Genomic DNA, 112933 nt, shown 5'->3' on the forward strand with positions numbered 1-112933 from the left:
TGATTCGTATTGAAACCTTATTTAACCTCAGTAAAGATTACGTGTTTACGCAATTTTGGTGAGTATTTTTTCAATTGAAGACGGTCTGGAGTGTTACGTTTGTTTTTTGAAGTAAGGTACAAGCGTTCACCAGATTCTTTGTGTTCAAGTGTAATATTTACGCGCATGGTATCTCCCTTCTATTATTTAGTTGCGTTAGCTTTAGCGATTTTACGTCCTTTGTAGTATCCTTTAAGTGATACACGGTGTGAACGTGAGTAATCTCCAGTTGTTTCGTCAAATTGTACTGATGGAGCAGTCAATTTGTAGTGTGTACGACGTTTGTTTTTCTTCGCTTTTGAAGTGTGACGTGCAGGTACTGCCATTTCTTTATTTCCTCCGAATTAATATTTATGTTCTTGATTTTAAATCAACTATAACAGAATAACATATCTTTTTTGTAAAGTAAAGTTGCTTGACAAAAAAACTTTCCAAGAAATAATATAGTTAAAAACTATATCTTGCGATAACAAATATATATTTCACAGCTATAACAGCAAGTGCTAGAATAGGCTTATTATTACATTAAGTGAAAGCATAAAAGGAGTAAATAACTATGAGTAAAGTCCATTATCATTTTGATCATGTTGGCTCTTACCTTCGTCCACAAGCTTTAAAAGAAGCACGTGAAAAATTTGCCAATGGTGAAATCTCGCAAGAAGAATTGTTGAAAGTACAAGATGAATTGGTTAAGGAATTGGTTCATCATGAGGTAGAAAATGGTCTTCAAGTAGTTTCTGATGGTGAATTTGGTCGTTCTTGGTGGCACCTTGATTTCCTATGGAACCTAACTGGTTTTGAAGCTTACCAACAAGAAGATTCATATAAATTCCATGGAGCTAAGACACGTACAACCAACGTTCGTATCAATGGTAAGATTGCCGAAAATCCTAATCATCCTTTCTATCGTGACTTTGAATATCTTAAATCAGTGACTCCTGAAGGAATTACTCCAAAAGTAACTATTCCAAGTCCATCACTCATCATTAACCGTGACCACCGTAGTGATCTTTATGCAGATTACTATGATTCATGGACAGATTTTCTTGATGATTTGGCAAAAGCTTACCATGATACCATCCAACATTTCTACGATTTGGGTGCACGTTATGTGCAGTTGGATGATACGACTTGGGGTTATTTGATTCAACAGTTTGAGAATGAAAAAAATAATCCTGAGAAAACAGCTGAGTTGGTAAAAATTGCTGAGGATGATGTATACACTATCAATAAAGCCTTGGAAGGTCTTCCAGAAGATTTGACTTTGGCTACTCATATTTGTCGTGGAAACTTTAAATCAACTTATCTTTTTGAAGGTGGCTATGATTCAGTAGCTAAATATCTTGGGAAATTGAATTATGATATCTTCTTCTTGGAATACGATGATGCGCGTTCAGGTAGCTTCGCACCACTTCCAACGATTTGGAATAACCGTGATCATGTTGAATTGGTGCTTGGTGTGATTACTTCTAAGAATCCAGCTTTGGAAGATGTAGATGCTGTCATCGCTCGTATTCATGAAGCGGCTGAGCTTGTACCACTTAAGAATCTTGGTATCTCAACTCAATGTGGTTTTGCATCAACTGAAGAAGGCAATATCTTGACTGAGCAAGACGAGTGGAATAAATTACAATTGATTAAAACAATTACTGATAAAGTTTGGTCATAATAGAAAAAATGTAGAGGACAGGCTCAGCTTGTTCTCTCTTTTTATGAGTATAGAAAGGAAGTGTCATGAACTATAAAGAGACAGGACAGAAGATTTTAGATGCTATAGGAGGAAAGGATAAAGTTCAGAATCTTGTAAACTGTGCTAAACGTTTATGTTTTACCTTAGCGGATGATAAAGTTGTTCAAACTATCTAAGGTATTGTGAGTTTGGCTAAGAGTGGTGGCCAGTATCAAGTTGTTGTTGGAGTGATGCACCAAATGTATACCGTGCTTTGGAAGGCTTATTAGACCTAGATGAAGTGTCTAAGGAATCATAGGAAAAACAAGACAGAACTCCTCTTAGCCCTTATTTCTGGGATTTTCACACCAATCTTACCGGTAATTACAGCAGCAGGGATGATCAAAGCCGTTTTGTCTCTTTTGGTTGTCTTTAAGGTAGCAGCTGTAGATGATGTTAACGATCAAGTTCTTAATTTTATTGGTGATGCTGAATTTTATTTTTTACCTGTATTTTTAGGTGCTTCAGCAGCTCGATAGTTTAAGACAAACACTCAATTGGAGATGTTGATTGGTGCTATTTTATTACACCCAACTTTTACGCCGATTGTGACAACTGCCAAGGAATCAGGTCATGGCGTCTCTTTCTTTAGTATTCCTCTTACATTAACTTCTTACTCATCAACGGTTATTTCTGTTATTTTGGCAGTTTGGTTTATGAGTTATGTGGAGCACTTTGCAATTAAAATTTCATCAAAGGCTGTTAAATTTTTCTTGGTGCCTATGATTACGACCTTGATCACTGCAATCGTAACACTTTTGATTTTAGGTCCAGGTGCTTTGGCTTCGAATGTGGCTCAGGGGGGAGTAGCCCTTGCTATTGCTTTAAAAACTAAGGATACCAATAAAAAAGCTCTGGCTTCATCTGCTGGAATTACTGCAATTTGTGGGATTACGGAACCGGCTCTTTATGGAGTAACTTTGCAAAATAAAGCTGCCCTCATAGGATCTATTGTTGCAGGGGGAGTAGGTGGCTTCTTCCTTGGTATTTTAGGGGCGAGAAATTTTGCAGGTGCTTCCCCAGGTCTCTTGACGATTGCAGCCTATATCGGTGAAGATACACTTAAATATTTTACACAGCTATTGCAGGTCTTGTAATTTCTGTTGTGATTTCTTTTATTGTGACCTTCGTTCTTTATAAAGAAGATTAATGATTGTGGCAGGTCGGGAGGTCTGTTTCTTTCTTACGTTGAAAAAACCTCTACCATTTCCCAAAAGCTATGTAAATTATGATAGAATAGAGTGATTATATCTGTAATAACGGAAAAGGAGGGCAGGTCTATTTGAGACCTGTATCATCATTATGAAACTTCAAAAACCTAAGGGAACGCAGGATATTTTACCTGCTGATAGTGCTAAATGGCAGTACGTAGAAAATGTTGCACGTGAAACATTTAAGAAATACAATTATGGTGAAATTCGTACACCTATGTTTGAACATTACGAGGTCATTTCACGTTCAGTAGGTGATACAACTGACATCGTTACTAAGGAAATGTACGATTTTCATGATAAGGGAGACCGTCATATCACACTTCGTCCAGAAGGAACAGCACCGGTTGTACGCTCTTATGTAGAAAATAAACTCTTTGCGCCAGAGGTTCAAAAACCCGTTAAAGTTTATTATATTGGATCAATGTTCCGTTATGAACGTCCTCAAGCAGGACGCTTGCGTGAGTTCCACCAACTTGGTGTAGAGTGCTTTGGATCAAAAAATCCAGCCACAGATGTTGAAACCATTGCTATGGCCTACCAACTCTTTAATACGCTTGGCATCAAGGAAGTTACCCTTCATTTGAATAGCCTTGGAAATACTGAGAGTCGTCTGGCTTATCGTCAGGCCTTGATTGACTACTTGACACCAATGCGTGATACTTTATCAAAAGATAGTCAACGCCGTTTGGATGAAAATCCTTTGCGAGTACTCGATTCAAAAGAAAAAGAAGATAAGGTTGCAGTTGAAAATGCACCCTCTATTCTTGATTATTTAGATGACGAAAGTCAAGCGCACTTTGACGAAGTGCGTGCCATGCTCGATAGTCTTAACATTCCTTATGTGATTGATACTAATATGGTACGTGGTCTTGATTACTACAACCACACGATTTTTGAATTTATTACCACTATTGATAAGTCTGAATTGACAATCTGTGCGGGCGGTCGTTACGATAGTTTAGTTGAATACTTCGGTGGTCCAGAAACAGCTGGTTTTGGTTTTGGACTTGGTTTAGAACGCTTGCTTTTGGTTCTTTATAAACAAGGTATTGAACTTCCGGTGGAAGAAAGTCTAGATGTTTACATTGCAGTACTTGGTTCAGGTGCTAATGGTAAAGCTCTTGAGTTAGTTCAAGCTATCCGCTATCAAGGATTTAAAGCTGAACGTGATTACCTTGGACGGAAGATTAAGGCACAATTCAAGTCAGCAGATACCTTCAAGGCCAAGACTGTTATCACATTAGGTGAGAGTGAAGTGGAGTCAGGTCAAGTTAATGTCAAAAATAATGCTACTCGTGAGGAAGTTACTGTAAGTTTCGAAGAGCTAACTAAGAACTTTGCAGCAGTCCTCGAACAGTTAGAAAAGTAGGGGGCATATGATTAGTATAGTTGATATGCTCAAACGGAGTGAAAAGTTTAGTTTGGCTTTTGATCGTAGTATGCCTATTCGTTTCCAACAACAGTTTTGGCAGTTGATTGCTTTTCTTGATAAGCATGAAATTACTTGGTTTAATGATGAGCCTGCAAGTAATCATGCGATGTGTCAGCAATTACTTGGTCAAGTTTGGCGTCAAGATTGTCAAGATGTAGTCTTGAGTTTTGAAACTCAGGAACGTTATTTGGGATGGCAGGTAGACGAGGAAACTGATGAACTTAGTGTTATCATTGAAGATGTTTACGGTTTCCGCTGGAATAGTTTACTTGACTTAGAAACAGCTGATTATCGTTTTGAAGATTTTGAAGAGTTTGCTGAAGATTACGTGGATACTAGTGATTTGTTGAAACAATTTGGCAAATAGTTTGATAAAAAAGAAAGTCTATTAAAATTCTAACCTGAAATGGGTGGGGTTTTGATGGGCTTTTTGCTATAATAGTTAAGACTAAAAAATTAACGAAAGAAGTGTATTTATGGAACGTTCTATGTATGCCGGACGTGTTCGTAGTGAACACATCGGAACTACTATTACTTTGAAAGGTTGGGTATCTCGCCGTCGTAACCTCGGAGGTTTGATTTTCATCGATCTTCGTGACCGTGAAGGTTTGATGCAGTTGGTTGTTAACCCTGAGAATGCGGATGCAACTGTGGTTGAAACAGCTGAGAGCTTGCGTAGCGAATTTGTTATTGAAGTAACAGGAACTGTTGAAGCGCGTGAACAAGCTAATGATAACTTGCCTACAGGTGCTGTCGAACTTAAAGTTGAAGACCTTAAAATCCTTAATACTGCCAAAACAACACCATTTGAAATCAAAGATGGTGTTGAGGCTAGTGATGATACACGTATGCGTTACCGCTACTTGGATCTTCGTCGTCCAGAGATGTTGGAAAACTTTAAGCTCCGTGCAAAGGTAACTCACGCCATCCGTAATTATCTTGATGACTTGGAATTTATCGATGTTGAAACACCAATGTTGACAAAATCTACACCAGAAGGTGCTCGTGATTACTTGGTTCCAAGCCGTGTTAGCCAAGGCCACTTTTATGCTCTTCCGCAAAGTCCCCAAATCACTAAACAGTTATTAATGAATGCTGGTTTTGACCGTTATTATCAAATTGTTAAGTGTTTCCGTGATGAAGATTTGCGTGGAGATCGTCAACCTGAGTTTACACAAGTTGACTTGGAAACCTCATTCCTTAATGAGCAAGAAATCCAAGATATTACTGAAGGGTTGATTGCTAAAGTCATGAAAGAAACTAAAGGTATTGAAGTTACACTACCATTCCCACGCATGTCTTACGATGATGCCATGAATAACTATGGTTCTGACAAGCCAGATACACGCTTTGACATGCTTTTACAAGACTTGACAGAGGTTGTCAAGGGTGTAGACTTCAAAGTGTTTGCTGAGGCACCAGCTGTTAAGGCAATTGTTGTCAAAGGAAATGCAGACAAATACTCACGTAAAAGTATTGACAAGTTGACAGAGTTTGCCAAACAATTTGGCGCAAAAGGTCTTGCTTGGGTTAAGATGACTGACGGAGCTCTAGCAGGTCCAGTTGCTAAATTCTTGACAAGTATTGAAGGCAAGTTGACAGATGCTTTACACCTTGAAGAGAATGATCTAGTTCTTTTTGTAGCAGATACACTTGAAATCGCTAATAACACACTTGGTGCTTTGCGTAATCAAATTGCTAAAGAACTTGACATGATTGACAACACTAAGTTTAACTTCCTTTGGGTTGTCGATTGGCCAATGTTTGAGTGGTCTGAAGAAGAAGGGCGCTATATGTCTGCTCACCACCCATTTACTTTGCCAACAGAAGATTCTGCAGCAGAGCTTGAAGGAGATCTTTCCAAGGTACGTGCTGTAGCTTATGATATTGTCTTGAATGGTTATGAGCTTGGTGGAGGTAGTCTACGTATCAATCATAAAGACCTACAGGAACGTATGTTGAAAGCTCTTGGTTTCTCTGAAGAATCAGCCTATGAGCAATTTGGATTCCTTCTTGAAGCTATGGACTATGGTTTCCCACCACATGGTGGTTTGGCTATCGGTCTTGACCGTTTTGTTATGCTTCTTGCAGGTAAAGATAATATCCGTGAAGTGATTGCCTTCCCTAAAAATAATAAGGCATCAGATCCTATGACTCAGGCTCCAAGTCTTGTGGCTGATAAACAGTTGGAAGAACTTGCCCTTCATGTAGATTTAGAAAATGAATAAAGCACCTCTTCATAAACATGTTAAATTTGTAGCGAAAAAGTCTGCGAAGAAAATGGGCGTTTTGCAGGCTGTACGTAGTATTTCCCGTGAAAAATATACTGAAAAAGTCTCAGCTTCTTTACTTTATGGTCTCTTATCGTCAATCGCCGTTAATTTCTTTTTTCAACCTGGACATGTTTACTCCAGTGGAGCAACAGGTTTGGCACAGGTTTTATCGGCATTGAGTGTTAGAACTTTGGGCTTTGAGATACCAGTATCATTGACTTTCTATGCGATTAATATCCCTCTCTTGATTATGGCTTGGTACAAGATTGGCCATAAATTTACTATCTTTACCTTCATTACAGTAACGATGAGTTCCCTTTTTATTCAGGTGATGCCACATGTAACCTTGACAGAGGATCCTTTGATCAATGCTATCTTTGGTGGTTTGGTCATGGGAACAGGAATTGGTTTCGGTTTAAAATCTCGTATCTCTAGTGGGGGGACGGATATCGTTAGCCTCACTATTCGTAAGAAAACAGGCCGTGATGTTGGTAATATCTCCTTGATTGTCAATGGGATTATCATGGTTTTTGCGGGCATTCTTTTTGGTTGGAAATACGCTCTCTATTCAATGGTTACGATTTTTGTTTCTAGTCGAGTAACGGATGCGATTTTCACAAAACAAAAGAAAATGCAGGCTATGATTGTTACAAGTAATCCAGATCCAGTTGTACGAATGATCCAGAAGAAACTCCACCGTGGAGTAACGTTGATTAATGATGCGGAAGGAACATATAATCACGAAAAGAAAGCCGTATTATTGGCGATTATTACGCGTGAAGAGTATACTGACTTCAAGCATTATATGAGAAAAGCAGACCCTAAAGCTTTTGTCTCCATTGCAGAAAATGTACATATTCTAGGTCGTTTTGTTGATTTAGATGACTAACAAAAAAAGGAAGTTGACGAACGTTAGCTTCTTTTTTGTTGGATAGAATTCTTGACGAAATGCTTGCTTGACTTTACAATATCAGTATGATTAGATTTTTAATTCCAACCGCAAAAGAAATGAGGGCCAGTAAGGAAGTTCCGTCTCAAAAATTATCCGAAAAGAGTGCGGCTATCCTAACTGAAATGTCACAATTATCCACAGATGAATTGTCCACAGCTTATAAAATAAAGTCCGAGCAGGCTGAGAAAGAGAAGCAGCGCTGGGCTGCGATTTTGTCGGGAGAAGCGAAGAACTATCCGGCTGTCGAGCTTTTTAATGGACTGATGTATCGTCACATCAAACGTAGTGACTTATCCACATGTGAAAAAGAATTCTTAGACCAACAAGTATTTATCACATCTTCTTTTTATGGAATCATTCCCGCTTTTTACCCGATTCAAGAACATCGTCATGACTTTCATACGAAGATTAAGGTTGATGGTCAGTCCTTAAAAAACTATTGGCGTGCTGAATATGATCAATTTTTAGAGGAGAGTCAAGTTCCGGTTGTTTCTTTGCTTTCAAGTGAATTCGAGGATGTTTTTAGTCCAACTCTTCGTAAGCAGTTATTCACGGTTAGTTTTATGGAAGACCGCAATGGGGTTCTTAAGACTCACTCTACGATTTCCAAAAAGGCAAGAGGGGCTTTTTTGACAGCTGTTATGGAGGAGAATTGTCAAACGATTAATGATTTACGAAAATTGTCTTTTGATGAGTTTAATTATCGTGAGGATTTATCCTCTAATAATGAGCTAGTTTTTGTTAAAATTGCATAAAAAGTCTGAGTTATAAGCTCAGACTTTTTTATAGCATATCTTTACGATCGACTTGTTCATAGTTCGTTTGACCGTCATTTAGCTTGTCCCAAATAACGACTTCTCCTTGATTAAGAGATTTTTTGACATCAATAATACGTTGATTAGATGATCCTCGAAACTGGAGCATAAGGTTCTTTTTAGTGATGTCAAAGCGGCCGTCAACGAGAATGTCAACGAGTTGAAGAAGTTCTAGTTTATCAGGAGTTTCAAGCATCAACTCCTCCCAAGTATAACCAGTCCAAGACCAGATATCTTTTTCCGGGAGTTCCTCACGAATGCGTTTGACTAGGGGAATGAGAATTCCTGTGTTTAGGAAGGGTTCACCACCAAGTAGCGTGAGACCTTGTACGTAAGGTTGAGCTAGATCCCTCATGATTTGTTCTTCAAGTTCTTTAGTATAGGGAATTCCTGCCTTAAAGGACCAGGTGGCAGCGTTATAGCATCCCTCGCAATGAAACATGCAACCAGAGACGTAAAGGGAGTTACGCACGCCTTCACCATCAACGAAATTAAAAGCTTTGTAGTCAATAATACGTCCTTGGCTAAGTTCTTCAGACTTCCATTCCTGTGGTTTTGGTGTATTCCATGTCATGATTCTACTCCAAATCTATCCAATAGCGCTCAGTTTCATGGCGAATGTTCTCCAACTGGCCACCGTTGGCTAATATAACAGCTCGACTAGCAGGATTCTTGATACTACAAGTGACCAGAGCACGATGAATATTCTTGTCTTTAGCTACTTGTAAGCCTTGACGGAGTGATTCTTTCGCATAACCCTTTCCTCGTTCGGATGGACGGATAGAGTAGCCAATATGGCCCCCTTTTTCTAGTAAGTAGTCATTTAATCGGAGACGAAGGTTGAGGAAACCAAGAGCATGATCCGCTTCGTCAAAACTAACCAGCTGGATAGCAGGAACCCAGTTTTCAGGAATATTGAGTCCCGCTTCCGCTTGAATATTTTCTTCCAGCCACTCTTCATAAACAAAATTGTCGGGGTTCCAAAATCCACCATCATGATCAGCTTGCTCCCTTTCAAATTCAGCCATCATCTCTAAGATAGCTTCTTTATCTGTTTGACTTGGACGGCGTAAAATCATATTACTTCTTCTTTCCAGCTTTTTTCAAAAGGGCTTGGACACGTGCTTTTTTATCATTTTTTACGGTTGCATTTTTTTCGTGGTAACGTTCCACTTGTTGCATACCTTTATAATCTAATTGATATTTTCCCATAATATTCCTTTCTAAAAATGAAATAAGCAAAGCAGTTGGAAGGTATCATCCAGCTGCTTCTAGTTTATTATAAAAGTATTCTAGGTCTTATTAAAGGTGTTTACCTTCATATTTTATGGTTGAACCGTTCATGTGTTTGACTCGAGCAGAGATTTCTTTGTGGCGTCCTTTAACCATTGGGCGTGCCTGTGGATTTCCTAGATAGCCGCAAGTACGTTTGACAACATCAACTGTTTTAGGATCTGTGTTGCCACAGTTAGGACACATGAATCCACGTTCTGTTGGGGTGAAGTCCCCTTCAAAGTCACACTTGTAGCATTTATCTATTGGAGTATTCGTTCCAAGATAACCGACACGGTCATAAGCAAAGTCCCAGACAGCCTCGAGTGCTTTAGGGTTTTGCTGGAGGACTGGATATTCACAATAATGGATGAATCCACCAGTTGCGCCAGCTTCTGGGTAAGCTTTTTCGAATTCTAATTTTTCAAATGGTGTTGGATTTTTACGAACATCGTAGTGGAAAGAGTTGGTGTAATATTCTTTATCTGTGATATCAGTCACGACACCGAATTTTTCAGTATCCAAACGACAGAAGCGATCAGTCAAACTTTCTGATGGTGTTGAATAAACAGAGAAATGATAATCATATTCGTCAGACCAACCTTCACAAGCATTTTTCATAGCTTTTACGATATTTAAAGTAAATGCCTTGGCTTCTAGATTTGTCTCCCAGTCACTACCATAAAAAACAGATGCTACTTCATAAAGCCCAATATAACCAAGTGATACGGTTGCACGACGATGTTTGAAGAGTTGATTTACATTGTCGAATTTACCTAGACGTTGGCCAAAGGCCCCATACTGATAAAGTATAGGCGCATTAGCAGGTGTAGCTTCTTTGACACGTTCAACTCGATAGACGAGTGCATCTTTGGCAATTCCCATTCTTTCTTCAAAAATTTCCCAAAATTTATCCTGGTCTCCCTTAGATTCTAGGGCAATTCGAGGAAGATTAAGGGTTACAACCCCCAGATTCATTCGTCCAGAATTAACTTCAACACCATTTTCATCCTTCCACCCCTGTAGGAAGGAACGACATCCCATAGGAGCCTTGAAGGAACCCGTCAATTCAATGACTTTGTCATATGATAGGACATCTGGGTACATACGCTTTGTTGCACATTCAAGAGCTAGTTGTTTAATATCGTAGTTAGGTGAGCTAGGCTCTAAGTTAAGTCCACGTTTTAAGGTGAAAATCAGTTTAGGGAAAATAGCTGTACGGTGTTCGGAGCCAAGTCCTAAAATACGAACTTGTAGGATAGCCTTTTGGATTTCACGCTCAAACCAGCTTGTTCCCAAACCGAAACCTAGAGAGGTAAAGGGAGTCTGTCCATTTGAAGTGAAAAGCGTATTAATCTCATATTCAAGAGATTGCATGGCATCGTAGATATCTTTACGCGTTTTGGCGCGTGCATAATCTTCACGTTTTTCTTCAGCTACCCACTCTTTAGCATCAGCTAAGTGTTTTTTGTAGTTAAGTTTTGCGTAAGGAGCTAAAAACTCATCGATACGGTCAGCAGTACAGCCACCATATTGACTAGAGGCAACATTTGCGATGATTTGTGAAATTTGTGCTGTTGCAGTTTGAATGGATTTAGGACTTTCAACTTCAGCGTTACCGATTTTAAAACCATTTGCCAACATGCCTTTGAAGTCAATCAAACAACAGTTGGTCATAGGTGTGTAGGGGCTATAGTCTAAATCGTGGAAATGGATATCTCCCTTTTGATGAGCATTTGCCACGTGTGGAGGAAGCATCTTAAGTCCTACAGATTTTCCGACAATTCCTGCGGTTAAATCACGTTGTGTATTGTAAAGGTCGCTATCTTTATTAGCATTTTCATGAACAACAGCTTGATCTTTATTAACAAGTTTACTGATGGTGAAATTGATGTCAGTAGCCTGAGAACGCTCAAAATCACGTTTGGTACGATAGTTAATATATTCTTGAGCGATAGTATATTCGTTAGCTTCGAGTAACTCGTGCTCTACAATGCTTTGGATTTCATATATTTTGATATTTTGACTGAAGCGGTCATTGATTTCAGCAACAATACGGTTGGCAATTCCTTCCAACTTTGCTTCAATTAAGGGTGTGATAGGTGTAATAGCCTCACTTGCTTTGAGAATAGCTTCATATATTTTACTTGAATCAAAGACAACCATACGCCCATCGCGTTTGATGACTTTGATATCAGGATTGATTGTAACCTTTTCTTTTTCTAATGTAATCATCTAAAAATCACCTCGTTACTAATTATAGCACTAGGCAAAAAAAAATCAATATATTGTGGTATATTTTTATCTCAACCACTATATATTGATTTTTCGACCTATTTTAGGACGTAAACAGTGTATCGTTCAACGCCTTTTACAGGGGCTTTTTTATAGTTTTTTGAAAGTGTAGATTTAACATCAGAAGGTAGTTGTGTATCTTGTTGGACAACGATATATTGTGCTGAATCTTGGATAATAGTATCTGAGAGAGCTTTCTGATGACTAGATTTAGCTGTGTTAAGTTCTGGAAGAACAAATTGTGAGGCTGCTTTACGACCGCTTTCCAAATAAATTTTTGCTGATGAATCGTAAACGTAGATAGTTTCATCTTTTTTGGTATTTTTAGCGAGGTAATTTGCAACAGTACTACGTTCAGTATTATTTCCTAAATTAAATAGGAACATAATGATTGGCATCGCGAAAGCAAATGCAAAGACTGCAATAGGTAAGAAGTAATTACGACTAAGGAAGATACCAAAAACTTTAAGTGTGTGAATCTGGTTACCATTACGACGTCGGTGAGAGGTTCGCTCTGCTCTCTTTTTAATAGCATCATCTAAAGAAAGTGCTGTCAAGACTAGACCATAAGGTACGATGTTGAGAATACTGTAAAGTCCAAAACTTTGAGAGAACAAGCTGTAAACCACTGTAAAGATAAAACTAAGGAGTAGTACCCACTTGATGCTCTTATCTTTAGCATCGCCAAGAAGGTGGTTGCTTGTAGTCAGTGCACCAATAAGTAATCCAGAGCCGATGACAGCAAAACTTTGGTAAGCTAACGTAAGTAGAAAGTCATTTTTTTCTACAGCAAGTTGTGTAAAGTTGTAAACCAAAACTTGGTTAATATAGTCCGATGTAATTTGTAAATTCAGGATAAAGTAAAGACATAGATACAATACTAGAATGTTACCAAAAATAATACAAAGAACTTGATAAAAACCACGAGCAAAGTGTTTGTTGACAAGGTTGTAAACGAAGATTGTCACAAGTGACAATATCCAGAAAATAAGAGTTCGAGCTTCAAAAAGAGCTCCCGCAGTGCCAGCGAAGCCGTAAAGAATAAAGGCTTCATCACGACTGTGACCCGCAAAGTAACGAGTTAAGAAGAAGATAGCACCTAGGACAAAAGGCATAGCAAATTGGATAGGGTAGAGCCCACCAAAACCAAGTGTTCCATTAGTGACATAGAAAATAATACTAATTAGAGTGGCAATTTCCTTCTTGTTTGTCATGTGCATGACAGTCTTGTAAAGGTAACTTCCAGAAAGATAGTAGCTAAGGAATTGAATAGGAATCAGCCAAAGAGTTGATCCTAAACGGAAAGCCAGAGAAACTAGTAAGTAATAAAAGAAGCCGCCTGTCGCAAAAAAGTCAGAGTAGGGTAAGCTACCATTGGCAAACATTTTTGCAATGTAAAGGTTTTGAGACTGTATATTATTGGCAAAGTCTGTAAAGCAGGGAACTGATATACTAAAAATACTCAAAATCAAACTGAGAATCAGGATATGGCCTTTATGCTTCCATGGAAGTGAAATCTTAGTTTTTTTCTCTATTTGAGACGAATTGGATTCTTCTGTATGTCCCTGAATTGCCACTTCAATCTTTTCGGATTGATTATCTTGTGTATGAGAGCGATGGTGGCTTCGATGATAACCTTGGTAGCCACTTGAATCTAAAGTATTGTCTTCGTTGTATGGACTCACAATTAAACTCCTTTGTTGACATTTGGATAGTTATAAATAAAAGGGTCTTATCCCCTAATTGTCTTATTTAAAGTATATCAGATAATACCATTTAGTCAATTTTCCTCTAATTTCTTACATTTAAGAAAAAAATATCTAAAAAAGAGACTGAGATACAATATCCCAATCTCTTTTTAACAAGTCATTTCTTTGCCTATGGCATTGATTATTTTTTAGTTTTCATCGATGAAGCTATTGAAAACTTCTTCAATCATATCCCATTCAGCATCTGAATCTTCAGGGATTGGTTGAAGGTCGCCTTCAGTACCGTCTTCATTTTCAGTGAATGAGTATGCTTGGATTTCAATTTCTCCATTAGCATCTTCTTCAGCACCAGCTGGTACCAAAAGAACATAGTTTTTACCAAATTCTTCGCGTCCATCAATAGTCAACAAGATTTCAAAAAGTGTTTCATTTCCTTGTTCGTCTACTAAAGTGATGACTTCATGATCATGGTTGTGGTCGTGATTGTGTGACATATTGTTCTCCTTTTTGTAGAGAGCACTGAATAGTGAGGAAATCTAGTATATTGCTTGGCAATTTACTAGATTGTCACTTGACTATTAGGTCTCTATTACACTTTCTTAAAACATTCGATCGAGGTAGTTTTGTAGAATAAGTTGGGCAGCTAATTTATCAATAACTTTTTTACGTTTACCACGGCTGACATCTGCTTGTTCAACCAACATACGCTCGGCTTGAACAGTTGTCAAGCGTTCGTCTTGGTAATCTACAGGAATTCCAAAGATTTCCTTGATTTTGTCACCATAGGCTTTGCTTGCCTCAACACGTGGTCCTTCAGTGTTATTCATATTTTTAGGAAGACCAACAACAAATTTTTCTACCTTATATTCTTTAACGAGCTCGCCTAGTCGGTCGAAACCAAACTCTTCAGCCTCCTCGTCAATTTTGATAATTTCAACGCCTTGGGCTGTAAAACCGAGGGGATCACTAATCGCAACACCTACTGTTTTTGAGCCAACATCAAGTCCCATTACTCGCATTAGAGGTCAATTCCATTTCCTTTAAGATAATAGCGAACGAGTTCTTCAACGATTTCATCACGTTCGTATTTACGAATCTGGTTACGGGCGTCATTATAACGCGGAACATAAGCAGGGTCACCGCTCAGAACATAACCGACAATTTGGTTGATAGGATTATAACCTTTCTCAGCCAACGAACGGTAGACATTTGTCAAAGTATTACTGATTTCATCTTTGCTACCGTCGTCTAGGTTGAAACGAACAGTTTCATCTGTAAATCCCATACTGACACCTTCTTTCTATAAGAATTATCTGTTAGTTCTTTATTATAACATAAGTATAGCCAAAAGGGAAAGACGATGAACAAAAAAAGAGACGACTGAAGTCATCTCTCTTAATATCCAATAAGATTAAACGCGTTCAACTTTACCAGATTTAAGCGCACGAGCTGAAGCCCAAACTTTTTTAGGTTTACCATCAACAAGGATAGTAACTTTTTGAAGGTTAGGTTTAACGGCACGTTTAGTTTTGTTCATAGCGTGTGAACGGTTGTTTCCAGAAACAGTTTTACGTCCTGTAAAGTAACATACTTTAGCCATTTCGTGTTTTCCTCCTAGGTAGAATTTATTACGGATGTGCTAGCACCACATACCAAAACATTCTATCATAAGAATTTAGGTTTGACAAGAACTATTTATAATTTCTTTTTATAACAAAATAGTATATGCTTATTATAATAAGAAAAAATCAGTTGAAAAAGGAGAGAAGATGCCAGATAATCTTGCTCTACGCATGCGTCCACGTACAATTTCAGAGGTGATTGGTCAGAAGCATTTGGTTGGTGAAGGTAAAATTATTCGCCGTATGGTAGAAGCGAATATGCTGTCGTCAATGATTCTCTACGGACCACCAGGAATCGGGAAGACCTCAATAGCTAGTGCTATTGCAGGAACAACAAAATTTGCTTTTAGAACCTTTAATGCTACTGTTGATAGCAAGAAACGCCTGCAGGAAATTGCGGAAGAGGCTAAATTTTCAGGTGGCTTAGTTATGCTTCTAGACGAGATTCATCGTTTGGATAAAGCTAAACAAGACTTTTTATTGCCACTCTTAGAGAATGGCAATATTATCATGATTGGGGCTACAACGGAGAATCCGTTTTTTTCTGTCACACCAGCCATCCGTAGTCGTGTACAAATATTTGAGTTGGAACCACTCTCTAACGAGGATATTAAGGAAGCTATCCTAGGTGTTCTAGAGGACAAGGAGCGTGGCTTTGACTTTGATGTCCAGTTAGATGAGGATGCTCTAGATTTTATTGCTACGGCTACTAATGGTGATTTACGTTCGGCTTATAATTCCTTAGATTTAGCTGTCATGTCGACACCAGCTTCAGAAGATGGGCTTCGCCATATTACTTTAGATACAGTGGAAAATAGTTTACAACGTAGCTATATCACCATGGATAAAGACGGTGATGGACACTATGATGTGCTTTCTGCTTTGCAAAAATCTATTCGAGGCTCTGATGTTAATGCCAGTCTTCACTATGCAGCACGTTTGGTTGAAGCAGGAGATCTCCCTAGTCTAGCACGGCGCTTGACTGTGATTGCGTACGAGGATATTGGTTTAGCTAATCCTGATGCGCAAGTTCACACGGTTACAGCTTTGGAAGCTGCACAGAAAGTAGGTTTCCCAGAGGCGCGTATTTTGATTGCCAATGTAGTTGTTGACTTAGCTTTATCTCCTAAGTCGAATTCGGCTTATATGGCTATGGATGCTGCCTTGGCAGACCTTAGAAAATCAGGGAATTTACCTATTCCTCGTCATTTGAGAGATGGACACTATGCTGGAAGCAAGGAACTGGGCAATGCACAAGATTACAAGTATCCCCATGCTTATCCTGAAAAGTGGGTCAAGCAACAATACCTTCCAGATAAATTAAGAGGTGTAAATTATTTCCAACCCAATGAAACCGGGAAATATGAAAGAGCTCTTGGAGCTAATAAAGAACGGATTGATAAGTTATCTAGGTAATACGAGAGGAATCAACGAAAACGATTGCAAAAAAATTGTTTTTTCCTCTTGCAATAATTTTCAAAAGTGGTATTATAAAAACATAGAAATTGCTGTGGTATACGAATCCACATATAAGTGTTGACCGACTAATTTTTGTATTATCGGGAGACAGAGGTCTATTAACAGTGTGCAGGCTGGCTCACCCAGAAGCAACTGAAGTTAGTAGCGAGTCGCCCACCTGCTTTTTTACGTCGCGGGTTCAATACAAACCGTGGATCATCGGTACCAATACAGCATCCAGCCTCCTTAGCTCAGTTGGTAGAGCAGTGGACTCTTAATCCATGGGTCACAGGTTCGAGCCCTGTAGGGGGCAGTTTAATATCGAAAAGAGACTTGATTGTAGGTCTCTTTTTTTTTTATTTTTCTAAGAAAGAACTCACTTTAAACAGAACTTTACGTGCTTGTTTGTCCAAAGGAGAGTTGTTCCAAATGATAATTCCTTCTAAGATATATGCTTTGTGTTATGATATTAGTCAGGAAACAGAATTGAAAAAGGAGACCTGTGTTGAAAATTGCAATCATTGGCTATAGCGGCTCTGGAAAGTCAACTTTGGCAAACTTTTTAGGTCAACACTACAATTGTGAGGTTCTTCATTTAGATAAAATTCATTTCACATCAAATTGGCAAGAGCGAACAGTTGATGAAATGACTGACGATATATCAACATTTATGCTACAACGTGATTGGATTATTGAAGGGAATTACTCGGCCTGTCTTTATGAAGAACGGATGAGGGAAGCTGACTGTATTGTCTATTTCAACTTTAACAGAGTTAATTGTCTCTATCGGGCATTTAGGCGCTATTTAACATATAGGGGAAAGACACGTCCTAGCATGGCAGAAGGCTGTAATGAAAAATTTGATTTTGCATTTGTGAAATGGATTTTATTAGACGGACGTTCCAAAAAATATGTCGAGCAATATCATACAGTTGTTAAAAATTATTCTGACAAGACGACTGTTTTAAAGAATCAAAGGCAGTTAAATCATTATATGAGGCAGGTTAAATAACTAGTAGAATTATTTGGTCATAAAATAGCTGGTAGTTCTATATAAGATGTAAGGATAAAAAAGAGATTGTAAATAACGAGTTGCAATCTTAGCTATAACTGTCAGAATATTTTGTAAGAAGCGCTTTCAACGTTGAACAAATAGCCTTTTTTCTGCTATAATAAACTGTAACGCGAAACTTGTGGGTGAAATTCCCACCGTGAAGTTTTTCAAGAAAGGTGGGGACAGCCTCGTAAAGGTGGAGCTGTCCGTTATCAAAATAATATGACATCAGTAGTTGTTGTGGGTACCCAGTGGGGTGATGAAGGTAAAGGGAAAATTACAGATTTCCTAAGTCAAGATGCCGAAGTGATCGCACGTTATCAAGGTGGAGACAATGCAGGTCACACGATTGTTATCGATGGTAAGAAATTTAAATTGCACTTGATTCCATCAGGTATTTTCTTCCCAGAGAAAATCTCTGTTATCGGGAACGGTGTAGTGGTCAATCCTAAATCACTTGTCAAAGAGTTGGAATATCTTCATGCCGAAGGTGTGTCAACAGAGAGCCTTCGTATTTCTGACCGTGCGCACGTTATCTTGCCGTACCATATTAAACTTGATCAACTGCAAGAAGCTGCTAAAGGTGATAATAAGATTGGTACAACTAACAAAGGTATTGGGCCTGCCTATATGGATAAGGCTGCGCGTGTAGGTATCCGTATTGCAGACCTTTTGGACAAAGAAATCTTTGCTGATCGTTTGAAAACAAACTTAGCTGAGAAAAACCGTCTTTTCAGTAAGATGTATGAGGCTGAAGAATTATCATTCGATGAGATTTTTGAAGAATACTACGCTTACGGACAACAAATTAAGCAATACGTCACAGATACATCTGTTATCTTGAACGACGCTCTTGATGCAGGTAAACGTGTCCTCTTTGAAGGAGCTCAAGGGGTTATGCTTGATATTGACCAAGGTACGTACCCATTTGTAACGTCATCAAACCCAGTTGCGGGTGGTGTTACAATCGGTTCAGGTGTTGGTCCATCTAAAATCAATAAGGTCGTAGGTGTATGTAAGGCCTATACGAGTCGTGTTGGTGATGGTCCTTTCCCAACTGAGTTATTTGATGAAGTAGGTGAACGTATCCGTGAAGTTGGTCATGAATATGGAACAACAACTGGACGTCCACGTCGTGTGGGATGGTTTGACTCAGTGGTGATGCGCCATAGCCGTCGTGTATCAGGTATCACAAACCTCAGCTTGAACTGTATCGATGTTCTCTCAGGTCTTGACACTGTAAAAATTTGTGTAGCTTATGATCTTGATGGTGAGCGTATTGATTACTACCCAGCTAGTCTTGAGCAATTGAAACGCTGTAAACCAATCTATGAAGAATTGCCAGGTTGGGAAGAAGACATCACAGGTTGCCGTAGTTTAGATGAGCTTCCTGAAAATGCTCGTAATTATGTTCGACGTGTTGGTGAGTTGGTAGGTGTACGTATCTCTACTTTCTCTGTAGGACCAGGACGTGAACAAACAAACATTCTTGAAAGTGTTTGGTCAAATATCTAAAGCCAATAAAAGGAGAATCTAGGAAACTAGGTTCTCTTTTCTCACGCCTTAAACTTATAGATTAATATGAATGTTGCAACTGTTAAAAAAGGTAACTAATTTTTCGATATGATTAGGAAAGAAACCTTTCTATTTGATTAGTTTTTCGGTATAATATGGATTGATTAAATGAAAATTAATGAGAACCTACTTTCATGATTTAAAAGTGTGTTCGTAATTTTGACAAAGAAAATAAGTGAGCTTATCTCTTAATAGTTTTGGGCAAGAGGTGAATAATGAAGAAGATTGTATTTGTTTGTCTGGGGAATATTTGTCGTAGCCCAATGGCAGAATTTGTGATGAAAGAGCTGGACCAAGAAAAGTCTTTGCATATCGAAAGTCGCGCGACATCTTCATGGGAGCATGGAAATCCAGTTCATCAAGGTACCCAAAAGATTTTAAGGAAATATGCTATTTCTTTTGACTCTTCCAAGGGCTCACAGCAGATTAGTCAGGCTGATTTTGAGTTCTTTGATCTAGTTGTGGGAATGGATGAGTCAAATGTTGAGGATCTTCTACAGATATCTGCAGGGCATTATGACGATAAAATCAAGCTTTTCAGACCTGGTGGAGTGCCAGACCCATGGTACACAGGTGACTTTGAAGAAACATATAAATTGGTAACTGCAGGTTGTCGAGACTGGTTACAATGGATTAAGGATAGACAATGAATTTTAAACAACTAAAGAATTTTGATTTTAAAAATATTGATATTGACCGAAATCAATTTGAGCGTATCACAGTAGGGGTTATTATTTTATGCGCCCTGTCCTTGTTTTTGGTGACTATAAAAACGCAACATTCTATCAAGATTGATGGGACTAAGATTACCTATAAAGGTCAGATGCAGAACCACCGTTTGAATGGTCAAGGAACTTTGACCTATGACAATGGTGATACCTACACGGGAGAATTTAAGAATGGTTCCTTTAATGGTCAAGGAACCTTCAAATCTCATGAGGGTTGGATTTATCAAGGTGAGTTCAAGTCTGGCCAAGCCGATGGCCAAGGAAAATTGACCACTGAAAATAAGGTTACCTACAAAGGAAAATTTAAACAGGGGATTTTTAAAGGATGAGAATTAACTGGTTTTCTTATATTCGTGTGACAGGACTATTTTTGGTTCTGATCTATCATTTCTTCCCAAGTATTCTTCCTGGGGGCTTCATCGGTGTTGATGTCTTCTTTACCTTCTCAGGGTATTTGATTACAGCGCTTTTGATCGATGAGGTATCTCGGACGCATCGCATTGATTACCTTGGTTTTATGCGACGACGCTTCTACCGGATCGTACCACCACTTGTGTTGATGGTGCTTATCTGTACCCCTTTGGCACTCTTGGTTCGAAATGATTTTATTGCAGGTATTGGACGTCAAATTACCTCTGTTATCGGTTTTGTAACTAACTATTATGAGATTCTGACTGGAGGAAATTACGAGAACCAGTTTAACCAGCATATTTACCTCCATACATGGAGTCTGGCTATTGAGGTTCACTATTATATTCTTTGGGGTGCCTTGCTTTGGTTCCTAGCTAAGCGTGTCAAACATCAAAATCAATTTAGAGGCCTAGTCTTTATGGTATCTCTTGCTTGCTTTATGGTGAGCTTCTTATCAATGTTTATTAGTGCTTTCTTTGTTGATAGTTTTTCTCGCTTATATTTCTCATCAATTACGCATGCCTATCCATTCTTCCTAGGCTCGCTCTTTGCGACACTTTCAGGTGTGTATGAAACGACCGCTAGGTTCAAGAAAAATATACGTCTTTGGACTCTGAAAAAGACAGTCCTTTATATGGCAGGGAGTTTTGCCTTGCTCGTATTGTTGGGCTTAGTCCTTCATTTTGAGGAACGCATCACCTACCTATTTGGTTTTGTTTTGGCTAGTTTGTTCACGGCTGTTATGATTTACTCTGCCCGTGTCCTCCATGAGAAATTGCCTGGAAAATCAGAGCCTGCTCTTATTAGTTATCTGGCAGAGATCAGCTATAGTGTCTATCTTTTTCACTGGCCACTATATATTATCTTTAGTCAATTGACCAATAATATTATTGCAGTCATTCTGACAACGATTCTGTCAATTGTTTTTGCGACACTTTCCTACTATATAATAGAGCCATTTATTGCAGGAAGAAAGGCCAGTCTCTTTGGAATAGACCTAGACTTGACGCCGTACCGACATATTGTGCTTTATGTATTTAGTGGCCTCACTTTAATTACAGTGCTTATTTCTCTCTTTGCGCCGGCTGTAGGGAACTTTGAGAAAGATTTAGAAGCTAATGGGTTGTCGCAAGCTCAAACTAAGATGAAATTAACTCGTACCAATGCGGAGAACAGTCAGGCTACTTCATTTGGTGTGAATAAGGGAGTGACAATTTTAGGGGACTCCGTAGCTCTTAGATCAAAAGATCAGCTGGAATCAAGTATTGATAATGTCGCTATAGATGCAGTAGTCAGTCGTAACCTATCAACAATCAACGATTTGCTTAAAGATTACGCGGATAGTAATGCTCTTGCTAAGGATGTTGTCATTGCTGGTGGTGTTAATGAGATTGACGACTATAAAGGCGTTATTAATAAAATCATCAAGAATTTACCTAAGGGTCACCATATTATCTTTGTAACACCATATAATGGAAGTAAATCTGGTAACGAGGCTCAATCTTTGCTTCAGTTACGTAAGTATGAGTTAGAGATGGCTGAGAAATATGACTTTGTGACGGTTGCTGACTGGTATCAAGTGGCTAAAGAAAATATTTCTATCTGGAATGGTACAGATGGGGTTCACTTTGGATCCGATAGCGACTCAATTAACCGTGGTGCTAAACTCTATACTAAGACAATTAAAGAAGCTATAGAGAAAGCTGATAAAGCACCAGTTAAGGGTGGTAAGAAATAATTAAAAGAGAAGGCAAGTCTTGTCTTCTTTTTTATGGACAAATTTTGACTGCGTTTTTTGTTTTGTGCTAAAATAAGCCTATGGCAAGAATATTAGATAATGATTTACTAGGAGATGAAGAGTATGTTGAGCGTACCCTTCGTCCACAGTACTTTAAGGAATACATTGGTCAAGATAAGGTTAAAGACCAATTAAAGATTTTTATAGAGGCAGCTAAACTTCGTGATGAAGCCCTAGATCATACTCTTTTGTTTGGTCCTCCAGGTTTGGGGAAAACAACTATGGCTTTTGTGATAGCTAATGAGATGGGCGTCAATTTAAAGCAGACGTCTGGGCCAGCAATTGAAAAGGCTGGTGATTTAGTTGCTATACTCAATGACTTGGAGCCAGGTGATATCCTATTTATTGATGAGATTCACCGGATGCCTATGGCAGTTGAAGAAGTTCTTTATAGTGCTATGGAAGATTACTACATCGATATCATGATTGGTGCAGGCGAAACAAGTCGTAGTGTCCATCTAGAGTTACCACCGTTCACATTAGTAGGTGCAACTACTCGAGCAGGTATGTTGTCAAATCCATTGAGGGCTCGCTTTGGGATTAATGGTCATATGGAATATTATGAGCTACCAGATTTGAAGGAAATTATTGAACGTACTTCAGAAATCTTTGACATGACTATAACACCTGAAGCTGCTCTAGAGCTAGCACGTCGTAGCCGTGGGACGCCTCGTATTGCTAACCGCCTACTTAAGCGCGTGAGAGACTATGCACAAATCATGGGTGATGGTATCATTGATGATAAGATTGCAGACAAGGCGTTGACTATGTTGGATGTGGACCATGAAGGACTAGATTATGTCGATCAAAAAATTCTTCGAACTATGATTGAAATGTATGGTGGGGGACCGGTTGGTCTAGGTACCTTGTCGGTGAATATTGCAGAAGAGCGAGAAACGGTAGAAGATATGTATGAACCTTACTTAATTCAAAAAGGATTCATTATGCGTACACGTACAGGACGCGTTGCAACGGTTAAAGCCTATGAACACATGGGGTACGACTACACTCAAGAAAGTTGATAAAAAATCCATCGAAGATGGATTTTTTTGTTTAGTCAAAAAAGAAAATAAAGAAAAAGGAAAAAAACTTTAAAAATCCCTTGCAATGAGTAGGTTCTTTTGTTATTATATTATGGTGCTGTAAATACAGCGCTTAGCTATGATACAAGAGGTTGCGACACGCCTGGTTGCACTGCCACGCAATCCGTGTTGGTTTTCTTGAGGAGCTAGCCTATTATCTTAAATAGACGAAAGAGGAGAAAAAATGGCAAACAAAAAAATTCGTATCCGTTTGAAAGCTTACGAACACCGTACGCTTGATACAGCGGCTGAAAAAATCGTAGAAACTGCAACTCGCACAGGTGCGACAGTTGCTGGGCCAGTTCCACTTCCAACTGAACGTAGTCTCTACACAATTATTCGTGCGACTCACAAATATAAAGATTCTCGCGAACAATTTGAAATGCGTACACACAAACGTCTTATCGACATCATCAACCCAACTCAAAAAACAGTTGACGCTTTGATGAAACTTGATCTTCCAAGTGGTGTGAACGTAGAAATCAAACTTTAATTTAAAGCTTGATTCATTGAGCATAAAAAACGCTCGTTAAAAACTTTTTTGAGCATAAAAAACGCTCATAAAAAACTTTTTGAAAAAACAATAAAGTAAAGGAAATATTTTCTCATGACAAAAGGAATCTTAGGGAAAAAAGTGGGAATGACTCAAATCTTCACTGAAGCAGGTGAATTTATCCCTGTTACTGTCATCGAAGCTACTCCAAACGTTGTGCTTCAAGTTAAAACTGTTGAAACAGACGGTTACGAAGCAGTTCAAGTTGGTTTTGACGACAAACGCGAAGTATTGAGCAACAAACCTGCCAAAGGCCACGTAGCGAAAGCTAACACAGCTCCTAAGCGCTTCATTCGTGAATTCAAAAACATTGAAGGCTTGGAAGTTGGATCAGAAATCACTGTTGACACATTCGAAGCTGGAGATGTTGTTGACGTAACTGGTACTTCAAAAGGTAAAGGTTTCCAAGGTGTTATCAAACGCCACGGTCAATCACGCGGACCTATGGCTCACGGTTCTCGTTACCACCGTCGTCCAGGTTCAATGGGACCTGTTGCGCCTAACCGTGTTTTCAAAAACAAACACTTGGCAGGACGTATGGGTGGCAACCGTGTGACAATTCAAAACCTTGAAGTTGTACAAGTTATCCCAGAGAAAAACGTTATCCTTATCAAAGGTAACGTACCAGGTGCTAAGAAATCTCTTATCACTATCAAATCAGCAGTTAAAGCTGCTAAATAATAAGAAAGGAGAAATCAGTTAAAAATGGCAAACGTAAAACTATTTGACCAAACTGGTAAAGAAGTTAGCACAGTTGAACTTAACGACGCTATCTTCGGTATCGAACCAAACGAATCAGTAGTATTTGATGTCGTAATCAGCCAACGTGCTAGCCTTCGCCAAGGTACTCACGCGGTTAAAAACCGTTCAGCAGTATCAGGTGGTGGACGTAAACCATGGCGTCAAAAAGGAACTGGACGTGCTCGTCAAGGTTCTATCCGCTCACCACAATGGCGTGGTGGTGGTGTTGTCTTCGGACCAACTCCACGTTCTTACGGATACAAACTTCCACAAAAAGTTCGTCGCCTTGCATTGAAATCTGTTTACTCAGCTAAAGTTGCAGAAGATAAATTTGTAGCAGTTGAAGCTCTTTCATTTGCAGCTCCAAAAACTGCTGAATTCGCAAACGTTCTTTCAGCTCTTAGCATCGATTCTAAAGTACTTGTTATCGTTGAAGAAGGAAACAAATTCGCTGAACTTTCAGCACGTAACCTTGCAAACGTAACTGTTGCAACTCCTGCAACTGCAAGTGTACTTGACATCGTAAACGCAGATAAACTTCTTGTTACTAAAGAAGCTATCTCATCAATCGAGGAGGTTCTTGCATAATGAATTTGTATGACGTAATCAAAAAACCTGTTATCACTGAGAAATCTATGATTGCTCTTGAAGCAGGAAAATACACTTTCGAAGTTGATACACGTGCACACAAACTCTTGATCAAACAAGCAGTTGAAGCTGCATTTGAAGGTGTTAAAGTTGCTAGCGTGAACACTGTAACTGTTAAACCAAAACAAAAACGTGTTGGACGTTACACTGGTTTCACTTCAAAAACTAAAAAAGCTATCATCACTCTTACAGCTGATTCTAAAGCAATCGAGTTGTTTGCAGCTGAAGCTGAATAATCAAAGGAGAAATTAACGTGGGTATTAAAGTTTATAAACCAACGACAAATGGCCGTCGTAACATGACTTCTTTGGATTTCGCAGAAATCACTACAAGCACTCCTGAAAAATCATTGCTTGTTTCTCTTAAGAACAAAGCTGGTCGTAACAACAACGGTCGTATCACTGTACGTCACCAAGGTGGCGGACACAAACGTCACTACCGTTTGATTGACTTCAAACGTAACAAAGATGGCGTTGAAGCAGTTGTTAAAACAATTGAGTATGATCCAAACCGTACTGCAAACATCGCTCTTGTACACTACACTGACGGGGTTAAAGCTTACATCATCGCACCTAAAGGTCTTGAAGTAGGTCAACGTATTGTTTCAGGTCCAGATGCGGATATCAAGATTGGTAACGCTCTTCCACTTGCAAACATCCCAGTTGGTACAGTTATCCACAACATTGAGCTTCAACCAGGTAAAGGTGCTGAACTTATCCGTGCCGCTGGTGCTTCTGCTCAAGTTTTGGGTCAAGAAGGTAAATACGTACTTGTTCGTCTTCAATCAGGCGAAGTTCGTATGGTTCTTGGTACATGTCGTGCAACTATCGGTACTGTAGGTAACGAACAACAATCACTTATCAACCTTGGTAAAGCCGGCCGTAATCGCTGGAAAGGTATTCGCCCAACAGTTCGTGGTTCTGTAATGAACCCTAACGATCACCCACACGGTGGTGGTGAAGGTAAGGCACCAGTTGGACGTAAAGCGCCATCTACTCCATGGGGTAAACCTGCGCTTGGTCTTAAAACTCGTAACAAGAAAGCTAAATCTGACAAACTTATCGTTCGTCGTCGTAACGAAAAATAATTTAGTCGCTTAGCACATAACATCCGCCAACTCGGTAGCACTTCTTAGTGCAAGCCGCTGTGGTACATTCAATTTAAAGGAGAAAACTACAAAATGGGACGTAGTCTTAAAAAAGGACCTTTCGTCGATGAGCATTTGATGAAAAAAGTTGAAGCTCAAGCAAATGACGAAAAGAAAAAAGTAATTAAAACTTGGTCACGTCGTTCAACGATTTTCCCAAGTTTCATCGGATACACTATCGCAGTTTATGATGGACGTAAACACGTTCCTGTTTACATCCAAGAAGACATGGTAGGTCACAAACTTGGTGAATTTGCACCAACTCGTACTTACAAAGGTCACGCAGCTGACGATAAGAAAACACGTCGTTAATAGGAGGAGGACACAATGGCAGAAATTACTTCAGCTAAAGCAATGGCTCGTACAGTGCGTGTTTCACCTCGTAAAACACGTCTTGTTCTTGATCTTATCCGTGGTAAGAACGTTGCTGATGCAATCGCAATCTTGAAATTCACTCCAAACAAAGCAGCTCGCATTGTTGAGAAAACTCTTAACTCTGCTATCGCTAACGCAGAAAACAACTTTGGTTTGGAAAAAGCTAACTTGGTAGTATCTGAAACATTCGCAAACGAAGGACCAACAATGAAACGTTTCCGTCCACGTGCGAAAGGTTCAGCTTCACCAATCAACAAACGCACAACTCACGTAACTGTAGTTGTGTCAGAAAAATAAGGAGGTAAACTCGTGGGTCAAAAAGTACATCCAATTGGTATGCGTGTCGGGATCATCCGTGACTGGGATGCGAAATGGTATGCTGAAAAAGAATACGCAGATTACCTTCACGAAGATTTGGCAATCCGCAAATTCATTCAAAAAGAACTTGCAGACGCTTCAGTTTCAACTATTGAAATCGAACGTGCTGTAAACAAAGTTATTGTTTCACTTCACACTGCTAAACCAGGTATGGTTATCGGTAAAGGTGGATCAAACGTTGACGCTCTTCGCGCTCAACTTAACAAATTGACTGGAAAACAAGTACACATCAACATCGTTGAAATCAAGAAACCTGATTTGGACGCTCACCTTGTTGGTGAAACAATTGCTCGTCAACTTGAGCAACGTGTTGCTTTCCGTCGTGCACAAAAACAAGCTATCCAACGTGCAATGCGTGCTGGAGCTAAAGGAATCAAAACTCAAGTATCAGGTCGTTTGAACGGTGCAGATATCGCCCGTGCAGAAGGATACTCTGAAGGTACAGTTCCACTTCACACACTTCGCGCTGATATCGATTACGCTTGGGAAGAAGCTGACACAACTTACGGTAAACTTGGTGTTAAAGTTTGGATCTACCGTGGAGAAGTTCTTCCAGCTCGTAAAAACACTAAAGGAGGCAAATAACAAATGTTAGTACCTAAACGTGTTAAACACCGTCGTGAATTCCGTGGAAAAATGCGCGGTGAGGCTAAAGGTGGTAAAGAAGTATCATTCGGTGAATACGGTCTTCAAGCTACAACTAGCCACTGGATTACAAACCGTCAAATCGAGGCTGCTCGTATTGCCATGACTCGTTACATGAAACGTGGTGGTAAGGTTTGGATCAAGATCTTCCCACACAAATCATACACTGCTAAAGCTATCGGTGTACGTATGGGTTCTGGTAAAGGGGCACCTGAAGGTTGGGTAGCACCAGTTAAACGTGGTAAAGTAATGTTCGAAATCGCAGGTGTTTCTGAAGAAGTTGCACGTGAAGCGCTTCGTCTTGCTAGCCACAAATTGCCAGTTAAATGTAAATTCGTGAAACGTGAAGCAGAATAAGGAGAAGACATGAAACTTGAAGAAATCAAAAAGTTTGTTGCTGAGCTTCGTGGCTTGTCTCAAGAAGAGCTTGCTAAAAAAGAAAACGAACTTAAGAAAGAACTTTTCGACCTTCGTTTCCAAGCTGCAGCAGGTCAACTTGATCAAACTGCCCGTTTGAACGAAGTGAAAAAACAAATTGCACGTGTTAAAACTGTGCAATCTGAAATCAAATAATAGATTGGGAAAGGAGCAATTCTAATAATGGAACGTAATCAACGTAAAACCCTTGTTGGACGCGTAGTATCTGACAAGATGGATAAAACAATCACAGTTGTAGTTGAAACTAAACGTAACCACCCAGTCTATGGTAAACGTATCAACTATTCTAAAAAATACAAAGCACATGATGAAAACAACGTTGCTAAAGAAGGCGATATCGTTCGTATCATGGAAACTCGCCCACTTTCAGCTACAAAACGCTTCCGTCTTGTAGAAGTTGTGGAAGAAGCTGTTATTATCTAATAAAACTAAAAGGAGACAATTGAAATGATTCAACAAGAAAGTCGCTTAAAAGTTGCTGATAATAGCGGTGCTCGTGAAATCTTGACTATCAAAGTTCTTGGTGGTTCAGGACGTAAATTCGCTAACATCGGCGACGTTATCGTTGCAACTGTTAAACAAGCTACACCAGGTGGAGCTGTTAAAAAAGGTGATGTTGTTAAAGCTGTTATCGTTCGTACAAAAACTGGTGCACGCCGTCCAGACGGTTCATACATCAAGTTTGATGACAACGCTGCAGTAATCATCCGCGATGACAAAACTCCTCGTGGAACTCGTATCTTTGGCCCTGTTGCACGTGAATTGCGTGAAGGTGGATACATGCGTATCGTATCTTTGGCGCCAGAAGTACTTTAATCTGAATTAACACAAACTTAGTCCCCTGATATATTCAGGGTGCCCATTAGGGCGTAAGAAATAATAGGAGAAATACTCAAATGTTTGTAAAAAAAGGCGATAAAGTTCGCGTTATTGCTGGTAAAGACAAAGGAACTGAAGCAGTAGTTCTTAAAGCTCTTCCAAAAGTAAACAAAGTTGTTGTTGAAGGTGTTGCAATCATCAAAAAACACCAAAAACCATCAGCTGAAAACCCTCAAGGTGCTATCGTGGAAAAAGAAGCACCAATCCACGCTTCAAACGTTCAAGTTCTTGACAAGAACGGTGTAGCTGGACGTGTAGGTTACAAAGTTGTTGACGGCAAAAAAGTTCGTTACAACAAAAAATCAGGCGAAGTGCTTGACTAATCACGAAGGAAAGGAGAAAGTATTAAATGGCTAACCGTCTTAAAGAAAAATACACTAACGAAGTAATTCCAGCTTTGACTGAAAAATTTAACTATTCTTCAGTTATGGCTGTGCCAAAAGTTGATAAAATCGTTATCAACATGGGTGTTGGTGAAGCTGTAAACAACGCTAAAACTCTTGAAAAAGCTGCTGCTGAGTTGGCACTTATTTCAGGTCAAAAACCATTGATTACTAAAGCTAAGAAATCAATCGCTGGCTTCCGTCTTCGTGAAGGTGTAGCGATCGGTGCTAAAGTTACCCTTCGTGGTGAACGCATGTACGAATTCTTGGATAAATTGGTATCAGTATCACTTCCACGTGTTCGTGACTTCCATGGTGTTCCAACTAAATCATTTGATGGACGTGGTAACTACACACTTGGTGTTAAAGAACAACTTATCTTCCCAGAAATCAACTTCGACGATGTTGATAAAGTACGTGGTATGGATATCGTTATCGTAACTACTGCTAACACTGACGAAGAAGGTCGTGAATTGCTTAAAGGCCTTGGAATGCCTTTTGCAAAATAATCTAGGAGGTAAATAAATTGGCTAAAAAATCAATGATTGCTAAGAACAAACGCCCTGCGAAGTTCTCTACGCAAGCTTACACTCGTTGCGAACGTTGTGGACGTCCACACTCAGTTTATCGCAAATTTAAACTTTGCCGTGTTTGCTTCCGTGAATTGGCTTACAAAGGTCAAATTCCAGGTGTTACCAAAGCTTCTTGGTAAAAACATGATATATTCAAGTTAGTTTTATCTAATTTGAATGTATTAAACACAATCTGAGCCTAGCTCAATCATTAACTAGCAAGTGAATTATTCAAACTACTAGTAAGAGGAGAAAATATAAAATGGTTATGACTGACCCAATTGCAGATTTCTTGACACGTATTCGTAACGCTAACCAAGCTAAACACGAAGTACTTGAAGTACCTGCATCAAACATTAAAAAAGGTATCGCTGAAATCCTTAAACGTGAAGGTTTCGTAAAAAACGTTGAAGTTATCGAAGATGACAAACAAGGTATCATCCGCGTATTCTTGAAATACGGACAAAACGGTGAACGTGTTATCACTAACTTGAAACGTATCTCAAAACCAGGTCTTCGTGTTTACTCTAAACGTGAAGATGTTCCTAAAGTTCTTAACGGACTTGGAATCGCGATCATCTCTACTTCAGAAGGTCTTTTGACTGACAAAGAAGCTCGTCAAAAGAACGTTGGTGGAGAAGTTATCGCTTACGTTTGGTAAGAAGCTGATCCTAAGCACTTATTTCAAATGATTTGTGCGAGTTTCGTTGATTATATTCGATGAGACTCATCCCCGTGAAAACTAGTCACTTTGTGGCTTGATAATCTAACAGGAGAATTAAATACTATGTCACGTATTGGTAATAAAGTTATTACTTTGCCTGCTGGTGTTGAAGTAACAAACAACGATAACGTTGTTACTGTTAAAGGACCTAAAGGCGAACTCACTCGTGAGTTTAACAAAAACATTGAAATCAAAGTTGAAGGCAACGAAGTTACACTTCACCGTCCAAACGACTCAAAAGAAAACAAAACAATCCACGGTACTTCACGTGCAAACTTGAACAACATGGTTGTTGGTGTTTCTGAAGGTTTCAAAAAAGAACTTGAAATGCGCGGTGTCGGATATCGTGCGCAACTCCAAGGAACAAAACTTGTTCTTTCAGTTGGTAAATCTCACCAAGACGAAGTTGAAGCTCCAGAAGGTATTACTTTTGAAGTACCATCTGCAACTTCAATCGTTGTAAGTGGTATTAACAAAGAAGTTGTTGGTCAAACAGCTGCTTATATCCGTAGCCTTCGTTCACCAGAACCTTACAAAGGTAAAGGTATCCGTTACGTTGGTGAATACGTACGTCGTAAAGAAGGTAAAACTGGTAAATAATAGGATTTTATCCTTGTGGCAATTCTTTTTGGATTGTCTCTTTACCAAAAGCTCTCATGAGCAAGCATTATAATTAAGAGGTGAAAATTGTGATTTCGAAACCAGATAAAAACAAACTCCGCCAAAAACGCCACCGTCGCGTTCGCGGAAAACTCTCTGGAACTGCTGATCGCCCACGTTTGAACATTTTCCGTTCTAATACAGGCATCTACGCTCAAGTTATTGATGACGTAGCGGGTGTAACGCTCGCAAGTGCATCAACTCTTGATAAAGAAGTTTCTAAAGGAACTAAAACAGAACAAGCCGTTGTTGTCGGTAAACTTGTTGCTGAACGCGCAGTAGCTAAAGGTATTTCTGAAGTGGTGTTTGACCGCGGTGGATATCTCTATCACGGACGTGTTAAAGCTTTGGCTGACTCAGCTCGTGAAAACGGATTGAAATTCTAATAGGGAGGACACTTAATAATGGCATTTAAAGATAATGCAGTAGAACTTGAAGAACGCGTAGTTGCTATCAACCGTGTTACTAAAGTTGTAAAAGGTGGACGCAACATGCGTTTTGCTGCTCTTGTTGTTGTTGGTGACCGTAATGGTCGCGTAGGATTTGGTACTGGTAAATCTCAAGAGGTTCCAGAAGCTATCCGTAAAGCAGTTGAAGCAGCTAAGAAAAACCTTATCGAAGTTCCTATGGTTGGTACAACTATTCCTCACGAAGTTCGTTCAGAATTTGGTGGAGCGAAAGTATTGTTGAAACCAGCTGTTGAAGGGGCTGGGGTTGCCGCTGGTGGTGCAGTTCGTGCCGTCATCGAATTGGCTGGTGTTGCTGATGTAACATCTAAATCACTCGGTTCAAACACTCCAATCAACATCGTTCGTGCGACTGTTGAAGGATTGAAACAACTTAAACGTGCTGAAGAAGTTGCGGCTCTTCGTGGCATCTCAGTATCTGACTTGGCATAAGAAAGGAGATAACAATGGCTCAAATTAAAATTACTTTGACTAAGTCTCCAATCGGACGCAAACCAGAACAACGTAAAACAGTTGTTGCTCTTGGACTTGGTAAATTGAATAGCTCAGTTGTTAAAGAAGACAACGCTGCTATCCGTGGTATGGTCAACGCAGTATCTCACTTGGTAACTGTAGAAGACGTTAAATAAAAATTGATTTAAGTCGTGAGGGTTCCCTTGCGACTTAAACTGAATTTCATGTATAGGCGAGTTTCTAATTAAGCTACCTTACTTGGTTAGAGGCGCTAGCATTTTACAAAAAGAGGAGAAAATAATAATGAAACTTCATGAATTGAAACCTGCTGAAGGTTCTCGTAAAGTCCGTAACCGTGTAGGTCGTGGTACTTCATCTGGTAACGGTAAAACTTCAGGCCGTGGTCAAAAAGGTCAAAAAGCTCGTAGCGGTGGTGGCGTACGTCCAGGATTTGAAGGTGGACAAACTCCATTGTTCCGTCGTCTTCCAAAACGTGGATTCACTAACATCAACGCTAAAGAATACGCACTTGTAAACCTTGATCAATTGAACGTCTTTGAAGATGGTACAGAAGTAACTCCAGCAGTTCTTAAAGAAGCTGGAATCGTTCGTGCTGAAAAATCAGGCGTTAAAGTTCTTGGTAACGGTGAATTGACTAAGAAATTGACTGTTAAAGCAGCTAAATTCTCAAAATCTGCTGAAGCAGCTATCACTGCTAAAGGTGGTTCAATCGAAGTCATCTAATGAGGGGTAACTCATTATGTTCTTTAAACTATTAAAAGACGCATTGAAAGTCAAAAACGTTCGTAATAAGATTTTATTTACAATCTTCATTATTTTCGTTTTTCGTGTAGGGACTCATGTAACAGTTCCTGGTATCAATGCGGAAAGTTTGAAACAATTAAGTGATTTACCTTTCTTGAACATGCTTAACTTGGTGTCTGGTAATGCCATGAATAACTTCTCTATCTTCTCGATGGGGGTTAGTCCTTACATTACAGCATCAATCATTGTCCAACTTTTGCAGATGGATATCTATCCGAAATTTGTGGAGTGGGGCAAACAAGGGGAAGTTGGTCGTCGTAAATTGAACCAAGCGACTCGCTATATTACTCTTGTTTTAGCCTTTGTTCAATCGATTGGTATTACAGCAAGTTTTAATACTCTCTCATCAATTTCATTGGTTAAAACACCAAATGTTTCAACCTACCTATTGATTGGGACAATTCTAACTGCTGGTAGCATAATTGTGACATGGCTTGGTGAACAAATCACTGATAAAGGTTTTGGTAATGGTGTGTCAATGATTATCTTTTCAGGGATCATTGCTTCTATTCCAAAAATGTTCTCAACAATTTACGAGGATTTCTTTGTCAATGTTCGTGCTGACGAATTAACTCGTTCATATATCATAGTTGCTTTGCTAATTGTGGTAGGTTTGGCGATTGTCTTCTTTACGACATTTGTTCAACAGGCAGAATATCAAATTCCAATTCAATATACTAAATTGGTTCAAGGGGCTCCAACGAGTTCTTATCTTCCATTGAAAGTAAATCCAGCTGGTGTTATTCCCGTTATCTTTGCTAGCTCGATTACAACAATTCCTAGTACTATTCTTCCATTCTTCTCGAAGGTTACATGGTTATCTCACTTACAAGGACTACTCTCGTATAATACACCTAGTGGAATGATCACTTACGCGATATTGATTATCTTGTTCTCATTCTTCTACACATTTGTCCAAGTAAATCCTGAAAAAACTGCTGAAAATCTTCAAAAGAATGGGTCTTACATTCCTAGTGTTCGTCCAGGTCGTGAGACTGAAAAGTACATGTCTTCATTGCTTAAGAGATTGGCAACAATCGGGGCTGTATTTCTCGCGTTTATTTCATTGGCTCCAATTGCGGCTCAACAGTTTATGCACCTTACAAGCTCAATCGCGCTTGGTGGTACATCTCTCTTGATCTTGATTTCAACTGGTATCGAAGGTATGAAACAACTCGAAGGTTACCTATTGAAACGTCAGTACGTTGGGTTTATGAATCTTGAAGACTAAGTCTTCTCATGAACAATTGAGAGGGAAAGAAAGGTTACTTTCTGTCCCTTCTCTTTTGTTTTTTGATAACTCTACCAATGTGTTAAAACCTTGATAGAGTTATTTGAAAACAAAAATAAGGAGTTCGTAAGATGAATCTTTTAATTATGGGTCTACCAGGTGCTGGTAAAGGGACTCAAGCTGCAAAAATTGTTGAAGAATTTGGTGTAGCTCACATCTCAACTGGTGATATGTTCCGTGCTGCTATGGCTAACCAAACTGAAATGGGTGTTTTGGCCAAATCATTCATCGATAAAGGTGAATTGGTACCAGATGAAGTAACAAACGGAATCGTTAAAGAGCGTTTGGCTCAAGACGACATTAAGGAAAAAGGATTCCTTTTGGATGGTTTTCCTCGCACAATCGAACAAGCTCATGCCTTGGATCAAATCTTGGTTGATCTTGGTTTGGAGCTTGATGGAGTAATCAATATCGAAGTGGATCCATCTTGCCTTCTTGAACGCTTGAGTGGTCGTATTATTCACCGCGAAACAGGTGAAACTTACCATAAAGTATTCAACCCACCAGCTGACTACAAGGAAGAAGACTATTACCAACGTGAAGATGACAAACCAGAAACAGTGAAACGCCGCTTGGATGTGAATATTGCTCAAGGTGAGCCAATTATTGCACATTACCGTGAGCTTGGTCTTGTATCTGATATTCAAGGTAACCAAGATATCGACGATGTATTCGCTGATGTTAAAAAAGCGATTGCAGCAATTAAATAATTATATAATCTTACTTGCGTATCAGACTTAAGCATGTTATAATACTTTAGTCTGACTTATAATTGTTACCTCTGTGCTCAGAGGAAATCAAATCGAAATTTTAGGGGGTACTTTTGCGTGGCAAAAGAAGACGTGATTGAAATTGAAGGTAAAGTTGTAGAAACTATGCCTAATGCTATGTTTACTGTTGAATTGGAAAATGGACACCAAATTTTGGCGACAGTTTCTGGTAAAATCCGTAAAAACTACATTCGTATTTTGGTCGGTGACCGTGTGACTGTTGAAATGAGTCCTTATGATTTGACACGTGGACGCATCACATACCGCTTTAAATAATCGAAATAATTGGAGGGATTGAAACATGAAGGTAAGACCATCGGTTAAACCAATTTGCGAATACTGTAAAGTTATTCGTCGTAACGGTCGTGTTATGGTAATTTGTCCAACAAATCCAAAACACAAACAACGTCAAGGATAATATAGAAAGGAGAAATCATGGCTCGTATTGCTGGAGTTGACATTCCAAACGATAAACGTGTAGTAATTTCACTTACTTACGTATACGGTATCGGACTTGCAACATCTAAGAAAATCTTGGCTGCTGCAGGCGTTTCTGAAGACATCCGCGTTAAAGATTTGACAAATGATCAAGAAGACGCTATCCGTCGCGAAGTGGATGCAATCAAAGTTGAAGGTGACCTTCGTCGTGAAGTTAACCTTAACATCAAACGTTTGATGGAAATCGGTTCATACCGTGGTATCCGTCACCGTCGTGGACTTCCTGTCCGTGGACAAAACACTAAAAACAATGCCCGCACTCGTAAAGGTAAAGCTGTTGCGATTGCAGGTAAGAAAAAATAATTAAAATAAAATAGGAGGTAAAAACATTGGCTAAACCAACACGTAAACGTCGTGTGAAAAAGAATATCGAATCTGGTATTGCTCACATTCACGCTACTTTCAATAACACTATTGTTATGATTACAGATGTGCATGGTAACGCTGTAGCATGGTCATCAGCTGGTGCTCTTGGTTTCAAAGGTTCTCGTAAATCTACACCATTTGCTGCACAAATGGCTTCAGAAGCTGCTGCTAAATCTGCACAAGAACATGGTCTTAAAACAGTTGAAGTAACTGTTAAAGGTCCTGGTTCAGGTCGTGAGTCTGCTATCCGTGCTCTTGCTGCTGCAGGTCTTGAAGTAACAGCAATCCGTGATGTAACACCTGTACCACATAATGGTTGTCGTCCTCCAAAACGTCGTCGTGTGTAATCTTTAATAACAATAGTACACAAGGTTCGTTTCGAGGGAGTATAATAAATGATTGAGTTTGAAAAACCAATAATAACAAAAATTGATGAAAATAAAGATTACGGCAAATTTGTCATCGAACCACTAGAACGTGGTTATGGTACAACTTTGGGTAACTCTCTTCGTCGTGTACTTTTGTCATCACTTCCAGGTGCTGCCGTAACATCAATTAAGATTGATGGAGTACTCCACGAATTTGATACCGTACCAGGCGTCCGTGAAGACGTGATGCAAATTATCCTTAATATTAAAGGACTTGCTGTAAAATCTTACGTCGAAGACGAAAAAACAATTGAACTTGATGTTCAAGGTCCAGCTGAAGTTACTGCTGGAGATATCTTGACTGATAGCGACATTGAAATTGTTAACCCTGATCATTATCTTTTCACTATCGCTGAAGGAGCTTCTTTGAAAGCGACTATGACAGTAGCTACAAACCGTGGTTATGTTCCAGCAGATGAAAACAAGAAAGATGATGCACCAGTGGGAACATTGGCTGTAGATTCAATCTACACACCAGTGAAAAAAGTCAATTATCAAGTTGAACCTGCCCGTGTAGGTAGCAACGATGGTTTTGATAAATTGACAATCGAAATCATGACAAACGGAACAATCATCCCTGAAGATGCCCTCGGTCTCTCGGCTCGCGTTTTGATTGAACACTTGAACTTGTTTACTGACCTTACTGATGTTGCTAAAGCTACTGATGTAATGAAAGAAACTGAAAAAGTGAACGATGAAAAGGTGCTTGACCGTACCATCGAAGAACTTGATTTGTCTGTACGCTCATATAACTGTTTGAAACGTGCCGGTATTAATACCGTCCATGATTTGACAGAAAAAACTGAGCCTGAAATGATGAAAGTCCGTAACCTAGGTCGTAAATCTCTTGAAGAAGTCAAAGTTAAGTTGGCTGATCTTGGACTTGGACTCAAAAATGATAAATAATAATATAGGAGGATAACATGGCTTACCGTAAACTTGGACGCACAAGCTCACAGCGTAAAGCGGTTCTTCGTGATTTGACTACAGATCTTATCATTAACGAAGCAATCGTTACAACTGAAGCACGTGCTAAAGAAATCCGTAAAACAGTTGAAAAAATGATCACTCTTGGTAAACGTGGTGATTTGCACGCACGTCGTCAAGCAGCTGCATTTGTACGTAACGAAATTGCATCTGAAAGCTATGATGAAGCAACTGATAAATATACATCAACAACTGCTCTTCAAAAACTTTTCTCAGAAATCGCACCTCGTTATGCTGAACGTAACGGTGGATACACTCGTATCCTTAAAACAGAACCACGTCGTGGCGATGCTGCCCCAATGGCAATCATCGAACTTGTTTAATTTTTATCAATTTTGTTGAGTGTTATGATGATGGAATAGCTTAGCTTTTCTTAGTCTAGCTCTGGTCTACCGCTAGGCATACGCCTAGCGGGAACACTCATCATAAAAATGGGAATAAATAAGCATGTAACGCTTGTTTACGAAAGGTAATACTGTTATTTTTCGTAAGCAGGCGTTTTTTTGGGCTATAAATCGTCTGAATATTTTGATATAATGAAATAAGCTTATTTCAAAAAGGGGGACATTATTTTGACAACAGCCAAGGAACTGCTTAAGCAAAGGTATTATGAGCCAATTAAGGAGCAACCGGAATTATTTGTGGGGATTGAGTTGGAATACCCAGTTGTTAATTTGAGTGGTAATGCTACAGATGTCTCTCTTACAAAACAGTTACTAGTCTATCTCTTAGATAATTTTGATTTTCAAGCTGATAAGTATGATTCTGATAACAATCCTATTCAGCTTATTGATAAAGCTTCTGGAGATATGATTCTTTTTGAAGTCTCCTACAATACGATTGAGTTTGCTTTTGCAAAGGCTGAAAGAATCTCTGAGGTTGAGGAACGTTTGGATACTTACCTTGGTATAATCCAACCTTATCTGCAGAATCATAATCATGAGTTGCAAGGTTGGGGAGTGAATCCAAACTGGGTAAAAAATGACAACAGACCTGTTAAATCTCCTCGTTATGAGATGCTTATGGATTTTCTCGAGTTATCTAAAGCAAAGAACGATACTTTCTTTCATGATTATCCAGAATATGGTTCTTTCATCTGTGGGAGTCAGGTACAGTTAGATGTTTCAAAAACGTCCTATTTAAGGGTTTTAAATGCTTTTAATCAAATAGAGGGACCCAAAGCAGTATTATTGGCAAACTCTGAATTTTGGGGCTCAGATTGGGATTTAGCGCTTTCTCGTGATGTTTTCTGGGAGAATTCCATGCATGGTGTGTTTGAGGAAAATGCAGGGGTATTTCCCAAGGTGTTTAAGAGCGAAGATGACTATTTTTCTTACTTGTCTGAGACAGCCATTTTTACTGCTAAGCGTGGTGATGAAACCTACTATTTTGAACCAATACGTGCTAAAGACTATCTAAGTACGTCATCTGTCAAGGCACACTCTATTCATGGCGAAGTAACCACTATTGAGCCAAGTGAGGAAGATTTTAAGACTCACCGTTCTTATCAATTCCAAGATTTAACGACACGAGGGACGATTGAGTTTCGCAGTGTTTGTACCCAACCTTTCTCATCAACCTTTGCACCAGCAGCCTTTCACCTTGGTCTTTTAGTCAATTTGGAAAATCTGGAAAATATTTTGAATGACTCACCTTTTTTTGAAGCATTTGACTATGATTTTCCTAGAATTCGTCGTTTATTTTCGAAAAAAGATATTTCTGCTACAGATCTCAAAATGATTTTACCTTTGACAGAATCGTTATTGGCTTGTGCTGAGGATGGATTAAAATCGCGTGGTTTTGGAGAAGAAGTCTACTTAGCTCCCCTTAGAGAGAAATTAGATAAACTGAATAAGAGTTTATCTTAACCTTTGATAAAAGATATAATAGATAACTTTTGCTAAAAAATTTAAAAAAAGGCAAAAAAGTATTGACGTCAGCAAACAATAAATGGTATTATATAGTAGTTGTTTCGAAAGAGACAAGAGAAAATTATAAAAACTTTCAAAAAAAGTATTGACACGAGTTGTCAATCTTGATATAATAACTAATGTTGTTAGCGGAAATGGCGGAATTGGCAGACGCGCAGGACTAAGGATCCTGTGACCGCTTTAGGTCGTGAGGGTTCAAGTCCCTCTTTCCGCAGAGTAACCAGTCAGATGACTGGTTTTTTTGTATTAAAAAATCAAAACGCTTACAAATTGTAGAAAAGCTAGTTTTTTGAGTCTAATTGTGATAGAATAAACTTGTAAACGGGTTCAAACCCAAAAAAATATAGGAGGCCTTTATAATGGCAATCGTTTCAGCAGAAAAATTTGTCCAAGCAGCTCGTGATAATGGTTACGCAGTTGGTGGATTTAACACAAACAACCTTGAGTGGACTCAAGCTATCTTGCGTGCAGCAGAAGCTAAACAAGCTCCAGTACTTATCCAAACTTCTATGGGTGCAGCTAAGTACATGGGTGGTTACAAATTGTGTAAAGTTCTCATCGAAGAATTGGTTGAATCAATGGGTATCACTGTACCAGTTGCTATTCACCTTGACCACGGTCACTACAATGATGCTTTGGAATGTATCCGTGTAGGTTACACTTCAGTTATGTTTGACGGTTCACACCTTCCAGTTGAAGAAAACCTTGAAAAAGCAGCTAAAGTTGTTGAATTTGCACACGCTAACGGTGTATCAGTTGAAGCTGAAGTTGGTACAATCGGTGGTGAAGAAGATGGTATCATCGGTGATGGTGAATTGGCACCAATCGAAGATGCTAAAGCTATGGTTGCAACTGGTATCGACTTCCTTGCAGCAGGTATCGGTAACATCCACGGTCCTTACCCAGAAAACTGGAGCGGGCTTCACCTTGACCACTTGCAAAAATTGACAGAAGCTGTTCCTAACTTCCCAATCGTATTGCACGGTGGATCAGGTATTCCTGACGATCAAATCCAAGCAGCTATCAAACTTGGTGTTGCTAAAGTTAACGTTAACACTGAATGTCAAATCGCATTTGCTAACGCAACACGTAAATTTGTTGCTGAATACGAAGCAAATGAAGCAGAATACGATAAGAAGAAACTCTTCGACCCACGTAAATTCTTGAAACCAGGTTTCGAAGCTATTACAGAAGCTGTTGAAGAACGTATCGACGTATTCGGTTCAGCAAACAAAGCTTAATTAGACTATATAAGCTTGAAAATAAAGGGTTTGTCCAATGTGGACAAGCCTTTTTCTTATGTTTTGCCACAAATTTGCCCCCGATTTCTAAATTTCAGTTCGTTTTGATTATAGATGTAGCGCAAACAAAGCTTAATTAGCTTATTAAAACAAGGTCCTTTCTGGGTCTTGTTTTTTTGTACCCAAATAAATAGTTAGTATCTGCCAATTAATCTGTGATTGGGAGTGAACAAATTTTAAAGAGTAGATATGGCTTTGGTTGATAGATTCTATTTCCTAACTTTTTAAGATATGCTATAATATGAATATGTTTGATAATTATATTGTACCTGTATTTTTTGGTGGTGGAGCTCTTGCTCTACTAGGTTTAGTGTTATTTGGTTGGGCCTTGCCTTCATTTTTTAAGGGTAAATGGTCTTATTTGATTTCTTTGCTAGGTTTAGGTTTGGTTGCTTTTGCCTATTTTGATTCGGCGATTGTTATCACTTATAAAATCTGGCTTGGATTGCTAGGTGTTATCATGGTTGGTTGGGGACTTCCTTTCAACAATCGTAAGGGACGCCGTGCGATGACTATTTTTTGGGCTATCATGGCAATCGTTGTAGGTATTGCTGCTATTGCATTCACTATTGCTTATGGTGTTATTAACCGCCACTAACATGAAACTGTAAAACATGCTATAATAATGGCATGTTTTATTTTATGACCCTATCATTTATTATCATGCCTGCCTTGGGCTGCTTCTTAATAGGCTTGGCTTTTGCTAAACCAGATCGTTGGGACTTTTCTTGGATCTTATCCTTAATAGGTTTGGTGGCCTTTATTTCTTCTTTTTGGCATATAGCACGTGTAGATTTATGGTTTATGCTAAGTTATAGTGTTGGTCCTTTTTTGATGGGATTTGGTTTCTCCTGGGACCTAAGTAAGAAACGCCGTAGGCAGTTATTATTATTAGGGGGATTTTTCCTTGTCTTTTTTGTGATTCTGTACTATCTTATTGTGCGAATCCTGAATACAGCTGTTGTCTAAAGGAGGGCTGTTGTGATGTTGCTAGATTTAGAAGAGAAGACACGTGTGCTTGTAGAAGATATTGTTGAACGTTCAGCTATTGGGAGAGGAGCTATCTTTGTCTTGGGATTGTCTTCCAGTGAGGTTGCTGGTGGGACTATCGGCAAAGCCTCTAGCCGTGAAATTGGTCAACGAATTGTGAAAACTATTCTTGAGGTTTTGGAACCTAAAGGGATTTACTTGGCTGTTCAGGGCTGTGAACATTTGAATCGTGCTTTGGTTGTTGAGCGTGAGCTCGCCCTGGCTAAAGATTTGGAAATTGTCAATGTTCTTCCGACCTTGCACGCTGGGGGAAGTGGTCAGCTGGCTGCTTTCGACTATATGAAGGATCCTGTTGAGGTGGAGGAAATTGTCGCTCAGGCTGGTATTGATATTGGGGATACCTCTATTGGTATGCATGTGAAGAGGGTCCAAGTTCCTCTTCGTCCGATTATTCCAGAATTAGGCGGTGCCCATGTGACTGCTTTGGCTAGTCGTCCTAAGTTAATTGGTGGCGCTCGTGCGGAGTATCTAGCAGATTCTATTCGTAAAAACTAAAAAGTATCGGACAAGAGTGTCCGATACTTTTTCTGTTAGCAGAGCCCTTTCTTTTAATGATGGCGCTTGGCATAATCAACAAATTTGAATTTTTCAAGTTTGTGGCGACTTTCGGTGAACTGAAACTGATTTCCATTATTCAGATAAACTTTTGAGCGTATGCAGACGACGTGGTGATCTTTACCGATATCGATGAGGATTTTGTCTTGCTCGGTAGTGTTGTCAATTGTGATTTCTTTAAAGGCATGAGAAATGCTAAGGTGGAGCTGATTCTCAAGGTAATCATAGATGGAGTTCTCAGCGATGCCACGGTTGAGTTGAGGCATAAGCCTCGCATCCAGGTAATCAATATCAACGACAGAGGCACAGCCATCAACGACTCTTTGCCGAATAAGACGCCAAACCTGTTGGCTTCTTGAAAATCCAGTTTTTTCTGAGAGATTGGTGTCAACGATGATTTTATCTAGAGAGATAACGTTGGTTTGTGATTTAATGCCTTGTTGTTCTATGAGCTCTTGGTAACTGGTTAAGTCAGATACAGGGAAGTTCACTTGTTCATGGCTAATAACTTGAGAAAAGGACGAAGTTTTAGTAGATTGTCCAGAAAATGAAGGGAAACCGGCTTATACGGATAAACCAATCGTGCATGATTATCTTCACATGATGAATGAAGCGACCTTTGGTTCTGACGATAGTTTTATGACGGTCGGAGAGATGTCTTCAACAACCATTGATAACTGTGTTCTTTATTCGGCACCGGAACGTCAGGAGTTGTCTATGGCCTTTAACTTCCACCATTTAAAAGTGGACTATGAAGATGGACAAAAATGGACCATTGCTCCCTTTGATTTTGAAGAGCTCAAGCGCCTCTACCACACCTGGGGCAAGGAAATGAGTGATCGTGGTGGATGGAGTGCCCTCTTTTGGAATAACCACGACCAACCTCGTGCCTTGAATCGCTTTGTGGATATTAAGAATTTCCGTAATGAAGGGGCTACCATGCTCGCAGCTAGCATCCACTTGTCACGTGGAACACCATACATCTACATGGGTGAAGAAATCGGGATGATCGATCCAGAGTATGACTCGATGGCAGATTACGTGGATGTGGAATCCATCAATGCTTATCAAATGCTCTTGGACCAAGGTAAATCTCCTGAGCAAGCCTTCAAGATTATCCAAGCTAAGTCACGTGATAATTCTCGTACGCCCATGCAATGGGATGCTTCTCTAAATGCAGGTTTTTCAACAGGCACTCCATGGTTGAAAGTTGGTAAATCTTATAAAGACATCAACGTTGAAAATGAAATCGATGGACCAATCTTTAAATTCTATAAAGAATTGATTCGCTTGCGCAAAGAAATGCCTATCATTTCAGAAGGAAGCTATCAGCCAGCACTTGAAGATAGCAAGCAGGTCTACGCCTTTGAACGCCACTTAGACGGTCAAAAACTCTTGGTGCTCAATAATTTCTATGGAAGTGAAGCTGAAGTGGAGATTCCAGAAGAATACCAAGCAGGGCGCGTGCTCTTGTCCAACTATGACGATGCGGAGCTTGCTGAAAAGGTAAGTCTTAAGCCTTATCAAACCCTAGCAATCTTAGTAAAATAAGCCAAACTTTCCTCAGTAAATGCTTTTGCTGGGGAATTTTGTTATAATGAAAGCACTTTTAATGTTGATGGAGGAAGTGTAATGACACGCTTACAAGATGATTTTTATGAATACGTCAATGGGAAATGGGCTGAGACAGCAGTCATTCCAGATGATAAACCTTCGACTGGTGGCTTTATGGACTTGGATCGAGATATCGAAAACTTGATGTTGGATATTACCGGAAAATGGCAACGGGGAGAAGAATTACCCGAAGATAGCATTCTGCAAAACTTTGTCAAATACCACAAGATGGTAGCTGATTTTGATGCACGAGAAGTAGCTGGTGTGGCTCCAGCCATGCCCTTGATCAATGAAATCAAGGCTCTGTCTTCTTTTGAAGACTATACCAGCAAGTTGGGCACCTATGAACTAGCTGGCAAACCAAATCTCTTGCCATTTAGCGTGTCGCCAGACTTTAAGAATGCCCAAATGAATGTCTTGTGGGGAGAAGCACCGGCTCTCATCTTGCCAGATACGACCTATTATGAAGAAGGCAACGAAAAAGGCCCAGAATTACTGGCTATCTGGCGTCAAATGATGGAAAAACTCTTATCTAAATTTGATTTCTCAGAGGAAGAAATCAAAGATATTCTGGATAAAGTGATTGCAGGGGACGCAGAATTGGCCAAATATGTCTTGTCGAACGAAGAAAAATCAGAGTACAACAAACTCTACCATCCCTATGAGTGGGCGGATTTCAAGGCCTTGGTCCCAGAATTGCCACTCGATGCCTTCTTTACAGAAGTAATCGGACAAACTCCAGATAAAATCATCGTGCCAGAAGAGCGTTACTGGAAGGAATTCGCACCAACATTCTACTCAGCAGCCAACTGGGAGACCCTTCATGCTGCATTGAAACTCGGCGCAGCTCTTTCTTGGACTCTATTTTTGACGGAAGAAATCCGTGTTTTGGCTGGTGAATATAGTCGTACGATTGCAGGTATTCCAGAACCTCGTCCAAAAGAAAAAGCAGCCTTATCAATAGCAGAAGTACCATATAGCCAAGCGCTTGGACTCTGGTATGCAGGTGAAAAATTCTCACCAGAAGCAAAAGCAGACGTAGAGCATAAAGTTGCAACTATGATTGAGGTTTACAAAGATCGTCTGGAAAAAGCAGATTGGCTCGCCTCTGAGACTCGTGAAAAAGCCATTGTCAAACTCAATGTCATCACACCTCATATCGGTTACCCTGAAAAGTTACCAGAAACTTATGCCAAGAAGGTTATCGACGAGAGCAAAACCTTGGTTGAAAATGCTCAGACTCTCTACGAAATTTCGATTGCCCATAGCTGGAGCAAGTGGAACCAACCGGTCGATCGTAGTGAATGGCACATGCCGGCTAATATGGTCAATGCCTACTATGATCCGCAACAAAACCAAATCGTCTTCCCAGCAGCGATTTTGCAGGCACCTTTCTATGACCTTCATCAATCTTCCTCAGCTAACTACGGTGGAATTGGAGCGGTCATTGCTCATGAAATTTCACACGCCTTTGATACCAATGGTGCTTCCTTTGATGAGAATGGTAGCTTGAAAGACTGGTGGAAGCCAGAAGATTACGAAGCCTTTACCGCTCGTACCCAAAAAGTCATCGATCAGTTTGAAGGCCAAGACTCTTACGGTGCTAAAATTAACGGGAAATTGACCGTTTCTGAAAACGTGGCAGATCTAGGAGGCATCGCTGCAGCCCTTGAAGCCGCTAAGAAAGAGGAAGATTTTTCAGCAGAAGAATTCTTCACCAACTTTGCTCGCATCTGGCGCATGAAAGCTCGGACAGAATATATGCAACTTCTTGCAAGTGTTGATGTCCACGCACCAGGAAAACTCCGTACCAATGTTCAACTACCAAACTTCGACGAATTCCACAAGGAATTTGACGTCAAAGAAGGTGACGGCATGTGGCGTGCCCCAGAAGATCGTGTGATTATTTGGTAATAATGATGAAATCTGTCCAAAAATGGATGGATTTCATCATTTTTTGTCGTTGTAAGGGTTTACAAAGATTGGATAAAGAGCTATAATAATATTGTTCAAAAGCTTGTGATTTTTTTAACAAGTGCTTAAAAGGAGTTTTATATGACTAAAGAAATTAAACAAACTAAAGATATTCAAACAGTAATTGATGAATTGGCAATAAAGGGGGTTGAAGCCCTCAATGAAATGGCTGACTTTACACAGGAGCAAGTGGACCATATTGTTCACCAAGCTGCGATTGCTGCCCTAGATAAACACATGTATCTTGCAAAATTGGCTGTTGACGAAACAGGTCGTGGTATTTATGAAGACAAAGCTATAAAAAATATGTATGCTTCTGAATACATTTGGAATAGCATCAAAAATGACAAGACAGTCGGTGTTATTGCTGAAGATAAAGAGCAAGGTTTGGTCTCTATCGCTGAGCCGGTCGGTGTTATCTGTGGGGTAACTCCAACAACAAATCCAACATCTACTACTATTTTCAAAGCTTTGATTGCGTTGAAAACACGTAACTCAATTGTATTTGCCTTCCACCCATCAGCTCAGAAATCATCTGCAGAGGCAGCTCGTATCGTCCGTGATGCAGCTATTGAAGCAGGTGCACCTAAGGACTGCATCCAGTGGATTGAAGAGCCCTCTATCGAAGCAACTGGTCTTTTGATGAACCATCCTAAAATCGCCACAGTACTTGCGACTGGTGGACCTGGTATGGTTAAGGCTGCTTATTCAACTGGTAAACCAGCGCTTGGTGTAGGAGCCGGAAACGTCCCATCTTATATTGCTGCTGATGCCAAGGTTAAACGTGCTGTCAACGATATCATTGTTTCAAAAACTTTTGATAATGGTATGATTTGTGCTTCTGAACAAGCAGCTATCGTTGATGCAGCTATCTATGACGAAGTTAAGGCTGAATTTGAAGCACATCAATGTGTCATCATTTCTAAAAAAGCTGACATTGCTAAATTGGAAAAAGTTGTTCTTAATGAAGCTCGTACAGCTGTAAATGGTGCCATTGTAGGTCACTCAGCTATTGAAATTGCTGAAAAAGCTGGTCTTAAAGTTCCTGCAGGTACAAAAATGCTTTTGGCAGAAATTCCAGATGCAACAATGGAACACCCACTTGCCTTGGAAAAATTGTCTCCAGTACTTGCTCTTATCAAATCTGATGGCGTTGAAGATGGTTTCAAAAAAGCAGAAGGCATGCTTAATTTGGGTGGTCTTGGACACACAGCTGTTATCCACACTGAAAATGAAGAGCTCCAACTCCAATATGGTATTCGCATGAAAGCCTGCCGTGTCTTGGTAAATAGCCCATCAGCTGAAGGTGGTATCGGTAATATCTACAATAACATGATTCCATCATTGACTCTTGGTTGTGGTTCACACGGTCATAACTCAGTGTCACACAATGTTAGCTCATTTGATCTCTTGAATGTCAAAACATTGTCAAAGCGTCGCAATAACATGCAATGGTTTCGCGTCCCACCAAAAATCTTCTTCGAAAAAGATTCAATAACTTACTTGCGTCACATTGAAGCTGAGCGCGTGATGTTGGTTTGTGACCCTGGTATGGTTCAGTTTGGTTATGCAGACTTGGTTAAACGTCAATTGGAACTTAACCGCCACAGACCAGCAGTAGATGTTTTCTCGGATGTTGAGCCAAACCCATCTACGAATACGGTTTACAAAGGTTTGGAACGCTTTGTAGACTTCCAACCAGATGTTATCATCGCTCTTGGTGGTGGTTCTGCAATGGACGCTGCTAAGGCTATGTGGATGTTCTTTGAAAACCCAGATGTAAGTTTCTTCGGCGCTAAACAAAAATTCTTGGATATTCGTAAACGTACTTACAAGATTCCTTACGCTCAGAAGACAACATTTATCTGTATCCCAACAACTTCAGGTACAGGTTCAGAGGTAACGTCATTCGCTGTTATCACTGATAGTGAAACTCATATCAAGTACCCATTGGCAGACTATGCTTTGACTCCGGACATTGCTATCGTTGACCCTGCTTTGGTTATGAGTGTGCCTGCTAGCGTTACAGCAGATACAGGTATGGACGTTTTGACTCACGCCATTGAATCTTATGTATCAGTCATGGCTAGCGACTATACACGTGGACTTTCACTCCAAGCAATTAAACTTGTTTTTGAAAATCTTGAACATTCTTACCGCTTTGGTGATGAAGAATCACGTGAAAAAATGCATAATGCATCAACAATGGCTGGTATGGCCTTTGCCAACGCCTTCCTTGGTATCAACCACTCACTCGCTCACAAGGTTGGTCCTATGTTTGACATTCCACACGGACGTACTAATGCGATTTTGATGCCTCACGTTATCCGTTACAACGGTCGTGATCCTCAAAAACACGCTATGTTCCCTAAATATGACTACTTCCGTGCAGACAAAGATTACGCAGATATCGCTCGTTTCATGGGATGGGGTACTGACAAACAATCAGATGCTGAATTGGTTGAAGTTTTGGCACAAAAAGTATACGAATTGGGTGTTGCCGTTGGTATTGACATGAACTGGAAGGGACAAGGTGTCACTAAGAAACTTCTTCAAGACACTGCCTATACTTTGGCCGAACATGCTTATGAAGACCAATGTACAACAGCTAATCCGAAAGAACCACTTATTTCAGAATTGAAAGAAATTATCGAAATTGCCTTTGATTACAAAGGGTAAGCGATAGACAAAAGTAGCTCTATAAGGGCTACTTTTTTTGCTAGAAATCCTCTATATTAGAGTGTTTATCCAAATTAAAAATAAAGGACTTTCCCGGATAAGATAGAAAAACGCTTTAAGAATTGTTATAATAACCTTACAGCAAGATAAGGAGATTCCTATGACAAAAGAAGAAGGGCTTAGTTTGGGTGAAACAGCACATCCTCTCAAGCCTCATGAATTGAGGCCACCAATGGCTTCTACAGCAGGGAATAGAGCGACTAATAGGTTTAAAGAGTTTAATGCTGATAGGATGGTGAGTGTTCAATTCAATCCTAGTCAACAAGTAAAAGAATCAAAGGAGCCAGTAACCTCAAAGAATATTGTGGGGATGGTATCAGGTGTGATTGCAGCGATACTCACCATACTTTTGATTGTTTGTCTCGTGATGGGATACCGTTATCGAGCCGCAAGCATTGAGGGCGATTGGACAAGTCCAACCTTTAGTGAGAAAATGTTAGCCACTCTGAAAGACACTGCTACTACTAAGAATAAAGTTAGTAATGCTTTACCACAAGGTCAAGATCTTATCACCGATATCAATACAGCAATGAGCATTACTGACAATAAGGCTCACTTAAAAGTGAGCTTTGTTTACAATCGTAAAGGTCTTTATCAGGCTTACCAAAGTAGAGTTACTGAATTGAAAGGTCAGTACGGCGAGGAGTTCTCGGAGGTTTTTGATAGTTATTCATTGTCAGAAAAAGACTACTATAAACAGTTTGATGAGACAGTGAAGAAAGAACTTCCAAAGAGTTATACCTACGATGCCAAAACCGGTCGTGTTACAACAACTGCTTTCACGGGTGATATTAACCGTTGGGAGCAAACAATCACTGTGGATAAGGCTGGAGATTCAGATGCTTTTAAAAAAGGTGATGTATTAGATTATACACCCAACAATGAAGGTTTTACTATCAAGGCACACAGTGAATTTGGTGACATTAGCTTTACAAAAAATAAATAAAAAAGGAAATTAAAGGGGAATATAAATGACAAGAGAAGAATGGTTGGACTATTTTGAGACGGTAAACGGACGTAAGCCGAGTGTTCAGGAAATGGCGGATGCTTTGAAAGCTGGAGAGTTTGTTAATGAAGCACCAGCTAAAGCTGAAGATACAGTTACTACTGAACCTGTTAAGGTTGAGGCAGAAATCGTCGAGACAAGCACTAGTCCTCTACCAACAGAAACGGCACCAGTAGTAACAGCAACTGCATCTTCTACGGTTGCTTTTCCAGAAGGACAAGCAGCTATGGCAAATTTGGCTCCTAAGAAACCAATGGATCCCAAAAAGAAAAAACGCATCCTAGTCTCAGTTTTGTCAGCGGTAGTCCTTGTCTTCTTATGTATCGGTGGCTTTATGACTTACCGTTATGTGACAGGTAATATTGATGGCAAATGGTACAGTAGTTCTCTAGGTAGAGAGTATAGTTCAAGCATGTCTGAAAGTTTGACAGACTTGGATAGTAAGGAGCTTGAAAAGTACTTTACAGATACTGCTGTAACCATGAAAGTAAAAGGTAGCAATGCGAAGGTGACTGCTAGCTATACTTTTGATAAGAAAACTTATATCAAGGACTATCGTGAGAGGGTTCAGAAGTCCTTCTCAGCCTTTGGAGATTTATTTAAAGCCTTCTATGGAGATTCCTTTGAAAACTATTACAGTGAGGAAACCATAGAAAAAGAACTTGATGAAGCTCTTGAAAAAGCTGCAAAAGACAGCGGTCAAAAGTATGATTCGAAGACAGGCGAAACAACGACAACCCTTTTCAAAGGGAAGGTTAGCCGTTTGGGACATAAGATGACTGTTACTTCTGTCAACAAAGACGTTGATATCGATAGTCTCAATGTGAAAAAAGGTCAAGAGCTAAAAGTGACTAAAAAAGATAAGAAAGTAACGCTTAGTGGTGATGGGAAATCAAAAGATATCACTTTCTCAACTAAGAATGACACCAAAGATAAATTTTAAAATGACATCCGGAATCGCTATTCCGGATTTTTTCATGTCGTTGAGGGAAGAGAATAAGGTGATATCCGAATGATTTTCTCACAAGTCACAATACGTGTAGAAATATTCTGACAATTATGCTACAATAGAGCCACACACTATCTAAAAAGAGGATTTACCATGACACTTGTATACCAATCAACACGTGACGAAAATAATAAAGTAACTGCTAGTCAAGCTATTCTTCAAGGTTTGGCAACAGATGGTGGCTTGTTCACACCATTGTCAACACCTGAGGTTGCTTTGGACTTTGATCAATTGAAAGATGCTTCTTACCAAGAAGTTGCTAAATTGGTCTTGTCAGCTTTCTTGGATGATTTTACGGAAGAGGAATTAGATTACTGTATCACAAATGCTTATGACGACAAATTTGATACAGCTGCTATTGCACCAGTAGTTAAACTTAAGAACCACTACAACCTTGAACTTTTCCATGGTTCTACTATCGCTTTCAAAGATATGGCCCTTTCAATCTTGCCTTACTTGCTAACAACATCAGCTAAAAAGCAAGGTGTTGATAATAAGATTGTTATCTTGACAGCGACATCAGGTGATACTGGTAAGGCTGCTATGGCTGGTTTTGCAGATGTTCCTGGAACTGAAATTATTGTCTTTTATCCAAAAGACGGTGTTTCAAAAATCCAAGAATTGCAAATGACCACTCAAACAGGAGCTAACACTCACGTTATTGCCATTGATGGTAACTTTGATGATGCCCAAACCGATGTGAAACGTATGTTTAATGATGTTGACTTGCGTGAGAAATTGTTGGCTCATCATACGCAATTCTCATCAGCTAACTCAATGAACGTTGGTCGTTTGGTACCACAAGTGGTTTACTATGTATATGCCTATGCGCAGTTGGTTAAGGCAGGTCATATCCAAAACGGAGATAAGGTCAACTTCACAGTACCAACAGGAAACTTTGGTAATATCTTGGCGGCTTATTATGCACGTCAGATTGGTGTTCCGGTTGGCAAATTAATCTGTGCTTCTAATGAAAATAACGTCCTCACAGACTTCTTCGCAACGGGTACTTATGACAAGAAACGTGATTTCAAGGTAACGACAAGTCCTTCTATGGATATCTTGGTATCTTCTAACTTGGAACGCTTGATTTTCCACCTTCTTGGTAATGATGCTGCTAAGACTAAAGAGCTCATGGATGCACTTGTGACTAAGGGCGAGTATACTTTGGCTGGTGCAGATAAAGATATTCTTGATTTGTTTGCAGCAGGTTTTGCAACTGAGGATGAAACAGCTGCTGAAATCAAACGTGTCTATGATGAAAACAAGTATATCGAAGATCCTCATACAGCGGTTGCCTCAGCTGTTTACGAAGCATATGTTCAAAAGACAGATGACCACACCCCTACAGTTATCGCTTCAACAGCTAGCCCATACAAATTCCCACGTGTGGCTATTTCAGCTGTCACTGGTAAAGACAGTGGGGATGATTTCAAAGCAGTAGAAGATTTGCACCAACTTTCAGGTGTAGCTATCCCAGCTGCTGTAGATGGACTTGAACATGCGGAAGTTCGCCATAAAACAGTTGTTGCGGCAGCTGATATGCAAAAAGCAGTTGAAAGCTATCTTGGTGTATAAGAATAAAAAAATAGGAGCTGAGAAATCAGCCCTATTTTTATCAATATAGAAGAGAATATTATGACAGAAACAAAGAAAATTCTAAACATAGCCTTGCCTGCTATGGCCGAAAACCTTCTACAAATGTTGATGGGGGTTGTCGATTCTTACCTAGTGGCTCAGGTTGGTATTGTCGCCATATCAGGGGTTTCCGTAGCCAATAATATAATCACGATTTACCAAGCTATCTTCATTGCTCTAGGAGCCTCAAGTGCCAGTGTCATTGCTAGAAGTCTAGGGAAGGGAGATGTTAAAGCGACTAACCGAGACACCTGGGATGCTATTATTATTACCCTTGCTCTTAGTCTCATTCTTGGTTTACTTTCCATTTTTGGTGGTGGGGCCATTCTTAATCTTTTAGGTACTGAGCAATCTGTAACTCAGGCTGGTAGTCTCTACCTTGCTCTTGTCGGTGGAGGAGTGGTTTTCCTAGCCTTAATGACTACTTTTGGTAACATACTACGGGCCAAGGGACGGCCTCGTATTTCCATGGTCGTCAGTCTTTTAACTAATGTCCTTAATGCTATTTTATCTTCTTTAGCTATCTTTGTGGGACATTGGGGGATTATTGGGGTCGCAACGGCTACGGTTTTTTCTCGTCTGGTTGGGACAGTGATACTGTGGCAAGCGATGAAACTGGATGTGAAGCAGCTTGAAGTTACCAAACCTTTCAACAGGGAGTTGTTGGGGATTGCTCTGCCAGCAGCAGGTGAACGACTGATGATGCGTGCTGGAGATGTGGTCATTGTGGCTATTATTGTTACCTTTGGTACAGCCGTTGTCGGTGGTAACGCCATTGGTGAAAACCTCACTCAGTTTAACTATATGCCTGGTATGGGAGTCGCCACGGCTACAGTTATCTTGGTTGCCAATAGTCTAGGGCGAGGGGATAAGGCGCAGATGAGGCGTATTATACGAGAGTCTTATTGGATTTCAACCTTCTTGATGGTTCTGGTTTCAGGGGGTATCTTGCTTTTTGGACAAGGATTATCAGGTCTCTTTACAGATAATAAAGCAGCTATTGCGGCTAGTCAGGTAGTTATTCTTTATTCTTTCCTTGGGAATCCTGTGACTTCGGCGACTCTAGTCTACACTGCAGTTTGGCAAGGTCTGGGTAAGGCTAAGATGCCTTTCTATGCGACAACTATTGGGATGTGGATTATCCGAATTTTCTCAGGATATTTTCTTGGGGTGAGTCTGGGAATGGGTCTTGCGGGTGTTTGGATTGCAACCGTTGTTGATAATGTATGGCGTGCGGTCTTCCTCTATGTGATGTACCGTCGTTATCTCATAAAGAGAAAGTTTTAATGATAAATATTGAGGAGATACTCTTATTCAAAGGGTATCTTCTTCTTATTTTTTACAAGTAAGCTCGAATATGGTAAAATAAGCTGATAAAAACTTTTTGAGGTAGTAATTATGACTGTAAAAATCAATACAAAAGATGGTCAAATCGAATTGTCAGATGATGTCATCGCAACAGTAGTTGGCGGTTCAGCAACAGAAATTTTTGGCGTTGTCGGTATGGCAAGTAAGAGTGCTATCCGAGATAATTTTCAAGCACTTCTTGGAAAGGAAAACTACGCAAAAGGAGTTGTCGTGAAATCTACTGATGCAGGTATCACTGTGGATGTTTACACTGTTATGAGTTATGGTGTTAAGATTAGTGAGGTTTCAAAAAATATTCAAGAACGTGTGAAATTTAATCTTGAGAATCAGCTCGGTATCAAGGCTGAAACAGTAAATGTTTACGTTCAAAATATTAAAGTCGTAGGAGAAAACTAGTGTCTAAAATTACAACAAGCTTGCTTCAGGAGATGGTCCAAGCGGCAGCAACACGTCTAGGTAAGCAAGCAGAATATGTGAATTCACTCAATGTCTTCCCAGTACCAGATGGAGATACTGGAACAAACATGGGAATGACTATGGATAACGGAGCCAAAGCTGTCGCAGATCAATCAGCTTCAACAGTTGGTGAAGTTGGTCAGATTTTATCTAAAGGTCTTTTGATGGGTGCCCGTGGTAACTCGGGTGTTATCACGTCACAATTGTTCCGTGGATTTGGTCAAAGTATCAAGGATAAAACGGAACTTGATGGTCAAGATTTAGCTCATGCCTTCCAAGCAGGGGTTGAAGTTGCCTATAAAGCAGTTATGAAACCTGTCGAAGGAACAATCCTTACAGTATCACGTGGTGCAGCTTCAGCAGCGATTAAGAAAGCTGAATCTACAAATGATGCTGTTGAGGTTATGCGTGCAGCTCTCGATGGAGCTAAAGCTGCTTTGGCTAAGACACCAGAGATGCTTCCAGTTTTGAAAGAAGTTGGTGTGGTAGACTCAGGTGGTCAAGGTTTGGTCTTCATTTATGAAGGTTTCTTGTCAGCCCTCACAGGTGAGTATATCGCTTCAGAGGACTTCCAAGCGACACCGGCTACTATGACAGAGATGATCAATGCAGAACATCATAAGTCAGTTGCTGGTCATGTTGCCACAGAAGACATTACCTTCGGTTACTGTACGGAAATCATGATTGGTCTCAAACAAGGTCCAACTTATGTGAAGGACTTTGACTATGAAGAGTTCCAAAATTACTTGAGCAACCTTGGGGATTCTCTCCTAGTTGTTAACGATGATGAAATTGTAAAAGTTCACGTCCATACTGAGGATCCAGGTCTTGTCATGCAAGAAGGTCTTAAATATGGGGCTCTTGTCAAAGTTAAGGTTGACAACATGCGTAACCAACACGATGCACAAGTTCAAAAAGAAGAAGCTATCCAAGCTGCACCTTCTGCTCCTAAAGACTTTGCCCTTATTGCAGTTGTTGCTGGAGATGGACTTGCAGATATCTTCAAATCACAAGGTGTTGACTATGTGATTTCAGGTGGTCAAACAATGAACCCATCAACAGAAGATATTGTTAAGGCTATTGAGCAGGTTAATGCTAAGAATGTTATCATCTTGCCAAACAATAAAAACATCTTTATGGCAGCACAATCAGCTGCTGAAGTAGTAGATGTCAATGCGGCTGTTGTTGAAACACGTACAGTTCCACAAGGCTTTACAAGTTTGCTTGCTTTTGATCCTAGTCAAAGTATCGAAGCTAATGTTGAAGCTATGACAGCTAGTCTTTCAGATGTAACAAGTGGTAGCGTGACCTTGGCGGTACGTGATACAACTATTGATGGTCTTGAGATTCATGAAAATGATATCCTTGGTATGGTGGATGGTAAGATCCTTGTGTCTACACCAGATATGGACCAAGCCCTTCTTGACACCTTTGACAAGATGATTGACGAAGACAGTGAAATTGTTATGATTTACGTCGGCGAAGAAGGTAATCAAGAACAAGCTCAAGCACTTGCGGAAAAATTGGAAGAGGCTCATGAAGATATCGAAGTTGAAATCTTCCAAGGAGACCAACCAGTTTATCCATACCTCTTCAGTGTTGAATAATCATTTAGGAAGTCTTAGGGCTTCCTTTTTGTTTTGTCAGTTTTGATATAGCAGGTATATCTTTTCGGAATTACAAAAATATTCTGAAAATTCCTTGACATTACTTTCCAAAGTGGTAACATATGTTGTAAGAAATTTTATAGATTGAAGGTAACATCATGAGAAGTGATATGATCAAAGTTGGTGTTGATAAGGCACCAGCACGCGGACTTTTGTATGCGACTGGGCAAGTTAAATCTGCCAATGATATGCAAAAGCCCTTCATTGCTATTTGTAACTCTTATATTGACATTGTTCCAGGGCATGTTCACTTGCGTGAATTAGCAGATATTGCCAAGGAAGCTATCCGTGAGGCTGGCGGTATTCCTTTTGAGTTTAATACCATTGGTGTGGATGATGGGATTGCCATGGGGCATATTGGGATGCGTTACAGTCTTCCATCTCGTGAATTGATTGCCGATTCTGCAGAAACAGTTATTAATGCCCACTGGTTTGACGGGGTTTTCTACATTCCTAACTGTGATAAGATTACACCAGGGATGATTTTGGCGGCTATGCGTACTAATGTGCCAGCAGTATTTTGTTCTGGTGGACCTATGAAGGGTGGCGTTGACATGACTGGTCATCAAGCGACTCTCTCAAGTTTGTTTGAAGCAGTAGGTACTTATCAGGCTGGTGATATGAGCATGGATGAGCTCGATTATTTAGAGAAAAATGCTTGTCCAACTTGTGGTTCATGTTCAGGAATGTTTACCGCTAACTCAATGAACTGTTTGATGGAAGTTTTGGGCCTTGCCCTTCCAGGTAACGGTACTATCCTAGCCGTTTCAGATGAACGTCGTGAATTGGTTCGTCAAGCAGCCACAAAATTGATGAATAACATCAAAAATAATGTTCGCCCACGTGATATTGTGACCAAAGAAGCCATCGATGATGCGTTTGCTCTAGATATGGCCATGGGTGGTTCAACCAATACTGTTCTTCATACTCTTGCTATTGCGCGTGAGGCCGGTATTGACTATGACCTTAAGGACATTAACGAAATTGCCAAGAAGACACCTTATCTCTCTAAAATTGCACCTTCAAGTGTTTACACTATGCATGATGTCCATGAAGCTGGTGGTGTTCCAGCCATTATCAATCAGTTGATTAAAAAAGGAGCCATTAAAGGTGATCGTATTACAGTTACTGGTAAAACTTTGAAAGAAAACGTAGCTGGTGCTGAAATCAAGAATGAAGAAATTATCCATCCAATTGAGCATCCTATCTCACCAGTTGGTGGTTTGTCTATCCTTTACGGAAATATTGCTCAGGATGGAGCTGTTATCAAGGTCGGTGGTGTAGATCCATCTGTTAAAACTTTCCGTGGTAAAGCTATTTGTTGTGATTCACAAGATCAGGCCCTTGAATTGATTGATAATGGAACAGTTAAGAAGGGCCATGTCGTTGTCATTCGTTATGAAGGTCCTCAGGGTGGACCCGGTATGCCAGAAATGTTGGCACCAACTTCTAAGATTGTCGGACGCGGTCTAGGTAAGGATGTGGCACTGATTACGGATGGTCGTTTCTCAGGAGCTACTCGTGGTATTGCGATTGGTCACGTTTCTCCAGAAGCAGCAGAAGGTGGTAATATCGCCCTAATCGAAGATGGCGATGAAATCGTGATTGACCTACCAAATCGTACCCTTGATTTGCTTGTCGATGATGCAACCCTTGAAGAACGTCGCAAACATTTGAAACCTTTCAAATCAAAAATTTCAAGTGGTTGGTTGCGTCGCTATACAGCCTTTGCTAAATCAGCCAATGTCGGCGGGACTTTGATGAGTGACGAAGAATTCGAAGAACGTAAAGCAGAACGTCAAGCACAAGAAAAAAACTAAGAACATTCTTTCCGAAGAGTTTGTGATATTTTTCTCCGAAACCCTTGCAAATTTGGTTAAAAATGTTATCATAGTATACAAGGTTTTGAATTTTTAGACAATTCGAAAAAAACAACTACTGAAGGAGGTCCATGTGAAGAAAATTGAACTTGAAGAAGCACGCTCTGGTGCTGATTTAATTCTTGATACACTTCTTGAACTTGGGATTTCAACTATCTTTGGATATCCTGGCGGAGCGGTTCTTCCTTTGTATGATGCTATTTACAAAAATGACAAGATTAATCATATCTTATCTCGTCATGAGCAAGGAAGTCTGCACGAAGCTGAAGGTTATGCCAAATCAACTGGTAAACTCGGTGTTGCTCTTGTAACGAGTGGCCCCGGTGCAACGAATGCTATTACCGGCATTGCAGATGCTATGAGTGATAGTGTACCTCTCCTAGTCTTTACAGGTCAGGTTGCAACACCAGGTATTGGTAAGGATGCCTTCCAAGAGGCTGACATTGTCGGAATTACCATGCCAATTACTAAATACAACTACCAGATTCGCGATACGGCTGATATTCCTCGTACTATTCGAGAAGCGGTTCATATCGCAACGACAGGACGTCCTGGTCCGGTTGTTATCGACCTTCCAAAAGATGTTGTAGCTAAGGAAATAGCCTTCATCAACGATCCTGAAATCAATCTTCCAAGTTACCAACCGACGCTGAGACCAAACGAGATGCAAATTAAGAAAATCTTGAAACAGTTGGGCAAAGCTAAGAAGCCGGTTATTGTAGCTGGGGGTGGAGTGGCTTATTCTGAATCTGCTAAGGAGCTAGTTGCTTTTGCAGAACGCTACCAAATTCCAGTTGTTACAAGTCTTCTAGGTCAGGGAACAATTGCTACTAGTCATCCCCTCTTCTTGGGTATGGGTGGTATGCACGGTTCATATGCATCTAATATTGCTATGACTGATGCTGACTTTATGATTGCCATAGGTTGTCGTTTTGATGATCGCTTGACAGGTAATCCAAAAACATTTGCTAAGAATGCAAAGGTTGTTCATATTGATGTGGATCCGGCTGAGATTGGCAAGATTATTGCGGTAGATTTACCAGTTGTTGGTGATGCCAAGCAAGCTCTTGGAATGCTCTTAGCAGAACCAGTGGTTAAGAATAACACTGAAAAATGGATTGAAAAAGTCACAAAAGATAAAGAGCGTGTACGTTCTTACGATAAGAAAGAACGCATGGTACAGCCTCAGGCAGTTATCGAGCGTATCGGTGAATTGACTAAGGGTGATGCAGTTGTTGTCACTGACGTTGGGCAACATCAAATGTGGACAGCTCAGTATTATCCATACCAAAATGAGCGTCAACTGGTGACATCAGGTGGTCTTGGAACCATGGGATTTGGTGTCCCAGCAGCAATTGGTGCTAAAATTGCTAATCCTGATAAAGAAGTTATCCTCTTTGTTGGTGATGGTGGTTTCCAAATGACGAACCAAGAATTGGCTATTTTAAACATTTACAAGGTGCCAATCAAGGTTGTTATGTTGAATAACCACTCACTTGGTATGGTGCGTCAATGGCAAGAGTCCTTCTACGAAGGGCGCACGTCAGAGTCTGTCTTTGACACTCTTCCTGATTTTCAACTGATGGCTCAAGCTTATGGCATTAAGTCTTATAAGTTTGATAATCCAGAAACGATTGATCAGGATTTGGAAGTTATCAAAGAGGATGTGCCGATGTTCATCGAGGTTGATATCTCTCGTAAAGAGCATGTTTTGCCAATCGTTCCAGCTGGTAAGAGTAATCATGAAATGTTGGGGGTGAAGTTCAATGCGTAGAATGTTAACAGCTAAACTTCAGAACCGATCAGGTGTTCTTAATCGCTTCACTGGAGTGCTTTCACGCCGTCAGGTCAATATTGAGAGTATTTCCGTTGGAGCAACGGAAAATCCTGATGTTTCACGTATTACAATTATCATTGATGTGAATTCTCATAATGAGGTTGAGCAGATTATTAAACAGCTTAATCGTCAGATTGATGTGATTCGCATTCGTGACATCACTGATCGTCCCCACTTGGAGCGTGAGGTTATATTGGTCAAGGTGTCAGCACCAACTTCTAAACGTGCTGAAATCTTGGCAATCATTCAACCCTTCCGTGCTTCGGTGGTGGATGTTGCACCAAGCTCTATCACTATCCAGATGACTGGTGATGCTGAGAAGAGTGAGGCGCTTCTACGAGTTATTCGACCTTACGGTATCAAGAATATTGCTCGTACGGGTGCTACTGGATTTACCCGCGATTAAAAAATCCATTATAAATTTGTTAACCCAGCCTTAAAAAGGCAATTAAATATTATTTTAGAAAAGAGACATACTACTATGGCAGTTCAAATGGAATATGAAAAAGACGTAAAAGTACCAGCACTTGATGGTAAAAAAATCGCCGTTATCGGTTACGGTTCACAAGGTCATGCTCACTCACAAAACTTGCGTGATACAGGTCACGATGTTATCATCGGTGTTCGTCCAGGTAAATCATTTGATAAAGCTAAAGAAGATGGTTTTGATACTTACACAGTAGCAGAAGCAACTAAATTGGCTGATGTTATCATGATCTTGGCTCCAGACGAAATCCAACAAGAACTTTACGAAGCAGAAATCGCTCCAAACCTTGAAGCTGGTAACGCTGTTGGTTTTGCTCACGGATTCAACATCCACTTTGAATTCATTAAAGTACCAGCAGATGTTGATGTATTTATGTGTGCACCTAAAGGACCAGGTCACTTGGTACGTCGTACATTTGAAGAAGGCTTTGGTGTACCTGCTCTTTACGCAGTATACCAAGATGCTACAGGTAACGCTAAAGACATCGCTATGGACTGGTGTAAAGGTGTTGGTGCAGCACGTGTTGGTCTTCTTGAAACAACTTACAAAGAAGAAACTGAAGAAGATTTGTTTGGTGAACAAGCAGTTCTTTGTGGTGGTTTGACTGCCCTTATTGAAGCTGGTTTTGAAGTCTTGACTGAAGCTGGATATGCTCCAGAATTGGCTTACTTTGAAGTGCTTCACGAAATGAAATTGATCGTTGACTTGATCTACGAAGGTGGATTCAAGAAAATGCGTCAATCAATTTCAAACACTGCTGAATTCGGTGACTACGTATCAGGTCCACGTGTTATCACTGAACAAGTGAAAGAAAATATGAAAGCAGTTCTTGCTGACATCCAAAACGGTAAATTCGCTAACGACTTCGTTAACGACTACAAGGCTGGACGTCCAAAACTTACTGCTTACCGTGAAGAAGCTGCTAACCTTGAAATCGAAAAAGTTGGTGCTGAATTGCGTAAAGCAATGCCATTCGTTGGTCAAAACGACGACGACGCATTCAAAATCTATAACTAATGTGATAGTCTCGAAAACCAGCCTAGTGCTGGTTTTTTGTTTCTGAAGAGAGTAGTTGGGAATCAATCCTACTGCTCTTTTTTGGTAGATAAATTGTAAAATATAGTGCAATAAAAAAACTCACTCCATTAAGGAGTGAGAATAGCCATAAATTAGTAAGTCAAGACAAAGTTTTTTTTCTTACCACGACGGACAACAGTAATTTCATTATCAATTTTATCTGTGTCTGAGAGAGTGTAATCCAAGTCTTGTACACGTTCACCGTTGATGTAGATAGCGCCGTTTTGGACATCTTCACGTGCTTGGCGTTTAGATGGAGAAATCTTGGCATTGACGAGAAGTTCAACGATGTTAAGATTTTCGTCTGCTGAAATTTCATAGGTTGGCACACCGTGGAGAGCAACTTTGAGGTCACGTGCTGAGAGAGCTTTAAGGTTACCAGCGAAGAGTTGTTCAGTGATGTGAACAGCTTGTTCGTAAGCTTCTTTACCGTGAACCAAAGTAACAACTTCACGAGCCAAAACCTTTTGTGCCAAACGTTGGTGACGAGCTTGGTCAAATTCTTTACCGATCTCTTCGATTTCTTCAAGTGACAAGAAAGTGAAAATCTTCAAGAAGCGAACAGCGTCATCATCCATAACGTTGAGCCAGAATTGGTACATTTCGTAAGGTGTTGTTTTAGTAGCATCAAGCCAGACAGCGTTACCTTCTGATTTACCGAATTTTTTACCAGTTGAATCTGTGATAAGTGGTACAGTGATAACATGTCCAGATTTGTCTGCTTTACGACGCAAGAGCTCAGTACCTGCTGTCATGTTACCCCATTGGTCAGAACCACCAATTTGGAGGGTTACGCCGTACTTATCGTTGAGTTCATAGAAATCGTAACCTTGCATGATTTGGTAGGCAAACTCAGTGTAAGAGATACCTGTTTCGATACGTTTCTTAACAGATTCCTTACTCATCATGTAGTTAACTGTGAAGTATTTACCTACGTCACGCAAGAAATCAATGAAGCTGATTGAACCAAACCAGTCATAGTTGTTGACCATAACGGCCTTGTTGTCACCATTTTCAAAATCAAGGAAACGAGAGAGTTGTCCTTGGATTTTTTCAACCCAACCTTCAACAGTTTCTTTGGTTTGCAGGCTACGTTCAGCATCTTTAAATGATGGGTCACCAATCAAACCTGTTGCACCACCAACGAGGGCGTAAGGTTTGTGTCCAGCCAATTGAAGTCGGCGACTTGTAAGGATAGCGACAAGGTGTCCAAGGTGGAGACTGTCTGCTGTTGGGTCATAACCAGTGTAGTATGAGACTGGTCCCTCTTCAAAGGCTTTTACAAGGGCTTCTTCATCTGTGGTTTGAAAAATCAAGCCACGTGCTTTTAGTTCTTCAAAAATTGTCATGATATTCTCCAGTAAAGTATATTCTGCACCATTATACCAAAAGAAAGTAGGCCTATGCAAGCTTTGTCAAAGTTTGTTATAATAGGCTTTGAGGTATTTCTATGAATTTTGAAAAAATAATAAATTATTTTAGGCGACTAGGGCAGACTATTCGTACAAAGTTTGCTGGTTCTAGGTCTAAAAGAGGAGATAAATCTTTTAAAGAAAGGAAAGCTACGACTGGATCTAAGTGGAATCGTAAGCAAGCACGGAAGTCGCCTGAGGATGGGATGACACTCTTAGACATGGGTGATGTTTTCTTAAAAACCTTAAAGCTCTTGTCTGATTTCTTTTATGTGGTTATTATCGTTCTCACCTTATTCGGTGCAGGAATTGGTTTGGGTTATCTGGGGAGTCAAATTGAGTCTGTTCCGTCGATTAAGGACAAAACCTTGTTGAATCAGATTAGTGAGGTTAGTTTGGTATCTTCGATGAGCTATTCCGATTCCAAGAAGATTGCGGATATTGATACTGACTTGCTGAGAACACCTATTGAAAGTGATGCGATTTCTAACAATGTCAAAAATGCCATCATTGCGACTGAGGATGAAAATTTTAAAAAGCATAAGGGTGTTGTACCAAAGGCAGTTTTTAGGGCTTTGGTGTCATCAGTTTTGGGGGTTGGCTCTTCAAGTGGTGGTTCGACGCTAACGCAGCAGTTAATCAAGCAACAGGTAACAGGCGATGCGCCAACCTTTAAACGTAAGGCGGCGGAGATTATCTATGCCTTACAATTGGAGCGTCGCGCTTCTAAAAATGAAATTTTAACCGATTATCTGAATGTTTCTCCTTTTGGACGTAACAACAAGGGGAAAAATATTGCTGGAATTGAGGAGGCTGCTCAAGGTATCTTTGGGGTATCTGCAGCGGATTTGACAGTTCCTCAGGCGGCTTATCTGGCAGGTTTGCCACAGAGCCCGATTGTCTACTCACCTTATACAGCTGACGGTCAATTAAAAAATGCAGAGGATCTTTCTTATGGCTTAGCACGTCAGCAAGATGTACTCTACAATCTTTATCGCGGTGGCTATCTAGATAAGTCGCAGTATGAAAGCTATAAGGATTATGATATCACTAAAGATTTCAAGGCTGGTGAGAAGTCTGATGCTGTAAGTCATGACTATTTGTACTATTCTGTCATGTCTGAGGCTCAGGATGTCATGTATGATTATCTCGTTAAACGTGACAAGGTATCGAGTCAAGATTTGAAAAATGATAAGACCAAGGAAAGCTATCGTGAGAGGGCCCTACAAGAGCTACAAACCGGTGGCTACAGCGTTAAGACAACTATTGATAATGCAGTTTATAATGCGATGCAAGATGCTGCGAGTCAATATGGTGGCCTCCTCGACCAAGGTGGAAATAGTGGAGTTGAAGTCGGAAATGTGCTCATGGATAATGCGACTGGAGCAATTCTAGGATTTGTTGGTGGTCGTAGTTACGAAAATAATCAAAATAACCATGCCTTTGATACGGCACGCTCCCCAGGCTCATCTATTAAGCCTATTATTGCTTATGGAATTGCTATTGATCAAGGTTTGATGGGTAGCTCAAGTATCCTTTCTAACTACCCAACTAATTTTACGGGTGGAACGCCTATTCTCCATGATGGTGATAAGGGTACAGCTATGATGAACCTACAAGAGGCACTCAATACCTCGTGGAATATTCCAGCCTTTTGGACATATCAAATGCTTCAACGTCATGATGTTGACGTTGAGGGTTACATGACCAAGATGGGTTATAAGATTGCTAACTACAATATCGAGAGTTTACCTCTTGGCGGGGGAATTGAAACCACGGTTGCCCAGCAAGTAAATGCCTATCAGATGCTTTCAAATGGTGGCGTCTATGAGAAGGGTCATATGATTGATAGTATTACTGACCGGACTGGCGAAGTTATCTATCAGCATAAATCTGAAGGGGTTCAAGTCTTTTCAAGAGCTACGGCTAGCATCATGGATAACCTGCTCAAGGAAGTTGTGGTTAAGGGAGCGACAACTCAATTTTATTCTGAATTGAAAAATGTCAATGGTGCAGCAGCCTCAGCTGACTGGATGGGTAAAACAGGAACGACAGATAACTTTGCGGATGCTTGGTTGATCGTCTCAACGCCTGGTATTACTCTTGGAGGTTGGGCTGGTTATGACAATAATACACCAACTAATTCTAAAACGGGTTACACCTACAATGCGCAATATATGGCTCGTTTAACTTCCGCCATTTACAATGCCAATCCAGGTATTTTTAAAACGGGAGATAAGTTTAATATCGATTCAAGTGCTATTAAGGCAAGTGTGCTCAAATCAACAGGTCTTAAACCAGCAACAGTGTCTGTCAATGGTCGTAATGTTTCTGTAAGTGGTGAAATGGTTGATACTTATTGGGCTAAAAATGGGCCTGGAGATACAACCTACAAATTTGCTATTGGTGGAACTGACAGTGACTATCAAAAAGCCTGGTCTAGCATTCTTGGAGGGCATTAGGAATTCCCAAGAAAACTTGCAAAAAAGCAAAAAATTAGGTATAATATAGACAACTATTTGTCGTCTTACTTGGTTGAAATATTGTCCAATCAAGAGATACAGCAGTTAAATCAACGTTTTTTCGGTCAGATTTAGCTGCTATTTTTGTGCTTATTTTTAGGATTTTCAAGTGTTGTAACGCATATTTAAAGGTTCTAAAAATTCACAAACTAAGTTTTTTGCTTATCCTTAATCAGATAAGTGGATGTTAGTGTTTAATCACTTGTTAATGGGACAAGCAACTGAACAAGGAAGAAGACAAATATTTAAAGTGCACGACTTGCAAAGCAGGTCTCGAATGTAGAAAAGGAGTAGAAGACTTGGCAGGACATGACGTTCAATACGGGAAACATCGTACCCGTCGTAGTTTTTCAAGAATCAAAGAAGTTCTTGATTTACCAAACTTGATTGAAATCCAAACGGATTCATTCAAAGAATTCTTGGATACTGGTCTTAAAGAGGTTTTTGAGGATGTACTTCCTATCTCAAACTTCACAGACACTATGGAATTGGAATTCGTTGGTTACGAATTGAAAGAGCCTAAGTATACACTTGAAGAAGCTCGTATCCACGATGCATCATACTCAGCACCTATCTTTGTGACTTTCCGTCTTATTAACAAAGAAACTGGTGAAATCAAGACTCAGGAAGTCTTCTTCGGAGATTTCCCTATTATGACTGAGATGGGTACTTTCATCATCAATGGTGGTGAACGTATTATCGTTTCTCAGTTGGTGCGCTCACCTGGTGTTTACTTTAACGATAAGGTTGATAAAAACGGTAAAGTGGGTTATGGATCAACAGTTATCCCTAACCGTGGGGCATGGCTTGAGCTTGAAACAGATTCAAAAGACATCGCCTACACTCGTATCGACCGTACACGTAAGATTCCATTCACAACGCTTGTGCGTGCGCTTGGATTCTCAGGTGATGACGAAATTGTTGATATCTTTGGTGATAGCGAGTTGGTTCGTAACACCATTGAAAAAGATATCCACAAAAACCCAGTAGATTCACGTACTGATGAAGCGCTTAAAGAAATTTATGAACGTCTTCGTCCAGGTGAACCAAAAACTGCCGACAGCTCACGTAGCTTGCTTGTAGCTCGTTTCTTTGATCCACGTCGTTATGACTTGGCTGCTGTTGGTCGTTACAAAGTCAATAAAAAACTTAACATCAAGACACGTCTTTTGGGACAAACAATTGCTGAAAACTTGGTAGATCCTGAAACAGGTGAAATCCTTGTTGAAGCTGGTACTGAAATGACACGTGATGTGATTGATTCAATCGCAGAATACTTGGATGGTGATTTGAACAAATTTGTATACACACCAAACGATTATGCGGTGGTTACAGAACCTGTTGTTCTTCAAAAATTCAAGGTTGTTGCACCAAATGATCCAGATCGTGTGGTTACAATTGTTGGTAATGCCAACCCAGATGATAAAGTTCGTGCTTTGACAACAGCGGATATCTTGGCTGAAATGAGTTACTTCCTCAACCTTGCTGAAGGTATTGGTAAAGTAGACGATATCGACCACCTTGGTAACCGTCGTATCCGTGCGGTTGGTGAATTGCTTGCTAACCAATTCCGTATTGGTTTAGCTCGTATGGAACGTAACGTACGTGAGCGTATGTCAGTTCAAGATAACGAAGTCTTGACACCACAACAAATCATTAATATTCGCCCTGTAACTGCAGCTGTTAAAGAATTCTTCGGTTCTTCACAGTTGTCACAGTTCATGGACCAACACAACCCATTGTCAGAGTTGTCACACAAACGTCGTTTGTCAGCCTTGGGACCTGGTGGTTTGACACGTGACCGTGCCGGATATGAAGTTCGTGACGTGCACTACACGCACTACGGTCGTATGTGTCCAATTGAAACACCTGAAGGACCTAACATCGGTTTGATCAATAACTTGTCTTCATATGGACACCTTAACAAGTACGGTTTCATTCAAACACCATATCGTAAGGTTGACCGTGCAACTGGTAAAGTAACCAACGAAGTGGTTTGGTTGACTGCTGATGAAGAAGATGAGTACACAGTTGCTCAGGCTAACTCTAAATTGAACGAAGATGGAACATTTGCAGAAGAAATCGTTATGGGTCGTCACCAAGGTAATAACCAAGAGTACCCATCACACCTTGTAGATTTCGTGGATGTTTCTCCTAAACAGGTAGTTGCCGTTGCGACAGCATGTATTCCTTTCTTAGAAAACGATGACTCTAACCGTGCCCTTATGGGTGCCAACATGCAACGTCAGGCTGTGCCTTTGATTGATCCTAAAGCACCTTATGTTGGTACTGGTATGGAATATCAAGCTGCCCACGATTCAGGAGCTGCAGTTATCGCCCAACACGACGGTAAAGTTGTCTACTCTGATGCTGATAAAGTTGAAGTTCGTCGTGAAGATGGTTCTCTTGATGTTTATACTATTCAAAAATTCCGTCGTTCAAACTCAGGTACTGCCTATAACCAACGTACTTTGGTTAAGGTTGGCGATATTGTTGAAAAAGGTGACTTTATCGCTGATGGTCCATCTATGGAAGGTGGAGAAATGGCCCTCGGTCAAAACCCTATCGTCGCATACATGACATGGGAAGGTTACAACTTCGAGGATGCCGTTATCATGAGTGAGCGTCTTGTGAAAGATGACGTTTATACATCTGTTCACTTGGAAGAATTCGAATCAGAAACACGTGATACAAAGCTTGGGCCTGAAGAAATCACACGTGAATTGCCAAACGTTGGTGAAGAAGCCCTCAAAGACCTTGACGAAATGGGTATTATCCGTATCGGTGCTGAGGTTAAAGAAGGTGACATTCTTGTTGGTAAGGTAACACCTAAGGGTGAAAAAGACCTTTCTGCTGAAGAACGTCTTCTCCACGCTATCTTTGGTGATAAATCTCGTGAAGTACGTGATACGTCACTCCGTGTACCTCACGGTGGTGATGGTGTCGTTCGTGATGTTAAAATCTTCACACGTGCAAACGGTGACGAATTGCAATCAGGTGTTAACATGCTTGTTCGTGTTTACATCGCTCAAAAACGTAAGATCAAGGTCGGAGATAAGATGGCCGGTCGTCACGGTAACAAAGGGGTTGTTTCTCGTATTGTTCCGGTTGAAGACATGCCTTACCTTCCAGACGGTACACCAGTTGATATCATGTTGAACCCACTTGGGGTGCCATCACGTATGAACATCGGTCAGGTTATGGAACTTCACCTTGGTATGGCTGCACGTAACTTGGGTATCCACATCGCAACACCAGTCTTTGATGGAGCAAGCTCAGAAGACCTCTGGGATACTGTTCGTGAAGCAGGTATGGATAGTGATGCTAAGACAATCCTTTACGATGGACGTACAGGTGAACCATTTGATAACCGTGTGTCAGTTGGTGTCATGTACATGATTAAACTTCACCACATGGTTGATGATAAACTTCACGCTCGTTCAGTAGGTCCTTACTCACTTGTTACCCAACAACCTCTTGGTGGTAAAGCACAATTTGGTGGACAACGTTTCGGTGAGATGGAGGTTTGGGCCCTTGAAGCTTATGGTGCATCAAATATCCTTCAAGAAATCTTGACTTACAAGTCAGATGACGTTAACGGACGTTTGAAAGCCTATGAAGCTATCACTAAAGGTAAACCAATTCCAAAACCAGGTGTACCAGAATCATTCCGAGTACTTGTTAAAGAATTGCAATCACTTGGTCTTGATATGCGTGTCCTTGATGAGGATGACTACGAAGTTGAATTACGTGATCTTGATGAAGGTGAAGACGATGATGTCATGCACGTTGATGATCTTGAAAAAGCACGTGTACAACAAGCCAAAGAAGCTGCTGAATTAGAAAAAGCTAAAGAAGAAGCTTCAGATAAAACAGAATAAAATAAGCTTTAGAGAGGGAGTTCACTCTCTCTGCTAAGGTAGCTGATAAAGGTGAGAATAGCGCTGCTATTGTCAATAGAACAAAAGAAAGGTAATACTAGTGGTTGACGTAAATCGATTTAAAAGTATGCAAATCACACTAGCTTCACCAACTAAGGTCCGTTCATGGTCTTATGGTGAAGTTAAGAAACCTGAAACAATCAACTACCGTACGCTCAAACCAGAACGCGAAGGTCTCTTCGACGAAGTGATCTTTGGTCCTACCAAAGACTGGGAATGTGCGTGTGGGAAATACAAACGTATCCGTTATAAAGGTATCGTTTGTGACCGCTGTGGTGTTGAAGTAACACGTGCTAAGGTTCGTCGTGAACGTATGGGTCACATCGAGTTGAAAGCACCAGTATCACACATCTGGTACTTCAAGGGAATCCCTTCTCGTATGGGATTGACTTTGGACATGAGTCCTCGTGCGCTTGAAGAAGTTATTTACTTCGCAGCTTACGTGGTTATTGATCCAAAGGAAACACCACTTGAACCAAAATCTCTCTTGACAGAACGTGAATATCGTGAAAAATTGCAAGAGTATGGACATGGTTCATTTGTCGCTAAAATGGGTGCCGAAGCTATCCAAGATCTCTTGAAACAAGTAGATTTGGAAGCTGAAATTGCTGAACTCAAAGAAGAGTTGAAAACAGCAACTGGTCAAAAACGTGTTAAAGCTGTTCGTCGTTTGGACGTTCTTGATGCCTTCTACAAGTCTGGTAACAAACCAGAATGGATGGTGCTTAACATCTTGCCAGTATTGCCACCAGACCTTCGTCCAATGGTTCAATTGGATGGTGGACGTTTTGCGGCATCTGACTTGAACGATCTTTATCGTCGTGTTATCAACCGTAACAATCGTTTGGCTCGTTTGCTTGAATTGAATGCCCCAGGTATCATCGTGCAAAACGAAAAACGTATGTTGCAAGAAGCGGTAGATGCCCTTATCGATAATGGACGTCGTGGTCGTCCAATTACTGGACCAGGTAGTCGTCCACTTAAATCTTTGAGCCACATGCTTAAAGGTAAACAAGGTCGTTTCCGTCAAAACTTGCTTGGTAAACGTGTTGACTTCTCTGGACGTTCCGTTATCGCTGTTGGTCCAACACTTAAAATGTACCAATGTGGTGTGCCACGTTTGATGGCCATCGAACTTTTCAAACCATTTGTGATGCGTGAAATCGTTGCGCGTGAATACGCAGGTAACGTGAAAGCCGCTAAACGTATGGTTGAACGTGGTGATGAACGTATTTGGGATATTCTTGAAGATGTTATCAAGGAACACCCAGTACTTCTTAACCGCGCACCTACCCTCCACCGTTTGGGTATCCAGGCCTTTGAACCAGTCTTGATTGATGGTAAGGCCCTTCGTCTTCACCCATTGGTATGTGAGGCCTACAATGCCGACTTTGACGGTGACCAAATGGCTATCCACGTTCCATTGTCTGAAGAAGCTCAAGCTGAAGCACGTTTGCTCCTTCTTGCGGCTGAACACATCCTTAACCCTAAAGACGGTAAACCGGTCGTAACGCCATCTCAGGATATGGTTCTTGGTAACTACTACTTGACTATGGAAGAAGAAGGCCGTGAGGGTGAAGGTATGGTCTTCAAGGATATTGATGAGGCAGTTATGGCTTATCGTAATGGTTATGTTCACTTGCATAGCCGTGTAGGTATTGCAGTAGACAGCATGCCTGATAAACCTTGGAAAGAAAACCAACTTCACAAGATTTTGGTTACAACTGTTGGTAAGATTCTCTTTAACTCAATCATCCCAGCAGAAATTCCATATCTTCAAGAAACAACAAATGAGAACTTGACAGATAGTACACCAGATAAGTACTTCCTTGAACCAGGTCAAGATATCCAAACAGTAATTGATAGTTTGGAAATTAATGCACCGTTCAAGAAGAAAAATCTTGGTAACATCATTGCTGAAACCTTCAAACGTCTTCGTACGACTGAAACATCAGCCTTCCTTGACCGTTTGAAAGACCTTGGTTACTACCACTCAACACTTGCTGGTTTGACAGTGGGTATCGCCGATATCCCAGTTATCGATAACAAACAAGAAATTATCGATGCTGCTCACCACCGTGTTGAAGAAATTAACAAGGCCTTCCGTCGTGGTTTGATGACAGATGATGACCGTTATGTTGCTGTTACAACAACATGGCGTGAAGCGAAAGAAGCCCTTGAAAAACGTCTGATTGAGACACAAGATTCTAAGAACCCAATCGTTATGATGATGGACTCAGGAGCTCGTGGTAACATCTCTAACTTCTCTCAACTTGCCGGTATGCGTGGTTTGATGGCCGCTCCTAACGGACGTATCATGGAATTGCCTATCCTTTCAAACTTCCGTGAAGGTTTGAGCGTTTTGGAAATGTTCTTCTCTACTCACGGTGCGCGTAAAGGTATGACCGATACGGCCCTTAAGACAGCCGACTCAGGTTACCTTACTCGTCGTTTGGTTGACGTTGCCCAAGATGTTATCATCCGTGAAGATGACTGTGGAACAGACCGTGGTCTTCTCATCCGTGCGATTACTGACGGTAAAGAAGTTACGGAAACACTTGAAGAACGTCTTCAAGGTCGTTACACTAAGAAATCAGTTAAGAATCCTACAACAGGTGAAGTAATCGTAGGTCCAGATACTTTGATTACTGAAGACATGGCTGCTGCTATTGTCAATGCTGGTGTTGAAGAAGTAACTATCCGTTCAGTCTTTACATGTAACACACGTCACGGTGTCTGCCGTCACTGTTACGGTATCAACTTGGCAACAGGTGATGCGGTTGAAGTTGGTGAAGCAGTTGGTACTATCGCCGCTCAATCTATCGGGGAACCTGGTACACAGCTTACTATGCGTACCTTCCACACCGGTGGGGTAGCCTCAAACACCGATATCACACAGGGTCTTCCACGTATCCAGGAAATCTTTGAAGCACGTAACCCTAAAGGGGAAGCGGTTATCACTGAAGTTAAAGGTACTGTTATTGAAATCGAAGAAGATGCCGCAACACGTACTAAGAAAGTCTTCGTTCAAGGTAAGACTGGAATGGGTGAATACGTTGTTCCATTTACAGCTCGTATGAAAGTTGAAGTGGGTGACGAAGTACACCGTGGTGCAGCCTTGACAGAAGGGTCAATCCAACCTAAACGTCTCCTTGAAGTGCGTGATACCTTGTCAGTTGAAACTTATCTTCTTGCAGAAGTACAAAAAGTTTACCGTAGCCAAGGGGTAGAAATCGGTGACAAACACGTCGAAGTAATGGTTCGTCAAATGCTTCGTAAAGTACGTGTTATGGATCCAGGTGATACAGATCTCCTTCCAGGTACACTTATGGACATTTCTGACTTCACAGATGCTAACAAGGATATTGTTATCTCTGGTGGTGTTCCTGCAACATCTCGTCCAGTCCTTCTTGGTATTACGAAAGCCTCACTTGAAACAAATTCATTCTTGTCAGCGGCTTCCTTCCAAGAAACAACACGTGTCCTTACAGATGCAGCTATCCGTGGTAAGAAAGACCATCTCCTTGGTCTTAAAGAAAATGTTATCATTGGTAAGACTATCCCTGCTGGTACAGGTATGGCTCGTTACCGTAACATTGAACCACTTTCAGTTAACGAAGTTGAAGTTATTGAAAACATTGCTGTTGATGAAGCAATTGTGGAATCATCTGAAGACTAAAATGAAAGCAAAAGAACTCACAATGAATTGTGGGTTCTTTTCGTATTTATATGACTAGAATCTCTTCTATTTTTGATAAATATAAAACCATTTTTTTTATCTTTTCCAGAAAATTTTGTATAATAAGAACACCAAAGATGAAGTGAGAAAGAAAAATGTACCAAGTAGTTGAAATGAAAGGGGATTTGGAGCCGTGGTGGTTCCTAGAAGGCTGGCAAGAGGATATCATCAGTACAAAGGAATTTGAAGATTTTTACGATGCCCTCAAGTACTATAAAAAACTTTGGTTTGCGATGGAAGAAACCTTGCCAAGTTATATCAGCCGTAGTAGTGTCATGACTGCTTTTTGGGATCAAGAGGATAAGCACTGGTGTGAGGAGTGTGACGAATACCTGCAGGTCTATCAATCGATTGCTCTTTTGGATGATTGGCAGGAAATTCCTGAGGAAAAATACCGTCCGGGATATGAAAAGCGAAATGACCTTCCAAATCATGCCCACTGTAAAATTAAACGTTAAATAATGCAGAAGCTCGAAATTTTCGAGCTTTTTTTCATTTTCTTAAACTTTTTACGAATAGGTCTATGAGGAGGTCCTTATGGTAACAGAATTTGCTAAGGAAATGATCAAAAATGCTGATAGTTGTGGGGCTCAAGACATCTATGTCATTCCACGTCAGGATACTTACGAGCTCTATATGCGAGTTGGCCAGGAGAGGAGATTAATTGATGTATATCGGCCTGATTTCATGGCTAGTCTTATTGGTCACTTTAAATTTGTGGCGGGAATGATGGTGGGTGAGAAGCGTAGGAGTCAACTAGGTTCTTGTGACTATGATTGTGGTGATGGTCAAAGGGTTTCTCTGCGTTTGTCTACCGTTGGGGATTATCGCGGCTTAGAAAGTTTAGTTATTCGTGTTCTACATTCCGAACGTCGAGAATTAGTGTACTGGAATCAAGGAATCCAGCCTATTATGGATGCTTTGGATTATCGTGGCTTATATCTCTTTGCAGGTCCCGTTGGTTCTGGAAAGACTACGCTTATGCATGAGTTGGTTCAGGAGCGTTTTAAGGGACAGCAGGTGATTTCGATTGAGGACCCTGTGGAAATTAAACAGGATAATGTTTTGCAACTCCAGGTAAATCAAGCAATTGACATGACCTATGATAATTTGATTAAGCTATCATTACGTCACCGCCCGGATGTTTTGATTATTGGAGAGATTCGAGATAAGGAGACTGCTCGAGCGGTTATTAGAGCTAGTCTGACGGGAGTGACTGTTCTTTCAACTATTCACGCAAAGAGTGTGGCAGGTGTTTATGAGCGTCTTCTGGACCTTGGTGTAGATAAATCTGAGTTGGATAATGCCCTTCAAGGGATTGCCTACATGCGTCTGATTAAGGGAGGAGGTGTGATTGATTTTGCCAGTGAAAATTTCCAAAGCCATTCGTCAACCAGCTGGAACCAGCAGTTGGAAGGCTTGGTTAAACAAGGATATCTCACTGAAGGGGATATCCAAGGGGAAAAAATTAAAGATTAATCAGCAACTCAAGGTTATCCAGCTTTTCAAACAACTTTTAAAGGCAGGGTTTACCTTGACTGAAATCGTAGCCTTTTTGGAGCGAAGTCACTTGTTGAAAGAATCCTCCTTGTCTCTTATGAAAGCGAGCTTAATGCGAGGCGACAGGTTGGACCAGATGTTTGCGTCAGTAGGTTTTTCGGACAATATTGTTACTCAGATTGCCCTTGCTGATAAGCACGGTAATCTTCTAGGGAGTTTAACCAAGATTGAAACCTACATGCTTCGTATGACCAAGGTTCGTAAGAAACTCATGGAGGTAGCGACCTACCCTATCCTACTCCTGGGTTTCCTGATTCTGATTATGTTAGGACTTAAAAATTATCTTTTACCGCAACTGTTAGAGGGTGATGGTAAGGATAATTGGGCTGTACAGTTGGTTCAAATCTTTCCTCAGCTCTTCTTTGTGAGTTTGTGTGGACTTCTTGTATTAAGCTTAATTCTTTATCTATGGGTCAAACACCAGCCAGCCCTTGTCTTTTATCGACGAATGGCAAAAATCCCTTTCATAGGCCAAACTGTCAGGCTATATACGACCGCCTATTATGCTAGGGAATGGGGAAACCTCTTAGGACAAGGCATTGACCTGTTAGACTTGGTTTCTCTTATGCAAGAGCAAAAGTCCAAGCTATTTCGTGAGCTGGGGGCTGATTTAGAAGAAGCCTTGATGCTAGGACAGAGTTTTCCTGACCGTATTGCTAGTCACCCATTCTTCACTAAGGAACTATCCTTAATTATTGCTTATGGAGAGGCTAATGCTAGGTTGGGCTATGAGTTAGAAGTCTATGCTGAAGAGGTTTGGCAGGCTTTCTTTAACCGTCTTAATAAGGCAACAACCTTTGTGCAACCCCTCATTTTTGTTATTGTTGCTGTCGTGATTGTAATGATCTATGCAGCCATGCTATTACCAATGTATCAAAATATGGAAGGAATGATGTCATGAAAATGATGTTGAAAAAATTGAATGCCGTTAAATTACGTGCTTTTACGCTGATTGAAATGCTGGTCGTGCTTCTCATTATCAGTATTCTCCTTTTGCTCTTTGTACCTAACTTGAGCAAGCAGAAGGATTCTGTTAAAGAGACTGGAAATGCGGCTGTGGTCAAGGTCGTGGATTCTCAAGCAGAACTTTATGAAATGAAGAATAACAAGACAGCTAGCTTAGCCGCTCTTGTTTCAGAAGGTCAAATCACGCAAAAACAGGCAGATTCATACAATGATTACTATGCGAAACATGGTGGCGAAAGCCGCTCAGTGGCCAATTAGAGCCTTTACCTTGTTGGAGAGTCTGGTGACTCTAGCAGTGGTTGCCTTTCTCACTCTGAGTTTATCAGGCTCAGTCACAGGTATTTTTCAGCAGGTTGAGACTAATCTTTTTTATCTGCGCTTTGAGTACCTATACCGAGATAGTCAGCGCTTGGCAGCGGCGGAAGGGTCCAATGTTGAATTGCAGTTGTCCAAGGATAAAATCAGTAACGGAAAATCAAGTCTGGTGATTCCTAAAAATATACATCTGGATAAGGGGCAGACGCTAGTGTTTGATGCCAAAGGAGGCAACTCTAGCCTCACAAAGATTCGTTTTTCAAGTGATAAGGAGGTGGTGACCTATCAGCTTAACATGGGCAGCGGTAAATATAAAAAGACGGTCTCTTAGAGGCTATATTCTTATCGAAAGCTTGGTAGCAATGGCTGTCTTAGTACTCGTCAGTGGTCTTATCTTGGATCAGATCAATACCAATCGTAGGCTAATGGCTAGGAATCTCCACCAACAGGAGGTTTTGAGTGTGGCAACCATGGCAGTTCAGACCAAACAGGATCAGTTGACTTTAAATGGTATCACAGTGACAGTAAAACGTAGCCAGCAAGGTATCGAGGTTTATGAATCAGGAAAGGAGATTATTCATGTCTCTCAATAGTAAGGTTCGCGCCTTTACCCTCTTGGAATGTCTAGTGGCCTTGTTGGTGATTGCTGGTTCAGTTCAAGTTTATCAAGGTCTGACTACAGTATTGGTGAGCAATGTTAAGCAGGTCAAGCAACAAGAAAGCCAAGACTGGCTTCTATTCGTTCAACAAATGGAGGCAGAATTAGAAGGTTGTCAGTTGGTAAAGGTAGAGGGGAACAAACTCTATGTCAAGCAGGATAATCAAGACCTGGCTTTTGGACTTTCAAGTGCTACTGATTTTCGAAAAACAAATGCTGATGGTCGAGGCTATCAACCAATGCTTTTCAATGTAAAAGCTAGTACAATTAGCCAAAATAACCAGATAGTCACCATCCAAGTGACTCTTAAAAATGGGCTACAAAGGAGTTTTGTTTATGCTTTTGAAAAAACAGGTTAGGGGAGGCGTTCTTCTCTACGCTCTTTTTATGGCTGGCATTTTCACACTTCTTCTGCATGTTTATTTGGAGCGGGTGGTTGCTAGCTCTAGACAGAACCAAGCGCAAATCATCTCCAGTCAAAGTCGTCTCATGGCAGAAATGACCATGGACTTAGTGGACAAGGAAGCAGGTGCTTTTAGTTTTTCTCAGGGAACTACGACCTACGAGGTTAAGGACAAACAAGTGATTGTTAGAGTTGCCAGTAAAGGCCAAATCAAGACCTATCGTTATGTGAAGAAACAGGAGCATAAATAGAAATTCTCTTCCCTTTTTGATATGATAGAAGGACGGAGGAAATCATGAATTTTGAAGCAATTGAGACAGCTTTTGAGCTGTTGTTAGAAAATGTCCAAACCATTGAAAATGATCTTGGAACCCATGCTTACGATGCACTTATTGAGCAAAATTCCTATTATTTGGGAGCTGAGGTAGCTAATGAAGTCATCATCAAAAACAACGAGAAATTACGTGCTCTTGATTTAAGTAAAGAGGAGTGGCGTCGTGCTTTTCAGTTCTTGTTTATCAAACTAGGGCAATTGGAAGCTTTACAAGCCAATCACCAATTTACACCAGATGCTATTGGATTTATCATTCTTTACCTACTCGAAGGTTTGACCAAGGACGACCAATTAGATATTCTAGAGATTGGTTCAGGGACAGGAAACTTAGCTGAAACCCTTCTAAATAATAGTCAGAAAACCCTTAATTATATGGGAATGGAAGTTGACGATCTCCTTATCGATTTGTCAGCTAGTATTGCTGATGTGGTGAATTCAAGTGCAGTTTACATCCAAGAAGATGCTGTTCGACCACACATTCTCAAAGAGAGTGATGTTATTATCAGTGACCTACCTGTTGGGTATTACCCAAATGATGAGATTGCGAGTCGTTTCACGGTGGCAGCAACTGGTGAACACACTTATGCCCATCACCTTCTCATGGAGCAATCACTCAAGTACCTGAAGAAAGATGGTATTGCTATTCTTTTGGCACCAACTAATCTTTTGACAAGCCCACAAAGTGACTTGCTTAAGAAATGGCTATCAGGATATGCTGATATTATTGCCGTTATCACTCTTCCAGAAGCAGCTTTTGGCAATAAACATAACATGAAGTCTATCTTCGTGCTTAAAAAACAAACTGAAAATGCTCCAGAGACCTTCGTTTATCCACTTAGCGATTTGCAAAATCCAGAGATCCTCAAGGATTTCACAGATAATTTCCAAAAATGGAAATCAGATAATTCCATTTTCTAGCAAAACATGTTAGAATAGGACTATATTATTGAAAGCGTTTTACAAAGAGGTGGCTTATGACAAAAACAATAGCAATTAATGCAGGAAGCTCAAGCTTGAAATGGCAATTATATGAAATGCCAGATGAAGTTGTTCTTGCTAAGGGTTTGATTGAACGTATCGGCTTGAAAGATTCTGTTTCAACAGTAAAATTTGATGACCGTTCAGAATCGCAAACCCTAGATATTGCTGACCATGTTCAGGCAGTAAAAATCTTGCTTGATGATTTGATTCGTTTTGATATTATCAAGAGTTATGATGAAATTACAGGTGTTGGTCACCGTGTGGTTGCTGGTGGAGAATATTTCAAAGAATCAAGCTTGGTGGATGAAGATGCCTTGGCTAAGATTGAAGAATTGTCAGCCTTAGCACCGTTACACAATCCAGGTGCAGCTTCAGGTATTCGTGCCTTTAAGGAGCTCCTCCCAGATATTACGAGTGTTGCTGTTTTTGATACAGCCTTCCATACGTCTATGCCGGAAGTGGCCTACCGTTATCCAGTGCCTAATCGTTACTATACAGACTACCAAGTCCGTAAGTATGGCGCACACGGAACTAGCCACCAATATGTTTCTCAAGAAGCAGCTAAGTTGTTAGGTAAGCCAATTGAAGAAACTAAGATTATCACAGCCCATGTCGGAAATGGTGTTTCAATTACTGCCGTTGATGGTGGTAAATCAGTAGACACATCAATGGGGTTGACACCACTTGGTGGCGTTATGATGGGAACACGTACTGGGGATCTTGACCCTGCGATTATTCCATTTGTTATTGACCGTGAACCTGAGATGGCAGATGCTGAGCGTATCCGTCACGTCTTTAATAAGGAATCAGGTCTTCTTGGCATTTCTGAAAAATCAAGTGATATGCGTGATATCATTGCTGGTAAGAATGCTGGTGATAAAAAATGTGCCTTGGCCTATGATCTTTATGTGGATCGTTTGCGTAAATACATCGCTCAATACTTCGGTGTGTTGAACGGAGCGGATGCTATCGTCTTTACAGCAGGTATTGGTGAAAACTCTGCCGAGGTTCGTGCTTCAGTTTTGGATGGTCTCACTTGGTTTGGTATTGAAGTGGATCCTGAAAAGAATGTCTTTGGACATGTAGGCGACATTACAACAGCAGAGTCAGCTGTTAAAGTATTTGTTATCCCAACAGATGAAGAGTTGGTGATTGCGCGTGATGTTGAGCGCCTTAAAACTAAATAAGTTATCAAAAATTTGATAAGACCAGAAAAGTTGGCTGAGTAATTGGCCAGCTTTTTTGAATGCTCTGAAAGCATCATTTGTCGATGTCTATATATGTGTAATTCAATAAGTAAAGAAAACTTTACAAAAAAATGTAAAAGAGACTTTACAAAATATGTAAAGTAGACTATACTATAAATGTAAAGTTAACTTAACAAAGAAAAGTAAGGAGTTTAACTATTTGAGAATAAACGATAAGGTTGAGGTACCACATGGAAACAAAAATTCAGGAACTTCGCAAGGCTAATAAGATTAGTCAGGCAGAGTTAGCAGATGAAATGGGGGTCACGAGACAGACCATCATTTCACTCGAAAAAGGTCGCTATAATGCGTCGTTGGAACTGGCTTTTAAAATTGCTAGATATTTTGGAAAGACTATTGAAGAAGTCTTTATTTTTGAGGAAGATTAAGGAGAAAAGATATGTTTAAACAAGTCATGAAGAAAATTGGTGTTATTGTTTTAGCGCTCACTCTACTAATCTTAGATTTAACACTATTAGGTGCTTTCCCGCTACTTACTCAGGATGGTAAGTTTTCACTTGTGGAGCAAATAGGTTACGGTATTTGGGCATTAGGGAGTTTGGCTATTTTTATCGTGATTGCTTATAGATTTAAACTCTTATCGCTTAAAGAGATTAATTGGAGACGTCTCGTTGCGATTGCTTCTCTTAATCTCGTCATCTTTTTCCTAGGTGATCTTCTAGGGTATTTTATTGGTCAGTTAACACACAATGCGACTATGGAAAATCAAGATGCTTTAAATGATATCTTTGCCCACGTACCATTCTATCTTCACCTAGTAGTCGCCGGTTTTATTATTCCGATTATGGAAGAAATCATTTTTAGGGGACTCTTAGCCAAGGTGCTCTTTGGAAAATACTTTAAGACGGGTCTTGTTATTTCCAGTCTTCTCTTTATGGCTGGTCACTCAGCATTTACGCTTCAGACAATTGTCATCTATGGTATTATGTCAGCTGGTCTTGCGATAACATATTATAAGACTAAGCGTATCGAGTACAGTATGGGTGTTCATATCTTAAACAATAGCATAAGTGTACTACTCAGTCTTTTCGTTTAAGGTGAATAAGTGTTTAAAGTTGTCAGTGAAAAAAGTTATATTGCTCTTATAAAGGATAATAAAGGGAGTGTTAAGATATGTTAATAAAAATGTTAGTAGGAAAGAGAAAAACAGAGGATGAGTTTAAGAAATACATTACACGAGTAGCCTGTTCTCTTTTGTCTTTGGGTGTTTTGGGATTGTTTATTATTCGCTCTAACAGTCTTAGTGATTATGCTCTAGGCTTAGTTTTAGGACTTACCATTGGGGTTTATGTCTTGTCAATCTATTATTTTGCGACGCTTACTCATCCTAAACGTCTTCACCAGATGTATATTGCTGCCTATGATGAGCGAAATAAACAGATTTTAATGGCGACAGCAGTTGCAACTCTGATTTTAGAGTTTTTGCTTATCTTTGCTTTGATTGCTCTATATGCCTTTGTCAATATTCAGTTGCCATATGTTACAGTCTTATCAGTCTTGCTCTATGGCTTAGTATTGGGATTTGCTCTTATTCGTCTCATCCTATCTAAAATAGGATAAGAGCCTATATTATCTTGAAAAATTCACCTCTCGTTCTCTTTTTGTCTTGTCAAGTAAGTTTTGTTGTATTATAATAAAGATACAAATAAATGATGAAAAGAGGTGGATTCTCATGAACAAAGGGTCAATTCTCAAACGCTTTCTTTATTTTTTACTAGCTTTCCTAATACTAATTATTGATCAAGTTCCAACCATCTATTTAGGTGTCAAAGATATAAGGCTGGTCTGTCTCTTAATTTTTGTCTTGCTTCTTATGAGCGCAGGAGCTCTTTTCTTAGGAAAACGTCTTGGGCTTTTCGAAGGCTTTAAGGCCCTTTCTTCCCTGAAGGCCTGGGGGATGATTGGCTTGACCTACCTAGGTATTTATATCGTTACTAGGATTGGTTCTATGGTCATGATGATGGAAGGTGTTAGTAATAGCACCAATCAGGCAGCCATAGAAAATGCCCATATGAATCCCTTCCTCCTCATAACGTTTACGGTAATTATGGCACCGATTGTGGAAGAGCTGGTTTTTCGCGGGCTCCTCATGGGACGCGTCTTTAATCCATATTCTATTGTTGGCTTGATTGTTAGTAGTTTACTTTTTGGCCTTGTTCATATGCCGAATAGTATCGGTGTTTGGATTGTATATGCAGGTATGGGTCTTGCCCTTGGAATAGCATATCGTAAGTTTCAAAAGTTAGAGTACTGTATCATGGCCCATATCATTAACAATAGCATTGCGGTTTCAATGTTGTTACTCTTACAATTTTTAGCGCCATATATCAAATAAAGCTCGGAATCTTCCGAGCTTTTTTCTTATAGTTTTTTGGCTTTAGCAATGGTTGTATCAATACTTGAAACTACACTATGGGTGAGGCCTGTACGCTCAAGGTCCATGAGACCGGCGATAGTAGTCCCACCAGGGCTACAGACCTTGTCAATAAGATCATGTGGACTGTCGCTACCAAGACTGAGATTTTCAGCAGTAGCTAGAACCGTCTGTGTGGCAATGGTCAGAGCGACCTGCTTACTTAGACCATTTTTGACACCAGCCTTGGCTAGAGCCTCGATAAAGAGGGCGATGTAGGCAGGGCTAGAACCTGCTAGGGCAGTAAAGGTATCAAAGTCTTTCTCAGCCAATTCAACAGTGGTTCCAAAACTGTCTGTGATTTCCTTGGCAACTGCCAAAAGGTCCTCGGATACCTTATCATTAGTGCAAAGACCAGTAGTGCTTTTGAGGATCTGAGCATTAAGGTTCGGCATGATACGAATAAGAGGAAGGTCTGGACTGGTGAGGGAAGCAAGGCGTTCCAAGGTCACTCCAGCAGCCATACTTATGATAGGTTGATGAAAATTGAGATCGGCTAGTACCTTATCAAACATTTGAGGTTTGATACCAAGGATGACCAGGTCAGCATTATCCAACAATTCCTGATGGGAAGCAGCCGCTTCAACCTCTAGTTCCTCTGCAATCTGGCGTGAACGAGCCAAGGAAGACCCTGAAATAATGATACGATGTGAGCTTGTATTTAGGCCGTTGATAATGGCTGTCGCCATTTTCCCGACACCGATAAAACCTATAATCATGGGTTACTCCTTGTCTTAGTAGTTTTTAATTAAATCTACTGTTGAGCGATCCAATTTCTTAACAATAGCTTGTAAGAAGGCCTGTGCTTCTAGGAAGTCATCCATCGCATAAAGGGTTTGGTGCGAGTGAATGTAGCGGGCACAAACACCGATAGTTGTTGATGGAACACCAGCATTCTGCAAGTGAGCGGCACCAGCATCTGTTCCGCCCGCAGCACAGTAGTATTGGTATTTGATACCAGCTTCTTCAGCTGTAGTCAAAAGGAAATCTTTCATATTGGGCAACATGATGTGACCTGGATCGAAGAAACGAATAAGTGTACCATCACCTACCTTACCTTGATTACCATAGATATCACCTGCAGGAGAACAGTCCACTGCAAAGAAAACTTCAGGATCAAATTTAGTGGTAGAGACATGGGCACCACGTAAACCAACTTCTTCTTGAACATTGGCACCAGCAATTAGAGTATTGTTGAGTTCTTGATCCTTAACGTTTTCCAAGAGTTCACGAATCATGAGAACACCATAACGGTTATCCCAAGCTTTAGAAATGACATTCTTTTGATTGGCTGTGAGAATCGTTTCTGATTCAGGAATGATGACATCACCTGGGAAAACGCCGTAGGCATTTGCTTCTTCTTGGTTGGCAAAACCAGCATCAAAGACGATATCAGAAACACTGGGAAGACTTGAAGCTCCACCGCTAGCACGTAAGAAATGAGGTGGCACTGAACCTGAGATGACAGGATAGGTACGGCCGTCACGAGTGTGTAGAGTGAAGCGTTGTGAGCTGACAACAAGTGGGTTCCAACCACCAAGTTCAACGACACGGAAAGTTCCGTCTGCTTTGATTTCCTTAATCATAAACCCAACTTCATCCATGTGGGCAGCCACAAGCACCTTAGGGGCATTTTCTGCTTGGCTATGCTTGATACCGAAAATACCACCGAGACCATCTGTTTGGACTTCATCTACAAGTGGGGTGATGTTGTTGCGAAGGTAGTCGCGTACAGGAGCTTCAAAGCCTGAAGTAGCACTGAGCTCGGTTACTTCTTTAATTTTGTCAAATAGGGTAGTCATAAAATCCTCCTTGAGTAGTACTTGCTACTATTTTAGCACGATTCTCAAGAGATAGGTAGCCTCTCCCCATTCGTCTAAAATTATGGTAAAATGTTTCTTATGAAACGTAAAACATTGGCCTTGTTTGCTGGAGGCGTAGGAGCTTTAGGTCTCTTGGCAATGGCAGAGAAGTATAGACAGTCACGTACAGAAATGAAGAAGGCTGCATTAATCCAAGATATTAGACAAGAATTATCTCACTTGGGGACTATCGCAGTCCTTTATACAAATCCCACTGATAAGGAAAATCCAGGACTTACAGGAGGTATCGTCTTAGAGGATGGACGTTCCTATAGCTTTGTTTATGCAGAGGATATCTTGACCTATGAGGAGGAGCAGGCATGATTATTCCTAAGAATCTTGAAGAATTGGCAAGCTATGTTGAAAGTGATCAAAAGGTGGTTTTCTTTTTCACTGCCGATTGGTGTCCAGACTGCCAGTTTATCTATCCCGTTATGCCTGAAATTGAAGCCCTCCATCCAGATATGACCTTTGTGCGTGTTAACCGTGATGATTATATGGCTTTGGCGCAAACTTGGAATATTTTTGGTATCCCAAGTTTTGTCGTGACTCAGAAAGGTCAGGAATTGGGACGCTTGGTCAATAAAGCTCGTAAAACCAAAGAAGAAGTCAATGCCTTTTTGTCGGAGATTTAAAAGATGAAAATCAATCACTTTCCTAATATCTCTCTTGATATTTCAGAAACTAAAGAAAAGTATCTGACAGAAAAAAATGAGGAGATCATCGAAGAATTATGCCAAATTTTAGTAGAGCATTCCAAAATTGAAAGTGATATCTTCCTAAAACACCAAGAAATAAACACCTACAAAAAGGAAAATAATCTGCCTACACATCAAACTATTCCTGGGGAAATGGAGTTATTTGATGAATTTAAAGAGAAGTTGACTCCTTTAGCTCAAAAATACTTGACTGATAACTGTTATAAAAGAGGTTTTTCAGCTTCTTTTGGTTCTCCAGGCACCTATGATTTTGTGTTAGAGCCCTGTCGAGTTAAGTTTATTATGAAGAGTAAGGCTAAGATGTTTCTCGAATTTTCTTATGGGAATGACTTTTGGTACCATAAACAATTTATCGTAAAATTAACAGAGAGTGACTGGAAAATTGACAAGATTAGTTATCGCTATGGTAGTAATGACGATTCTTGGCATGTCAGTCGATTTTAAAATCTATAAAAGAACTATTGAAGGAGAACCCATGATTTTTGCATACAATAAGGAACAAGTTGGTGACGTTTTGTTGGTTATCTTGGAAAATACTAAGGACATCAAACGTAGCGTAGAACGTAAAGGTAAAGTGGCGCGTGTCACAGCTGATGAAACAGGCAAGACTCTTGCTTGGAATATTTTTGAAGCGTCAAGCCTCATTGATATTGAAGGTAACGGTCAAGTTTTCTTGTCAGACCAAGATGTAGCTGTTTTGAACGAGGAATTGGCTAAAGAGGGCTTTGAAGAGCGTTTGGAAAACACACAAGGTCCAGTCTTTGTGGTTGGACAAATTGATGAAATGGTTGCACATCCAGACAGTGACCACCTTAACATCTGCCAAGTGAACATCGGTGATAAGAAGGTCCAAATCGTTGCAGGAGCACCAAACGCAGCGCTTGGGCTTAAAACTATCGTAGCCCTTCCTGGTGCTATGATGCCTAGTGGTGCCCTTATCTTCCCAGGAAAACTTCGTGGTGAAGATAGTTATGGTATGATGTGTGCCCCACGTGAGTTGGCACTTCCAAATGCCCCACAAAAACGTGGTATTATTGAGCTTGATGATTCAGCAGTAGTCGGTGAGGCTTTTGATCCAGCTAAACACTGGAAAGGGTAAATAAGACAAGAAGCGGTAAGTAAGCCGCTTTTTTGTTTGTCATAAGGAAAGTTTATAGCTAATCATAAAAAAGAAAGATTATGCAAGTTATAATATTTTTCTTAAAATGTAATCAATATTTATTTTAGGAGGTACTTATGCTTACAACTATTCTTTCTGGTGGCCTCATTGGTCTGATATTTGGATTCATTTTGCAACGAACTCGTTTCTGCTTGACTGGTGGTTTCCGAGATATGTATATTGCACGTAATAATACATTATTTTACGCTTTTCTTATTGCAATCACAGTAGAAAGTATAGGAGTACTTTCCCTGATTCAATTAGGTATTATTGGAAACCCTTATGAAGAATTTTCCGTGTTAGGAGCAATTGTGGGTTCCTATCTATTTGGTATTGGAATTGTTCTCGCTGGGGGATGTGCCACAGGAACGTGGTATCGTGCCGGTGAAGGTCTCCTAGGTAGTTGGGTTGCACTATTCTTTTATATGACAAGTGCAGCGGCTATGAAATCAGGATTTCTTGTTCCTTTGAATCAATTAATAGCCAAGCGATGGGTAATTAATGATGATTTAGCTGGTCAATTAGGAATTCCGGTTTGGTATCTTCTTGTTTTCTTAGTAGCTATAACAAGTTTTGTTGTCATTCGAGAGTTACGTAAGCCCAGACGTCAGATTGCTTCGCTTCCATCAAAATATAAGGGAGTGAGACACTATCTTTTTGAGAAAACTTACCATAAATATTTTGCGGGACTTCTAATAGGTCTTGTTGCTTTTATTGCTTGGCCTGCTAGTCAGTTGACGGGTCGTGTTGGAGGGTTAGGGATTACAACTCCCTCAGCACATCTAATTAGTTATATTATTACAGGAGATAGTAAACAGCTTGGTTGGGGTGTTTTTCTTGTATTGGGGATTTTTCTTGGTTCCTTTCTTGCTGCAAAGGGTTCTCGAGAGTTTCGTTGGCGCTTGCCAGACTTGTCAACCATCGGTAAGAGCACACTAGGGGGGATTTTTATGGGAATCGGTGCTTCATGGGCTGGTGGCTGTACGATTGGTAATGGTTTAACAGCTACAGCAATTTTTTCTAGTAAGGGATGGATTGCTTTACCAGTGACTATTTTAGGTGTTTGGACGGCTTCCTATATTATCTTTGTAAAACCCAACAAAAATTAAGAGGAGAATATCATATGGCTTTGATAAAACTTGAAACGGGTGGATTGGTATGTCCATTCCCATTGATTGATGCGAAGAAAAAAATGGCTGAATTAGCTACAGGTGATGAGTTGTTGATAGCTTTCGATTGTACGCAAGCAACGGAAAGTATACCAAACTGGGCTGCAGATAATGATTATCCTGTGACGCGCTTTGAACAAGTCGGTCCTGCTTCATGGGAAATTGTGGTTCAAAAACGTTGAGTTAGTTAAACGAGTAGAGAAAATTTATCATTCAACTGCTGTCATGAAAATATCTGAGAGAGCAGTATTACTAGAAAAGTAATAGTCTCCTATTTACTAGGGATATTAGGATAATTTGGTTATGTAGATTGGAGTATTAGTAAGGATACTCTCAAAGGAATCTGTAAAGCTATTTAAAATAATCTATTTTTTACTTCCGCTTACGAATAGATAGGTGGAGGTAAAAAAATGTATAACAAAGTTATTTTAATTGGACGTTTGACAGCGACTCCTGAAATGGTAAAAACTGCTAGTGATAGGTCTTTTACACGTGTTACAGTTGCGGTTAATCGTCGCTATAAGACGCAAAATGGTGAGCGTGAGGCTGACTTTATTACAGTGGTTGTCTGGGGGCGTTTGGCTGAGACCTTAGTATCTTATGCTAGCAAGGGGAGTTTAATTTCTCTTGATGGGGAGCTTCGTACCCGTAAGTACGATAAGGATGGTCAAACCCATTACGTTACTGAAGTGCTTTGTTCCTCTTTCCAACTTCTGGAGAGTCGTGCTCAGCGTGCTGTTAGGGAAAATAATCCTGATAATGACTTGGCTGACCTCGTCTTGGAAGAAGAACTTCCCTTCTAGTTTATCCTTTGACTAGCTATCTAGGTCTCCTATCTTTGAAGCAACCTCTCTAAAAAATCATTATCTTGTTCCATACCTTGTTTTAAAGAATTGTTGGAGATAAAATATTAAACACTTGTTAGACTAATAAACAGTAAAATTAGATAAGACTTAGGATGATAGGTGTTTAATAGTGTAGATAGACTAGAAAAAATAGTTTATGAAGCTCTAAAAGGTTGATATATCAACCTTTTAAATGTTAAGCAAAATATTCAAAAGAATGCATACAATTAACAGTTGTTTCTAATGTATATCATTGTTTTATTACCGATTTTTAAATTAAATGATAGAGGTTTCATGATAAACTATAGGTGGGTAAGGAAAAAGCTATAAAAGTTACTTTTATAGTAGGCATTATTTGTTTGGAAGGAAAGTGTGAAATATCACAACTATAACGCTATCCTTGCAATTGTTTGAGACAGTTGCATTTTTGTTTATCGTTGTGAGGCCTTAGGCCTATATAATGATTTCACAGACAATTGACTATGACACTCCGACTGACATATGAATTAGGATGTTAAGCGGTCGTTGACTTTTCGTCTAGCCTTGGGGGAACACATTGGTGTGATTCCTAAGACTCACCAGACTAATGTGTTTGAAGCTAGGATGATTCGTCTTAGCTTTTTTTGTGTCCTTTAAAATGGAGGTCTTCGGTATTTCTTTTCTTATGCTATAATAGAAGGACTAAGTGAGATATTGTCTCGCAAATCTTGGAACGGGAGTGACACTAATGCTTGACTTTACCCAAGAAGAGAAAGACTTTTTTATGTCTGAAGCTCTTAAGGAGGCCGAAAAATCTCTAGATAAAGCAGAGATTCCAATTGGCTGTGTCATCGTTAAAGATGGCGAAGTCATAGGTCGTGGGCACAATGCACGTGAGGAGCTCAATCAAGCTATCATGCATGCGGAGGTCATGGCTATTCAGGAGGCTAATAGGACTGTGGGCAATTGGCGTTTGTTAGATTGTACCCTCTTTGTAACCATCGAACCCTGTGTCATGTGTAGTGGGGCAATTGGCTTGGCTCGTATTCCTAAAGTTATCTATGGAGCAAGCAATCAAAAGTTTGGTGGTGCGGGTAGCCTTTACGATATCCTAAGAGATGAGCGTCTCAACCATCGCGTAGAAGTAGAGACTGGTGTCATGGAGGAAGAGTGTGCTAAGATTATGCAAGACTTTTTCCGTCAGAGTCGTGAACGTAAAAAAGAAGCCAAACGATTGGCTAAATTGGAAACAAGGCAAGATATGTAAACAAAAGTGCAAGTCCAAAGGGACTTGCACTTTTTAATGGAAGAAGAGTATTTTTGTTTTCCTGAAGGCAGTTTAGGTCACTCTTTCTATGATTTTTTTTCTTTTTCTCTTGTTAAAAGAAAAATAGGCATAAAGAGGATTAGAGTACCAAAAGCGGACTTCAAATTAGTATCAATAATTGGTGTTCCTAATCGTACATGAAAGATAAGGTTGATTAGGAGTATCAAAAGTAGGCTACCGATAATTCCAGCTAAAGCTATTTTTACGAGTAAATAGTTATTCGTTTTAGGTGATTGATTAGCAGTAGTATCATTTGTTTGATTTTTTGTATGTTTCATGAATTATCATCCTCAAAATCTTTGAGATGTCAGCTGAGTTCTGTTAGTTAGTGGGTGAGGTTATAGAAAGACTTACCTGCAGCATAGCTAAGGTCATAAGTCAGTTTTGCAGCAGCAATGCCAACAGAAATAGCGGCCCAAGGAACCACTCCACCTGATACAGCTTCAAGTTCTTGAGTAGTCATGTTTTTACGATTGTTAATGGTCTTAGTCATTGTTCATATGTCCTTTCTTTTATCGCGCAGAGTCCATGTAGCCATTGTAGGCTCCAAGGCACATCATAGTTCCAATAGGTCCTGAAGCTAGGCAGAGCCCTCCAATGGCAAGGTTAGTCTTCCATCCGCCTCCTGTTACTGAGGCTAGGTCAGCTGCCTTCATTTCTTTATTAATCATTGTCATTCTCCTTTTTTTATTTTTGGTGAGTTTTTAAATCTCATACCCTCTCACCACGAGTTAAGAGATGTGTTAAACATGACTTCTCCTTTCAATAAAGTCAGCCATGTCACTAGCTTTTGGTGCTTTCCTCAAGCTATGGATTTATTATAAGGTGTCGAGAAATAAAAAAGTAGTGACATAAATGTCACCATGGTAAGTCTTATGTTTTATCGAAGTTTAGACTGATCGAAGGAAATAATAGGGATTGATAGGGGTAGGTCTAGCTAGTCTTATCATAAGTTCTCTACTTGCAATCACTTCAAATTATGGTATAATATTTTTCGGAGCAACATCTGTGCGTGAAGCGGGTCAGGGGAGGAATCCAGCAGCCCTAAGCGATTTCAGGTGTGTGCTCTTTTTTTGTGTCGAGGAGGATTTATGGCCAAATTTAGTGTTTTTAAAGATCAAGAGAGTCTTTTTGCTTGTCCTATCTGTCAAGCGCCAATGCATTTGGATTTGTCTAGCTTGGTTTGTCAGAATAGGCATACCTTTAATATCGCCAAGCAGGGCTTTGTCAATTTTTTGAGACAGACTAAGGGAGATAAGCACTATGATATGGCTTCTTTTGAAAAGAGGAGTCAGATTCTTGCGGCAGGCTATTACGATCCTATCCTGGAGGTGATTTCAGAGTGCTTGCGTGACCTTCCTGAACACTCGCACGTTCTAGATGTTGCCTGTGGTGAGGGATATTATAGCCGTCAGTTGGCTCAAGAGTTTGACAAGGATTTCATGGCCTTTGATTTGTCTAAGGATTCTATCCTTCTTGCGGCACGTCAAAATCCTCAGAAAAACGTAGCTTGGTTCGTTGGTGATTTGGCTCAATTGCCTTTACGTGAACACAGTATCGATGTGATTTTAGATATTTTTTCACCAGCTAATTATCAAGAATTTGGACGACTTTTGTCTGATCATGGCTTGATTTTCAAGGTTATTCCTCATGAGGATCATCTTAAAGAGTTTCGCCAACTGTTACCGGAGGCGCAGGCTTATTCGAACCAGGATGTTCTGGAACATTTTCAAGAGTCCTGTGAGCTTTTGGAGCGTGTGACGATTGCTAAGACTTGGTCTATGCCAGCAGAGCATGTTCAAGCATTTGCCGAGATGACACCTCTTTTCTTCCATGCCAATAAGGATACTTTGGACTTGACTTCAGTGACGCAATTAACTGTTGCGGGAGAACTGCTGATTGGCCGTATTAGAGATGATAAGCAATCCTAACAATCGTTGGGATTTTTTTGATGGGAAAATGTCTCAGTTAGCTTGTTTGGTCTTCCTAAAAGGTGTATGATGAGAGCAATAAGTAGGAAAGTTTCAGTAATGGGTAAAAAGCGATGAAAAACAGAGCCTATAAGAACTACATTTTTGATTTTTATGGTACCTTGGTTGATATCCTAACCGATGAGAAGGATCCTGTGTTATGGGATAAACTAGGCCAACTATATCAGGCTTATGGAGCGGCTTATGAGGGTGATGTTCTTAAAAAGGCTTATGCTAAGCGCGTGGATCAGGCCCGTAAGGAGTTAATAGAGCTCAAAGGAGTTGCTTATCCAGAAATTGATTTAGCCCACATTTTTAACCAGCTTTATGTAGATGCTCGGCCTCAGTCTAGTAATTCTAATCAGCCGGAAGATTGGGGACAATTGATAGCAATGGTCTTTCGCGTCTTATCTCGCAAACATGTGACGGCTTATCCCCATACCAAGGAGGTGCTAGCCTTTCTAAAAGAACAGGGCTGTCGGATTTATCTCTTGTCTAATGCTCAAGCAGCCTTTACTAACGCTGAGATTGACCTAATGGCGTTAAGATCTTATTTTGATGCTATTTACTTGTCTTCGGATGCCGGTATCTGTAAGCCTCAACCTGAATTTTTAAAGCAAGTTTTGGATGATTATGGGTTAAACCCGTCTGAGACTGTCATGGTTGGAAATGACTTGACGACTGATATTGCTGTGGCTGAAGCAGTTGGGATCGATGGTATCTTGCTCAATACCTTCCCTTATTCCCGTCGAGAACTGGAGAATTCCCCAATCAAGCCAGACCGAGTGATTACTGATATAGAGGCTCTAAAGACCAATTTTACATAAAAATACACTGTATTTGGCAAAAGCAAAGACAATTATCAGAATTTTTGGTATAATAATTCCTAACTTTATGTGAATGGAGAATCTCATGACTGCACAAAAAATGTCTGCACAAGAAATTATCGCTTTTATCGGTAATGCTGAAAAGAAAACGAATGTTAAAGTAACTTTTGAAGGGGAATTGGCAACTGCTGTTCCAGCTTCTGTCACTAAACTTGGTAACGTTCTTTTCGGAGACTGGAAAGATATTGAACCACTTCTTGCTAACTTGACTGAAAACAAGGACTATGTTGTGGAACAAGATGGCCGTAACTCAGCTGTTCCATTGCTTGATAAACGTCACCTTAATGCACGTATCGAACCAGGCGCTATCATCCGTGACCAAGTAACTATCGAAGACAATGCTGTTGTTATGATGGGTGCTGTTATCAATATCGGTGCTGAAATTGGTGCTGGTACTATGATTGATATGGGTGCTATTCTTGGTGGCCGTGCTACTGTTGGTAAAAACAGCCACATCGGTGCGGGTGCGGTCCTTGCTGGTGTGATTGAACCAGCTTCAGCAGATCCAGTTCGTATCGGTGACAACGTTCTTGTTGGTGCCAATGCTGTTGTTATTGAAGGTGTTCAAGTTGGTAACGGTTCAGTCGTTGCTGCTGGAGCTATCGTTACTCAAGATGTTCCTGAAAATGTGGTTGTAGCTGGTGTTCCAGCTCGTATCATCAAGGAAATTGATGAAAAAACACAACAAAAAACAGCACTCGAAGACGCTTTGCGTAACTTGTAACATATTGATAGTAGAGGCCTGTAGGGCCTCTATTTCTAGATTCTCTATAAAATAAGACAAATAAAAAGGATAAAAACATGACACTTGATTTAATTAAAATCAGACGAGACCTTCACCAAATTCCTGAAATTGGTTTGGAAGAATTTAAAACTCAGGCTTATCTCTTAGAGCGTATTGCTGAAATGACTGAAGGTAAGGACTTTGTGGAGCAACGTACTTGGCGTACAGGGATTCTTGTCTATCTTCACGGGCATGCTCCTGAAAAAACCATTGGTTGGCGTACAGATATTGATGGTCTCCCAATCGTAGAGGAAACAGGTCTTGACTTCAAGTCTACTCATGAAGGTCGTATGCATGCTTGTGGACACGATATGCACATGACCACAGCACTGGGTCTTTTGGACCAGATGCTTCAAGTACAGCCTAAAAATAACATGCTCTTCCTCTTCCAGCCGGCTGAAGAAAATGAAGCTGGTGGTATGCTTATGTATGAGGATGGTGCCTTTGGAGATTGGTTGCCAGATGAGTTCTATGGCCTCCACGTCCGTCCAGATTTCAAGGTAGGTGATATTGCGACTAACACAAGCACCCTTTTTGCTGGGACTTGTGAAGTCCTCGTTACTTTCAAGGGGAAAGGTGGACATGCGGCCTTTCCACATGAGGCCAATGATGCCCTTGTAGCAGCTTCTTACTTTATTACTCAGGTGCAAACGATTGTCAGTCGTAATGTTGACCCTATCCAGGGTGGGGTAGTTACCTTTGGTTCTTTCCATGCAGGAACTACTAATAATGTTATCGCTGAAACTGCAGAGGTTTATGGAACTATTCGTACTCTTACTCAGGAAATGAGTCTCCTTATCCAGAAGCGCGCGCGCCAGATTGCAGAAGGTGTAGCAGCTAGCTTTGGTATGGAAGTGGATATCATGTTAAAACAAGGTGGTTATCTTCCTGTGGAAAATAATCCAGCCTTGGCCAAAGAGTTGATGGCCTTCTTTGATGCTAGCCCAGAAGTTAACCTGATTGATTGTCCACCGGCTATGACTGGAGAGGATTTTGGTTATTTGCTTAGTAAGGTTCCTGGTGTCATGTTCTGGTTGGGAATCGACACACCATATGCACTTCACCATCCTAAGATGAGTCCAAACGAAGATGCCCTCGCTTTTGCAGTGGCTGAAATTGGAAAATTCCTTAAACACAAGGCAGAAGCCTAATCAGAGTCGATAAAGCTAAAAAATCTACCAAGTCTGACTTTTGGTAGATTTTTTGATATGATAAACCTATGAAAAATGAACTTAGAAAAACAGTCTTGGCTCAATTAACTTCACAAGAACCTGAGACTAAGGCTAAGATAGATAAACATCTTTTGGAGCAATTGATTGCCTTACCTGCTTATAAAGAGGCTCAGGTGATTGCGACTTATTTGTCTTTTCCTCATGAATATGATACCAGTCTTTTAATCAATCAGGCTTTAAAGGATGGTAAACGACTTTTGATTCCTAAAACATATAAACAAGGTCGAATGATTTTTGTGGATTATGATCCAGATAATCTTGTTGCTACCTCTTTTGGCTTGATGGAACCTGCGTCTGATTTGGCTGTGGAAAAATCAGAGATTGATTTGATTCATGTGCCAGGAGTAGTCTTCAATGCTGAAGGTTACCGTATTGGTTATGGAGCGGGTTATTATGATCGCTATTTGTCTGATTTTGAAGGGGCGACAGTGAGTACAGTTTACCCTTGTCAGAAACATGATTTTCAACCAGACAGCTATGATATTCCTGTTAAGGAGGTCATCACATGCAAGTAAATGAGTGGAAAAAATACCCAGCAACCTATCTATTGTTGGGGCTTACGACGTTGACTTTTATCTGTCAATATCTTTTAAATGGCTTTCAAGCGACCTCGCCTTTGAGCCTTTTTAAGATGGGAGCTATGTACGGTGCGTTTGTTCAGTACAGTCCCTTGAACCTTTGGCGTCTTGTAACACCAATTTTTGTGCATATAGGTGTTGAGCATTTTCTATTTAATATGCTTACTCTTTACTTTATGGGGAAAATGGCTGAGCAGATTTTTGGGACTCCACGTTTTCTAGGACTTTATTTGTTAGCTGGTGTTATGGGAAATGCCTTTACCTTACTTTTTACGCCTAATGTTATTGCAGCTGGTGCTTCGACATCCTTGTTTGGACTTTTTGCGGCTGTTGTGATTCTTGGTTATTACAGTCACAGCCCCTTGCTTAATCAGTTAGGCCGTAATTATTTGGCTTTGATTGTTATTAACTTAATCTTCAACCTTTTTACACCTAGTGTTGGGATTACAGGCCATCTCGGTGGTTTAGTTGGAGGTGCTCTTGCAGCTATCTTTTTGGCCAACAAGGTTGAAAGTCGCTTATTTAGTAGGGGTTGGCGTTCTACAGCTCTTTTAACTTATATTATTCTTTTAGTGACTATTATAGGTTTTACCTATCTTTAGATAATATGAAAAATCCATCGAAAATTTTTCGATGGATTTTATATTAGTCTTTTTGCTCAGGTTTGCCTTCGAGTTTGTGTCCCAAGTCAATAAGATATTTTTTAAGGTCTTCCTTAACTTGAGGGTGTTGGAGGGCGTAGTCAATAGAGGTTTTCATGAAACCAAATTTATCTCCTACATCGTAACGTTTACCTGTAAATTCGCGAGCAAAGACACGTTGCGTTTTATTGAGTTTATCAATAGCATCAGTCAATTGGATCTCATTACCTGCACCTGGTTCTTGTGTTTCCAAAATTCCAAAAATCTCAGGTGTCAGAAGGTAACGCCCGATGATAGCAAGGTCACTTGGGGCATCTTCTGGGTTTGGCTTTTCAACGAAAGTTTCCACGCTATAACGGCCATTGTGACCTTCACCATGAGGGGCGATAACACCGTAAGCTGAAACATCTTCGTGTGGTACAGGCATAACCGCAATAGTAGAAGCGTGTGTTTCCTCATAATCATCAATAAGTTGTTTGGTTAATGGAACAGCATTGTCATCGGTAATATCCATTAGATCGTCACCAAGCATAACAACAAATGGTTCGTTACCGACAAATGCTTTGGCTTGAAGTACAGCATCTCCGAGACCACGTGGGTGACTTTGACGGATAAAATGGAGGTTGATAGCAGTAGTATCATTAACCAATTTTAGCAGGTCTGTCTTACCTTTTTGTTCTAAGTTGTATTCCAACTCAAAGTTTGAGTCAAAATGGTCTTCGATAGATCGTTTTGACTTACCAGTCACGACCAAAATATCTTCGATGCCTGATTTGAGAGCTTCTTCAACGATAAATTGGATAGTTGGTTTATCAACGATTGGTAACATTTCTTTGGCCAAGGCCTTTGTAGCTGGCAAAAAGCGTGTACCAAGTCCTGCAGCAGGGATGACAGCTTTTTTGACTTTTTGATTCTTCATGAGAACTCCTTAGATTATTTATTTTTTATCCCATTCATTTTCAGAGCGCAATTCATTGGACATCATATTGAGAATAGATTCCTTGATGTCAGCACCCTCATAGATGGATTTGTAGATTGCTGTTGTAATTGGCATATAGACATTGAGTTCTTGAGCGATTTCGTAGGCAACCTTAGTAGTTGAAATCCCCTCGATTACCATACCCATGTTACGTTCAATGTTTTCTAGTTTTTCACCACGACCGAGCGCATCCCCGGCACGCCAGTTACGTGAATGGATAGAAGTTCCCGTAACAATAAGGTCACCAACCCCAGATAGACCGCTGTAAGTCAAAGGATCGGCACCGAGTTTCACACCAAGACGAGTAATTTCTGCAAGTCCACGAGTAATAACGGCTGCCTTAGCATTGTCCCCATATCCCATACCGTGGAGGGCACCTGCACCTACCGCGATAATGTTTTTAAGAGCACCAGCTGTTTCAACACCAATCACATCTGAATTGGTGTAGAGGCGGAAGTAGTTATTACTGAAAATGCCTTGGACATAGCGTGCCACTTCAAGATCCTTAGATGCTGCTGTAATCAAAGTGATATCGCGAACGATAGTTTCTTCAGCGTGGCTTGGACCAGATACGACAACAATGTCACTGCGAAGTTCCTCAGGAATCTCTTCTTCAAGGATTGTTGAAAGACGTTCGTGTGTTCCGGGTTCCAATCCTTTTGAAGCATGCATGACAACAACTTTGTGGTCCAAAAGTTCGGCAACTTGTTTAGCAACTAAGCGAGTAACCTTGGTTGGAACAACAAAGAGAACAGCGTCGACACTATCTAGGGCTTCAGACAGTTCCTTGTAGGCTTTAATGTTTTCATCCAAAACCACATCCTTGAAGTAGCGGGTGTTGGTGTGTTTCTCGTTAATTTCATCAATTTGTTCAGGGATGTTTCCCCAAATACGGACCTCGTGTCCGTTGTCGTTGAGTACCTGAGCAAGGGCAGTTCCCCATGAACCAGGGCCCAAGACAGCGATTTTTTGTTTTTTCATCATTAGGTCTCCCTTTAGGTCCTTTCTAACAAAATAGAAAAAGACTGTATTCTTTCTCATTATAACATAAGAAAAGCATGTTTGTCTTGTACTCTCTGTTAGGAAGGCTGATGGCCATTTATTTTTTCAGCCAATTTTGGGCAATGTAGCCTCCAATGAGGGCAGCCATGAGCGTTCCTCCAATCAGGATTAAGATATGACTGCCTGTAAAGGGAACCATAACTTGATTTACATAATCTTGAGTTTTCCCTTTGGCTAGGAGTTGTGCGATATAAGCTTTGGGCGCAAGCCACATGGTGATAATGGGTGCTAAGTTTCCTAGAGAAAAAATCATATAGGAGAGTAGATTAAGTTTATTATTCTCATAGTTCCCTTTCTTAGCTAGAAAATCAGCGACAAGGCCAGCTAAAAAGCTAGGAAGAAAGGCTAGAACAAAGTGCCCAGAGGCAAAGAAGAAGAGGGACATAAAGATACCCAGACAGGTAATAGCTCCAAATTGTTTTGTTTTTCTGATAAGCCCCAAATAGACCCAACCTGCAAAGATAGCAGCTAAAGCAGGCGTATGATACATATTTTTGACTTTGAAAAAGATTAAATCAATGGCAACTGCAAGGGCTAGGCAAATAAAATAGAGTAGAATAGCTAGACTGGTTTGTTTGATGAATGTCTTTTGACGCATGAGGTCTCCTAATCAATGTGAGGTGTTTTAGTTTTATTGAGCCAAGAGTATGCCAAACCAATGAAAATACCTCCGCCAATCCAGTTACCGAAGAAAACGACTATCCACTGACGTAGAATATTTGCCAAGGTGAAATTATCCACAGCACCACGCACACCGTTGAAACCGAGCAACATGAAAGAGGCAAAGTTAGCAATCAAGTGTTCGTTAATCAAGAAGACAAACATAAAGATTGCTGATAGAGCAATGAAAATTTTAGCAGATTCTTCTTTGAGGAGCATGTAGCCCAAGATGGCAATATTAACGAACATATTAGCTGTAATACCTTCTGTAAAGTTCATCCAATCTGTTTTTCCAAGCTTGGTTGAGACAGCAGTAACTAAGAAACTCTTGTCAGTCAAATGTTGGAAAGAGAAGGATTGGTTGAAGAACCAGGCCAAGATAAGGGCACCGACAAAATTAAAGAAGGTACAGTAGAGGAGGATGGTACACATCTTGCTCCATTTGATTTTACCATAATAGGCACCACTGGTCAGGAACATCATGTTTGAAGTAGCCAACTCTCCATTGAAAATGAGAGCGAAGACCAGTCCGATGGCAAAGATAAAGGCAAAGACAAAACGAGAAAGGGCTGGAATACCTGTAGCGATAACATCAGCACCAATAACTCCTACAGCAGTTGACATAGTAAGATAAGCTCCAGCGAGCATAGAGCGCAAGGCATAGCGCCCCAGACTTTCGTCAAAGAGAGCTTCTTTTTTAGCACAAGCAGCGAATACTTTTTCTTGAAATTGAGACATAGGTTTACCTCTAAAATGTGTGGCTTGGAGCATGGCAAATGCGCAAACTCGAGTGAAAATGAATCTAAGATGACCATGAAAAAAAGTCAGGACAGTTGTCCCAACTTTTCCAAGTCTTAATATGAGGATGCTCCAGATGTTGCATCTGCGGCTGGGGCTGCGTCGCCACCATGACCACCCGCATCTGATGCACCAGATGTGGCGTCGCTACCGCCATGACTAGCTGCAGCTGGTGCAAAAGGACCGCTTCCTCCGACAAGGCGTTGACCAGTTGTTTCGAGATACCAGTCAAGCCATGGTTTAAAGTTAAAGACGATTTCATTGATTCCTGCATAAGAACCATCATCATAGTACATAGCCTGATAGTTATGCGTATTGATAACTCCTTCAGGTGACCCTGGAACAATCGTACGAACATATTCTTGGTTACCATTACGAAGTGTACCGATAACCCATTCCACATTTTTCATACGAGCTGGTGGAAGTGAGCCGTGAACAGTTGACATACGGCTACCAGATTGAGGTGGCACACGTTTGGCAAACATAGTGTCAGGATCTTGATGGGCGTTATTGTAGTAGAGGAACTGGTTGTTATCATCGGCATAGGTCAATTCAAATGGCATAGCCTTGAGGAACATGTCAATTTGATTAACCGTCAAAATACCGTGGTCCAATTTCACGTAGGTATCACCAGATACCGCACCAGTGATTTCAGCTACTTTTTCTACCCACTCTGGATCGTCAGGATCAACATCGGTAACAGTTGTAGCGATTGGGTTGTTACAATCCAAGTCTTCAGGTTCAATTGGTTTTGGTTTTTTCAATTTAGAAACCACTCCTACATATTGGACAAAATTATCTAAGCATTGTTCAAGGAAGTTAACAGTGCCTTCATTGGTAATGTTACCCTCAAGGTCAAAGGCTTCTTTAGCCTTACCAAGCAAGAATTCATTACCTGGAAGAGTATAGGCGTTGACACCAGGTGCTTCAAGGATTTTACGCAAATGCACTTGGGCACGAGAAGTCCCTTGGTCGTAGTATGAAGCACCAACAATCATTACAGGTTTGTTTTCAAATGGGTGCACTTCGAATGAGAGCCACTCCAAAACTGATTTAAGTGCTGCAGAGATAGTGTGGTTGTGCTCAGGTGTTGCAATGATAACACCGTCAGCGCGTGTAATTTTGTTATTAAGTAAGCGAAGTTGGAAGCTTTCATCCCATTTTTCATCTTGGTTAAACATAGGAACTTCATCAATTTCCAAAACTTCAAGTTCAAATTTTATTTTAAAATGTCTTCTGATAAATTCGAGCAGTTTACGGTTATATGATTGGTCATAATTTGCTCCAACGAGTCCAACAAATTTCATAGTTTCTATTCTCCTGTCCTATAGGCTTTCCCAGTCGAAGTCTTCAGCTTCTTTATGTAGCAACTCTGTAGCATGTGAGAGTTTACCAGTAATTTTGACGTAGAGACGGAAGTCATCGAAAATAGCATCTAGTTTTTTGATGACATCAAGGTCGACTAAATCACCATTGCTATCAAAAGCTTGTAGGGAATGTGAAAGTAAGAATTCGTCTGGAAGCACATTAGCTTTGATTTCTGGAGCATTCAAGATTTGACGAAGTTGTAACTGTGCACGAGAAGCCCCGAGTGTTCCGTAAGATGCCCCTGTAATCATAACTGGCTTATTCAAAAGAGGGAAAACACCGTATGAAACCCAAGCTAAAGCGTTCATGAGAACGGCAGGAATTGAGTGGTCATACTCAGGTGTTCCAATAATAACACCATCAGCTTCATCGATTTTTTTAACGATTTCAAGGACACTTTCTGGCAATTGCTTGTTAGCGGGTTTGTTAAAGATAGGAAGGTCTTTGATTTCAACAAGTTCGATGTCTGCCTTATCTGCAAAATGTTTCTGAATATATTGCAATAATTGTCTATTAGTTGAACGTTTTGAATTCGTACCAACAAGTCCGATGAATTTCATGACAATTCTCCTTAAAAGTATTATATCTAGTACTATGTTAGCGTTTTCCCAGTTAAAAGTCAATCTTCGTTTAATGAGAAAGTGATTAGACTATTACCTTTGTCATCTTATTTCGAATAGATTATAATAGGATAGATTTAAAAGTCTGAAGCTAGCATGGCTAGTTTTACAAAAATTAGTCAATAGATGTATCGAAAGGAAAAAATAATGACAAAAATTCGTGGATTTGAACTCGTATCAACGTATAACAATCAGGACTTGCTTCCAAAACGTGAGACAGCTCATGCTGCAGGTTATGACTTAAAGGTGGCAGAGAACACTGTCATTGCTCCTGGGGAAATTGTTCTCGTCCCAACAGGTGTTAAGGCTTACATGCAACCTGGTGAGGTCCTCTATCTCTATGACCGTTCGTCAAACCCTCGTAAAAAAGGTCTGGTCTTGATCAACTCAGTTGGTGTTATTGACGGCGATTACTATGGAAACCCAGGAAATGAAGGTCATATCTTCGCCCAGATGAAAAATATTACTGATCAGCCCGTGACTCTTGAAGTTGGCGAACGCATCGTTCAAGGTGTCTTTATGCCCTTCTTGATTGTAGATGGAGACGAAGCTGATGGTGTTCGTACAGGTGGCTTTGGATCGACTGGACAGTAGAGGAAGCAAAGTGGCAGATTATTTGTTAGTAAACGATATGCAGTCAGATTATGTTGCTGTAGGAAAAGCATATCATGAAGAACTGATTGTAGCTGTAAATGACAAAATTGCTAGCTATCCCAGCGACCGAGTTATCTATATTCTCAATCGTTTTTTCTGGGAGAGAAAAGATAGAAAGAAGAAATTTGCGACCGGCTTGCTGCTTGTATCTTCTCGTATCTTTGAGAAGCGTCGGGCTTCTTGCTTTACTAATCCAGATTTAAAAGATTTTTTAGAGGGAAATGGTGCTAAAAGCATAGAGTTTATAGGGGTAGATGGCAATGGCTGTGTTAAGGCTTCCGTTTTGGCGGCTATCAAGGAGAACTATCAGGTTTCCGTAGATTTGTCCGCTGTCGGAGTTGCCAACCAGAAGAAATTTCAAAAAACATTGCATAAGTGGCACTCTGCTGGAGTAAACGTAGAAGGAGAATTATCATAGCTAAGAAAAAATCAACTTTTGTTTGTCGAGAATGTGGCTACAATTCACCCAAATATCTAGGGCGTTGCCCCAACTGTTCTTCTTGGTCCTCTTTTGAGGAAGAAGTTGAGGTGCAGGAGGTGAAAAATGCTCGTGTCAGTTTGACGGGTGAAAAGTCCAAACCTACTAAATTAAAAGAAGTCTCTTCAATTAATTATGCCCGCATAAAGACTGACATGGACGAGTTTAACCGTGTTCTAGGTGGCGGTGTGGTTCCGGGTAGCCTGGTTCTTATTGGAGGAGATCCAGGTATAGGGAAATCGACTCTCCTCTTACAGGTGTCAACACAGTTAGCTAACAAGGGAACTGTCCTCTATGTATCTGGGGAAGAATCTGCCGAGCAAATCAAATTGCGGAGCGAACGTTTAGGTGATATTGATAACGAATTTTATCTTTATGCTGAGACTAATATGCAAGCCGTTCGCAGCCAAGTAGAGGCTATAAAACCCGATTTTCTCATTATCGACTCTATTCAGACCATCATGAGTCCAGAGATTTCTGGCGTTCAAGGTTCTGTATCTCAGGTTCGTGAAGTCACTGCTGAACTTATGCAGATTGCCAAAACCAATAACATCGCCACATTTATTGTTGGGCATGTGACCAAGGAGGGACAACTGGCTGGACCACGTATGTTGGAACACATGGTGGATACTGTGCTCTATTTTGAGGGAGAACGTCATCATACCTTCCGTATTTTGCGAGCAGTCAAAAACCGTTTTGGTTCAACCAATGAGATTGGGATTTTTGAGATGCAGTCTGGTGGTTTGGTAGAAGTGCTAAATCCTAGCCAAGTTTTCTTAGAGGAACGCCTAGACGGAGCCACAGGTTCTGCCATTGTTGTAACAATGGAAGGTAGCAGACCTATCTTAGCTGAAGTTCAAGCCTTGGTGACCCCAACCGTCTTTGGTAATGCCAAGCGGACAACAACAGGACTGGATTTTAACCGCGTCAGCCTCATTATGGCTGTTTTAGAGAAACGTTGTGGCCTTCTTCTCCAAAATCAAGATGCTTATTTAAAATCAGCAGGTGGTGTCAAATTGGACGAGCCGGCTATTGACCTTGCTGTTGCCGTTGCCATTGCTTCTAGTTACAAGGAGCTTCCAACCAATCCACAAGAAGCCTTTATAGGAGAAATTGGCTTGACTGGAGAGATTCGCCGAGTCACTCGCATTGAACAGCGTATTAATGAAGCTGCTAAATTAGGCTTCACTAAGATCTATGCTCCGAAGAATTCTCTACATGGTATGAAAATTCCAGAAGGTATCCAGGTGGTTGGCGTTACGACAGTGGGAGAAGTACTCAAAACAGTCTTTTCTTAAGAAATAACAAAAATCCACTTTTTGGAAACGCTTGCAAAACTATACCTTCAATGCTATACTTTTCATAAGGATAGGGAGGTATTTATTATGCAATTTTTCACAGACAGCAACATGCAATTCCCTTTAGTAGAGTTATCTCTTAATCAAGGTGAAACAGTCTTTATCCAGCGTGGCAGTATGGTATATCACACACCTAATGTGACACTGAGTACCAAATTAAATGCCAGTGGATCAGGTTTAGGTCGCTTTGTAAAAGCCGTTGGGCGTTCAATGGTTTCGGGCGAAAGTAGTTTTATTACTCAGGTTGTCTCACAGTCCAATAATGGTTATATAGCCCTGGCACCTGATTCTCCAGGTCAGGTCATTCCCCTTTATTTGGGAGAAAAGCAGTACCGACTTAATGATGGTGCCTTTCTAGCATTGGATGGAACGGCCTACTATACGATGGAGCTCCAGTCTGTTGGTAAGGCTCTTTTTGGTGGTCAGGGTGGTTTCTTTGTGATGACAACTCAAGGTCAAGGAACACTCTTGGCAAATGCCTACGGTTCTATTAAAAAAATTGAGCTAAACAACCAAGAAGTGACTATTGATAATGCTCATGTCGTTGCCTGGAGTCAGACACTTGATTACAATATTCACTTGGAAAATGGTTTCTGGCAGTCTATTGGGACAGGAGAGGGTGTTGTGAATACCTTTAGAGGAACAGGTGAAATTTATGTTCAAAGTCTCAATCTTCAAACCTTTGCAGGCTTGCTTAATAGATACTTACCAAAACGTTCATAGTATAAATTGAAGGAGAGTGGATGCTTGTTAGCATCTATTCTCTTTTTTATATTGCGAACTCAATAGCTGACAAGTTAATAAAAAGATGATAAGATAGTGTTTAAATAATTTGATAGTCAAATTATTTTCTTCATTAGAAAGTGAGTTATTATGTCTTATTTTGAAAACTTTCTCAATGCCAACAAAGCCTATGTTGACCTCCACGGGACAGCCCATCTTCCCTTGAAACCAAAGACTAAGGTGGCTATTGTGACTTGTATGGATTCACGCCTTCACGTTGCCCAGGCCTTGGGGTTGGCCCTAGGTGACGCTCATATTTTGCGTAATGCGGGTGGTCGTGTGACGGAAGATATGATTCGTTCTTTGGTCATTTCTCAACAACAGATGGGGACACGAGAAATTGTAGTTCTTCACCATACAGATTGTGGTGCACAGACCTTTAAGAACGACGAGTTTACCGCCTATCTCAATAAAGAGCTTGGTGTTGATGTGTCTGATCAAGACTTTCTTCCATTCACAGATGTAGAAGAGAGTGTTCGTGAAGATATGGCTATTCTTCGTCAGTCATCGCTTATCCCTGAGGATGTTATCATCTCCGGTGCGGTTTATGATGTAGATACTGGTCGAATGACTCAAGTTCATCCCTAATACCGAAAAGTTAAGCAGGCATGGTTACCTGCTTTTTTCATGGTTTGACATAAAAAAACTCAGCACACAATATAAATGCTGAGTTAATCTGGTTTTTAAGAAACGATAAAAATGAGAATCACGGTCCCTAAATAGAAAAGACTAGTGATAAAAAAGCTTATACGCCAGAACAACTTAAGAAAACGTTTAAACTTGAAAGACTGTGTTTTTCTTAGCATCTGAATCGTGATAATGATAGCCGCCAAGGATAATAAGATGGTGATGTAAGGCAAAAAGCTATGGGTAAAGAAACGGGCTGACACAGCAACCACCTCAATAAAATAAAGTGGGAAGGTAAGGTCAGCAAAATTAAGCCCAAGGTATTTTAAACTAAAGAATCGGTGGATAATAAAAGCAAAGATAGGTGTTAAAATCAAAAATGCTATAGCAAAGAATTTATATAGAATCATAAGTCTATTTTACCTCGAAAAGGCCTTTATGTAAATTTTTTCTTAAACTTAATAAGAAATTCTTGCATCTAAAAAGAATTTCTGTATAATAGATAAGGTATGTAAAAACATACTTGTGGGAGGTAACAAAACTTACTTACCGCCAAAACCACAATAGGAGGAAATTACAAAATGGCTAAAAAAGTCGAAAACATCGTAAAACTTCAGATTCCTGCTGGTAAAGCGACTCCAGCCCCACCAGTTGGACCAGCTCTTGGTCAAGCCGGAATCAACATCATGGGATTCACTAAAGAGTTTAACGCTCGTACAGCTGACCAAGCTGGCATGATCATCCCAGTTGTTATCTCTGTGTATGAAGATAAATCATTTGATTTCATCACTAAAACACCACCAGCTGCTGTTCTTTTGAAAAAAGCTGCAGGTGTTGAAAAAGGTTCAGGTACTCCAAACTCAGTTAAAGTTGCTTCAGTAACTCGTGCACAAGTACAAGAAATTGCTGAAACAAAAATGCCTGACTTGAACGCTGCAAACATCGAATCAGCTATGCGTATGATCGAAGGTACTGCACGTTCAATGGGATTCACTGTTACTGACTAATTCAGTTAACAAGAAAACCACAGACGTCGTCTCACTTCGCTGAGTGACGTGGAAGATGAAAGTCGTTATGACCACATTACACAAGGAGAAATAATTAACATGGCTAAAAAAAGCAAACAAATGCGTGCTGCTCTTGAGAAAATCGACAGCACAAAAGCTTACAGCGTAGAAGAAGCTGTAGCTCTTGCACAAGAAACTAACTTCGCAAAATTCGATGCTACTGTTGAAGTATCATACAACCTTAACATCGACGTTAAGAAAGCTGACCAACAAATCCGTGGAGCAATGGTATTGCCAAACGGTACTGGTAAAACTCAACGCGTTCTTGTATTTGCTCGTGGTGCTAAAGCTGAAGAAGCTAAAGCAGCAGGTGCTGACTTCGTTGGTGAAGACGAACTCGTTGCTAAAATCAACGGTGGATGGCTTGACTTTGACGTTGTTGTTGCAACACCAGATATGATGGCAATCGTTGGTCGTCTTGGACGTGTCCTTGGACCACGTAACTTGATGCCAAACCCTAAAACTGGTACAGTAACTATGGACGTTGCTAAAGCAGTTGAAGAGTCTAAAGGTGGTAAAATCACTTACCGTGCTGATAAAGCAGGTAACGTACAAGCTATCATCGGTAAAGTTTCATTCGAAACTGAAAAATTGGTTGAAAACTTCAAAGCATTTAACGATGCAATCCAAAAAGCTAAACCAGCTACAGCGAAAGGTACTTACATCACAAACCTTTCAATCACTACTACACAAGGTGCTGGTATCAAAGTTGATCCTAACTCATTGTAAGAGTAGTAAAAAGCCTATCTTCGGATAGGTTTTTTTCTTACTCTAGACACGAAATTTGAGTAGAAAATAAAAAATATTCAGAAAGTAGTGTTGCTTTTTCGAATTTATGGTATAATTTAAGCGTATACACATAATTATTGATTTTTGAACTTTTTACGTTGCGAATTAAGGAGGCAATGAATGAAAAAGAGTAAGGTATTTTTACTAGCAACCGTAGGCCTGTTATCTGTAGGTGTTTTAACGGCTTGCTCGTCATCAAGTAAGACGTCTGGTAAGACTTATAATTATGTCTATGGTAGTGACCCTGCAACCTTGGACTATCTTGCTACAAACAAGAAAAATATGACTACAGCTGTTAGTAACGGTGTTGATGGTTTGTTTGAAAATGACCAATATGGGAATTTAAAACCTTCTGTCGCTGAAGACTGGTCTGTTTCTCAAGATGGTTTGACGTATACTTACAAGATTCGTAAGGGAATTAAATGGTACACTTCAGATGGTGAAGAGTATGCCAATGTAACAGCTAAGGACTTTGTGACAGGACTTAAGCATGCTGCGGATACAAATTCTGAAGCAATCTATTTGCTACAAAACTCAGTTAAGGGTTTGAATGATTACCTTTCAGGTACCAACAAGGACTTTTCAAATGTAGGTATCAAGGCTGTTGATGATTACACCTTGCAATATACACTTAGCCAACCAGAGCCTTACTGGAATTCAAAATTGACTTACTCTGTTACTTGGCCTGTTAATGGGGACTTCTTGAAATCTAAAGGTAAAGATTTTGGTAAGTCAACAGACCCAACATCTATTCTTTATAACGGTCCATACCTTCTTAAGGCTTTGACAACGAAGTCATCTATTGAGTTCACCAAGAATGAAAACTATTGGGATAAGGATCACGTCTATTTTGATAATATCAAATTGACTTATGATGATGGTTCAGACCAAGAATCCTTGGAACGCAACTTTACAGATGGAGTTTACAACTTAGCACGCCTATTCCCAACAAGTTCTAACTATTCCAAAGTTGAAAAACAATACAAAGATAATATTTTCTATACGCAACCTGGATCAGCTGTAGAAGGTGTTGGTATTAATATTGACCGTCAAACATATGGTCATACATCTAAAGAAAATGACCAGCAAAAGACATCAACTAAGACAGCTCTTCTCAATAAGGATTTCCGTCAATCATTAGGTTTTGCCATTGACCGTACAAATTACGCCGCACAACTTAATGGTAAGGAAGGTGGAAGTACTGCCGTCCGTAATATCTTTGTTAAACCAGACTTTGTTCAAGCAGATGGTAAGGACTTCGGAACAATGGTAATGGATCAATTACCAAGCTATGGTGATGAGTGGTCTGGTGTGAATCTTGCAGATAGTCAAGACGGTCTTTATAACCCAGAAAAAGCTAAGGCTGAGTTTGCTAAAGCTAAGGAAGCCCTTCAAGCAGAAGGAGTTCAGTTCCCAATTCATTTGGATGTCCCTGTTAATCAATCAAGTAAAATTACTGTGAATCAGGTACAATCAATTAAACAATCTGTTGAATCTGCTCTTGGAAAAGATAATGTTGTGCTTGATATCCACCAATTGTCAGCTGATGATTTTAACAACATCACTTATTCTGCATCAAATGCAGCTGCAGAAGATTGGGACTTGTCAGTAGGTGTGGCTTGGGACCCTGACTACCTTGACCCTTCAACTTATCTTGATGTCTTGAAAACGACAAGTAGCGAAAATACTAAATCCTTCATGGGTTATGACGATCCAAATAGTCAAGCGGTTCAAAAAGTAGGTCTTAAAGAATATGACCAATTGGTTGAAGATGCCTCTAAGGAAACAACAGACTTGAAGGCTCGTTATGAAAAATATGCAAAAGCTCAAGCATGGTTGACAGACAGTGCCCTCTATCTTCCAACAACTACTTATAACGGTGCAGCTGCTGTAATTTCTCGTATTAAGCCATTCTCAGGAGCTTATGCTCAAGCTGGTGATAAAGGTTCTTCATACTACTTCAAGTATCTTAAATCTCAAGATGATATTGTAACTAAGAAACAATACGACTCAGCTTATAAAGATTGGCTTAAAGAAAGAGCGAAATCTAATGACAAAGCTCAAAAAGATCTTGCCAAACACGTTAAGTAATCTATCGAAAACGTCTACCTTTAGGTAGTCGTTTTTTTGACAAAATTTCTCGAACCACCCCTAGATTGTGATATAATAAGAAAGATTGGTACTCGCTTCTAGATTTTTATTTGGAAAGTTTGGGGGATAGAGTTACCTACGGGTACTTATCATCTTAAGGTTGTTCCAAAGGGAAGGACTTTAGTCTTAATAGGTATCCAAAGACTGAAGAATGAAACATAAAAAGGAGATTTATCTTGGCTAAAGATATTCGCGTTCGTTACGCACCAAGTCCAACAGGGCTACTACACATTGGTAATGCCCGTACAGCATTGTTTAACTACCTCTATGCACGTCATCATGGCGGTACTTTCATTATCCGTATTGAAGATACTGACCGTAAACGTCACGTTGAAGATGGTGAGCGTTCACAGCTTGATAACTTGCGTTGGTTGGGGATTGACTGGGATGAAAGTCCTGAAACACACGAAAATTATCGTCAATCAGAGCGTTTGCCACTTTACCAAAAATATATTGATCAACTTTTGGCAGAAGGTAAAGCTTATAAGTCATATGTAACTGAAGAAGAGTTGGCTGCAGAGCGCGAACGTCAAGAAGTAGCTGGTGAAACGCCTCGTTACATTAACGAGTTCCTTGGTATGACTGAAGAAGAAAAAGCTGCCTACATCGCAGAACGTGAAGCAGCGGGTATTGTTCCTACAGTTCGTTTGGCGGTTAATGAGTCAGGAATTTATAAATGGCATGATATCGTTAAGGGAGATATCGAATTTGAAGGTGGTAATATCGGTGGTGATTGGGTTATCCAGAAGAAAGATGGTTACCCAACTTACAACTTTGCGGTAGTTGTTGATGACCACGATATGCAAATTTCACACGTTATCCGTGGAGATGACCATATTGCCAATACACCAAAACAACTCATGGTCTATGAAGCTCTTGGTTGGGAAGCACCTGAGTTTGGACACATGACCCTTATCATCAATTCTGAAACTGGTAAGAAGTTGTCTAAACGTGATACTAACACCCTTCAGTTTATCGAAGACTACCGTAAAAAAGGTTACCTTCCAGAAGCAGTCTTTAACTTCATTGCTCTTCTTGGTTGGAATCCTGGCGGTGAAGACGAAATCTTTTCTCGTGAAGAACTCATTAAACTTTTTGATGAAAACCGTCTAAGTAAGTCACCAGCGGCCTTTGATCAGAAGAAATTGGATTGGATGAGTAACGACTACATTAAGAATGCAGATTTCGATAAGGTCTTTGCTCTTTGCAAACCTTTCTTGGAAGAAGCTGGTCGTTTAACAGATAAAGCTGAAAAATTAGTGGAACTCTACAAACCACAAATGACAGCTGCGGAAGAAATTGTCCCTCTTACAGATCTCTTCTTTGAAGATTTCCCAGAATTGACAGAGGCTGAAAAAGAAGTTATGGCTGGTGAAACAGTACCAACAGTACTTGAGGCTTTTAAAGCCAAACTCGAAGCTATGTCTGATGATGAGTTTGTTGTTGAAAACATTTTCCCTCAGATTAAGGCTGTTCAAAAAGAAACAGGAATCAAAGGGAAAAACCTTTTCATGCCAATCCGTATTGCTGTTTCAGGAGAAATGCACGGTCCAGAATTGCCAGACACTATTTTCTTGCTCGGTCGTGAAAAATCAATCAAACATATTGATCAAGTTCTTGCAACATTATAAAAACAAACCCAACAATTGTTGGGTTTTTGAATGCACATAAACAATGTATCAGCAATTAATGGGGTATTACTAAGAGTGTATTTGTAATATAATGATGAAATTTCGTAATCATATCATCATTTTCAAAACTTTAAATTAGTTTTATAATAGATTGGTAATAAAAAGTAGGGAGGAGTGAGCATTATGAGAAGATTTGGTTGGTATTTCTACTACGTCATTGGCATGTACCCATAAAAAGAGGTAATGAGTCAGTTAAAGAGCTTAGAAAAACTAAGCTCTTTTTTATGTTTATGAAAAGTAAGTGATATGGGAAATGGTCTGACGCTCATATTAATAATTGATTGTTCTTAACCGAGAAAAATAAATTTATATTTTTAGCTTTTTCTAATAGGAATGACGCTAAATTATATATTTATGTTACAATAAAGTAGGTTGATTTTTGAAAGGAAAGGGGGGAGTCTAGAGATGATCGTTTTATTTACGGTTCTACGTCTATTGGCTATTTTAATTGTTAGTCATGATATGTCAGGTTTACTCAAAACTTGGAAGAGTAAATGCTGGTTTATCGCAGGGAGTCTCTTGCTCTCTCTATTTGTTGGAGGCATTACAGGGTCGCTCTTAGCACTTTTGTTCTGCTATCTTTTCTTAAATAAAATATCAAGTAGTGAAAAGAATTCTTTTCTTTTCACCTTTTTGCCGTGGGTTTTTGTTGAAGTCACCTCGAAGCTGCTTCAACTTTACTTTTTCCCATGGATTTTTCAAATTAATTATTTACAGGTCAAAGACACCCCAGTACTCATTGCTTTGTCTTATCTCTTGATTTACCCAATTTTTCATCTGATTGTCAAAGTGTTCTTTATTGACTTTGGTGCTCTCAATGTTATGGGAAATAACCATACTTACCAAGTTAGACAACGCTTATTGGTTGGGGTGACTCTGGCTTATATTATTTTATCTTTAATTATTTTCTATGCCAGTAACATTTTTCCTTACACAGGCCTCTTTATTTATTTAGCAGGCAGTATTACGGTTGTCTACTCCATCCTCTTTATTTTGCTCTTTGCTCAGCTTAATATCTATTCTAAGAGAAGAGTGAAGGATCAGTTGGCTGAAGAAATGGCTAGACACGAGGAAAGTTTAGAAGAATATAGTCACCGTTTAGAAAAACTCTATAATGATATTTCTCAGGTGAAGAAGGATTATCTCGAAGGGCTTAAGACAATGGAGGTTAGTATCCAACGTCGAGACTTACCTACTTTGAAACAAGAGTATGCAGAACTTTTAGAGAAATCTGGTAATAGCTTAACGTTGTCAAATTATGAATTATCACGTTTGATCAACTTAGAAATCACGTCTCTCAAGAGTCTTTTTTCTGCTAAAGTGCTTGAGGCAGAGAACTTAGGAATTAAGGTTAACTTGGAGTTGCCAGATGTCATATCGTCAACTCAGATAGAGGCCTTAGATTTGGTTGTGATTTCTTCTGTCTTCTTAAATAATGCTATTGAGTCGGCGGTGGATTCTGAAGATCCTACTTTAACGATATCTTTCTTTAAAAATCAAGGTTATCTTATCTTGGTTATTGACAATACAACCAGAGAAGAACGTATTCCTGTGTCAAGGATTTTTGATGAAGGGGTTTCTAGTAAAGGTGAAGGCCGAGGGCTTGGTTTGTCTAAGGTCGCAGATATACTTAATCGCTATCCAAAAGTAAATCTTGAGACTCGTAGTTGTGACCATCATTTTACACAGGTCCTCTCTTTTCAGGATAATTGATAAATCAAAGATACTATTTGTGGAGGATAGGATGAGGGAAATAGAAAGGGGGAAAGCATATGCAACTTGCGATTGATGGCCTTATTGCTTTGGTTGTTGTCGTTTCACATCTTGTGATTTTAGCTAGAATGGCTTATCTAGATGTTTTTACTTACCGTTACATTCCTTATGTAATCGTAGTAACTGCCGTTAAGTGGTTAGCCAAGGTGCTATGGCAAATTGATATTCCAGATGCAATTTATCTCCTAGTCTTTATTTTTCTTGAAAAACCTCAGGCTCTACGAGAAGAAAAGTATTTTTATGCTTTCTTTGCCCCTGTCTTTTGGACTTTGATTACAAGTTTCTTTAGTTTTTATCTTTTCCGAGTTTTCTTTAATAAGCCGGTCGAGTTGGTTCCAAACCATTTAGGAATCCTAGCTGTAGATAGTGTTGTTCTTCCCTTCTTTCTAGGTTTGCAAAAAATGTTCGGTTTAGATAGCTTCTTCCAGGAACCCTATCAGGACTTGCAGGATAAATATAAGAGCATGCTCTTGCAAGTTGATCTTATTTTAATTATCAGTTATCTGCTTATCCTCTTTAAACAGGAGATATTCTCCTTGCTTCTGAGTCAGACCTATCTCCCAGGTTACCCTCAAATTTATATTTGGGTTGGTTTCCTTATACACATGTATATTCTTGTTCGTTTTGTTTCCTACGGTAAAGACGTACGAGATAGCAAAATTCTCAGAGAACAAGAGGAGCACTTGAGGAGTCTGGAAGCTTATAATGAAAAAATCGAAACTGCCTATAAGAGTGTACGTTCGTTTAAACATGATTATGAAAACATACTCATTAGTATGCAGACAAGTATTGATAGTGGGGATTTTGACCTTATTGAACAAACCTATCAGGATATTTTGAAAAAGGCAGGTCAAGAACTCATTGAAGAAGATGACGAAAATGTCTCTTGAGTATAAACAGGAAATATTATCATGAACTTACAGCTTTGGACCATGGTATCCCTTGAAAATAGTATTATTCAGATTATTAGTTTTCATATTACCTGGTTTATTTATAAAAAACTAACAAGGAGCACACTAGCTTACTGGAAAGTATTTTGTTTAAGTCTCTTAGGTATAGTGGTATCACTTGGTAAAGGTGATGGCTTCTATTATCAAGTTGTTATCTTTTTAGCTTTGGCCTTAAAGGAACGGCGG

Annotated in this window: 129 protein-coding genes, 2 tRNA genes, 2 other RNA genes and 2 pseudogenes (1 of these 135 cut by a window edge); 110 read left to right on the plus strand and 25 right to left on the minus strand. The window is 40.1% G+C overall.

Translation table 11 applies throughout. The annotated features are described in order from the left end of the window. Nucleotides 1–17: 17 nt before the first annotated feature. Together rpmG and rpmF are read right to left on the minus strand one after the other, a co-directional pair. Nucleotides 18–167: a 50S ribosomal protein L33 gene (rpmG, locus tag HMPREF2637_RS01145; RefSeq protein ID WP_002262412.1), complete on the minus strand. Its 150-nt coding sequence runs from the start codon at nt 165–167 to the stop codon at nt 18–20. Nucleotides 168–182: 15 nt separating this feature from the next. After that, the gene (gene rpmF / locus HMPREF2637_RS01150) at nt 183–365 is read right to left on the minus strand and encodes a 50S ribosomal protein L32 (protein ID WP_002892130.1); all 183 of its coding nucleotides are present in this window, start codon (nt 363–365) and stop codon (nt 183–185) included. 230 nt (nt 366–595) lie between these two features. On the opposite strand from rpmF, the gene HMPREF2637_RS01155 reads away from it, so the two are divergent. The 9 genes from HMPREF2637_RS01155 (at nt 596) to yaaA (ending at nt 8394) form a co-directional block, all read left to right on the plus strand. Continuing rightward, nucleotides 596–1708, plus strand: coding sequence for a vitamin B12 independent methionine synthase (locus HMPREF2637_RS01155; protein WP_064523607.1), 1113 nt, complete (start codon nt 596–598; stop codon nt 1706–1708). A 65-nt stretch (nt 1709–1773) separates the two neighbouring features. Continuing rightward, nucleotides 1774–1905 (plus strand): PTS transporter subunit EIIB, encoded by a 132-nt coding sequence (locus HMPREF2637_RS11425; RefSeq protein ID WP_064523604.1) that lies wholly within the window; start codon nt 1774–1776, stop codon nt 1903–1905. Between the two features lie 99 nt (nt 1906–2004). Further along, nucleotides 2005–2247: a hypothetical protein gene (locus HMPREF2637_RS11430; protein WP_253183486.1), complete on the plus strand. Its 243-nt coding sequence runs from the start codon at nt 2005–2007 to the stop codon at nt 2245–2247. An 18-nt stretch (nt 2248–2265) separates the two neighbouring features. Beyond that, nucleotides 2266–2865 carry a PTS transporter subunit gene (locus HMPREF2637_RS11435; RefSeq protein ID WP_253183487.1) on the plus strand — a complete coding sequence of 200 codons (600 nt, stop codon included), beginning with the start codon at nt 2266–2268 and terminating at the stop codon, nt 2863–2865. Nucleotides 2866–3070: 205 nt separating this feature from the next. Beyond that, the gene (hisS, locus tag HMPREF2637_RS01175) at nt 3071–4351 is read left to right on the plus strand and encodes a histidine--tRNA ligase (protein WP_064523601.1); all 1281 of its coding nucleotides are present in this window, start codon (nt 3071–3073) and stop codon (nt 4349–4351) included. Between the two features lie 7 nt (nt 4352–4358). Beyond that, entirely contained in the window at nt 4359–4781 is a 423-nt protein-coding gene (locus HMPREF2637_RS01180; protein ID WP_064523598.1) for a hypothetical protein, read from the plus strand. A 109-nt stretch (nt 4782–4890) separates the two neighbouring features. Continuing rightward, the gene (gene aspS / locus HMPREF2637_RS01185) at nt 4891–6642 is read left to right on the plus strand and encodes an aspartate--tRNA ligase (RefSeq protein WP_064523594.1); all 1752 of its coding nucleotides are present in this window, start codon (nt 4891–4893) and stop codon (nt 6640–6642) included. Then, the gene (locus HMPREF2637_RS01190) at nt 6635–7576 is read left to right on the plus strand and encodes a YitT family protein (RefSeq protein WP_002885781.1); all 942 of its coding nucleotides are present in this window, start codon (nt 6635–6637) and stop codon (nt 7574–7576) included. The genes aspS and HMPREF2637_RS01190 overlap by 8 nt, the downstream gene beginning before the upstream one ends. A gap of 86 nt (nt 7577–7662) precedes the next feature. Further along, nucleotides 7663–8394, plus strand: a complete 732-nt coding sequence (yaaA, locus tag HMPREF2637_RS01195; protein WP_064523591.1) for a peroxide stress protein YaaA — start codon at nt 7663–7665, stop codon at nt 8392–8394. A 28-nt stretch (nt 8395–8422) separates the two neighbouring features. On the opposite strand, the gene nrdG is transcribed toward yaaA, so the two are convergent. The 9 genes from nrdG to rpmB form a co-directional block, all read right to left on the minus strand. After that, on the minus strand, nt 8423–9028 hold the full coding sequence (gene nrdG / locus HMPREF2637_RS01200) for an anaerobic ribonucleoside-triphosphate reductase activating protein (protein WP_002885801.1): 606 nt from the start codon (nt 9026–9028) through the stop codon (nt 8423–8425). Between the two features lie 4 nt (nt 9029–9032). Then, nucleotides 9033–9533: a GNAT family N-acetyltransferase gene (locus HMPREF2637_RS01205; protein WP_064523588.1), complete on the minus strand. Its 501-nt coding sequence runs from the start codon at nt 9531–9533 to the stop codon at nt 9033–9035. Between the two features lies 1 nt (nt 9534). After that, nucleotides 9535–9666 carry a hypothetical protein gene (locus HMPREF2637_RS11440; protein WP_002885877.1) on the minus strand — a complete coding sequence of 44 codons (132 nt, stop codon included), beginning with the start codon at nt 9664–9666 and terminating at the stop codon, nt 9535–9537. A 90-nt stretch (nt 9667–9756) separates the two neighbouring features. After that, a complete protein-coding gene (gene nrdD / locus HMPREF2637_RS01210) occupies nt 9757–11961 on the minus strand; it encodes an anaerobic ribonucleoside-triphosphate reductase (RefSeq protein WP_064523584.1) in 2205 nt (734 codons plus the stop codon). Nucleotides 11962–12059: 98 nt separating this feature from the next. Beyond that, a complete protein-coding gene (locus HMPREF2637_RS01215) occupies nt 12060–13706 on the minus strand; it encodes a hypothetical protein (RefSeq protein ID WP_064523580.1) in 1647 nt (548 codons plus the stop codon). Nucleotides 13707–13918: 212 nt separating this feature from the next. Continuing rightward, complete coding sequence (locus HMPREF2637_RS01220) at nt 13919–14224, minus strand: DUF1292 domain-containing protein (protein ID WP_002887079.1); 306 nt, start codon at nt 14222–14224, stop codon at nt 13919–13921. A 105-nt stretch (nt 14225–14329) separates the two neighbouring features. Then, nucleotides 14330–14749: a Holliday junction resolvase RuvX gene (gene ruvX / locus HMPREF2637_RS01225; protein WP_002887078.1), complete on the minus strand. Its 420-nt coding sequence runs from the start codon at nt 14747–14749 to the stop codon at nt 14330–14332. After that, the gene (locus tag HMPREF2637_RS01230) at nt 14749–15015 is read right to left on the minus strand and encodes an IreB family regulatory phosphoprotein (protein ID WP_002885737.1); all 267 of its coding nucleotides are present in this window, start codon (nt 15013–15015) and stop codon (nt 14749–14751) included. The genes ruvX and HMPREF2637_RS01230 overlap by 1 nt, the downstream gene beginning before the upstream one ends. Nucleotides 15016–15141: 126 nt before the next feature. Further along, complete coding sequence (gene rpmB, locus HMPREF2637_RS01235) at nt 15142–15330, minus strand: 50S ribosomal protein L28 (protein ID WP_002885786.1); 189 nt, start codon at nt 15328–15330, stop codon at nt 15142–15144. Between the two features lie 169 nt (nt 15331–15499). Here rpmB and HMPREF2637_RS01240 point away from each other — a divergent pair, with 169 nt between their 5' ends. The 44 genes from HMPREF2637_RS01240 (at nt 15500) to HMPREF2637_RS01445 (ending at nt 42463) form a co-directional block, all read left to right on the plus strand. After that, nucleotides 15500–16768: a replication-associated recombination protein A gene (locus HMPREF2637_RS01240; protein WP_048790915.1), complete on the plus strand. Its 1269-nt coding sequence runs from the start codon at nt 15500–15502 to the stop codon at nt 16766–16768. A gap of 86 nt (nt 16769–16854) precedes the next feature. Further along, a non-coding RNA gene (ssrS, locus tag HMPREF2637_RS01245) (6S RNA) lies at nt 16855–17050 on the plus strand. Next, nucleotides 17051–17123, plus strand: a tRNA-Lys gene (locus HMPREF2637_RS01250). Nucleotides 17124–17315: 192 nt separating this feature from the next. Beyond that, nucleotides 17316–17822: a DNA topology modulation protein gene (locus HMPREF2637_RS01255; RefSeq protein ID WP_064523571.1), complete on the plus strand. Its 507-nt coding sequence runs from the start codon at nt 17316–17318 to the stop codon at nt 17820–17822. Nucleotides 17823–18086: 264 nt separating this feature from the next. Continuing rightward, on the plus strand, nt 18087–19379 hold the full coding sequence (locus HMPREF2637_RS01260) for an adenylosuccinate synthase (protein WP_002887072.1): 1293 nt from the start codon (nt 18087–18089) through the stop codon (nt 19377–19379). Between the two features lie 275 nt (nt 19380–19654). Continuing rightward, complete coding sequence (locus HMPREF2637_RS01265) at nt 19655–20089, plus strand: low molecular weight protein-tyrosine-phosphatase (protein ID WP_064523568.1); 435 nt, start codon at nt 19655–19657, stop codon at nt 20087–20089. Continuing rightward, nucleotides 20086–20496, plus strand: coding sequence for an MORN repeat-containing protein (locus HMPREF2637_RS01270; protein WP_064523565.1), 411 nt, complete (start codon nt 20086–20088; stop codon nt 20494–20496). The genes HMPREF2637_RS01265 and HMPREF2637_RS01270 overlap by 4 nt, the downstream gene beginning before the upstream one ends. Continuing rightward, nucleotides 20493–22316 (plus strand): acyltransferase family protein, encoded by a 1824-nt coding sequence (locus HMPREF2637_RS01275; protein ID WP_064523563.1) that lies wholly within the window; start codon nt 20493–20495, stop codon nt 22314–22316. Before HMPREF2637_RS01270 ends, HMPREF2637_RS01275 begins: the two co-directional genes overlap by 4 nt. A gap of 80 nt (nt 22317–22396) precedes the next feature. Continuing rightward, complete coding sequence (gene ruvB, locus HMPREF2637_RS01280; protein ID WP_002887068.1) at nt 22397–23398, plus strand: Holliday junction branch migration DNA helicase RuvB; 1002 nt, start codon at nt 22397–22399, stop codon at nt 23396–23398. 244 nt (nt 23399–23642) lie between these two features. Then, nucleotides 23643–23951: a 30S ribosomal protein S10 gene (gene rpsJ, locus HMPREF2637_RS01285; protein WP_002885653.1), complete on the plus strand. Its 309-nt coding sequence runs from the start codon at nt 23643–23645 to the stop codon at nt 23949–23951. Nucleotides 23952–24065: 114 nt separating this feature from the next. Beyond that, entirely contained in the window at nt 24066–24692 is a 627-nt protein-coding gene (rplC, locus tag HMPREF2637_RS01290; protein WP_002885755.1) for a 50S ribosomal protein L3, read from the plus strand. Between the two features lie 24 nt (nt 24693–24716). After that, nucleotides 24717–25340 carry a 50S ribosomal protein L4 gene (gene rplD, locus HMPREF2637_RS01295; RefSeq protein ID WP_002885795.1) on the plus strand — a complete coding sequence of 208 codons (624 nt, stop codon included), beginning with the start codon at nt 24717–24719 and terminating at the stop codon, nt 25338–25340. Then, nucleotides 25340–25636 carry a 50S ribosomal protein L23 gene (locus tag HMPREF2637_RS01300; RefSeq protein ID WP_002887066.1) on the plus strand — a complete coding sequence of 99 codons (297 nt, stop codon included), beginning with the start codon at nt 25340–25342 and terminating at the stop codon, nt 25634–25636. Before rplD ends, HMPREF2637_RS01300 begins: the two co-directional genes overlap by 1 nt. Nucleotides 25637–25653: 17 nt before the next feature. Further along, the gene (gene rplB / locus HMPREF2637_RS01305) at nt 25654–26487 is read left to right on the plus strand and encodes a 50S ribosomal protein L2 (RefSeq protein ID WP_002887065.1); all 834 of its coding nucleotides are present in this window, start codon (nt 25654–25656) and stop codon (nt 26485–26487) included. 93 nt (nt 26488–26580) lie between these two features. Next, nucleotides 26581–26859 (plus strand): 30S ribosomal protein S19, encoded by a 279-nt coding sequence (rpsS, locus tag HMPREF2637_RS01310; protein ID WP_000533765.1) that lies wholly within the window; start codon nt 26581–26583, stop codon nt 26857–26859. A 15-nt stretch (nt 26860–26874) separates the two neighbouring features. Continuing rightward, nucleotides 26875–27219 carry a 50S ribosomal protein L22 gene (gene rplV / locus HMPREF2637_RS01315; RefSeq protein ID WP_002887063.1) on the plus strand — a complete coding sequence of 115 codons (345 nt, stop codon included), beginning with the start codon at nt 26875–26877 and terminating at the stop codon, nt 27217–27219. Nucleotides 27220–27231: 12 nt separating this feature from the next. Further along, the gene (rpsC, locus tag HMPREF2637_RS01320; RefSeq protein WP_002885727.1) at nt 27232–27885 is read left to right on the plus strand and encodes a 30S ribosomal protein S3; all 654 of its coding nucleotides are present in this window, start codon (nt 27232–27234) and stop codon (nt 27883–27885) included. A gap of 3 nt (nt 27886–27888) precedes the next feature. Further along, the gene (gene rplP / locus HMPREF2637_RS01325) at nt 27889–28302 is read left to right on the plus strand and encodes a 50S ribosomal protein L16 (protein WP_000960950.1); all 414 of its coding nucleotides are present in this window, start codon (nt 27889–27891) and stop codon (nt 28300–28302) included. Between the two features lie 9 nt (nt 28303–28311). Then, the gene (gene rpmC / locus HMPREF2637_RS01330; protein ID WP_002885754.1) at nt 28312–28518 is read left to right on the plus strand and encodes a 50S ribosomal protein L29; all 207 of its coding nucleotides are present in this window, start codon (nt 28312–28314) and stop codon (nt 28516–28518) included. 27 nt (nt 28519–28545) lie between these two features. Further along, the gene (gene rpsQ, locus HMPREF2637_RS01335) at nt 28546–28806 is read left to right on the plus strand and encodes a 30S ribosomal protein S17 (RefSeq protein ID WP_002885836.1); all 261 of its coding nucleotides are present in this window, start codon (nt 28546–28548) and stop codon (nt 28804–28806) included. A gap of 24 nt (nt 28807–28830) precedes the next feature. Continuing rightward, complete coding sequence (gene rplN, locus HMPREF2637_RS01340; RefSeq protein WP_002885711.1) at nt 28831–29199, plus strand: 50S ribosomal protein L14; 369 nt, start codon at nt 28831–28833, stop codon at nt 29197–29199. Nucleotides 29200–29279: 80 nt separating this feature from the next. Further along, nucleotides 29280–29585: a 50S ribosomal protein L24 gene (gene rplX / locus HMPREF2637_RS01345; RefSeq protein WP_002885874.1), complete on the plus strand. Its 306-nt coding sequence runs from the start codon at nt 29280–29282 to the stop codon at nt 29583–29585. 26 nt (nt 29586–29611) lie between these two features. Further along, entirely contained in the window at nt 29612–30154 is a 543-nt protein-coding gene (gene rplE, locus HMPREF2637_RS01350) for a 50S ribosomal protein L5 (RefSeq protein WP_002887058.1), read from the plus strand. A gap of 17 nt (nt 30155–30171) precedes the next feature. Then, nucleotides 30172–30357 (plus strand): type Z 30S ribosomal protein S14, encoded by a 186-nt coding sequence (locus tag HMPREF2637_RS01355; protein ID WP_001085699.1) that lies wholly within the window; start codon nt 30172–30174, stop codon nt 30355–30357. 122 nt (nt 30358–30479) lie between these two features. Further along, nucleotides 30480–30878: a 30S ribosomal protein S8 gene (gene rpsH, locus HMPREF2637_RS01360; RefSeq protein WP_002885642.1), complete on the plus strand. Its 399-nt coding sequence runs from the start codon at nt 30480–30482 to the stop codon at nt 30876–30878. 126 nt (nt 30879–31004) lie between these two features. After that, nucleotides 31005–31541, plus strand: coding sequence for a 50S ribosomal protein L6 (gene rplF / locus HMPREF2637_RS01365; RefSeq protein WP_002887056.1), 537 nt, complete (start codon nt 31005–31007; stop codon nt 31539–31541). Between the two features lie 89 nt (nt 31542–31630). Beyond that, the gene (rplR, locus tag HMPREF2637_RS01370) at nt 31631–31987 is read left to right on the plus strand and encodes a 50S ribosomal protein L18 (RefSeq protein ID WP_002885810.1); all 357 of its coding nucleotides are present in this window, start codon (nt 31631–31633) and stop codon (nt 31985–31987) included. Nucleotides 31988–32005: 18 nt separating this feature from the next. Then, on the plus strand, nt 32006–32500 hold the full coding sequence (gene rpsE / locus HMPREF2637_RS01375) for a 30S ribosomal protein S5 (RefSeq protein WP_002885626.1): 495 nt from the start codon (nt 32006–32008) through the stop codon (nt 32498–32500). 14 nt (nt 32501–32514) lie between these two features. Continuing rightward, on the plus strand, nt 32515–32697 hold the full coding sequence (gene rpmD, locus HMPREF2637_RS01380) for a 50S ribosomal protein L30 (RefSeq protein ID WP_002885773.1): 183 nt from the start codon (nt 32515–32517) through the stop codon (nt 32695–32697). Between the two features lie 127 nt (nt 32698–32824). Continuing rightward, entirely contained in the window at nt 32825–33265 is a 441-nt protein-coding gene (gene rplO / locus HMPREF2637_RS01385; RefSeq protein ID WP_002885849.1) for a 50S ribosomal protein L15, read from the plus strand. Between the two features lie 16 nt (nt 33266–33281). Next, complete coding sequence (gene secY, locus HMPREF2637_RS01390) at nt 33282–34577, plus strand: preprotein translocase subunit SecY (protein ID WP_064523557.1); 1296 nt, start codon at nt 33282–33284, stop codon at nt 34575–34577. 131 nt (nt 34578–34708) lie between these two features. Then, a complete protein-coding gene (locus HMPREF2637_RS01395; RefSeq protein ID WP_021144709.1) occupies nt 34709–35347 on the plus strand; it encodes an adenylate kinase in 639 nt (212 codons plus the stop codon). A gap of 117 nt (nt 35348–35464) precedes the next feature. Beyond that, entirely contained in the window at nt 35465–35683 is a 219-nt protein-coding gene (gene infA, locus HMPREF2637_RS01400; RefSeq protein ID WP_001040189.1) for a translation initiation factor IF-1, read from the plus strand. 25 nt (nt 35684–35708) lie between these two features. Beyond that, nucleotides 35709–35825 carry a 50S ribosomal protein L36 gene (gene rpmJ, locus HMPREF2637_RS10730; protein WP_000868345.1) on the plus strand — a complete coding sequence of 39 codons (117 nt, stop codon included), beginning with the start codon at nt 35709–35711 and terminating at the stop codon, nt 35823–35825. A 17-nt stretch (nt 35826–35842) separates the two neighbouring features. Next, a complete protein-coding gene (rpsM, locus tag HMPREF2637_RS01405) occupies nt 35843–36208 on the plus strand; it encodes a 30S ribosomal protein S13 (RefSeq protein ID WP_002885820.1) in 366 nt (121 codons plus the stop codon). Between the two features lie 26 nt (nt 36209–36234). Then, nucleotides 36235–36618, plus strand: coding sequence for a 30S ribosomal protein S11 (rpsK, locus tag HMPREF2637_RS01410; RefSeq protein ID WP_002885718.1), 384 nt, complete (start codon nt 36235–36237; stop codon nt 36616–36618). 48 nt (nt 36619–36666) lie between these two features. Then, on the plus strand, nt 36667–37605 hold the full coding sequence (locus HMPREF2637_RS01415) for a DNA-directed RNA polymerase subunit alpha (protein ID WP_002887046.1): 939 nt from the start codon (nt 36667–36669) through the stop codon (nt 37603–37605). A gap of 17 nt (nt 37606–37622) precedes the next feature. Continuing rightward, nucleotides 37623–38009 (plus strand): 50S ribosomal protein L17, encoded by a 387-nt coding sequence (gene rplQ, locus HMPREF2637_RS01420; protein ID WP_002885709.1) that lies wholly within the window; start codon nt 37623–37625, stop codon nt 38007–38009. A gap of 249 nt (nt 38010–38258) precedes the next feature. Next, nucleotides 38259–39554: a glutamate-cysteine ligase family protein gene (locus HMPREF2637_RS01425; RefSeq protein ID WP_070838926.1), complete on the plus strand. Its 1296-nt coding sequence runs from the start codon at nt 38259–38261 to the stop codon at nt 39552–39554. Between the two features lie 191 nt (nt 39555–39745). After that, a tRNA-Leu gene (locus HMPREF2637_RS01430) sits at nt 39746–39831 on the plus strand. Nucleotides 39832–39976: 145 nt separating this feature from the next. Continuing rightward, on the plus strand, nt 39977–40858 hold the full coding sequence (locus HMPREF2637_RS01435; RefSeq protein WP_002887043.1) for a class II fructose-bisphosphate aldolase: 882 nt from the start codon (nt 39977–39979) through the stop codon (nt 40856–40858). 301 nt (nt 40859–41159) lie between these two features. Then, nucleotides 41160–41516 (plus strand): hypothetical protein, encoded by a 357-nt coding sequence (locus tag HMPREF2637_RS01440; RefSeq protein ID WP_064523551.1) that lies wholly within the window; start codon nt 41160–41162, stop codon nt 41514–41516. 32 nt (nt 41517–41548) lie between these two features. Continuing rightward, the gene (locus HMPREF2637_RS10735) at nt 41549–41887 is read left to right on the plus strand and encodes a hypothetical protein (protein ID WP_073686482.1); all 339 of its coding nucleotides are present in this window, start codon (nt 41549–41551) and stop codon (nt 41885–41887) included. A gap of 15 nt (nt 41888–41902) precedes the next feature. Then, on the plus strand, nt 41903–42463 hold the full coding sequence (locus tag HMPREF2637_RS01445; RefSeq protein WP_064523547.1) for a TIGR01440 family protein: 561 nt from the start codon (nt 41903–41905) through the stop codon (nt 42461–42463). Nucleotides 42464–42516: 53 nt separating this feature from the next. Here the strand turns inward: HMPREF2637_RS01445 and HMPREF2637_RS01450 are convergent. Beyond that, a pseudogene (locus HMPREF2637_RS01450) lies at nt 42517–43044 on the minus strand (UTRA domain-containing protein); the annotation flags it as partial. On the opposite strand from HMPREF2637_RS01450, the pseudogene HMPREF2637_RS01455 reads away from it, so the two are divergent. The 13 genes and pseudogenes from HMPREF2637_RS01455 to ilvC all read left to right on the plus strand — a co-directional run. Next, a pseudogene (locus HMPREF2637_RS01455) lies at nt 43040–44074 on the plus strand (alpha-amylase family glycosyl hydrolase); the annotation flags it as partial. The pseudogenes HMPREF2637_RS01450 and HMPREF2637_RS01455 overlap by 5 nt on opposite strands. 81 nt (nt 44075–44155) lie before the next feature. Beyond that, entirely contained in the window at nt 44156–46051 is a 1896-nt protein-coding gene (locus tag HMPREF2637_RS01460) for a M13 family metallopeptidase (RefSeq protein ID WP_064523541.1), read from the plus strand. A gap of 141 nt (nt 46052–46192) precedes the next feature. Then, on the plus strand, nt 46193–48790 hold the full coding sequence (adhE, locus tag HMPREF2637_RS01465) for a bifunctional acetaldehyde-CoA/alcohol dehydrogenase (protein ID WP_022496087.1): 2598 nt from the start codon (nt 46193–46195) through the stop codon (nt 48788–48790). 160 nt (nt 48791–48950) lie between these two features. Further along, complete coding sequence (locus HMPREF2637_RS01470; RefSeq protein WP_022496088.1) at nt 48951–49796, plus strand: hypothetical protein; 846 nt, start codon at nt 48951–48953, stop codon at nt 49794–49796. Between the two features lie 25 nt (nt 49797–49821). Then, nucleotides 49822–50799, plus strand: coding sequence for a hypothetical protein (locus HMPREF2637_RS01475; RefSeq protein ID WP_064523538.1), 978 nt, complete (start codon nt 49822–49824; stop codon nt 50797–50799). A gap of 159 nt (nt 50800–50958) precedes the next feature. Next, a complete protein-coding gene (gene thrC / locus HMPREF2637_RS01480) occupies nt 50959–52443 on the plus strand; it encodes a threonine synthase (protein ID WP_064523535.1) in 1485 nt (494 codons plus the stop codon). A 60-nt stretch (nt 52444–52503) separates the two neighbouring features. After that, nucleotides 52504–53790: an MATE family efflux transporter gene (locus tag HMPREF2637_RS01485; RefSeq protein ID WP_064523532.1), complete on the plus strand. Its 1287-nt coding sequence runs from the start codon at nt 52504–52506 to the stop codon at nt 53788–53790. A 111-nt stretch (nt 53791–53901) separates the two neighbouring features. Continuing rightward, the gene (locus tag HMPREF2637_RS01490; RefSeq protein ID WP_002885694.1) at nt 53902–54267 is read left to right on the plus strand and encodes an Asp23/Gls24 family envelope stress response protein; all 366 of its coding nucleotides are present in this window, start codon (nt 53902–53904) and stop codon (nt 54265–54267) included. Beyond that, nucleotides 54267–55934 (plus strand): DAK2 domain-containing protein, encoded by a 1668-nt coding sequence (locus tag HMPREF2637_RS01495; RefSeq protein WP_014635125.1) that lies wholly within the window; start codon nt 54267–54269, stop codon nt 55932–55934. Before HMPREF2637_RS01490 ends, HMPREF2637_RS01495 begins: the two co-directional genes overlap by 1 nt. Before the next feature lie 158 nt (nt 55935–56092). Then, nucleotides 56093–57814 (plus strand): dihydroxy-acid dehydratase, encoded by a 1722-nt coding sequence (gene ilvD, locus HMPREF2637_RS01500; RefSeq protein WP_064523529.1) that lies wholly within the window; start codon nt 56093–56095, stop codon nt 57812–57814. 133 nt (nt 57815–57947) lie between these two features. Next, complete coding sequence (locus HMPREF2637_RS01505) at nt 57948–59648, plus strand: acetolactate synthase large subunit (RefSeq protein WP_064523527.1); 1701 nt, start codon at nt 57948–57950, stop codon at nt 59646–59648. Then, nucleotides 59641–60117, plus strand: coding sequence for an acetolactate synthase small subunit (gene ilvN / locus HMPREF2637_RS01510; protein WP_064523524.1), 477 nt, complete (start codon nt 59641–59643; stop codon nt 60115–60117). Before HMPREF2637_RS01505 ends, ilvN begins: the two co-directional genes overlap by 8 nt. Nucleotides 60118–60192: 75 nt before the next feature. Then, nucleotides 60193–61215, plus strand: a complete 1023-nt coding sequence (gene ilvC, locus HMPREF2637_RS01515) for a ketol-acid reductoisomerase (protein WP_064523521.1) — start codon at nt 60193–60195, stop codon at nt 61213–61215. Between the two features lie 152 nt (nt 61216–61367). On the opposite strand, the gene tyrS is transcribed toward ilvC, so the two are convergent. After that, nucleotides 61368–62624, minus strand: coding sequence for a tyrosine--tRNA ligase (gene tyrS, locus HMPREF2637_RS01520; RefSeq protein WP_064523518.1), 1257 nt, complete (start codon nt 62622–62624; stop codon nt 61368–61370). 101 nt (nt 62625–62725) lie between these two features. Here tyrS and pbp1b point away from each other — a divergent pair, with 101 nt between their 5' ends. From pbp1b to HMPREF2637_RS01605, 17 genes are all read left to right on the plus strand, one after another. Continuing rightward, nucleotides 62726–65149, plus strand: coding sequence for a penicillin-binding protein PBP1B (pbp1b, locus tag HMPREF2637_RS01525; RefSeq protein ID WP_064523515.1), 2424 nt, complete (start codon nt 62726–62728; stop codon nt 65147–65149). 359 nt (nt 65150–65508) lie between these two features. Continuing rightward, on the plus strand, nt 65509–69090 hold the full coding sequence (gene rpoB, locus HMPREF2637_RS01530) for a DNA-directed RNA polymerase subunit beta (RefSeq protein ID WP_064523512.1): 3582 nt from the start codon (nt 65509–65511) through the stop codon (nt 69088–69090). A gap of 100 nt (nt 69091–69190) precedes the next feature. Then, nucleotides 69191–72829, plus strand: coding sequence for a DNA-directed RNA polymerase subunit beta' (gene rpoC / locus HMPREF2637_RS01535; protein WP_002885622.1), 3639 nt, complete (start codon nt 69191–69193; stop codon nt 72827–72829). Nucleotides 72830–72984: 155 nt separating this feature from the next. Further along, on the plus strand, nt 72985–73347 hold the full coding sequence (locus HMPREF2637_RS01540; protein ID WP_002885749.1) for a DUF1033 family protein: 363 nt from the start codon (nt 72985–72987) through the stop codon (nt 73345–73347). Nucleotides 73348–73426: 79 nt separating this feature from the next. Further along, nucleotides 73427–74368 (plus strand): competence type IV pilus ATPase ComGA, encoded by a 942-nt coding sequence (gene comGA / locus HMPREF2637_RS01545; RefSeq protein WP_064523508.1) that lies wholly within the window; start codon nt 73427–73429, stop codon nt 74366–74368. Further along, entirely contained in the window at nt 74250–75350 is a 1101-nt protein-coding gene (comGB, locus tag HMPREF2637_RS01550) for a competence type IV pilus assembly protein ComGB (RefSeq protein ID WP_141760005.1), read from the plus strand. The genes comGA and comGB overlap by 119 nt, the downstream gene beginning before the upstream one ends. Before the next feature lie 8 nt (nt 75351–75358). Continuing rightward, nucleotides 75359–75673, plus strand: coding sequence for a competence type IV pilus major pilin ComGC (comGC, locus tag HMPREF2637_RS01555; protein ID WP_037611125.1), 315 nt, complete (start codon nt 75359–75361; stop codon nt 75671–75673). Next, nucleotides 75633–76061: a competence type IV pilus minor pilin ComGD gene (comGD, locus tag HMPREF2637_RS01560; protein ID WP_014632541.1), complete on the plus strand. Its 429-nt coding sequence runs from the start codon at nt 75633–75635 to the stop codon at nt 76059–76061. Before comGC ends, comGD begins: the two co-directional genes overlap by 41 nt. 31 nt (nt 76062–76092) lie before the next feature. After that, nucleotides 76093–76323: a competence type IV pilus minor pilin ComGE gene (gene comGE, locus HMPREF2637_RS01565; RefSeq protein ID WP_014635119.1), complete on the plus strand. Its 231-nt coding sequence runs from the start codon at nt 76093–76095 to the stop codon at nt 76321–76323. Next, complete coding sequence (gene comGF, locus HMPREF2637_RS01570; protein ID WP_002887014.1) at nt 76310–76747, plus strand: competence type IV pilus minor pilin ComGF; 438 nt, start codon at nt 76310–76312, stop codon at nt 76745–76747. The genes comGE and comGF overlap by 14 nt, the downstream gene beginning before the upstream one ends. Further along, nucleotides 76725–77042 (plus strand): competence type IV pilus minor pilin ComGG, encoded by a 318-nt coding sequence (gene comGG, locus HMPREF2637_RS01575; protein WP_064523505.1) that lies wholly within the window; start codon nt 76725–76727, stop codon nt 77040–77042. Before comGF ends, comGG begins: the two co-directional genes overlap by 23 nt. A gap of 44 nt (nt 77043–77086) precedes the next feature. Continuing rightward, on the plus strand, nt 77087–78043 hold the full coding sequence (locus HMPREF2637_RS01580; protein ID WP_064523503.1) for a class I SAM-dependent methyltransferase: 957 nt from the start codon (nt 77087–77089) through the stop codon (nt 78041–78043). Between the two features lie 56 nt (nt 78044–78099). Continuing rightward, nucleotides 78100–79293: an acetate kinase gene (locus HMPREF2637_RS01585; RefSeq protein WP_070838927.1), complete on the plus strand. Its 1194-nt coding sequence runs from the start codon at nt 78100–78102 to the stop codon at nt 79291–79293. Nucleotides 79294–79544: 251 nt separating this feature from the next. Further along, nucleotides 79545–79742 (plus strand): helix-turn-helix transcriptional regulator, encoded by a 198-nt coding sequence (locus HMPREF2637_RS01590; protein ID WP_002885716.1) that lies wholly within the window; start codon nt 79545–79547, stop codon nt 79740–79742. An 11-nt stretch (nt 79743–79753) separates the two neighbouring features. Further along, nucleotides 79754–80410: a CPBP family intramembrane glutamic endopeptidase gene (locus HMPREF2637_RS01595; RefSeq protein ID WP_014632546.1), complete on the plus strand. Its 657-nt coding sequence runs from the start codon at nt 79754–79756 to the stop codon at nt 80408–80410. A gap of 77 nt (nt 80411–80487) precedes the next feature. Then, complete coding sequence (locus HMPREF2637_RS01600; protein WP_013991259.1) at nt 80488–80934, plus strand: hypothetical protein; 447 nt, start codon at nt 80488–80490, stop codon at nt 80932–80934. Between the two features lie 112 nt (nt 80935–81046). Continuing rightward, on the plus strand, nt 81047–81709 hold the full coding sequence (locus HMPREF2637_RS01605; RefSeq protein ID WP_013991258.1) for a CPBP family intramembrane glutamic endopeptidase: 663 nt from the start codon (nt 81047–81049) through the stop codon (nt 81707–81709). 26 nt (nt 81710–81735) lie between these two features. Here the strand turns inward: HMPREF2637_RS01605 and proC are convergent, their stop codons facing one another. Together proC and pepA are read right to left on the minus strand one after the other, a co-directional pair. Further along, a complete protein-coding gene (gene proC / locus HMPREF2637_RS01610) occupies nt 81736–82506 on the minus strand; it encodes a pyrroline-5-carboxylate reductase (protein WP_013991257.1) in 771 nt (256 codons plus the stop codon). 15 nt (nt 82507–82521) lie between these two features. After that, nucleotides 82522–83589 (minus strand): glutamyl aminopeptidase, encoded by a 1068-nt coding sequence (pepA, locus tag HMPREF2637_RS01615; RefSeq protein ID WP_021152626.1) that lies wholly within the window; start codon nt 83587–83589, stop codon nt 82522–82524. Between the two features lie 99 nt (nt 83590–83688). On the opposite strand from pepA, the gene HMPREF2637_RS01620 reads away from it, so the two are divergent. The 8 genes from HMPREF2637_RS01620 to tadA all read left to right on the plus strand — a co-directional run bounded on the left by HMPREF2637_RS01620 (nt 83689) and on the right by tadA (nt 88787). Beyond that, the gene (locus tag HMPREF2637_RS01620) at nt 83689–83973 is read left to right on the plus strand and encodes a DUF4651 domain-containing protein (protein ID WP_021152625.1); all 285 of its coding nucleotides are present in this window, start codon (nt 83689–83691) and stop codon (nt 83971–83973) included. Continuing rightward, the gene (locus HMPREF2637_RS01625; RefSeq protein WP_070475326.1) at nt 83970–84284 is read left to right on the plus strand and encodes a thioredoxin family protein; all 315 of its coding nucleotides are present in this window, start codon (nt 83970–83972) and stop codon (nt 84282–84284) included. The genes HMPREF2637_RS01620 and HMPREF2637_RS01625 overlap by 4 nt, the downstream gene beginning before the upstream one ends. Nucleotides 84285–84287: 3 nt before the next feature. Next, complete coding sequence (locus tag HMPREF2637_RS01630) at nt 84288–84812, plus strand: hypothetical protein (protein WP_022496105.1); 525 nt, start codon at nt 84288–84290, stop codon at nt 84810–84812. Nucleotides 84813–84843: 31 nt separating this feature from the next. Next, nucleotides 84844–85467, plus strand: a complete 624-nt coding sequence (gene ytpR / locus HMPREF2637_RS01635) for a YtpR family tRNA-binding protein (RefSeq protein ID WP_070838928.1) — start codon at nt 84844–84846, stop codon at nt 85465–85467. A gap of 137 nt (nt 85468–85604) precedes the next feature. Then, nucleotides 85605–86636, plus strand: a complete 1032-nt coding sequence (locus tag HMPREF2637_RS01640; RefSeq protein WP_070838929.1) for a YeeE/YedE family protein — start codon at nt 85605–85607, stop codon at nt 86634–86636. Between the two features lie 14 nt (nt 86637–86650). Further along, a complete protein-coding gene (locus tag HMPREF2637_RS01645; protein ID WP_003095911.1) occupies nt 86651–86878 on the plus strand; it encodes a sulfurtransferase TusA family protein in 228 nt (75 codons plus the stop codon). A gap of 228 nt (nt 86879–87106) precedes the next feature. Then, the gene (locus HMPREF2637_RS01650; RefSeq protein WP_037601494.1) at nt 87107–87499 is read left to right on the plus strand and encodes a single-stranded DNA-binding protein; all 393 of its coding nucleotides are present in this window, start codon (nt 87107–87109) and stop codon (nt 87497–87499) included. A gap of 769 nt (nt 87500–88268) precedes the next feature. Next, nucleotides 88269–88787 carry a tRNA adenosine(34) deaminase TadA gene (gene tadA / locus HMPREF2637_RS01655; RefSeq protein ID WP_014635105.1) on the plus strand — a complete coding sequence of 173 codons (519 nt, stop codon included), beginning with the start codon at nt 88269–88271 and terminating at the stop codon, nt 88785–88787. Nucleotides 88788–88873: 86 nt separating this feature from the next. Here tadA and HMPREF2637_RS01660 read toward each other — a convergent pair whose 3' ends face one another. From HMPREF2637_RS01660 to HMPREF2637_RS01670, 3 genes are read right to left on the minus strand one after another with little or no spacing between them, the layout of a single operon-like run. Further along, nucleotides 88874–89125: a hypothetical protein gene (locus HMPREF2637_RS01660; protein ID WP_014635104.1), complete on the minus strand. Its 252-nt coding sequence runs from the start codon at nt 89123–89125 to the stop codon at nt 88874–88876. A 47-nt stretch (nt 89126–89172) separates the two neighbouring features. Then, on the minus strand, nt 89173–89340 hold the full coding sequence (locus HMPREF2637_RS01665; RefSeq protein ID WP_002885883.1) for a class IIb bacteriocin, lactobin A/cerein 7B family: 168 nt from the start codon (nt 89338–89340) through the stop codon (nt 89173–89175). 19 nt (nt 89341–89359) lie between these two features. After that, nucleotides 89360–89518 carry a class IIb bacteriocin, lactobin A/cerein 7B family gene (locus HMPREF2637_RS01670; protein WP_014635103.1) on the minus strand — a complete coding sequence of 53 codons (159 nt, stop codon included), beginning with the start codon at nt 89516–89518 and terminating at the stop codon, nt 89360–89362. A gap of 320 nt (nt 89519–89838) precedes the next feature. Here HMPREF2637_RS01670 and ffs point away from each other — a divergent pair. The 7 genes from ffs (at nt 89839) to HMPREF2637_RS01705 (ending at nt 94900) form a co-directional block, all read left to right on the plus strand. Next, nucleotides 89839–89924: signal recognition particle sRNA small type (ffs, locus tag HMPREF2637_RS01675), an RNA gene on the plus strand. Nucleotides 89925–89938: 14 nt separating this feature from the next. After that, the gene (locus tag HMPREF2637_RS01680) at nt 89939–90778 is read left to right on the plus strand and encodes a methyltransferase domain-containing protein (RefSeq protein ID WP_064523482.1); all 840 of its coding nucleotides are present in this window, start codon (nt 89939–89941) and stop codon (nt 90776–90778) included. A gap of 113 nt (nt 90779–90891) precedes the next feature. Then, the gene (locus tag HMPREF2637_RS01685; protein ID WP_064523478.1) at nt 90892–91644 is read left to right on the plus strand and encodes an HAD family hydrolase; all 753 of its coding nucleotides are present in this window, start codon (nt 90892–90894) and stop codon (nt 91642–91644) included. 85 nt (nt 91645–91729) lie between these two features. After that, nucleotides 91730–92428, plus strand: coding sequence for a 2,3,4,5-tetrahydropyridine-2,6-dicarboxylate N-acetyltransferase (gene dapD, locus HMPREF2637_RS01690; RefSeq protein ID WP_002886999.1), 699 nt, complete (start codon nt 91730–91732; stop codon nt 92426–92428). 77 nt (nt 92429–92505) lie between these two features. Continuing rightward, nucleotides 92506–93639, plus strand: coding sequence for an N-acetyldiaminopimelate deacetylase (locus tag HMPREF2637_RS01695; protein ID WP_064523475.1), 1134 nt, complete (start codon nt 92506–92508; stop codon nt 93637–93639). A gap of 68 nt (nt 93640–93707) precedes the next feature. Then, a complete protein-coding gene (locus HMPREF2637_RS01700) occupies nt 93708–94235 on the plus strand; it encodes a 5-formyltetrahydrofolate cyclo-ligase (RefSeq protein WP_064523472.1) in 528 nt (175 codons plus the stop codon). Beyond that, nucleotides 94226–94900: a rhomboid family intramembrane serine protease gene (locus tag HMPREF2637_RS01705; protein WP_064523469.1), complete on the plus strand. Its 675-nt coding sequence runs from the start codon at nt 94226–94228 to the stop codon at nt 94898–94900. Before HMPREF2637_RS01700 ends, HMPREF2637_RS01705 begins: the two co-directional genes overlap by 10 nt. A 43-nt stretch (nt 94901–94943) precedes the next feature. Here HMPREF2637_RS01705 and galU read toward each other — a convergent pair whose 3' ends face one another. From galU to HMPREF2637_RS01735, 6 genes are all read right to left on the minus strand, one after another. After that, a complete protein-coding gene (galU, locus tag HMPREF2637_RS01710) occupies nt 94944–95858 on the minus strand; it encodes a UTP--glucose-1-phosphate uridylyltransferase GalU (RefSeq protein WP_002888695.1) in 915 nt (304 codons plus the stop codon). An 18-nt stretch (nt 95859–95876) separates the two neighbouring features. Beyond that, nucleotides 95877–96899 carry an NAD(P)H-dependent glycerol-3-phosphate dehydrogenase gene (locus HMPREF2637_RS01715; RefSeq protein WP_064525582.1) on the minus strand — a complete coding sequence of 341 codons (1023 nt, stop codon included), beginning with the start codon at nt 96897–96899 and terminating at the stop codon, nt 95877–95879. A 118-nt stretch (nt 96900–97017) separates the two neighbouring features. Beyond that, nucleotides 97018–97578, minus strand: coding sequence for an MptD family putative ECF transporter S component (locus HMPREF2637_RS01720; protein WP_002891982.1), 561 nt, complete (start codon nt 97576–97578; stop codon nt 97018–97020). Nucleotides 97579–97586: 8 nt separating this feature from the next. Beyond that, nucleotides 97587–98378, minus strand: a complete 792-nt coding sequence (locus HMPREF2637_RS01725; protein ID WP_064523466.1) for a formate/nitrite transporter family protein — start codon at nt 98376–98378, stop codon at nt 97587–97589. Nucleotides 98379–98494: 116 nt separating this feature from the next. Continuing rightward, entirely contained in the window at nt 98495–99745 is a 1251-nt protein-coding gene (locus tag HMPREF2637_RS01730) for an NAD(P)H-dependent oxidoreductase (RefSeq protein ID WP_064523464.1), read from the minus strand. A gap of 18 nt (nt 99746–99763) precedes the next feature. Further along, on the minus strand, nt 99764–100366 hold the full coding sequence (locus HMPREF2637_RS01735) for an NADPH-dependent FMN reductase (protein ID WP_014635095.1): 603 nt from the start codon (nt 100364–100366) through the stop codon (nt 99764–99766). A gap of 207 nt (nt 100367–100573) precedes the next feature. Here HMPREF2637_RS01735 and HMPREF2637_RS01740 point away from each other — a divergent pair, with 207 nt between their 5' ends. The 5 genes from HMPREF2637_RS01740 (at nt 100574) to HMPREF2637_RS01760 (ending at nt 104287) form a co-directional block, all read left to right on the plus strand. Next, nucleotides 100574–101020 (plus strand): dUTP diphosphatase, encoded by a 447-nt coding sequence (locus HMPREF2637_RS01740; RefSeq protein ID WP_064523457.1) that lies wholly within the window; start codon nt 100574–100576, stop codon nt 101018–101020. A 10-nt stretch (nt 101021–101030) separates the two neighbouring features. Then, nucleotides 101031–101498: an isochorismatase family protein gene (locus HMPREF2637_RS01745; protein WP_064525579.1), complete on the plus strand. Its 468-nt coding sequence runs from the start codon at nt 101031–101033 to the stop codon at nt 101496–101498. Beyond that, nucleotides 101495–102856, plus strand: coding sequence for a DNA repair protein RadA (radA, locus tag HMPREF2637_RS01750; RefSeq protein WP_073686486.1), 1362 nt, complete (start codon nt 101495–101497; stop codon nt 102854–102856). The genes HMPREF2637_RS01745 and radA overlap by 4 nt, the downstream gene beginning before the upstream one ends. Before the next feature lie 87 nt (nt 102857–102943). Continuing rightward, nucleotides 102944–103639, plus strand: a complete 696-nt coding sequence (locus HMPREF2637_RS01755) for a TIGR00266 family protein (protein ID WP_037598509.1) — start codon at nt 102944–102946, stop codon at nt 103637–103639. 150 nt (nt 103640–103789) lie between these two features. Beyond that, on the plus strand, nt 103790–104287 hold the full coding sequence (locus HMPREF2637_RS01760; RefSeq protein WP_064523452.1) for a beta-class carbonic anhydrase: 498 nt from the start codon (nt 103790–103792) through the stop codon (nt 104285–104287). Nucleotides 104288–104382: 95 nt separating this feature from the next. Here the strand turns inward: HMPREF2637_RS01760 and HMPREF2637_RS01765 are convergent, their stop codons facing one another. Continuing rightward, nucleotides 104383–104736, minus strand: coding sequence for a DUF3397 domain-containing protein (locus tag HMPREF2637_RS01765; protein ID WP_002885872.1), 354 nt, complete (start codon nt 104734–104736; stop codon nt 104383–104385). Between the two features lie 171 nt (nt 104737–104907). On the opposite strand from HMPREF2637_RS01765, the gene rplK reads away from it, so the two are divergent. The 7 genes from rplK to HMPREF2637_RS01800 all read left to right on the plus strand — a co-directional run. After that, the gene (gene rplK / locus HMPREF2637_RS01770) at nt 104908–105333 is read left to right on the plus strand and encodes a 50S ribosomal protein L11 (protein WP_002885648.1); all 426 of its coding nucleotides are present in this window, start codon (nt 104908–104910) and stop codon (nt 105331–105333) included. 99 nt (nt 105334–105432) lie between these two features. After that, nucleotides 105433–106122, plus strand: a complete 690-nt coding sequence (rplA, locus tag HMPREF2637_RS01775; protein ID WP_002885800.1) for a 50S ribosomal protein L1 — start codon at nt 105433–105435, stop codon at nt 106120–106122. A 180-nt stretch (nt 106123–106302) separates the two neighbouring features. Then, nucleotides 106303–108273, plus strand: coding sequence for a peptide ABC transporter substrate-binding protein (locus tag HMPREF2637_RS01780; RefSeq protein WP_064523449.1), 1971 nt, complete (start codon nt 106303–106305; stop codon nt 108271–108273). A 236-nt stretch (nt 108274–108509) separates the two neighbouring features. Further along, nucleotides 108510–109964, plus strand: a complete 1455-nt coding sequence (gene gltX, locus HMPREF2637_RS01785) for a glutamate--tRNA ligase (protein WP_064523447.1) — start codon at nt 108510–108512, stop codon at nt 109962–109964. Between the two features lie 465 nt (nt 109965–110429). Continuing rightward, a complete protein-coding gene (locus HMPREF2637_RS01790; protein ID WP_064523444.1) occupies nt 110430–111737 on the plus strand; it encodes a GHKL domain-containing protein in 1308 nt (435 codons plus the stop codon). A gap of 59 nt (nt 111738–111796) precedes the next feature. Then, nucleotides 111797–112687, plus strand: a complete 891-nt coding sequence (locus HMPREF2637_RS01795) for a hypothetical protein (protein WP_002885882.1) — start codon at nt 111797–111799, stop codon at nt 112685–112687. A 21-nt stretch (nt 112688–112708) separates the two neighbouring features. After that, a protein-coding gene (locus HMPREF2637_RS01800; RefSeq protein WP_064523441.1) for a hypothetical protein crosses the window boundary here: on the plus strand, nt 112709–112933 show its 5' portion. It continues 1056 nt past the right edge of the window; only the first 225 of its 1281 coding nucleotides appear in the window; it begins with the start codon at nt 112709–112711; its stop codon lies off the right edge, out of view.

This window comes from Streptococcus sp. HMSC065H07, from assembly GCF_001837325.1.
GTDB classification, from domain to species: Bacteria; Bacillota; Bacilli; order Lactobacillales; family Streptococcaceae; genus Streptococcus; species Streptococcus salivarius_H.

Bases quoted from the DNA above. Each gene is read 5' to 3' on its own strand.
- rpmG (WP_002262412.1), bottom strand. From the start codon at position 167: ATGCGCGTAAATATTACACTTGAACACAAAGAATCTGGTGAACGCTTG.
- rpmF (WP_002892130.1), bottom strand. From the start codon at position 365: ATGGCAGTACCTGCACGTCACACTTCAAAAGCGAAGAAAAACAAACGT.
- HMPREF2637_RS01155 (WP_064523607.1), top strand. From the start codon at position 596: ATGAGTAAAGTCCATTATCATTTTGATCATGTTGGCTCTTACCTTCGT.
- HMPREF2637_RS11425 (WP_064523604.1), top strand. From the start codon at position 1,774: ATGAACTATAAAGAGACAGGACAGAAGATTTTAGATGCTATAGGAGGA.
- HMPREF2637_RS11430 (WP_253183486.1), top strand. From the start codon at position 2,005: ATGAAGTGTCTAAGGAATCATAGGAAAAACAAGACAGAACTCCTCTTA.
- hisS (WP_064523601.1), top strand. From the start codon at position 3,071: ATGAAACTTCAAAAACCTAAGGGAACGCAGGATATTTTACCTGCTGAT.
- HMPREF2637_RS01180 (WP_064523598.1), top strand. From the start codon at position 4,359: ATGATTAGTATAGTTGATATGCTCAAACGGAGTGAAAAGTTTAGTTTG.
- aspS (WP_064523594.1), top strand. From the start codon at position 4,891: ATGGAACGTTCTATGTATGCCGGACGTGTTCGTAGTGAACACATCGGA.
- HMPREF2637_RS01190 (WP_002885781.1), top strand. From the start codon at position 6,635: ATGAATAAAGCACCTCTTCATAAACATGTTAAATTTGTAGCGAAAAAG.
- yaaA (WP_064523591.1), top strand. From the start codon at position 7,663: ATGATTAGATTTTTAATTCCAACCGCAAAAGAAATGAGGGCCAGTAAG.
- nrdG (WP_002885801.1), bottom strand. From the start codon at position 9,028: ATGACATGGAATACACCAAAACCACAGGAATGGAAGTCTGAAGAACTT.
- HMPREF2637_RS01205 (WP_064523588.1), bottom strand. From the start codon at position 9,533: ATGATTTTACGCCGTCCAAGTCAAACAGATAAAGAAGCTATCTTAGAG.
- HMPREF2637_RS11440 (WP_002885877.1), bottom strand. From the start codon at position 9,666: ATGGGAAAATATCAATTAGATTATAAAGGTATGCAACAAGTGGAACGT.
- nrdD (WP_064523584.1), bottom strand. From the start codon at position 11,961: ATGATTACATTAGAAAAAGAAAAGGTTACAATCAATCCTGATATCAAA.
- HMPREF2637_RS01220 (WP_002887079.1), bottom strand. From the start codon at position 14,224: ATGTCACACAATCACGACCACAACCATGATCATGAAGTCATCACTTTA.
- ruvX (WP_002887078.1), bottom strand. From the start codon at position 14,749: ATGCGAGTAATGGGACTTGATGTTGGCTCAAAAACAGTAGGTGTTGCG.
- HMPREF2637_RS01230 (WP_002885737.1), bottom strand. From the start codon at position 15,015: ATGGGATTTACAGATGAAACTGTTCGTTTCAACCTAGACGACGGTAGC.
- rpmB (WP_002885786.1), bottom strand. From the start codon at position 15,330: ATGGCTAAAGTATGTTACTTTACAGGACGTAAAACTGTTTCTGGAAAC.
- HMPREF2637_RS01240 (WP_048790915.1), top strand. From the start codon at position 15,500: ATGCCAGATAATCTTGCTCTACGCATGCGTCCACGTACAATTTCAGAG.
- HMPREF2637_RS01260 (WP_002887072.1), top strand. From the start codon at position 18,087: ATGACATCAGTAGTTGTTGTGGGTACCCAGTGGGGTGATGAAGGTAAA.
- HMPREF2637_RS01265 (WP_064523568.1), top strand. From the start codon at position 19,655: ATGAAGAAGATTGTATTTGTTTGTCTGGGGAATATTTGTCGTAGCCCA.
- HMPREF2637_RS01270 (WP_064523565.1), top strand. From the start codon at position 20,086: ATGAATTTTAAACAACTAAAGAATTTTGATTTTAAAAATATTGATATT.
- HMPREF2637_RS01275 (WP_064523563.1), top strand. From the start codon at position 20,493: ATGAGAATTAACTGGTTTTCTTATATTCGTGTGACAGGACTATTTTTG.
- ruvB (WP_002887068.1), top strand. From the start codon at position 22,397: ATGGCAAGAATATTAGATAATGATTTACTAGGAGATGAAGAGTATGTT.
- rpsJ (WP_002885653.1), top strand. From the start codon at position 23,643: ATGGCAAACAAAAAAATTCGTATCCGTTTGAAAGCTTACGAACACCGT.
- rplC (WP_002885755.1), top strand. From the start codon at position 24,066: ATGACAAAAGGAATCTTAGGGAAAAAAGTGGGAATGACTCAAATCTTC.
- rplD (WP_002885795.1), top strand. From the start codon at position 24,717: ATGGCAAACGTAAAACTATTTGACCAAACTGGTAAAGAAGTTAGCACA.
- HMPREF2637_RS01300 (WP_002887066.1), top strand. From the start codon at position 25,340: ATGAATTTGTATGACGTAATCAAAAAACCTGTTATCACTGAGAAATCT.
- rpsS (WP_000533765.1), top strand. From the start codon at position 26,581: ATGGGACGTAGTCTTAAAAAAGGACCTTTCGTCGATGAGCATTTGATG.
- rplV (WP_002887063.1), top strand. From the start codon at position 26,875: ATGGCAGAAATTACTTCAGCTAAAGCAATGGCTCGTACAGTGCGTGTT.
- rplP (WP_000960950.1), top strand. From the start codon at position 27,889: ATGTTAGTACCTAAACGTGTTAAACACCGTCGTGAATTCCGTGGAAAA.
- rpmC (WP_002885754.1), top strand. From the start codon at position 28,312: ATGAAACTTGAAGAAATCAAAAAGTTTGTTGCTGAGCTTCGTGGCTTG.
- rpsQ (WP_002885836.1), top strand. From the start codon at position 28,546: ATGGAACGTAATCAACGTAAAACCCTTGTTGGACGCGTAGTATCTGAC.
- rplN (WP_002885711.1), top strand. From the start codon at position 28,831: ATGATTCAACAAGAAAGTCGCTTAAAAGTTGCTGATAATAGCGGTGCT.
- rplX (WP_002885874.1), top strand. From the start codon at position 29,280: ATGTTTGTAAAAAAAGGCGATAAAGTTCGCGTTATTGCTGGTAAAGAC.
- rplE (WP_002887058.1), top strand. From the start codon at position 29,612: ATGGCTAACCGTCTTAAAGAAAAATACACTAACGAAGTAATTCCAGCT.
- rpsH (WP_002885642.1), top strand. From the start codon at position 30,480: ATGGTTATGACTGACCCAATTGCAGATTTCTTGACACGTATTCGTAAC.
- rplF (WP_002887056.1), top strand. From the start codon at position 31,005: ATGTCACGTATTGGTAATAAAGTTATTACTTTGCCTGCTGGTGTTGAA.
- rpsE (WP_002885626.1), top strand. From the start codon at position 32,006: ATGGCATTTAAAGATAATGCAGTAGAACTTGAAGAACGCGTAGTTGCT.
- rpmD (WP_002885773.1), top strand. From the start codon at position 32,515: ATGGCTCAAATTAAAATTACTTTGACTAAGTCTCCAATCGGACGCAAA.
- rplO (WP_002885849.1), top strand. From the start codon at position 32,825: ATGAAACTTCATGAATTGAAACCTGCTGAAGGTTCTCGTAAAGTCCGT.
- secY (WP_064523557.1), top strand. From the start codon at position 33,282: ATGTTCTTTAAACTATTAAAAGACGCATTGAAAGTCAAAAACGTTCGT.
- HMPREF2637_RS01395 (WP_021144709.1), top strand. From the start codon at position 34,709: ATGAATCTTTTAATTATGGGTCTACCAGGTGCTGGTAAAGGGACTCAA.
- rpmJ (WP_000868345.1), top strand. From the start codon at position 35,709: ATGAAGGTAAGACCATCGGTTAAACCAATTTGCGAATACTGTAAAGTT.
- rpsM (WP_002885820.1), top strand. From the start codon at position 35,843: ATGGCTCGTATTGCTGGAGTTGACATTCCAAACGATAAACGTGTAGTA.
- HMPREF2637_RS01415 (WP_002887046.1), top strand. From the start codon at position 36,667: ATGATTGAGTTTGAAAAACCAATAATAACAAAAATTGATGAAAATAAA.
- rplQ (WP_002885709.1), top strand. From the start codon at position 37,623: ATGGCTTACCGTAAACTTGGACGCACAAGCTCACAGCGTAAAGCGGTT.
- HMPREF2637_RS01435 (WP_002887043.1), top strand. From the start codon at position 39,977: ATGGCAATCGTTTCAGCAGAAAAATTTGTCCAAGCAGCTCGTGATAAT.
- HMPREF2637_RS01440 (WP_064523551.1), top strand. From the start codon at position 41,160: ATGAATATGTTTGATAATTATATTGTACCTGTATTTTTTGGTGGTGGA.
- HMPREF2637_RS10735 (WP_073686482.1), top strand. From the start codon at position 41,549: ATGTTTTATTTTATGACCCTATCATTTATTATCATGCCTGCCTTGGGC.
- HMPREF2637_RS01445 (WP_064523547.1), top strand. From the start codon at position 41,903: ATGTTGCTAGATTTAGAAGAGAAGACACGTGTGCTTGTAGAAGATATT.
- HMPREF2637_RS01460 (WP_064523541.1), top strand. From the start codon at position 44,156: ATGACACGCTTACAAGATGATTTTTATGAATACGTCAATGGGAAATGG.
- adhE (WP_022496087.1), top strand. From the start codon at position 46,193: ATGACTAAAGAAATTAAACAAACTAAAGATATTCAAACAGTAATTGAT.
- HMPREF2637_RS01470 (WP_022496088.1), top strand. From the start codon at position 48,951: ATGACAAAAGAAGAAGGGCTTAGTTTGGGTGAAACAGCACATCCTCTC.
- HMPREF2637_RS01475 (WP_064523538.1), top strand. From the start codon at position 49,822: ATGACAAGAGAAGAATGGTTGGACTATTTTGAGACGGTAAACGGACGT.
- thrC (WP_064523535.1), top strand. From the start codon at position 50,959: ATGACACTTGTATACCAATCAACACGTGACGAAAATAATAAAGTAACT.
- HMPREF2637_RS01485 (WP_064523532.1), top strand. From the start codon at position 52,504: ATGACAGAAACAAAGAAAATTCTAAACATAGCCTTGCCTGCTATGGCC.
- HMPREF2637_RS01490 (WP_002885694.1), top strand. From the start codon at position 53,902: ATGACTGTAAAAATCAATACAAAAGATGGTCAAATCGAATTGTCAGAT.
- ilvD (WP_064523529.1), top strand. From the start codon at position 56,093: ATGAGAAGTGATATGATCAAAGTTGGTGTTGATAAGGCACCAGCACGC.
- ilvN (WP_064523524.1), top strand. From the start codon at position 59,641: ATGCGTAGAATGTTAACAGCTAAACTTCAGAACCGATCAGGTGTTCTT.
- ilvC (WP_064523521.1), top strand. From the start codon at position 60,193: ATGGCAGTTCAAATGGAATATGAAAAAGACGTAAAAGTACCAGCACTT.
- tyrS (WP_064523518.1), bottom strand. From the start codon at position 62,624: ATGACAATTTTTGAAGAACTAAAAGCACGTGGCTTGATTTTTCAAACC.
- pbp1b (WP_064523515.1), top strand. From the start codon at position 62,726: ATGAATTTTGAAAAAATAATAAATTATTTTAGGCGACTAGGGCAGACT.
- HMPREF2637_RS01540 (WP_002885749.1), top strand. From the start codon at position 72,985: ATGTACCAAGTAGTTGAAATGAAAGGGGATTTGGAGCCGTGGTGGTTC.
- comGA (WP_064523508.1), top strand. From the start codon at position 73,427: ATGGTAACAGAATTTGCTAAGGAAATGATCAAAAATGCTGATAGTTGT.
- comGD (WP_014632541.1), top strand. From the start codon at position 75,633: ATGCGAAACATGGTGGCGAAAGCCGCTCAGTGGCCAATTAGAGCCTTT.
- comGE (WP_014635119.1), top strand. From the start codon at position 76,093: ATGGCTGTCTTAGTACTCGTCAGTGGTCTTATCTTGGATCAGATCAAT.
- comGF (WP_002887014.1), top strand. From the start codon at position 76,310: ATGTCTCTCAATAGTAAGGTTCGCGCCTTTACCCTCTTGGAATGTCTA.
- comGG (WP_064523505.1), top strand. From the start codon at position 76,725: ATGCTTTTGAAAAAACAGGTTAGGGGAGGCGTTCTTCTCTACGCTCTT.
- HMPREF2637_RS01580 (WP_064523503.1), top strand. From the start codon at position 77,087: ATGAATTTTGAAGCAATTGAGACAGCTTTTGAGCTGTTGTTAGAAAAT.
- HMPREF2637_RS01585 (WP_070838927.1), top strand. From the start codon at position 78,100: ATGACAAAAACAATAGCAATTAATGCAGGAAGCTCAAGCTTGAAATGG.
- HMPREF2637_RS01590 (WP_002885716.1), top strand. From the start codon at position 79,545: ATGGAAACAAAAATTCAGGAACTTCGCAAGGCTAATAAGATTAGTCAG.
- HMPREF2637_RS01595 (WP_014632546.1), top strand. From the start codon at position 79,754: ATGTTTAAACAAGTCATGAAGAAAATTGGTGTTATTGTTTTAGCGCTC.
- HMPREF2637_RS01600 (WP_013991259.1), top strand. From the start codon at position 80,488: ATGTTAATAAAAATGTTAGTAGGAAAGAGAAAAACAGAGGATGAGTTT.
- HMPREF2637_RS01605 (WP_013991258.1), top strand. From the start codon at position 81,047: ATGAACAAAGGGTCAATTCTCAAACGCTTTCTTTATTTTTTACTAGCT.
- proC (WP_013991257.1), bottom strand. From the start codon at position 82,506: ATGATTATAGGTTTTATCGGTGTCGGGAAAATGGCGACAGCCATTATC.
- pepA (WP_021152626.1), bottom strand. From the start codon at position 83,589: ATGACTACCCTATTTGACAAAATTAAAGAAGTAACCGAGCTCAGTGCT.
- HMPREF2637_RS01620 (WP_021152625.1), top strand. From the start codon at position 83,689: ATGAAACGTAAAACATTGGCCTTGTTTGCTGGAGGCGTAGGAGCTTTA.
- HMPREF2637_RS01625 (WP_070475326.1), top strand. From the start codon at position 83,970: ATGATTATTCCTAAGAATCTTGAAGAATTGGCAAGCTATGTTGAAAGT.
- HMPREF2637_RS01630 (WP_022496105.1), top strand. From the start codon at position 84,288: ATGAAAATCAATCACTTTCCTAATATCTCTCTTGATATTTCAGAAACT.
- ytpR (WP_070838928.1), top strand. From the start codon at position 84,844: ATGATTTTTGCATACAATAAGGAACAAGTTGGTGACGTTTTGTTGGTT.
- HMPREF2637_RS01640 (WP_070838929.1), top strand. From the start codon at position 85,605: ATGCTTACAACTATTCTTTCTGGTGGCCTCATTGGTCTGATATTTGGA.
- HMPREF2637_RS01645 (WP_003095911.1), top strand. From the start codon at position 86,651: ATGGCTTTGATAAAACTTGAAACGGGTGGATTGGTATGTCCATTCCCA.
- HMPREF2637_RS01650 (WP_037601494.1), top strand. From the start codon at position 87,107: ATGTATAACAAAGTTATTTTAATTGGACGTTTGACAGCGACTCCTGAA.
- tadA (WP_014635105.1), top strand. From the start codon at position 88,269: ATGCTTGACTTTACCCAAGAAGAGAAAGACTTTTTTATGTCTGAAGCT.
- HMPREF2637_RS01660 (WP_014635104.1), bottom strand. From the start codon at position 89,125: ATGAAACATACAAAAAATCAAACAAATGATACTACTGCTAATCAATCA.
- HMPREF2637_RS01665 (WP_002885883.1), bottom strand. From the start codon at position 89,340: ATGACTAAGACCATTAACAATCGTAAAAACATGACTACTCAAGAACTT.
- HMPREF2637_RS01670 (WP_014635103.1), bottom strand. From the start codon at position 89,518: ATGATTAATAAAGAAATGAAGGCAGCTGACCTAGCCTCAGTAACAGGA.
- HMPREF2637_RS01680 (WP_064523482.1), top strand. From the start codon at position 89,939: ATGGCCAAATTTAGTGTTTTTAAAGATCAAGAGAGTCTTTTTGCTTGT.
- HMPREF2637_RS01685 (WP_064523478.1), top strand. From the start codon at position 90,892: ATGAAAAACAGAGCCTATAAGAACTACATTTTTGATTTTTATGGTACC.
- dapD (WP_002886999.1), top strand. From the start codon at position 91,730: ATGACTGCACAAAAAATGTCTGCACAAGAAATTATCGCTTTTATCGGT.
- HMPREF2637_RS01695 (WP_064523475.1), top strand. From the start codon at position 92,506: ATGACACTTGATTTAATTAAAATCAGACGAGACCTTCACCAAATTCCT.
- HMPREF2637_RS01700 (WP_064523472.1), top strand. From the start codon at position 93,708: ATGAAAAATGAACTTAGAAAAACAGTCTTGGCTCAATTAACTTCACAA.
- HMPREF2637_RS01705 (WP_064523469.1), top strand. From the start codon at position 94,226: ATGCAAGTAAATGAGTGGAAAAAATACCCAGCAACCTATCTATTGTTG.
- galU (WP_002888695.1), bottom strand. From the start codon at position 95,858: ATGAAGAATCAAAAAGTCAAAAAAGCTGTCATCCCTGCTGCAGGACTT.
- HMPREF2637_RS01715 (WP_064525582.1), bottom strand. From the start codon at position 96,899: ATGAAAAAACAAAAAATCGCTGTCTTGGGCCCTGGTTCATGGGGAACT.
- HMPREF2637_RS01720 (WP_002891982.1), bottom strand. From the start codon at position 97,578: ATGCGTCAAAAGACATTCATCAAACAAACCAGTCTAGCTATTCTACTC.
- HMPREF2637_RS01725 (WP_064523466.1), bottom strand. From the start codon at position 98,378: ATGTCTCAATTTCAAGAAAAAGTATTCGCTGCTTGTGCTAAAAAAGAA.
- HMPREF2637_RS01730 (WP_064523464.1), bottom strand. From the start codon at position 99,745: ATGAAATTTGTTGGACTCGTTGGAGCAAATTATGACCAATCATATAAC.
- HMPREF2637_RS01735 (WP_014635095.1), bottom strand. From the start codon at position 100,366: ATGAAATTCATCGGACTTGTTGGTACGAATTCAAAACGTTCAACTAAT.
- HMPREF2637_RS01740 (WP_064523457.1), top strand. From the start codon at position 100,574: ATGACAAAAATTCGTGGATTTGAACTCGTATCAACGTATAACAATCAG.
- HMPREF2637_RS01755 (WP_037598509.1), top strand. From the start codon at position 102,944: ATGCAATTTTTCACAGACAGCAACATGCAATTCCCTTTAGTAGAGTTA.
- HMPREF2637_RS01760 (WP_064523452.1), top strand. From the start codon at position 103,790: ATGTCTTATTTTGAAAACTTTCTCAATGCCAACAAAGCCTATGTTGAC.
- HMPREF2637_RS01765 (WP_002885872.1), bottom strand. From the start codon at position 104,736: ATGATTCTATATAAATTCTTTGCTATAGCATTTTTGATTTTAACACCT.
- rplK (WP_002885648.1), top strand. From the start codon at position 104,908: ATGGCTAAAAAAGTCGAAAACATCGTAAAACTTCAGATTCCTGCTGGT.
- rplA (WP_002885800.1), top strand. From the start codon at position 105,433: ATGGCTAAAAAAAGCAAACAAATGCGTGCTGCTCTTGAGAAAATCGAC.
- HMPREF2637_RS01780 (WP_064523449.1), top strand. From the start codon at position 106,303: ATGAAAAAGAGTAAGGTATTTTTACTAGCAACCGTAGGCCTGTTATCT.
- HMPREF2637_RS01790 (WP_064523444.1), top strand. From the start codon at position 110,430: ATGATCGTTTTATTTACGGTTCTACGTCTATTGGCTATTTTAATTGTT.
- HMPREF2637_RS01795 (WP_002885882.1), top strand. From the start codon at position 111,797: ATGCAACTTGCGATTGATGGCCTTATTGCTTTGGTTGTTGTCGTTTCA.